The sequence below is a fragment of the Streptomyces sp. NPDC096136 genome (assembly GCF_044763325.1).
In the GTDB taxonomy this organism is placed as follows: domain Bacteria; phylum Actinomycetota; class Actinomycetes; order Streptomycetales; family Streptomycetaceae; genus Streptomyces.
The window spans coordinates 56,885-169,932 of sequence record NZ_JBIWFZ010000002.1; the positions used below are offsets into that span (position 1 = coordinate 56,885).

Below are 113,048 nucleotides of genomic sequence, written 5' to 3' on the forward strand. Positions count from 1 at the left end.
TCACCGTCCGGGGGCCTGGCTGGTCCGGTCGTCGTTCAGGCGGGCCCGCCACTCGCCGACGCAGGCGTCGGACATGGAGGCCAGGCGGGCGATTTCGGCGTCGCTGCGCCCGTCGGACCAGGCCAGGATTCGTGCCACGGTACGGTTCCGTCCGGCGCGGAATTCCTTGAGCATGTTCTCCAGACGTTCGACTTCCGCGCCCTCGAAGGCGAGTTGCTGTTCGACGCCCGTGCGTTCCTCGGCGCGCAGGCGCCGGAGGTAGGTGTCCAGGCCGGTCAGGACGAGGCCGTGTTCGTGCGCGGTGTTCTGGAACCTCTCGGTCAGGTCGGTCAGTACGCAGTCGGGGACGTCGGCGAGGGTGGCTCCGGGCGGCTTGGCCGCCTCCCAGGCGGCTCTGCCCGACTCCGTCGTCTCCAGCCAGGCACCGGCGTCCGTCGGGGTACGGTCGCCGCACGCCCGTGCGCGGTAGGCGTAGAGCGCGGCGCGGTGGCCGTAGAAGGTGAAGCCGTCCTCGATCTGCCGGTCGGCGGCGCGGCAGGCCCTGCCCGGTACTCCCCCGTAGCCGGTGTCGGGGTGGTAGGCGGCGTAGGCGTCGAGTTCGGCGTCGGCGGCCGCGGACCAGGAGGGTTCGCACAGTTCGGGGTTGGCGGCGAGGAACGCGCCGACCTCCACGCGCCAGGCGGGGGCCGGTGTCGTGCGGAGCCCGGGCCAGTGGAGCGCACCGGTGGGGTCGAGGGTGTGGGCGGTGGTGTGTTCGATGTCGTCCCAGGCGGTGGCGGCCTCGGCCGACCACTCCAGTTCGCCGTGCGGCCCGATCCGGTGGACCGAGTCGACGAGGCGCTGCACGGCGGGCAGGACGCGCAGTGCGAGTGCGTGGAGCTCTTCCGCGGTGAAGAAGCGCCAGGTGCAGCCGTCCCGCTGGTCATGGGTGAGGTGGCCGAGGAGTTGCACCATGATGCCGGGAGCGGGGATGGTCCCGTCGCCGAGTGCCCTGCGGGGAAGTCCGGGGAGTTGGCCTGCGAGGCCTTCTCGCGGAGCCCTCCAGTCGATGTCGCCGAACCAGACGGCGCCGTCGTTCGCGTCGACCGCCAGCCACTGCCGGTATCCCGTTCCGGGGCCGTAGCGCTGGTCCTGCTGTTCGGCGTGCTCGTCGTGCCATACGTACTCGGCTGGGGGCGGGTCCAGCTCTGCGGCCAAGAAGCCGTCCTCGGGGCGGTAGCCGGTGAGGACGCGGGCCACTCTCGGCGCGCTGTCGGCTGCGGTCATGAGGGGTTTCCTCTCGCTGGAACGTCAACCGCGGCCACCGTAGTCCGCCGGCCAGATAGTAGTTTAATTTTCAGCCACCGTGTCCGATAGTCGGACACCCTCGGGGCGCTGGTGTCGTGGCGGGGTCTACGCGCGTGCAAGCGGTCGGCAAGTTGGCTGATTTGCTCGGTCTTCATGGTGTGTTCACTCCACGGCCGGGTCCGCAGCTGCCGAGCGACGCGGCCGGCCCGCCGCTCGTGGCCGGCCGGCCGCCGTACGCGTTCAGGAAAGTGCGGCCAACGCCTGGGCGGCGAGCATCTGTTCCAGGTCCAGTACGGCGCGCGGGGTGTGCCGGGTGTCGATGCGCACGGCGTAGATGAAGCGCGTCAACCGCGGTGCGGCCAAGGGGCGGGCGACGACCTCGGGGCTGGCGCGGGGCAGGGCCAGCCGGGGCATGAGCGCCACGCACAGGCCTGCGGCCACGAAGCCGAGCACGGTGTTGAAGTCGTCTCCCTCGTATTGCAGGCGGGCCTGGAAGCCGGGTGTCTCGGCCATCTGCGCGAGCAGTTCCAGGCGCAGTGCGGCCTCCGGGGCGGCGATCCACGTCTCGGAAGCGAGGCTGGCCAGGTCGATGACCTCCCTGTCGGCCAGGCGGTGGTGCGCCGGGACGACGGCCACCACCGGGTCCCGGGCCAGCAGCGTCCGGCGCAGCATCCGGGGCGGGGGCGCGGGGATGAAGTCGTAGTCGTAGCTGAGGGCCAGGTCCATGTCGCCGCGCTTGAGCCGGCTGTAGCCGGCTTCCGGTTCGATCTGGCTGAGGCTGACCTGGACGTGGGGGTAGGCGCCGTGAAGCCGGGCCAGGGCCTGGGGAACGATGCCGGTGGCGGCCGAGGCGAAGGCCCCGAGGCGGATCCGTCCGGCGGTGCCGGCGCGCATGGCGTCGAGTTCGGCCAGCGCCGCCGCAAGGGCGCTGCGGACGCCCTGCTCGGCGTCGAGGAGGACTTCCCCGGCCGGTGTGGCGCGCACGGGGCGGCGTTCGAGCACCCGCAGACCCGCGCGGCGTTCGAGTTCGGCTATCTGCTGGGAGACGGCGGGCGGGCTGTAGCCGAGCTCGCGTGCGGCGGCACTGAAGGAGCCGTGCCGTACGACGGCTTCGAGGGTGGCGAGCAGGCGGGGGTCGAGTCCGTGCACGGAGTTAAGGCTCACTTATCTGTCGCGAAGATGTGTTTTCTTGTGGTTCCAGATGAACGCCAGCAGGATTCTTGCTCGCGGCAGGAAAAACGCAAGCCAGCGCTCCTGGGCCGCGCGAACGCCTCCCCCAGCCGACGCGGCACCCTCCCGCCCGCACCCCGTCCGCTCCCCCGCCGCAGCCCCCGTGGCCGGGCCGGGCCGTCGGACGGGTGCGGATCCAGCCGTCGACGGCCACCCCTCATACCCCGAAAGGAAGTGGTATGCCCCCGCCACCACTCATCGGCCTCACCACCTACCTCGCCCACGCGCAGTGGGGCGAGTGGGACCTCCCCGCCGCAGTGCTTCCCGCGGCGTACACGGACTGCGTCCGGGCGGCGGGCGGCCGCACCGTGCTGCTGCCACCGGACGCGACATCGGCCGCGGCCGATGTCGTCGGGCGTCTGGACGCGATCGTCCTGACGGGGGGCGAGGACCTGGACCCCGCCCTGTACGGGGCGGTGCCCCACCCCCGCACGGGGCCTCCGGTGCGCGAGCGCGACGCATGGGAGCGGGCCGTACTGGCCGCCGGCCTCGCCCGCGGCCTCCCCGTGCTCGGCGTGTGCCGCGGAATGCAGCTGATGAACGTGCACGCGGGCGGCACCCTCGTCCAGCACCTGCCCGACCGTGTGGGCCACCACGGACACAACCCCTACCGGGGCCATTTCTGCGCCCACGCCGTGACCAGTGTGCCGGGAACGCGGATCGGCTCCCTCCTGCCGGGGACCCGGCAGGTCGCCACGCACCACCATCAGGCGGTGGACCGCCTGGGCGCGGGGCTGGTCGTGGCGGCTCGCGCGGCGGACGGCACCGTCGAGGCGCTCGAGAGCACCCGTCACCGCTTCGCCGTGGGGGTCCAGTGGCACCCGGAGATGGGTGCCGACGCCCCGGTCATCGAGGCCCTGGTGGCCGCCGCCACCCTCGCCGCGGCCGCCGAAAGGACCGCGGGGGCCGGACCGAAGGAGCACACGGCGCGAAGCTCGCCGGGCGGGATCTTTCCGACACAGGTGTCTTGACACCCTGCGGTGCACCCCGGAGGATCACAGCGTGAACCTGTCAGACAGCCAGACAGGTGGCCCCCTTCCGCGGCGCGTCAGCGCCATGGAAGCGGTCTTCGGCCACCTGCGCAGCGCCATCGAGCGCGGTGAGTACGTCGTGGGCGACAAGCTCCCCTCCGAAGCCGAGTTGTGCCGCACCCTCGAGGTCAGCCGCCCCGTCCTGCGGGAGGCCCTTCGGGCCCTGCAGGCCATGGGGCTGACCGTCTCGAAGAGCGGCAAGGGCACCTTCGTCGTGGCCAACACGGTCGAGGACCCCACCTTCGGCGACTACGCCGCCAGCGACCTGCTGGAGGTGCGCCGGCACGTCGAGATCCCGGTCGCCGGGTACGCCGCCCTGCGCCGTACCCCGGAGGACCTGGACCATCTGGCCCACCTGCTGAACCGGATGGAGCAGGAGACCGACACCACCGCATGGGTGGCGATGGACACCGTCTTCCACCTGGCGGTGGCCGAGGCCTCCCGCAACCCCGTCTTCCGCCGTGTCATCGAGGAGATCCGCGACGCGCTGGCGCGTCAGTCGACCTTCCTCAACGAACTGGGCGGCCGGCGCGAGCAGTCCAACTGCGAGCACCGGGCGATCCTCGAGGCGCTGGCCGACGGCAGCGAGCACGACGCCGTGGAGGCCATGTCCCACCACCTGCTGCGGGTCGAGACGACCCTCACCGACATCGTGCGCCCCCAGCGCACGGCCCCACCTACGGAAGGCAGACCCGAGGCGTGAGCGAGCAGTTCCTCGAAGACGAGAAGCGCCCCACGACCCGTCACGTCGACGCCGGGGACACCGGCTACAGCAAGTCCTTGAAACCCCGGCACGTCAACATGATCGCCATCGGAGGTGCGATCGGCACCGGGCTCTTCCTCGGCGCGGGCGGACGCCTCGCCGACGCCGGCCCGTCACTGTTCGTCGCCTACGCCGTCTGCGGGATCTTCGCGTTCCTCGTCGTGCGCGCGCTCGGCGAGCTCGTCCTGTACCGGCCGTCCTCCGGCGCCTTCGTCTCCTACGCCCGGGAGTTCCTCGGGGAGAAGGGCGCCTACACCGCGGGCTGGATGTACTTCCTCAACTGGGCGACCACCGGCATCGCCGACATCACCGCCGTGGCCACCTACACCCACTACTGGCACCTGTTCTCCGACGTCCCGCAGTGGGTGATCGCCCTCGTGGCCCTGGCCGTGGTCCTCACCGTGAACCTCATCTCGGTGCGGATCTTCGGCGAACTGGAGTTCTGGTTCGCCATCGTCAAGGTCGGCGCCCTGGTCGTCTTCATGGGGATCGCGATCTTCCTCCTGGTCACCCGGCACCCCGTCGACGGCGCCGTCCCGGGCCCGGCCCTGATCACCGGCAACGGCGGGATCTTCCCCAACGGGCTGCTTCCCATGCTGCTGATCATCCAGGGTGTCGTCTTCGCCTACGCCTCGGTCGAGCTGGTCGGCGTCACGGCCGGCGAGACCGAGAACCCCGAGGAGATCATGCCGAAGGCGATCAACTCCATCATGTGGCGCGTGGGCCTCTTCTACGTCGGCTCGGTCGTCCTGCTGTCGATGCTGATGCCCTGGAGCAGCTACAGCGCGGGCCAGAGCCCGTTCGTGACCGTGCTCTCCCACATCGGCATCCCAGCGGCCGGCGACGTGATGAACCTGGTCGTCCTCACCGCGGCCATGTCCTCCCTCAACTCCGGCCTCTACTCCACCGGCCGCATCCTGCGCTCGATGGCCGTCAACGGCTCCGCCCCGGGCTTCACCGCCCGGCTCAGCCGCACCCAGGTCCCCTACGGGGGCATCCTCCTCACCAGCGGCATGTGCGTCCTGGGCGTCGGGCTCAACTTCGTGGTCCCCGCGGACGCCTTCGAGATCGTCCTCAACCTCGCCGCGATCGGCATCCTCGCCACGTGGGGCATGATCATGATCTGCCACCTGCTCTTCTGGCGGAAGACCCGCAGCGGCGAGCTCACCCGTCCCTCCTACCGCCTGCCCGGATCGCCGTGGACCGAACTGGTGACGCTGGCCTTCCTCGTCTCCGTGCTGGCCCTCATGTACGCCGACGGAGGAGCCGCGCGCACCACGGTGCTGTGCGTGCCGCTGATCGCCGCGGCGCTGGTCGCCGGCTGGTTCGCGGTCCGCGGCCGCGTGGCGCGCGCCGCCGCCCACAGCGACAGCTGAGCCGGGTGCGGTCCGCCCCGGTCGTCCTCGGGGCGGGCCACACCCGGCCGGCCCGTTCAGCAACAACCCACCACCGAACGAGGCAGTGATGCGCAGCCCCCTCCTCGCGGACGCTCCCGCGATCCGCGAGCCCCAGCATGTCCCCGTCGCCCACGTCGTACGGGGCGGTGTGATCGAGGGCGTCCACCACGGTTCCGTCGTCGTCCTCGACGGCGGGGGCGGCGTCCGGTTGGGCCTCGGCGACATCGAGGCCGCCTGCTACCCGCGCTCGGCCCTCAAACCGGTCCAGGCCGTCGCCATGGTCCGGGCCGGCCTGCCGCTCGACGGGGCCCTGCTCTCACTCGCGATGGGGAGCCACTCCGGCGAGGAGCACCACCTGGCGGGCACCCGGATCATCCTGGAACTGGCCGGGCTCACCGAGGACGACCTGCGCAACGTCCCCGACCTTCCGTACGCCCCGGCCGTCCGGGACGCCTGGGTCCGCGAGGGCCGCGGGCCGTCCCGACTCGCCCAGAACTGCTCCGGCAAGCACGCGGCGATGCTGTACCTGTGCAAGCGGTCCGGCTGGCCCCTGGAGAGCTACCTCGACGCGGACCACCCGCTCCAGAAGATGATCGCCGAGGTGGTCGAGGAACTCACCGGCCAGCACATCGCGCACGTCACCGTCGACGGCTGCGGATCGCCGCTGTTCGCCGTGTCCCTGCACGGCCTGGCCCGCGCCGGTGCCCGCATCGCCACGGCCGCGCCGGACACCGCCGAGCACCGGGTCGCCAACGCGCTGCGCCACCATCCGGAGATGGCCTCCGGCACAGGGCGGGACACGGCCGAACTGATGCGGGCGGTGCCCGGGCTGCTGGCCAAGGACGGCTTCGAGGGGGTCCAGGTCGCCGCACTGCCCGACGGCCGGGCCATCGCCGTGAAGATCGCCGACGGGGCCGCCCGGGCACGTATCGCGGTGACGGCCGCCGCCCTCGCCCGTGCGGGAGTCGAGGCCGGGCTGCTCGCCGGATTCGCGGGCGAGCCGGTGACCGGCGGCGGCCGGACCGTCGGCGGCGTCCGCCCGGCGGCGGCCCTGAACCCGCCCGGCTCCCCGACCGACAGCTGACCCCCGCCGTCCCCTTTCCAGACCACTCCGATCCACCCACCCCAGGAAGGACCCGCACAGCCATGACCGCCTCCAGCCGCAGGGAACACGATCTGCTCGGAGACCGCGACGTCCCCGCCGACGCCTACTGGGGCGTCCACACCCTGCGCGCCACCGAGAACTTCCCCATCACGGGCACGCCGATCTGCGCCTACCCCCACCTGATCGACGCCCTCGCCGCCGTCAAGGAGGCCGCGGCCCTCGCCAACTCGGAACTCGGCCTGCTGGAGCCCGCGAAAGCGGCCGCGATCGTCGCCGTCTGCCAGGAGATCCGCGCGGGCGGGCTCCACGACCAGTTCGTCGTCGACGTCATCCAGGGCGGCGCCGGCACCTCGACCAACATGAACGCCAACGAGGTCATAGCCAACCGGGCGCTGGAGCTGCTGGGACGCGCCCGGGGCGACTACCGGTACCTGCACCCCAACGAAGACGTCAACCTCGGCCAGTCCACCAACGACGTCTACCCGACCGCCGTTCGGATCGCGACCGTCTTCGCGGTCCGCGGCCTGCTCGACGCCATGGCCGTCCTGCAGAACGCCTTCGCCCGCAAGGCCACCGAGTTCCACGACGTTCTGAAGATGGGCCGCACCCAGCTCCAGGACGCCGTGCCGATGACGCTGGGACAGGAGTTCTCCGCCTTCGCCGTCATGCTCGACGAGGACCGCAGCCGGCTCGCGGAGGCAGTCGGCCTCATCCACGAGATCAACCTCGGCGCCACCGCCATCGGCACCGGCCTCAACGCCCCGGCCGGATACGCCGAGGCAGCCCGCCGCCACCTGGCCGGCATCACCGGCCTGCCCCTGGTCACCGCTCCCGACCTCGTGGAAGCCACCCAGGACTGCGGCGCCTTCGTCCAGATGTCCGGCGTCCTCAAGCGCATCGCCGTCAAGCTGTCCAAGACCTGCAACGACCTGCGCCTGCTGTCCTCCGGGCCCCGCGCCGGACTCGGCGAGATCAACCTGCCGCCGGTCCAGGCGGGCTCCAGCATCATGCCCGGCAAGGTCAACCCGGTGATCCCCGAGGTCGTCAACCAGGTCGCCTTCGAGGTCATCGGCAACGACGTCACCATCACCATGGCCGCGGAAGCCGGACAGCTCCAGCTCAACGCCTTCGAGCCGGTCATCCTGCACTCGCTGTCGAAGTCCGTCACCCACCTGCGCGCGGCGTGCCTCACCCTCGCGGAACGGTGCGTGGGCGGCATCACCGCCAACACCGAGATGCTGCGCGCCACCGTCGAGAACTCCATCGGGCTGGTGACGGCCCTGAACCCGCACATCGGGTACACCGCCGCCACCGACATCGCCAAGGAGGCCCTCACCACCGGCCGCGGTGTGGCCGAACTCGTCCTGGAACGGGGCCTGCTGCCGGCCGAACGACTCGCCGCCCTGCTGCGGCCCGAGATGATCGCGGGTACCGCCCCGGCCCGTACCTGATACCGAAGGGGCCGCGCGCGGCCGGCGGACCCGGTGGGACGGCAGGACGTCAGTGACGGCTCAGCGGTCGTGCGGAGGGTGGGGCGGGGGTGGCGGGAGGGTGGTGGTGGGGGGTGCGCTCTCCGGCCAGACGAGCAGGACCGGGCAGGGGGCGTGGTCGACGATGAAGCGGCTTGCGGGCCCGAGGCTGCGGGGTCCCAGGTGGGTTCGGTCGCCGTCGCGGGCGAGGATCAGCAGGTCGGCGCCTTCGGCGGCGGCCACGACTTCGCGTTCGACGCGGCCGGCGCGTTCCTGCCGGATGCACGGGCGTCCCAGCCGGGCGGCCGCGCCGGCCAGGAGCTGTTCGCCCGCCGCATGGGCCAGGTGCTCCACCCGTGTACCGGGGTCGCGATCGGGGCGGGCCCGGCCCAGCAGCCCGGCGTACGCGCCGTGCGCCAGGCCGGGTGCCTGGGGAGCACTGACGTGGAGCAGGACCGGTTCGGTGTCCGCTGGGGTGTGGACGCGTGCGGCGTCGACGCAGGCGGGCCAGGTGCCTTCGACGATCCAGACGATGACGCTCACCGTGTTCAGCCTCCGATCGTGTGGAGTGAGACCCACAGTGCCGGCACCGCCAGCAGCAGTGCGGCCGGCGTGGCGAGCAGGCCGAGGCGGGTGAACTCGCCCAGCTCCACGTCGGTGTCGTGTTCGCGCACGATGCGCCGCCAGAGCAGCGTGGCCAGGGAGCCGGCGTAGGTGAGGTTGGGGCCGATGTTCACCCCGAGGAGCACGGCCAGGACGGCGCCCGCCCCGGTGGGCGCGGTCAGCGGGAGCAGTACCAGGACGGCGGGCAGGTTGTTGATCACGTTCGCCAGGACGGCCGCCAGTGCCGCGATCGCCAGCAGGGCCGGCAGGTCGGTTCCGGTCGGAATCACGCGGCCCAGCACGTCCGCCAGGCCGTTGTCGACCACGGCCTGGACGACGATGCCGAGGGCCAGTACGAAGACGCAGAACGGAAGCGCCGCGGCCCGTACGATCGCCGGCGCCGTGGTGCGCCGCCGTGCCAAGGCGCGGGCGGCCAGGACCGCGGCGCCCGCGGCCGCGGCCCAGGCCGGGTCGATACCGGCTACCGAGGCCAGCACGAATCCCGCGAGGGTGCCCGCCACCGTGAGCAGGGCGAACAGCGGCGGCCGCGGTGCGTCGGCGGCGGGCGGGGCGTCGGCGCCCGCGTCCAGGTCGGTGGCGAAGAAGCGGCGGATCACCACGTACTCGACTCCGATGGCGGCCAGCCAGGGCAGCGCCATCAGTGCGGCGAACCGGGTGAAGGCCAGGCCGCTGGCGGCGAAGGCCAGCAGGTTGGTCAGGTTGGAGACGGGCAGCAGCAGCGAGGCGGTGTTCGAGAGGTGGGTGCAGGCGTAGACGTGCGGCTTGGCGCGGGCGCCCAGCCGTGCGGCGGTGGCGAAGACCACCGGAGTCAGCAGCACCACGGTGGCGTCGAGGCTGAGGACCGCTGTGATGAGGGAAGCCATCACGAAGACGAGGACCAGCAGGCGGCGGGGGCGGCCCGCCGCCCGGCGCGCCATCCACGCGCCGCAGGCGTGGAACAGGCCTTCGTCGTCGCACAGCTGGGCCAGGACCAGAACCGCCGCGAGGAAGCCGATCACCGGCCCGAGCCGGGCGGCCTCGGCCGCCGCATCGTCGAGGGAGATCGCGCCGACGGCGACGGCCACTCCCGCGGCAGGGACGGCCACGACCGCCTCCGGCCAGCCCCAGGGCCTGATCACCGCACAGCCCAGGACCACGAGGAGCAGGATGAGCGACAGCACTTCAGCGAACAGGACGTTCAGGGCCGGAGCCTTTCAGGGGGCGGTGCAGAAGGCCGCTTCGGACGCCGCACCGCCACTCCGCTACCGCCTGGTGGGCCCCCGGCTGTAGGTCAGGCCGGGTTGATGTTCTCCGCCTGCAGGCCCTTCTGGCCCTGGGTGACGTCGAACGACACGGCCTGGCCCTCCTGGAGCGCTCGGAAACCCGAGGAGTTGATCGCGGAGTAGTGGGCGAAGACGTCCGGACCGCCGCCGTCCTGCGCGATGAAGCCGAAGCCCTTTTCCGCGTTGAACCACTTCACAGTGCCCGTGGCCATATCCATGCCTTCCAGCCGGGAAAAGCCTTCGCGCACCGTGCGGAAGGCTGAGGTGATCGCCTTGGTTCCTGCGGCACAGCACAGCAGAACGCCGGCGCCTCGGCGTAGGCGGAGGGAGCGTCCGAACCTCGACAGCTGGCCCAGACGGTACACGCCCGCGCCCCCGGTTCCGGGAGGAGGAACGGTGGCGCGTCACGGATGCGGGGGTCTGGCACCGGGCTCCGGCGCCGGGCTCCGGCGGCGGCGGGCCTCCGAGCCCGGTCGGCGGATTCACTCCTTCGGCCGCACGGCTGCCCTGCGAATGAGGATCCGGCCGGCGGCCTGGGTGCGCCTCCGCCGGGGTGAAGCCCGCCGCACGACGCATTGCGCGTCGGCACCGCGGGAAGAGCACTCACGTGATCCACACCTCGCTGGTGTGCCAGGGCTGCTCCGGCACCCTCTACGCCGTCTCGATCCGCGGCGCCGGCGCCGCACTGCCCACCTGGGAGGTCGACCACGACCACTCACCGGCCTCCTGCCCTCTGCGCCCTCTGCTTCCGCTGGAGGGAACGGCCGCCCACATCCGGGAGCTGTCCGACGCGGACCACGTCCTGACGAGACCGGCCTGACGGCCATCCGCCCGCCGTCGGGTCCCAGGGCCGACACCGCGATGCCGTCCCGGCGCCGGCGCATGTCGACGTGCGGCCGAGTGGGTCAGGCGGCGGCGGGCTGGGGCCGGGGCAGTTCGGCCCGGCCGAAGAGGAGGGCGTAGCCGTCGGGGAGTCGGCACAGGATCCTGGTGACGAGGTCGGGTCCGGCAAGGCGGCCGACGACGGCCAGGACGGCGCCGGTGTCCCAGCGGGTGGTGGCGGGCGTGGCGCCGGTGCGGGCGGCCAGGTCCTTGACGAACCCCCAGCCGGTGACCGGTTGCGGGTCGGGGATCTGGGCGGTCAGGGTGAGGGCGGCTTCGACGGGCAGGCAGCGGGCGAGGTCGCTGCGCTCCTGGCCGGTGAGCCGGCGGCCGAGGGCGGCCAGGACGTGGTGGACGGCTTCCGCGGCGCGTTCGCGGGTGGGGTAGGCACCCTCGTAGCGCACGCTTTCCAGCATCTGGTCGAACGTCATGAGGGTGCGGGACGGGTTCGCTTGAGGCTGGTCGTACACGGCTGTGGCTGCCTTTCTGTGCGGAGGGGAACCGGTCTGCGGCCGGTGGGGTCAGGCGGGTTGGGGGTGGCCGAAGAGGATGTCGTAGCCGGGCGGGAGCTGGAGCAGGACCTCGCGGGTGAGGGCGTCTCCCGCGGCGGAGGCCGCGGTGGACAGGACCGCCCCGATGTCCCACAGGGCCGTCTCCTCGGTGGCGCCTTCGATCCAGGCCGCCGTCGCGCGGACGAAGCGCTCCGGGGAGAGCGGCTCGGCCGCCCGCAGGGGGTTCAGGAGGATCAGGGCGTAGGCCTCGGGGAGCCGGGCGGCCAGCTCGGCCCGGACCGTGCCGACCAGGTGGGCGCCCAGCAGGGCCAGGACCACGCGCGCCACACGGTCGGCTTCGCCGGGGGTCTCGTACGCGCCGCGTTCCTGGACTCGGGCCAGGAACGGCTCCCTGCGCATCGACATCGACCTCACCTCCGGAGAACGAAGGGGTGGGGAAGACCAAGGGGGCGGAGGGCGGGTGCCGGAGGGGGGGATCGAGGCGTCCCGCCCTCCGCGGTCCCTGGTGCGGGGTCAGCCGGAGATCTGCTTGCGGCCGGCTTCGCCGCTGATGCTGATCTTGCGGGGCTTGGCGCGCTCGGCGATCGGGATCCGCAGGGTCAGGACGCCCGCCTCGTAGCCGGCCTCGATGCGCTCGGTGTCGAGGGTGTCGGCGAGCATGATCTGCCGGGAGAAGACGCCGAGGGGCCGTTCGGAGAGTTCCATCTGCACGGTGTCGCCCTTGGCGGCCGGGCGCCGCTCGGCCTTCACCGTCAGCATGTTCCGCTCGACGTCGATGTCGATCGCCTCCGTGCTCACACCGGGCAGGTCGAACGCGATCACGTAGGCGTCGCCCTCCCGGTAGGCGTCCATCGGCATGACCGACGGCTTCGACCAGGTCCCGGACGTACCCGACAGCTGCTGGACGATCCGGTCCATCTCGCGGAACGGGTCGGTGCGCATCAACATCGCGAAACACCTCCACTTGGTTCAGGCAGGAACTGCCAATGCGCTTCAACGTGCTTCCGTTGTAACATGTCATCGAAACGATGACAAGCACGGTGTCATCGAAAGGGTGACAAGCCGCCGGAGGGTGCCATGACCGAAGCAGAACCGCCGACCCCAGCGGTCTCCTTCCACGCCGCCGCGGCGGCACTGGAGGCCATCAGCCGGTCCGTGAAGGAGGCGCAGCAGTCCTCACCGGGCACCTCGACGGCTTCGGCCCCGCCCGCCGACGACGCCGGCCCGCACCCGGCCCTGGCCGCCCTGCTGGTGCTCCGCGAGGTCCGCGAGCAGCTCACCGGCTGGGAGAGCGTCCTGATCGAAACCGCCCGTGGCCAGGGCGCCAGCTGGGCCGACCTCGCCGCACCGCTCGGGGTCGCCAGTCGGCAGGCCGCCGAACGCCGCTACCTGCGGCTGCGCCCCGGCGCCGCGGGAAGCACGGGGGAACAGCGGGTCCAGGCCACCCGGGACTCGCGCGCGGCCGACCGGTCGGTCAACGCCTGGGCCCGCGACAACGCGGCCGACCTACGCCGGCTCGCCGGCCAGGTCACCTCCCTCGCCGACCTCCCCGCCAGCGCGGACGGGGCGATCGGCGAGCTGAACCTGGCCCTCGCCGACAGCGACGCCGCCCGCCTGGTGGGCCCCCTGACCGCCTCCCGGGACCACCTGCGGCCCCAGGACGCCGGCCTCACCGACCGCATCGACGCCATGACCCGCCACACCGACCGGCTCCGCCAGGACAGCAACGACCAGCGCAACTCCTGAGCCGCCCGACCCGGCCGCCAGCCGGGTCACTTCGCCGTCGCCTCCGGGCGTGGCGGGGTCGGATGGTGGAGCATCCGGCGGAGGATGCGGGGGCGGGCGAGCTCGAGGGGGGAACCCACGAAGGCGAGCGATCTGAGGAGTGCGGACGCGGTGTCCGGGTCCTGCGCGGCGGCGGCCATGAGACGGCGGAAGGACGAGCCCAGAAGCCGGGCGCTGAATCCGTCCTGCATGAGGCTGTAGTCGCCGATCTTGGACAGCCACCACGCTGCACGGGTGGCGTCGTGCACAGAGGCGAAGAAGCGACGGGCCAATGGCCTGGTGCCGTCCTCGGCAAGGCATTCGCCGAGCAGGACGGCTTCGCGGGCGGCCAGCGAAATCCCGGCGCCGTAGACGGGGTTGACCGAGCAGAGGGCGTCCCCGATGGCCAGCAGTCCGTCGGGGAAGCGCTTCAACCGGTCGTAGCGGCGCCGGACCCCGCACGGGAAGCGGTAGACCGCGATCGGATCCAGCGGTTCGGCGCGCCGTAGCTCGCCCATGACGTCGGGAGGGGCGATCGCGGCGGCGAAGTCCAGGAATTCCCCGTCGCCTTCAGGGGGCCGGACGTTGCCGTAACCGTGCAGGGAGACCACCCAACTGCCGTTCTCCTGCGCTGCGAGGACCATCCCGCGTGGCCGGGAGGGGGTGGCGCCGATCATGAGGGCCCGGTCGGCGCCGAGCGCATCGGGCGGGAGGGCGAAATGCCGGCTGGCGTACGTGACGTTGATCCGGGTGCGCTCCTCCGGGGCTCTTCGATAGCCCATTTCCTCCAGCCAGGCTCCGCTCCGCGCACCGCGGCCCATCGCATCGACGACGAGGTCCGCCTCCAGGACCTCACCCCCGGCTCCTCCCCTGCCCGGATGCAGGCCCACGCCACGTACGGCCGCTTCTCCCCCGGCGCCGTCGGTGACCAGCCCGGTGGCCTCTGCGCCGTCGCGGAGGGACAGGGACGGCAGCCGCAACACGCGCTCGCGGAGCTCGGCTTCCAGGAACGGCCGTGATGCCATGATCGCGTCGATTCCCGCGAACGTCTGCGGCAACGTGTGGCCGTGGTAGGTGATGCGGCTCTGGCTGCCGAGCTCGGCGCTCACGGCACCGTGGGCCAGGCACTGCTCGATCAGCCCGGGGAACAGCCGTTCCATCTGCTGTGCCGCGTGTGCCAGGACGGTGTGGATGTGCGGGCTCTGCGGAACTCCCCGCCGGGCGCCGCCGTCTGCCCGCCGCCCCTTGACCCGGTCGCGTTCCACCAGTGTCACGCGGGCGAAATGACGGGTGAGCACCGCGGCGGTGCACAGCCCCGCGATGCCCGCGCCCAGCACGACGGCGTGGTCACGGGCGGCGGGGGGCTCGGAGCGACGCATCGGGACGACCTCCAACGGGTGGACGGGGCGCGAGCCTTGGCCGCCGTCGCGCCGGACAGGTGTTCGGGGTTCAGGGCCCCCAGGCCCTCACCGGCCTCAAGGGCTGACGTGGCCGAAGCCGACCTGCTCCCGCTGGCCGTCGCCGTTCCGCTGCTCGGCTCCGCCCTCCTGGCACTGGGCGGACGCCGCCTGCCCCGCCTGGGCTGCGACCTCCTCGCCGCCTGCGTCGCGGCCCTGGAGGTGGTGGTGCTGGCCCGGCTCTGGGCCGAGAGCGGCAGCATCGCCACCGCCGACCTCGGCGGCTGGCCGGCCCAGGTGGGCATCGTGCTGGCCGCCGACCCGATCGGCGCCGGCCTGGCCCTGCTGGTCGCCGTCCTCGTCCTCGCGGTGATCCTCTATTCCTGGCGGTACTTCGACGAGCCGACAGGGGGACGGGCCGGGGTGTTCCCGGCGCTGATCCTGCTGTTCGAGGCCGGCATGGTCGGTTTCGCCCTCACCGGCGACCTGTTCAACGCCTTCGTCTTCTTCGAACTCATGGGCGCGGCCGCCTACGCCCTGACCGGCTACCGCATCGAGGATCCCCGCCCCCTGCACGGGGCGCTCACCTTCGGCATCGTCAACTCCTTCGCCGCCTACTGCTCCCTGCTCGGCATCGCCCTCCTCTACGCCCGCACCGGCGAACTCAACCTCGCCCGCCTCGGTCAGCAGCTCGCCGGACACCGCACCGACCTGCTGACCGTCACCGCGTTCGTCCTGGTCTGCACGGCCCTGCTGGTGAAGGCCGCCGCCGTGCCGTTCCACTTCTGGCTGCCCGACGCCCACTCCGTCGCGCCGACACCGGTGTGCATGCTGATGTCCGGCGTCATGGTCGAACTCGGTGTCTACGGCATCGCCCGCGTCTACTGGACCGTGTTCTCCGGTCCCGGCGGCCTCCCCCACGAGGCGTTCCGCACCACCTTCACCGCGCTCGGCGCCGTCACCGCGCTGCTCGGCGCCGTGATGTGCTGGCAGCAGCGGCACCTGAAGCGGCTGCTCGCCTTCTCCACCATCAGCCACGTCGGCCTGTTCCTGGTCGGCATCGCCCTGCTCACCCCCGACGGCGCCGCCGGCACGGCGCTGTACGTCGCCGCCCACGGCCTGGTGAAGGCCGCCCTGTTCGGCCTCACCGGTGTCCTGCTGGACCGGTTCGGGTCCGTCGACGAGTACGGCCTGCACGGCAGGGCCCGCCCGCTGCGCGCGGTCGGCCTGCTGTTCGCCGCCGGGGCACTCGCGCTGGCCGGACTGCCCCCGTTCGGCACCGGCCTGGGCAAGGCGCTGACCGAGGACGCCGCAGGCCGCCTCCAGCCCTGGCTGCCCGTGGTCTTCGTCGCCGCCTCGGCCGTCACCGGGGCGGCCGTCCTGCGCGCGGGACTGCGGGTCTTCTTCGGCGTCGGGCCCGTGCCACGCGCCCGACCTGCCGACGACGTCACCACCGGCGAGGGCGAGGAGCCGGAAATCCGTGAGCCGGAGCGCAATCTCCCGCCCATGATGCTGGCCGTCCCCGCCACCCTTCTGGGCCTCGGCCTGCTGCTGGGCTGCGTGCCCGCCGTCGCCACCGCCCTGGCGGGCGGCGCGGCCGCCTTCACCGATCCGGCCCGCTACACCGCCGCCGTCACCCCCACGGGGGGTCCCGCCGCGGCAGCCGTCGCCGGGGAGGCCGGCTGGACCGGGGCGGGCATCGCCCTCGGCCTGCTCTCCGCCGGACTTGCCTGCGCCCTCGCCACCACGGCCGCCCTGCGGCCCACCCCCGCCCGACCGGCCCTGCCACTCGTACGGGTGCTGCGCCGCCTGCACTCCGGGCACCTCGGCGACTACCTCGCCTGGCTCGCCCTCGGCGTGGCCGTGCTCTGCGCCGCGATCGCCGCCCAGGCCTGAACCGTCGCCCGGACCGGCCGCGGGGGGCGAGGGAGGTGGGGGCGGACGCGTCCGGGCCGTGCGGCAGGGCCGGTCGGCCCGTCGGCATGGTCGGGACGGCGCTGCCGTCGCCGTGACGCCGGCCGGGAGCCCAGGCGTAGCCGCAGGTCAGGGGGGCGAGGGTGCGGTCGGCGAGCGGCCCCGTGCCGATCGTGCACCCGGTCGCCCGGTGCGCGCCGTGTCGGGCGGCGCGTGCCGGGTAGGCGCCGCTCATCGACGGGTGCGGTGGCGGCGGCGCCGCACGGTGGAGAGGAGCTGCTGTGGGGCGCGATCGGGTGAACGGGGCCGGCGAGCGGATCGCCGATCCGTGGGGCCGCCGTACGCCCTACGGCCGGGGTGGCCGGTGGCCCGTACGGATGGACTCCTGCCTGGCCGACGGAGTCGCCGAGGGGGAGGTCGACGCGTGGGTGCGGACGGCCTCGCTCCTGCACTCCGACGGTGACGCGATGGACATCGCCGTCCGGGACGGGCGGATCGTCGGGGTCCGCGGCCGGGCCGGCGACCGCGTCAACCGCGGCCGACTGGAGCCGAAGGACCTGTACACGTGGCAGGCCAACGCCTCCCCGGACCGGCTGACCCGGCCGCTCGTCCGGGAGGGCGGACTCCTCGTGGAGAGCGACTGGCCGACGGCGATGGGCCGCGTCGTCGCCCGGTCGCAGGAGCTCATCGGCTCCCTCGGGCCGGAGGCGGTCGCGTTCTACACCTCCGGGCAGCTGTTCCTGGAGGAGTACTACACGCTGGCCGTCCTGGCCCGTGCCGGGATCGGCACCCCGCACCTGGACGGCAACACCCGGCTGTGCACGGCGACGGCGGGCGAGTCGCTGAAGGAGTCCTTCGGCAGCGACGGGCAGCCCGGCTCGTACGAGGACATCGACCACGCCGATGTGATCGCCCTGTTCGGGCACAACATCGCCGAGACGCAGGCCGTGCAGTGGATGCGGATCCTGGACCGGCTGGACGGAGACGGGCCGCCCCGCCTGCTGTGCGTGGACCCGCGGCTCACGCCGGTGGCCCGCCGGGCGACCGTGCACCTGGCGCCCCGGCTCGGCACCAACGTGGCCCTGCTCAACGCCCTGCTGCACGAGATCATCCGGCAGGGCCGGACCGACCCCGGGTTCATCGCCCGGCACACGGTCGGCTTCGAGGCGCTGCGCGAGCAGGTCGAACCGTGCACGACGCGGTGGGCCGCGGGGATCTGCGACGTGCCGGCGGCCGCGATCGAGGAGGCCGCCGAGCTGCTCGGCACCGCCGACCGGCTGCTGTCGACCGTGCTGCAGGGGTTCTACCAGGCCAACCAGGCGACCGCGGCCGCCGTCCAGGTCAACAACCTGCACCTGATCCGCGGCATGCTCGGCCGCCCCGGTGCGGGGGTGCTCCAGATGAACGGCCAGCCCACCGCCGAGAACACCCGCGAATGCGGGGCTGACGGGGATCTTCCGGGCTTCAGGAACTGGCAGAACGAGGAGCACGTGGGCGACCTCGCGAAGGTGTGGAACGTGGAGCCGTCGGCCATCCCGCACGACGGGCCGCCCACCCATGCCATGGAGATCTTCCGCCTGGCGGAGCGGGGCTCGGTGCGGATGCTGTGGATCAGCGCCACCAACCCGGCCGTGTCCCTGCCCGAACTGGCCCGGGTCCGCTCCGTCCTCTCCCGGGAGAGCCTGTTCACGGTCGTCCAGGACGTGTTCCCCACCGAGACGGCGCAGTTCGCCGACGTGGTGCTGCCCGCGGCCACCTGGGGTGAGAAGACGGGCACCTTCACCAACGCCGACCGCACCGTCCACCTGTCCGAGAAGGCCGTCGATCCGCCCGGCGAGGCCCGGCCGGACCTCGACATCTTCCTCGACTACGCGGCCCGTATGGGCTTCGAGGACAAGGACGGCGGCCCGCTGGTCCACTGGAGCGTCCCGGAAGAGGCCTTCGAGGCGTGGAAGCGGTGCAGCGCCGGACGCCCCTGCGACTACACCGGCCTGAGTTACGCGAAACTCCGCGGCCCCAGCGGCATCCAGTGGCCGTGCACCGAGCACGCCCCCGACGGCACCGACCGCCTCTACGGCGAAGGCGCGGCCTGGGCGCACCCGGACCTGTGCGAGACGTACGGCAAGGACCTGGTGACCGGCGAGCCGCTGGGCGAGGAGCGCTACCGGTCGATGAACCCGGACGGGAAGGCCCTCATCAGACCCGCCCCCTACCTGGCCCCGCAGGAGTGGCCGGACGAGGACCACCCCTTCCAGCTGACCACCGGGCGCACCCTCTACCACTTCCACACCCGCACCAAGACCGGACGGGTGCCCCAACTCGCCCGCGCGGCACCGGACGTATGGGTGGAGATCGCCGGCTCCGACGCGGCACGGCTCGAACTGGCGGCGGGCGACCTCGTCGAGGTCACCACGCGCTGCGGGACGCTGCGCGGACGGCTGCGCCTCGGGTCCGTCCGCCCGGGCGTCCTGTTCGTGCCCTTCCACTACGGGTACTGGGACACCCCGGCCGGCAACGCCCCGGCCCCCGGCGGTGCCGGGCGGGCCGCGAACGAGCTGATCCCCACCCTCTGGGACCCGGTCTCCAAGCAGCCGCAGTTCAAGACCGCCGCGGCCGCCCTCACCCTCGTCGAACGAGCGGCCGGGCCCGACCCTGCCGGCACCGCACCCCACGACGTCAGCCTGCCGGGGCGTCCTCGAAGGTGATCTCGCCGCTCCGGCGCAGTTCGGCCGCCATGTTGCGTTCCATCATCCGCAGGGCCGCGTCCGCGAGGCCGGCGTCGATGTGGGCGACCGCGTCGAGGGCCACGACGACGTCGAGGTGGCGGATGTGGGCGTCCAGGGCCGAGTAGAGCACGCACTGCTCGGTCACCTGCCCGCACAGCACCACCCGCCGGACCCCGAGCTGCCCCAGCAGGTAGGCCAGCGGGGTTTCGAAAAAGGCCGAGTGCCGCGCCTTGACGACGAACAGGGATTCCTCGTCGGGTGCGACCGGCTCGACCAGATCGGCGTAGTGGCCGGCCAGGGCGGCTTCGAGGATCTCGCCGTGGTGGGAGCGCCAACGGCCGAAGTTGTCGTTCACGTAGACGACCGGTGCTCCGGCGCCCCGCGCCCGCCCGAGGACGGCTCCCACGCCCGGAAGGGCTTCGCGCACGGAGCGCACCAGTACCTCGGCGTCCTCGTGCTCGTAGGTGTTCAGCATGTCGATCACGATGAGTGCCGTCCGGCCCATGTCGCCGCCTTCCGTCACGCCGGGCGCCTTCCCCCGTCGGCAGGTGTCAACCCACACCGGATCCTCCGCCGCGGCCCTCCCGGCTCCCTGCGAGGAGTGCGCGCAGACGTCACGGGTAGGCGCTCGGCATGGCCGCCGTCACGACACGCACGCCCGGACGCGTGTCCGCGCCCGGACCGGCCCGGCAGGGGCCGGTCCGGGGACGTCGGCCGCCCGGCTTCTTCGACCGAGGAGTGAGCATGACCCGTACACGGCCGAGTCCACGCACGAGCCAGGCTGGCCGGGGCAGGTGGGGGGCATGAACCGGGCCGCGCTCTTCGACGTGGACGGCACCCTCGCCGACACCAATCACCTCCACGTCACGTGCTGGTGGGAAGCCCTGCGGCAGGGCGGCCACAGCGTGGCGATGCACGACATCCACCGCGCGCTCGGGCTGCCCGGCGAGGACCTGCTCGAACACCTCCTGGGTACCGGCCGCGACAGGGACGAGGACGACACCCTGAGCGGGGCGCACGACACGCTCTACGGCACCTACTTCGACCGGCTGGCACCGCTGGACTCGGCAGCCGAGCTCCTGCGCGAGGTGCGCCGGCGGGGCTGGCAGGTGGTGCTCGTGACCTCCGCCCAGGACCACGAGCTGGAGGCCCTCCGCCGGGCCGTCGACGCCGACGACGCCATCACCGCGACGGCCAGCTCCGACGACGTCAGCGCAGGCAAGCCCGCACCCGACCCGATCCACCACGCCCTCGGCCTCGCGGACGCCCCCGCGTCCGGGGCCGTCTTCGTCGGCGACTCCGTCTGGGACATGGAGGCGGGCGCGCGGGCCGACGTCGCCTGTGTGGGGCTGCTCTGCGGCGGCATCCCGCGCGCCGACCTCGAACAGGCCGGCGCCCGGGCCGTCTACCGGGACCCGGCCGAACTCCTGGCCCACCTCGACCAGAGCCCGTTCGGCCTGCCTTGATGCTCAGAGGCGCCCGAGCGCGGGCAGGAGTTTCGCCTCGGCCCAGTCGAGGAAGGCCGCCTGCCGGTCGCCGCCGATCTGGACGAGGGCGACCTCGGTGAATCCGGCCTGCGCGTACGGGCGTACGGCCTCGACGAACGCGTCCACGTCGTCCCCGCACGGAATGGAGGCGGCCACGTCCTCGGGCCGGGTGTGCTGCGAGGCCTGCTCGAAGCCCGCCGGGCCCGGCAGCTCGCTGTTGACCCCCCAGCCGCCCAGCGCCCAGCGGAACTGGTCGTGGGCACGGGCCACCGCCGCGTCACGGTCGGGGTCGTAGCAGACGGGCAGCTGTCCGACCCTCGGCTTGCCCGCGCCGCCCTGGGCATCGAACCGCCGCAGGAGCTCCGCATCCGCTTCCGTCGCGATCACGAGGTCGGCGTACCGCCCGGCGAGTGCGCAGGAGCGGGGCCCGGAGACGGCGACGCCGATCGGCGGCGGCTCCTCGGGAAGGTCCCAGAGCTTGGCGTTCTCGACGTCGTAGTGGGCGCCGTGGTGGCTCACGTACCCGCCGCCGAACAGGCGCCGGATGATGCCGACGGCTTCCTCCAGCATCTCCAGCCGCACGTGTGCGGCGGGCCATCCGGCGCCGACGACGTGCTCGTTGAGGTTCTCGCCGGAGCCCAGCCCCAGGCGGAAACGGCCCCGGGACAGGATCTGCAGGGTCGCCGCCTTCTGCGCGACGACCGCGGGGTGGTAGCGGAACGTCGGGCAGGTCACGTACGTCATGAGCGGGATCCGGGAGGTGGCCTGTGCGGCCGCCCCGAGGACGCTCCACGCGTACGGGGCGTGCCCCTGGGAGTCCAGCCACGGGAACGAGTGGTCCGAGATGACGGAGAAGTCGAAACCCGCCCGTTCGGCTCCCACGAGGTGGGCGACCAGTTCCAGCGGTCCGGCCTGCTCGGTCATCATCGTGTACCCGATGCGTACCGGCATGACGACGCGTCCTTCCCATCGATCGTGCGAGGGGGCCGTTCGCGGCCCCCTCGCCCTGAACGGCCTGCCCCGGGGCGGTCGCCCGCCCGGGGGAGCCGCGGGGGCCGGCCTCAGCCGTACCGCTGCTCGTCCGGCCGGGCGGCGCCGGGCATCGCGGTCCCGGAGGAGGGCCCGGCCGTGTCGGCCGGCCTGATCCGCCCACGCCAGCCGCCGGTCTCCGCGCCCCGCTCCTCGATGAACCCCTTGAACCGCCTCAGGTCGCCCTTGACCCGGCGGTCCAGGATCCCCAGCACGTCCCCGGCCTTCTCCGCCATGCCATGGGGCTCGAAGGCCATGGCCAGGCTGACGCGGGTGTGGGCGTCGTCCAGACGCTGGAAGGTGACGACGCCGTTCTGCTCGACGTCGCCGGTCACCGACCGCCACGAGATCCGTTCGTCGATCATCTGGTCCACGATCTCCGTGTCGAACTCACGCTCGGCACCGGCCACCCTGGTCTTCCAGTGGCAGTGCCGTTCGTCGATCTGGCGCACCTCCTCCACGCCTTCCATGAAGCGCGGGAACTCCTCGAACTGCGTCCACTGGTTGTAGACGCTGCTCACCGGGACATCGATGTCGATGGATTCCTTCACCATGCTCACGAGGCCTCTCCTCCCTGCAGCCGTGTCGGCGCCCCGCCGACTGAGCCGCGCCTGCCCGGCCCGCCACGCTTCAACCCCGCGAGGCGCGCAGCACCTGGGCGCGGCGTCGTACGGCCAGGACGGATACGGCCCGACCGTCGGGGTACCCGGACCCCATGGACACGCGCCGACCCCGCGTCCTCGGGCCGCACCCGTGCGTGCCCCCGTCACGGGAGTCGTGCCGTGCTCCTTGTGTGACGGAGGAACCGAGGGGCCCCGCGCGAGGTGACGAGCTGCGGACGGCGGAGGTCGCGGCCGGCCCGAGCGCTGAGCCGACCGGCGTGCAGGACGCCGTCGCGATCTCCGCCGTGATCGAACAGGCCGAGGGCGCGCTCATGGCCACCCACCGGGCCGGCGCGCAGCGGGCCGGCGAGGAGCCGGCCAGGCGCGCGGGCCGCCGTTCCCCGGCCGACGAAGCCCGTCTCATCCCCGATCGCCTCGCCCACGCGTCCGGACGATCCGGCGTCACGGCCCGCGGCCGAGGGGACACCGAAGCCCCGTTGCCCTCCATCCGCCTGCCAGCGGGTCAGAGGGCGAAGGGAACCGGTGCCACACGCGGTGGCCGGACAGGGCCGCCGCTGTCGCCTCCACGGCCGCCGCCGCGTCCCCGCCCGCGATGAGGCCCGGCCCGTCGGGTGCGATGCCGGCGGCTTCGAGGAGGTCCGGAACGCCGTTCCAGCCGCCGACGGCCTTGCCGTGCCGGTACGCCTCCGTGAGCAGCAGCAGAACCCGCGGGTCGGGCCCCTGCGCGGTGGTACCGGCCTTCGCGTCGCGGGCGCCGTGGGCGTCGTCGCCCGGTGCCGGCGCCCCGGCGAACAGCAGGGCGTCGCATTCGACGGACCGGGCGGTGGCGAAGGTGCGCTGGACCGCGATGGGATCGCCGCCGGCGTCGAGCGTGCCGCCGGCCGGGGCGATGACGAGGGGCACCATGCCCGCCTCCAGCACGGCTCGCCGGGCGGCCCGTACGCCGTCCAGGTCGGCCTGGTCATCGGCGACGATGCCGACGACCCGGCCGTCCGTCGGCCAGGTGCCGCCCATCTGCGACAGCGCCGGACTGGCGTCCGCCGTCACCAGCGGAACCGTCGGCCGGGGCGCCGGGAGGCCGAGGCCCGCGGCGACCTGTTCGCACAGCTGCGGGTCGATGTTCGCCAGCACCGTGAGGGTGCGTTCCCTGACGGCCCGCTCGTGGCACTTGTTCAGCTCGAAGGTGTAGGCGGCGATGATGTGCTCGCGCTCCGGCTCGCTCATGCTCAGCCAGAAGAGCCGTGGCTGGGTGAAGTGGTCCGAGAAGGAGGCGGCCGCCTCGCGGACCTTGGCCGCGTCCGGGACCGTGACCGGCACCTCGACGAAGGCACCGGTGTCGGCGCCGGCCAGGAACGGGCAGCCGCCGTCCAGGCTGTTGGGCCGGTACGGCGCCACGCCGGTGTGCACGGCGCTCTGGTGCATGCCGTCGCGGAGCATGTCGTTGACGGGAGCGTGCGGCCGGTTGACGGGGAGCTGTCCGAAGTTCGGCCCGCCCAGCCTGCTGATCTGGGTGTCGAGGTAGGAGAACAGTCGGCCGGCGAGCAGCGGGTCGTCCGTGACGTCGATGCCGGGAACCAGGTGCCCGGGGTGGAAGGCGACCTGCTCCGTCTCTGCGAAGTAGTTCCTGGTGTTGGCGTTCAAGGTCATCAGGCCGATGGGCTGAACGGGGCAGAGCTCCTCGGGCACGATCTTGGTGGGATCGAGGAGGTCGACCCCCTCGAAGGCCTGCTCCGGGGTGTCGGGAAAGACCTGGACGCCCAGCTCCCACTGCGGGTGGGCGCCGCCTTCGATGGCGTCGTAGAGGTCGCGCCGGTGGAAGTCGGGGTCCATGCCGCAGAGGAGCTGGGCCTCCTCCCAGACCAGGGAGTGCACGCCCAGCTTCGGCTTCCAGTGGAACTTCACCAGCGCCGTCTCACCGACGGCGTTGACCACGCGGAAGGTGTGGACCCCGAAGCCCTCCATCATCCGGTAGGACCGGGGGATGCCGCGGTCGGACATGTTCCACAGGGTGTGGTGGGTCGCTTCGGTGTGCAGGGAGACGAAGTCCCAGAACGTGTCGTGGGCGCTCTGCGCCTGCGGGACCTCCCGGTCCGGGTGCGGCTTGGCCGCGTGGACGACGTCGGGGAACTTCACGGCGTCCTGGATGAAGAAGACCGGGATGTTGTTCCCGACCAGGTCGTAAGTGCCCTCCTGCGTATAGAACTTGGTCGCGAACCCCCGGGTGTCGCGCACCGTGTCCGCCGAACCGCGGGAGCCGAGCACGGTGGAGAAGCGGACGAAGACCGGTGTCCGCACGTCCTTCGCCAGGAACGCGGCCTTGCACACCTCACTGGCCGTGCCGTAACCCTGGAACACTCCGTGGGCGGCGGCGCCCCGGGCGTGCACCACGCGCTCCGGGATCCGTTCGTGGTCGAAGTGCGTGATCTTCTCGCGCAGGTGGTGGTCCTGGATCAGGACGGGCCCCCGCGGACCCGCCTTCAGCGAGTGGTCGGTGTCGTACGGCCGCGCCCCCTGGGCCGTGGTCAGGTACGCGCCGCCCTGCGCCCTGCGGGCCCGGTCCGTCCCGGTCGCCTGCCCGGTCGGGCTCATCGTCTCGGGTCCGCCCTGGTCGGGCTCGGGCCCGGGCGGCTGCTGCGGCTGCGTGGGCTCGGCCACGGACGGAGATGCCGGCGCGGGCTTCCCCGGCAGGCCGTCGCCCCGTTCCGGGTTCACGTCGGAGTGCTTGGTGGTCATCGTCTCTCCTCCTCGGCCGGAAACGGTGCCCTGGCGGCACTCACTCGCAGGGCACACGGCATCTGCACGCCGCGCCTACCCGCTGTTCGCGGATGAACGCGTCGTCCGGGTGGAGGCGTAGGCACAGGCGTACCCGTGCGCCGCCGTTCGCAGGCGGGGGCGCCGGAGACGTCCGGAGCCGTCAGCCCTGGCTCGTGAGGCCGCGGTCGGGGGCGCTCATGTCGCCGGTGGCCGGTGTTCCGCCGGCGAGGCCGTAGCGGAGGTAGACGGTTCCGTTCGGGCTGGCCACCGGGGGTGTGAGGAGGGTGAGGTTGGTGGGGACCGCGCCGCCGTCGAAGACCTTCTTCCCGACGCCGAGCACGATCGGGTGCACCCACAGGTCGAGGCGGTCGAAGAGCTTCTCGCGCAGCAGGCTCTGGACGAGGTCCAGGCTCCCGACGACCTTCACGTTCTCGTGGCGGTCACGGATCTCGCGGACGGCGGCCGCCAGGTCCGGCCCCAGCTGCCTGGATCCGGACCAGCGAAGGTCCGGCCTCCCGCGGGAGGCGACGTATTTCGGGACACGGTTGAAGAGGTCGGCGATCTCGTTGTCCGGGCCGCCCTCCTGGTGCGGCCAGTAGCCGGCGAAGATGTCGTAGGTCCGCCGGCCGAGCAGCAGGGCGTCCGTGCCCGCGTACGCGGCGGCGATCTGTTCCCCGGTGACCTCCTGGAGCAGAGGTGCCTGCCAGCCTCCGAACGGGAACCCCTGCGGGTCCTCGTCGGGACCGCCGGGCGCCTGCCCGACCAGGTCGAGGGTCGCGAACAGTTCGATCTGGATGAAGCCCATGGCGTACTCCCCGGGAGTCTCGGAGCCGGTTGTTCCCGTCGAAGGGATAGACCCTCGTGGCGCGGCGAACTCATCGCCACGCCGGAGCACGGCTCGCGCCCGTGGCACGGTCCGGCGCGCGGGCCGCCTACGGGCGCTTCGGGTCCGGTGTCCGGCGGGTCATCGGCCGGTGAGGTGGTCGCCGAGGGCGTCGCGCAGGTCCTGGAGCTCGGTGACGAGGGACTGGCCGGTCTGGTTGACGGGGGTGAGGCGGTCGATGACCGCGCGGCTGCGGACGGTGTCCTCCGCGTTGATGCGCTCCATGATCTGGGCCAGTGTCGCCTTGAGGCGGGCCTGGTGTTGCGCGTGGTGGTGCTCGACGGCGTCGATCAGGATCCTGCCCTGGCTGTGGGTGACCCTCTCGAAGGCGTTGCGGGCCTGCTTCACGTGTTCGTCGATCATGTCCTTGCGCTCCTGGCGCGCCCTTTGGACCTGGGACTCCCGGTCTTTGAGGAGGTCCGTGACCTTGGCGATGGCGATGGCCGTCAGGACGGCCGCGCCGGCGGGGACCGCGATGGTGGTCAGGCTGAGGCTGGTCGTGAGCCATACGGCCCCGGCCGCGAGCGGACTGGCGACGCCCAGGGTGTTCGCAGCCGCCTGGACGACCCCGTAGGCCGTCAGCGGCTGGCGGCCGTCCGTCCGCATCGGGAAGTGGCTCGTGTCGAGCGGTTCCGGTGCCACCAGCTCGGAGCCGGTGTCCACCCCGAGTTCCGCACGCAGCAGCTGCCGGGCGCTCGCGTCGAACTCCCTCAGCTCGCGTTCCCACGAGGTGGCCGGGCCTGCGGGCGAGGTCATCCACCGGCTGAACAGCTGGACCTGGAGGACGTCGACCTCGTTGGCGTGCTCGGCGCTCAGGTTGCCGCGGTCGATCAGGGGGTCGAGCTGTCGGTGCAGTACGTCGGCCAGGCCGCCGAAGGGGCCCCTCGCCGCGCGGATCCTGCGCTGCAGCTCGCGTCCGAGTTCGGTCCGGATGCGTTCCAGCGAGCGCTCCGCGCCCGCGATCCGGTTGCGCAGGCTGTCCCGTTGGACCTCCAGGTCCTCCACGGCCAGCTGGTGGGTGTCGAGCATGTCGGCGAGCTGGCGCTGGCGGCGCCGGACGAGCCAGCGCGCCTCGTCGGCGACCTGGCGCAGGTGCGCGTGGCCGGCGCCGGATTCCATCAGGCTGCGCAGGTGGTCGCGCAGGGGTTCCATGCCGCTGAGCCGCCCCAGGGTGTCGCCGTCCTCGCCCTGGACCTTCTTGAACGTGCCCTCGGCCTCCCAGGCGGCGGAGACCGGCAGGAACCCGTCACCGATGAACTGCCCGCCCGGGGAGCCGAAGTGCGTGCGCAGGTAGGCGTTGTTCGTGGCCAGCACGCTCTTCCAGGCGGCCTGCCCCTGTTCCCGCTGGGTCGCCAGGTCGATCCCGCTGAGGACCCACAGCACCTTCTTGTTCGCGTTGCTCTGCATGTGGTGGGCGTAGAGGTCCCGGATGAGGTTGAGCTCGTTGGCGGTGAGGGCCGAGGTCGCGTGGCTGACGTAGACGAAGCAGTCGGCCTTGGCCCACGCCTCCCGCATGATGATCTCGTGTTCCTCGATCGGCGACTCCGAGCCGGGCAGGTCGAAGAGTTTGACCGGCAGTCGCGCGTCGGCGAGCAGCACCTCGACCGATTCGACCCGGAGGCCGATGTGTTCGCGGCGTCGGTTGGTGATGTCTCCGTCCACGGCCCCGTAGGCGGAGACCACGGCCGGGGGCAGGTCCGTCCCGATGTCCTCCACCCTGCCGCCGGCGAACCTCACGCGCAGCAGTGCCCGGCCCGTGGAAGTCCCGGAGAGCTCGTCCCCGACGGGGACGACCGTGCAGGGGCAGGCGGTGGTCGGGCGCGCCGACGACGGGAGGACCCCGAGGAACTCCGCCGTCGGCATCCCGTCCTCGTCGGTGACCGGGACGTACTCCAGGCCGCCCTGGAGGCCGCTGATCAGGAAGCTCTTGCCGGACGACTGTCGTCCGAGCAGGGCGACGTTGAGCATGGAGGACAGGACGCGGGTGCGCAGGGCCTCCATGCGGGCGGCGTCGTCGGCCAGTCCTGCCTCGTCGGCGAGGAGGGCGCGCGGGCCGTCCTCGCCGGACAACCAGCGTTCGCAACGGCTCAGCAGGTGCTTGAGTTCGTCCCGGGCTTCTTCTGCGGGCATCATGCGGTACTTCTACCGCAGAGCGGCGGCGCGCATCAGTGAAACGGCTCCATGACCGGGGCGATGCCGTCCGCCGTGACGGTCGCGGAGGGCGGGCACAGGGGCTTGCGGGGCGCGGCGCCTCAACCTCGCGAGTGACCGCACGGGCCATCCGGGCAGTTGGCATACTTCGTCTCCGTGGACCAGTTGATCGCAGCAGATCCGACGCACATCGGCCCGTACCGTCTGATCGCCCGGCTGGGTGAGGGCGGCATGGGCCTGGTCTATCTCGGACGTTCGGAGGGCGGGCGGACCGTCGCGGTGAAGGTCGTGCAGGCCGAGCACGCCGGGCACCCCGAGTTCCGCAGGCGCTTCGCCCGCGAGGTCGCCGCCGCGCGGCGGGTGGGCGGGGACTGGACGGCGGCGGTACTCGACGCCGACCCGGGGGCCGCGGTGCCGTGGGTGGCGACGCAGTACATTCCGGGGCCGGACCTGCGGACCGTGGTCGCCGAGGACTTCGGGCCGCTGCCCGAGTACTCGGTGCACACCCTCGCCAACCGGCTCGCCTTCGCCCTGCGGGCCGTGCACGGAGCGGGCCTGATCCACCGTGACCTGAAGCCGTCCAACGTGCTCGTCACCGTCGACGGCCCGCGCGTCATCGACTTCGGCATCGCGCGGGCGATGGACAGCCTCACCGGGGACAGCCTGCACACCCGCACCGGCATGCTCATCGGCTCCCCCGGCTTCATGTCTCCGGAGCAGGTCCGCGGTCGCGAACTCACCCCGGCCAGCGATGTCTTCTGTCTCGGCGCCGTCCTCGTGTACGCCTCCACCGGGCGGCTCCTGTTCGGCGCCGCCGACTCCGGGCTGAACGCCCACCTCTTCCGGGTCGCCGAGGAGGAGCCGGACCTCACCGGCGTTCCCGAGCAGCTGGCCGGCCTCGTCCGCGCCTGCCTGGAGAAGGACCCGGCCGCCCGGCCGACCCCGCAGGAAATCGCCGACCGGACGGCGGTGGAACGCGCCGGGGAATGGCTGCCGGGCACGGTCCTGGCACAACTCGGCCGCCGCGCCGCCAGGTTGCTGGACTGGGCCCCCGAGACACCCGCTGTGGAGCCCCCCGCGCCGCCGGACCCCCGCGTCCCCTCCGTACCGCGCCAGCACCAGCCGGTGCCCGCGCCGCCTCCCCCGTACGCGCCCACGGCCCCGGCCGCGGCGCGGTCCGATCCAGCGCGGGGCTTCGGGCCGGTTCCGGACGACCCGGCGGCCCCGCACCCCAGGCGTTGGTGGGGCCTGGGCGTGATCGCGCTGACGCAGCTGCTGGTCCTGCTCGACGTGATGGGGTTCAGCACCGCCCTCCCGACCGTTCAGGCCGATCTCGGCTTCGCCGACGGCGGACTGCACCCGGTGACCGTCTACGTGTTCGCCTTCGCCGGGCTGCTGCTGCTCGGCGGGTACGTGTCCGACCTCCTGGGCGCCAAACGGGCCCTGATCATCGGCCTGGCCGGCTTCACGGTGGCCTCCGTGCTCTGCGGCTCGGCGGGCGGCCCCGGCCTGCTGATCGCGGCGCGCGCCCTGCAGGGCGCGTTCGCCGCCCTGCTGACACCGTCCGCGCTCTCCCTGGTGTCCACCGGCTTCACCGACCGGAGGGAACGCGCCCGGGCCTTCGGGATCTACGGGGCGGTCGCGGCCGGCGGCGGGGTGCTCGGCGTGCTCGCGGGTGGCTGGCTCGCGGAGCTGGCGTCGTGGCGCATGGCGCAGTACGCCTCCGTCCCGCTGGCGGCGCTGGCTCTGACCGGCGCGGCCACCTGGCTGCCGGGCCGCCCGCCGGGCGACGGCGCGCGTTCCGACGGGTTCGGCGTGCTGCTCGGGTGCGGCGGCCTCGCCGCCCTGGTCTACGGCATGGACGAGGCCGGGCGGCTCGGCTGGACCGCTCCCCTGGCCCTGCGCCTCCTCGCGGCGGGCGTCCTCCTGGTCACGGCCTTCCTGTGGCGGCAGACCGCCAAGTCCGGCGCCCCGTCGGCCGGGTCCCCCGGCTGGGACCGCGACCGCCTCGGCTGTGCCCTGGCGATGCTCCTGACCGGCACCGGGTTCCTGGCCCTGCTACCCGCGCTCACCGTTCACCTGCAGTACGGCTACGGCTACACCCCGGGCATGACCGGGGTGATGCTCCTGCCGCTGGCCGCCGCGGCCGTCATCGCCGCCACACAGGTGGCGGCGCGCCTCCAGGAACGCACCGCGCCCCGCGTGCTGATCGTGTCGGGGCTGGTCACCGCCGCGGCCGGGATGCTGCTCCTCGCCGGTGCCGACCCGGGCAGCGCGTACGGGCCCCATCTCCTGCCCGGCATGCTCCTCACCGGATGCGGCGGCGGTCTCGCCTTCGGGCCGCTCTTCGCCACCGCCACCTCCGGCGTCGCCCCGCGGCACTCCGGCGCGGCCTCGGCGGTGGTGGTCGTGGCCCAGCAGGTGGGCGAGTCGATCGGTGCGGCCCTGCTCGTGACCCTCGTGAGCGCCCGTCTGGCCGGTTCGTCTGAGGAGAGCCAGTCCGATCAGCTGGTGCACGGCTACACCGACACCCTCTGGTGGGCGGCCGGCGCGCTGCTGTTGGCGGCACTGGCGGCCGGGCTGCTGGTCAAGGCCCGGGCGCCCATGGCGGCCGACGTGAACGTCCGGTGAGCGCCCCCCGACCGGACGGGGGGCGCGGCGAGTACGACGGTCGGTCATCGAGCGTCCCCGGCGCGCAGGGGGTCGAGGTGCCGGCGCAGTACGACGGCTTTGGGCATCAGGCAGGCAGCGCCCTCACCGGGCGCCGCGGGCACGGTAGCCGGCTCCGTGTCCCTTGCGATCCGTGGGGTTCGCCCCGGCCGAGGTGTGGGATGGTGGAGGAGAGGGACGACCGTTCTGGTTCCGTCGCTCCAAGACGCCGGACACGCATGCGTCCCGCCTGACGGGACGCGTCCCCGAGGCAGCTGCGGCTGCCTCCTGCCGCTTCCAGGGCTGGTACCCCGCCGTGAGGGGGAGCCCGCTGTGCAGTCCTACACGGTACAGGTGCACCTCTACGGATCCGTGGCGGTGGTGACGCCGTGCGTGCGCAGGAGCCTCAGCCCGCAGGCCGTCCTGGCGCCGGCGCCCTGACCTGCGGGGCAGCGCGCCGGCCCGTGTCCGCCGCATCCCGTGCCCCGGCAGCGCGGGACGCGGGGGTCTTCCGCCCACGACTCGTCACGTCTGCTCGCGGTGCGCATCCGGCTCATGCCCTGCCTCACCGGGAAGGAGGTTCGTGACCGGAAGGCGGTGCTCGGCGCGCAGGCGCTCGGCCACGAGCGAACGGTGGCACGCCTGCGGATCGCGCTCGACGCAGAAGAGGGCCGTCACCACGCCGGTCGGAAGGTCGGCGGCGAGTGCGACGAGATCGAAATGGTCCAGGATCTCCCGGGTATAGCGCTCGGCGTATTCGGGCGCCAGGGCGATGCGATTGCGCTTGCCCACGCCTTGACGGTCGTCCTCGCGGTACTGGAGCCGGCGTAGTTCCGTCGTCGGCGCGAGCCCTTTCACATGCCGGTAGCCGATGCCGGCCGCGGCGAGCGCGTGCTGCAGGCGCGTCGCGTTGGCCCAGGCGTAGTCGTGGCCCCGGGCACCGCGGCGCTGGCGGAGGTCGAGCAGCAGCCCGACGCCCCCGCCGACGAGCTTCTCCAGGAAGGTGTCGGCCGTGAACCCGTAGACGCCGATCGTCGCAATGCGTCTCATGGAGCCCGCTCCTGACCGCCGGAGCGCTGCGATCGTGGGCGTCGGCCCACTGAACGACGCCCGGCCGGCTCAGACGTTCAGCATGACGGCGTAGGCCAGGAAGAAGAGGGCGCAGGCCAGAGCCACCAGGCAGATCAGCACGAGGGGGCCCTTGGCCCAGCCGCGTGTGAGAGGCCGGTACGGCCCCGCGCCGGAACCGGTGCTCGACTCACCGGGCGGCGTCTCACCGGGCGGCACCCCTTGGCCGGGCGTGAAGGTGTCGCGCGGCTCCGGGTCCGGAATACGTGCGGACATGACTGCCTCCTCGCTCCCCCCGTGCCGGCAGGTCGGCCGGCTCGTCCGGCGCCTACCCACCGCGGGTCCCCTCACCCCCGACCGCCCCGACCCCCTGCGACACCGCCCTCGTCCACGCCCTCCTCGACGCGGGCCCGCACAACGGACGCGACGTCGTCCTCACCGGCGCCCACCGGGTTTGGTAGCCTGCGTCGGTGGACGAAGCGCTGGACGACGGACCGTTCTTTCACGGCACCAAAGCAGAGCTGCGGGTCGGAGACCACCTCACAGCGGGTTTCCGTTCCAACTACCGGCCCGACATCGTGATGAACCACATCTACTTCACCGCGCTGCGCGACGGCGCGGGACTCGCCGCCGAACTCGCCTCCGGTGAGGGCGCCCCGCGCGTCTATGCCGTCGAGCCCACCGGGGAGTTCGAGAACGACCCCAACGTCACCGACAAGAAGTTCCCCGGCAATCCCACCCGCTCCTATCGCAGCAGGCATCCGCTCCTGATCGTCGGAGAGGTCACGGACTGGACGCGGCAGACGCCCGAAGCCCTCCGGACGTGGCGGGAGCGGCTGGCCGCGATCCGGACGGACGACCGCGCCGAGATCATCAACTAGAGGTTCCTCACCGCCCGGGATCTTCCCCCGGGATCTTCGCGGGAGCACTCCCCCGTACTGGCCGCCGGCATGCAGGGATGCCGGCAGGGCGTGCGCGTGCCGTGATGACGAAGATCAAGGTGACGACGTTCGCGCTGCTCGGCCTCCTGACGGCCGGCGCTGCCCTCGGGGCGGTGGCGCTCTCCGCCTGGTGGTGGGTCCCGGCCGCCCCCCTGACCCTCCTGTTGGCCCTGGCGGTCCGGGACGTGTGCCAGCGCGAGCATTCCGTCCTGCGCAACTACCCGGTCCTCGGCCACTTCCGGTTCGCGCTGGAGGCGCTGCGCCCGGAACTCCAGCAGTACTTCATCGAGAGGAACGTCGACGGCCGCCCCTTCGACCGCGACACCCGCTCTACGAGCGCGCCAAGGGCACCGACGCCGAAGCGCCGTTCGGTACGGAACGCGACCTCTACCTGCCGGGAAGCGAGTACCTCGTCCCGTCCATGGCCCCGCGGCCGGTTCCCGAAGACCCCCCGCGGGTCAGGATCGGCGGCCCCGACTGCACCCGGCCCTACGAGATGGCGCTGTTCAACATCTCGGCCATGAGCTTCGGCTCGCTGTCGGCCCAGGCCGTCACGGCGCTCAACGACGGCGCCCGGCGGGGCGGTTTCGCCCACGACACCGGGGAGGGCGGCCTGTCCGAGTACCACCTGCGGCCGGGCGGCGACCTGGTCTGGGAGATCGGAACCGGCTACTTCGGCTGCCGCACCGCGGACGGCCCCTTCGACGAGCGGCAGTTCGCCGAGAAGGCCGCCCACGACCAGGTGAAGTGCCTTTCGCTGAAGCTGAGTCAGGGCGCCAAGCCCGGCATCGGCGGGGTACTGCCCGGGGCGAAGGTCAACGCCGAGATCGCGACGGTCCGCGGGGTGCCCGAGGGGGTCACCGTCGTATCGCCGCCGTTCCACACCGTGTTCTCCACGCCCCGCGAGCTCGTGCGCTTCCTCGCACGGATGCGCGAACTCTCGGGCGGCAAGCCGGTCGGCTTCAAGCTCTGCGTGGGCTCGCGCCGCGAGTTCCTCGCGGTGTGCAAGGCCATGCTGGACGAGGGCACCGCCCCGGACTTCGTGGTCGTCGACGGCGCCGAGGGCGGGACCGGCGCCGCGCCCCTGGAGTTCGCCGACCACGTCGGACTGCCGCTCACCGACGGCCTGATCACCGTCCACAACGCCCTCGTCGGGACGGGCCTGCGCGACCGCGTGAGGATCGGTGCCAGCGGCAAGGTCGCCACCGGGAGCGACCTGGTCAAACGCCTCGCGCAGGGCGCCGACTACGCCAACGCCGCCCGGCCGATGATGTTCGCGCTGGGATGCATCCAGGCCCAGAAGTGCCACACCAACACCTGCCCGGTCGGATTCGCCACGCAGGACCCGCGCCGGGCCGCCGCCCTCGACGTGGCGGACAAGGCGGACCGCGTCCACCGGTACCAGGAGGCCACCGTCCGGAGCGCCCCGCAGATCATGGCCGCCATGGGCGTCGACCATCCGCGGCAGCTCCACCCCGGGCTCCTGCTGAACCGCGTCGGTCCCCACACCATCCGCTCCGGCGCGCACCTTTACGAATGGCTCTCCCCCGGGCAGCTCCTCGACGGGGCACCCCGCTCCTGGGCCGGGGACCGGGCCGCGGCCGACCCCGACCGGTTCGCCGGCTGACCGCCCGCCGGCGCGCCCGCGCCGGCGCGCCCGCTCCCCACCGCGGCGAACGCTTCCGGCCACGGTTCGCGGACGCGAAAGCGGGCACGCGCATGGGCAGCCCCTCCGCCAGGCAGCGGACGCGTGGGCCCCACGGGGAGGAGTGCGCAATGAACCCGGTCGAACGCGCTCTGCGGGCGCTGGACCGCGCCCAGCAGCGCCACACAGGGCCCGCCGTCGCCGTGGGCGTGGTCAAGAAGTTCGGCGACGACCGCGGGTCGCTGCTGGCGGCGCTGATCACCTACTACGGCTTCATCGCGCTGATCCCCATGCTGCTCCTGCTGTCCACCGTCCTCGGCTTCGTCCTGCACGGCCACCCCGGGGCGCAGAGGGCCGTGGTCGACTCCGCACTCGCCGACTTCCCGATCATCGGCGACCAGCTGCGCCAGAACGTCCACTCCGTCCACGGAAGCGGCCTGGCCCTGGTCATCGGCATACTCGGGCTGCTGTACGGCGCACTCGGCATCGCCCAGGTCCTCCAGCACGCGATGGCCGAGGTCTGGAACGTCCCCGGCGTCCAGCGCCCCGGCTACTGGCCGCGCCTGGCCCGCAGCCTGCTCCTGTTCACGGTGCTGGGCAGCGGTCTCCTGCTGGCCACCGCGGCCGCGAGCCTGGTCGCGACCACGCTGTCCGGCGACCCGGCCCGTGTCGGGGCACTGATTCTGTCCGCGCTCTTGAACACCGGGTTGTGCCTGGCATGCTTCCGGATCCTGACGCCGAAGGAGATCCCGTGGCGCGCCATGCTGCCCGGCTCGGTCGTGGCCGGGCCGCTGTTCACCGTCCTCCAGGCGTTCGGCGCCGTCCTGGTCGCTCATCAGCTGCGCCACGCCACCCAGGTCTACGGCTTCTTCGCCACCGTGATCGGCCTGCTGTCCTGGTTGTTCCTCGCAGCGCAGATCACCGTGTACGCCGCGGAGACGAACGTGGTTCGCGCCCGCCGGCTCTTCCCGCGCAGCCTGCTCCAGCCCCCGCTGACCGAGGGTGACGAGAGGGTGCTCGCGGACATCGCCCGCCAGGAGGAGCGCCGCCCCGAACAGCACGTCGACGTCGACTTCGACGACGGCCGCCGTCACGGCCGCTCCGAAGCGGACGGCGCCGGCCCATGAGCCGAGGCGTCCCGCGGGCCCTGCCTCCGGAGGAACGCCTCGAAGCCCCGCCGGTCCGGCTGCTCGACCGGCATCGGCCGCGGCCGCCCCGTGTCACCGCCCGGTACGGGGGCAAACGCGTGAAATGACTCCCAACCTGACCATGCCTTCGGCTTGGGCCGCACAGTCCGGTCCCGTCTGGATCCACCTGCTGGTGATGGCCTTCGCCGTTCTCGTCCTCGTAACGACCTCGACCCGGCGCAGGTAGTCCTCCCGTGCTGTTCCTGGCGCTGCTCGTACCGCCCCTGCTGCTGTGTGCCGTGCTGGGCCTCGCCCGCTACGAGGAGTACGTGCTGGGTCCGGCCGGAGGCAGCGCCCGCGCTCCTCGGGCCGGACACCCGCATGCCGCGCCGGCCGCCGGTACCCACCGCAGGGCATCCGGGCGCCCGGCTCCGCCGCGTCCCGGCGGCAGGCACAGGCGCTCCGCGGGCAACGGAGCGATCCGGCGGCGCAGACCGGGTAGGCGCCGTGCACCGCAAGAAGGGGGCGACTGGAGGAGGTGGCGGCCGTGGCGCGTCCCGTCTGGGCCGGAAATCTGTCGTTCGGGCTGGTCAGCCTGCCGGTCGGCATATACACGGCGACCGATAGCCACACGATCCGCTTCCATCAGCTCCAACGCGGCACCTCCGACCGGATCCGCAACCGCCGTGTGAACGAGAGAACGGGCGACGAGGTCCGGCCCGACGACATCGTGAAGGGCTACGACACCGGCGACGAGTACGTCCTGGTCGAGCCGAAGGAACTCGACGAGATCGCGCCGGGCCGCTCGCGGTCGCTGGAGATCGCCGGGTTCGTCGACCTGGCGGAGGTGGACCCGATCTTCTTCGACAGGACCTACTACCTCGGGCCCCGAGGAGCCGAGTTCGGGAAGGTCTACAGCCTGCTGGAGCAGGCCCTCGCCAAGGCCGGAAAAGCCGGGATAGCCACGTTCGTGATGCGCCAGCACGAGTACCTGGTCGCCCTCAAGGCCGAAAACGGCCTGCTCACCCTCCACACCCTGCACTGGGCCGACGAGATCCGGGACCCGGAGAACGAGATCGACGCCCTCCCCGGCAAGGCGAAGGCGGCGGAGAAGGAGCTGAAGATGGCCGAGCAGCTCATCGGCGCCATGAGCATGGACTGGGACCCGGAGCAGTTCCACGACACCTTCCAGGAGAAGGTCGCCGCCCTCATCGAGGCGAAGAAGACCGGCGAGACCGTGGAGAAGGCCGAACCCGCCGCCGAGCCGACCGGCGCGATCGACCTCATGGAAGCCCTGCGCGCCAGCATCGAGCGCGCCGGCAGCCCGAAGGCCACCGGCGGCAAGGCCACCGCCTCCCACCGGGCCTCCGCATCGTCCGAGGAGGCCGCCACGAAGCCGTCGGCGAAGAAGCGGATCCGCTCGGCGCCCAAGGAGGACCTGACCGGTCTGACCAAGGCCGACCTCTACAGGAAGGCCGCCGCCGCGAACCTCCCCGGCCGTTCGCACATGTCCCGCGACGACCTGGTCGAGGCCCTCACCTCGGCCGGGACATGAACGGCGAAGGAGGGCCGCCGAGGTGGTCCTGAGCCCTCCGGTGCAGCCGATGCTGGCGAGGGCCGTGGAGGCGATCCCCGGGCCCGGCACGATGGGCGAGCTCGCCTTCGAGCAGAAATTCGACGGCTACCGGGCCCTGCTGTTCACCGGCGGCCGGCCGGTGCTGCAGACCCGGCAGGGCGTGTACGTCCAGCACCGGTTCCCCGACCTCGCCGCCGCAGCCGTGCGGCTGCCCGACGGCCTGGTCCTCGACGGGGAACTCGTCGCCTGGGACGCCGACGCCGGCGGTCTCTCGTTCGAGGGACTGCAACGCCGTACGGCCGCCCGGGGCCGCACCGCCGCCCGGCTCGCCCCGTCGCTGCCCGCGTTCTTCATCGCCTTCGACGTCCTCCAGCAGGACGAAGTGGAGCTGCTCCGCCAGCCCTACTGGCACCGCCGGCAGCGACTGGAGAACCTGTTCGCCTCCCACCGGCTGACCGCGCCGTGGACGCTGTGCCCCATGACCACGGACCTGGTGAAGGCCGAGCAGTGGCTGGAGGAGTGGAGCGGGACGGAGACCGGGCTCGAGGGCATCGTGGTCAAGCCCATGCGCCAGCCCTACCAGCCGGGATGCAGAGGCTGGTACAAACTGCGGCGCCGGGACACCACCGAAGCGCTCATCGGCGCCGTCACCGGCACCCTGGCCCGCCCCCACCTCCTCCTGCTCGGCCGCCACGACTCCCACGGCCACCTGCACCCCGTCGGCCGCACCGGTCCGCTGCGCCCCGAGGCCGCACGCCTCGTCGCCGGCAGCCTGATCCCGGCCGACGAAGGGCATCCCTGGACGGGCATGCGGTTCACCTCGGCCCGGGGCAGCCGGAACCCCCTCGAAGTGGCCCTCGTCCAACAGGACCTCGTCGCGGAGATCAGCGCCGACACCGCCGTCGACCACGGAGGCGTCTACCGCCACCCCGTACGCTTCCGCCGCCTGCGCCTGGACATGCACCCGGACGGGGTACCCGCGTTCGGCCCGGATCCCGGGAGGGCGGCAGGGTGACACGCAGGTGGGCCCGCACCGTACGGTGCGGGCCCACCGGGGCCTCATGGCACACCGGCCGCGGCTACCAGCGGTACCACCGCCCGCCGCCGGTCCTCGGCCGGGCGACGAACCCCAGGAGCCAGAGCACCAGCACGGCGATCGCCACCCACCAGAGGACCTTCAGTGCGAAACCGGCGCCGAACAGGACCAGGGCGAGCAGAAGAACGAGGAGCAGGGGAACCATGGTCATCACCTCCGGGCCCTCGCATGCCCCCGGATGTCCCGTCCATGCGCGGCCGCATGCCCCCTCATTCACTCATCGATGTACACCCAGGGCGAGTTCACCTGCTCTCGGGTCGTCCGCCGCGTACGGTGGGGCCCGCTGTCGTTCCCGGCACGGGCGCGGGCACGGGCAGCGGGACATCGGCAGCGGAGGACAGGAAGCATGACGGAGACCACGGCGAACGAGCTGGACGAGCGGGTGCTGGGGCGTAGGTGGACCGTGCGTCTGGACGCTGCCGGTCGTGGCAGTACCGCCGTACGCGTCTCCTGCAGCCGCCCTTCCTGTGCCGAGGAGCGTCTGCCGACCACGGCCGCCGGCCGTGCGGCCGCGGTCGCGCACCTCAAGTCCCATCTGAAGGCGGCCCATGCCCCGCGGGTCGACGCCTACTGCGCGTGCCGGGCGGACAGCTGCAGCACCCACCTCCGCCCCACCGACCGCGAGCCGCGGGGGCAGGCCTGGCGGTGTGGCGGGGCGGTCGTCCTGGCCGTGGTCGCCGACCGGGAGGGCCGCTGGTGGCGGGCCATGGAGTGCTGCGCGCGCTGCGCGGCCGCCACGCCCGGCGCGAAGGTCGTCGTCGCGCCCCCCGTCGCCTCCGATCCGGCGGCCGGGACCGCGGTCGTCGCCGGCCGCCCGCCTGCGTGCGTGCCGCAGTTCTCCGGCGCTCCCACGCCCACGGCAGGCCAGGGGGAGGTGCCGACGCCGCGCCCCGCGCCTCCGCGACGCCACCAGCCGCAGAAGAAGATCGCGCAGCGGGTCGTCCCGCAGGACCTGAGGCCCGTGGTCCTGCGCGACGAACTCATCGAGCTCGGCGACCTGTTCCGCGCCTACCAGAAGCGCACGGAACCGGATCTGGGGCTGCTCGCCGACCTCCAGGAGCGCAAGGCCCGTGCCTTCTCCACCTGGGCCGACGTCACCTGCGACGGGGCCTTGCGGTGGGAGGCGCGGCGCGCCGAGCAGGCCGCCGCCACCGCACGCTCCCAGCACCTCCAGCGCACCGGCGGCGGCGTGGACGGCGAACCCGGGGTGGCCCGGCTGCTGACCGTGCCGACGCAGTGGGACCTCGTGCGCTCCCTCCTCGCCTACGTCGCCGACCACGCCCCGCTGCCGGGGCCGGAGGCACGCCTGCTGGTGCTGATGTTGACCCTGCGCACCGCGCGCACCGGCACCGGCAACCTCGTCGGGCAGGACATCGGCGCACTGGGCCTGACCGACCCGGAGGACCTGGTCGAGCAGCTGACGGCCTGCGGCTGGCTGGCGCTGCCCGGCGACGTCGGCGACCTGCTCGCCTCCCGGCCGGAGAATCCCACCTCGATCACCGTCCCCTCCCTGGTCCCCCCCGAGGACGGGCCGGGCCCGTTCACGTTCGGCAAGAAGATGCGGCCCAAGCTTTCCGGATGGGCCCAGAGGGTCGTCTCGGACAAGAAGCTCCGCAAGGCCAAGGCCTCCGCCGGCGTCCGGCTGCTCGCCCTGACGCTGGCCACGCAGGCCGGTGCCGCGGGCGAGCTGGGCTCCGGCGGCCAGGGCATCGCCCTGGAGTCCCTCTCGGAACGGGTCGCGGTCGATCCCGGCGAGCTGCGGCACCTGGTCGACGAGCTGACCGCGGCCGAGTGGCTCACCGCCCCGGTCGTCACCGACACCCATCTCACCGGACGGCTGACCGAACGCGTCCTCCCCCTCACCTGCCCCTTGCCGTAGCCCGTAACGGTGGTGAGGCCGCGGACGCGCTCGCGCCGGTGGGATCCCGCACGTCGCACGTGGCTCAGCGGAAGGCCGCGACGTTACGGGCGACCCAGCCGTCGAAGGGGCGCGGGCCGCGGCCGAGGACCCGTTCGACGTCCGGGCTGATGCGCAGTTCGGCGGCGTTCGGGGCGGCGATGATGTCCAGGGTGTCGTCGGCGAGCTCCGGCGGTACGGACCGGATCATGGCGGACTTGGCTTCCGCACGGGTGAGTTCGCGGAACCGCACCGGCGTTCCGAGCGCGGCGGCGATGGCTTCCGCCTGCCGACGCGGCGTGATCACCTCGGGCCCGGTCAGCTCGAAGACCCCGCCCGTATGCCGGTCGTCGAGCAGGCAGGCCGCCGCGACCTCGGCGATGTCCGAGGGGTCCACGACCGGAACCCCGACATCGCCGAAGGGCGCGGCGACCGTCCCCCGCGCGCGGACGGACTCCGCCCAGGCCAGTGCGTTGGAGGCGAAGCCGCCAGGCCGCAGGACGGTCCAGTCCAGGCCGGACCCGCGCAACGCGTCCTCGACCGCCCGCATCGCGATCCGCGAGGGGCCGAGCGGCCTGGTGGCCACGCCCTGCGAGGACAGGAGGACGACGCGGCGGACCCCGCCGGCCACCGCCAGGTCGATCACGTCGGCCGGTCTGGCACCAGGGGCGTGCAGGTCGCCGGAGAGCAGGAGGAACAGGGCCTGCGCCCCCTCCAACACGGCGGCCAGACCGCGCGGCTCGGCCAAGTCGGCCGCCACGTGCCGGACTCCGTCCGGTACGACGCCCGTGTGCCGCGACACCGCCGTCACCTTCTCGCCCGCCTCGGCCAGGGCCTGTGTCAAAGGCCGGCCGACGTTCCCGGTGGCCCCGGTCACCACAATCATGTTCAGCTCCTTGGCAGTTGTGCGCTGTGAAAGCCGACGCTAGGAGACGGACTTACTTTCCGTAAGGACATACCCGGAGGTAAGCTCCGGACATGAAGGAAGGCGCGCAGCTGACACAGGCCGAGGCGGGCAAGCCGTATGAGGTGTTTCACACCGACTGCCCCGCCCGCGACGTGGTCGACCACGTGACCAGCAGGTGGGGCATCTGGGTGCTGATCTCCTTGCGGAACAACAACCTTCGTTTCTTCGAGCTGCGCGACAGCATTCAGGGCATCAGCGAGAAGATGCTCGCCCAGACACTGCGCGCCCTCGTCCAGGACGGCCTGGTCTGGCGGGAGGTCGAAGCGACGACGCCACCCCAGGTCACCTACGGAGTGACCGAGTTCGGCCAGGACGTCGCCGAGCCCCTGACCGATTTGTTCGACCGGATCACCCGGCGGCTGCCGCCCGGTCGACGTCCGCCGCTGGGCGCCTGAGTGGTGTCGTCCATTCGGGCACGACGACCTCCTGGTAGGCCCGGTCCAGCACGGTGCGGCCCTGTTCGGTCGAGGACGTGAGGAGGACTTCGGCGTGGGCGGGTGAGGGTGTCCGGGCGATGAGGTCCTTCTTGTGCCGGCCGGTCAGGAGGCCGTGGCCGCGCGGTACCGCTTCGCCGCACACCGCGACGGGAACGGACACCGGGCCCGCCCCTGTCAGTGTTCCGCTACGTGCACGACGTCCTTGATGATCGTCCCCAGGCCGGACACGAAGTGGCAGACGGCCCCGCCCGTGAGGATCAGGGCGCCGAACAGGATCCAGCCGCCCGGGCCGCTGACCACCTCGAGGTCCGCAGCACCCGGTACGGCGTCCTCGACCGGTGCGCGCAGCATTTCTCTGGCGATGTGCGCCAGGCCGACCGCGGCATGGGCGGCTCCGGCGAGCGCCATGCCGGTGACACCGATGGCGAACCACTCGACTCTCCCGATCTCTGCCACCGTTCTCGCCTCCTCGCCGGTGAGGTGACCCCACCTTCACCTCCGATCCTCGGCGCCCGGAGAACGGGTCGGCAGGGGCCGAACGGGGCAGAGCAGGGGACCGTTGGGCCCCGGCCGGCTCGGCGTCGCCGTGCCCAGAAGTCGGCGTCGAGCATCATGATCGACTCGATGGCGGTCAGGCCACAAGCCCGAAGACGGTGTCGACCATGCGCTGGTACTCGATGATCGCCGGGGCGGCGGCGGACAGGTCGTCGTGCAGGCTCGCGGGCAGGTCGAAGTCCCGGCGGCGCCGGTAGAGGTTGACGAAGTTCACCGCCATGAACCACGACCGCTCGTGCTATTCGCCCTGGTACGTGCAGTAGTAGCCGGCCGCGCGCAGCATCGTGCCCGGCGTGCCCAGACCGGGGTCGAGCGGGCGGGACGACGCGCCACGGACCCGTCGGCGGCGTCAGCCGCGGGCGGGCGGGGGCGGGCGGTGCATCGCCCAGCGGATGGCGCCGGTGACCGCCGCCCCCGCGGGAGCGGCGCACCACCGTTCGGTCCGCGGGAGCAGCGGCAGGCCCAGGGGGTGTCGGGCCCAGGGCGGCAGCAGGGCCACCGCGGCCGCCGCGAGCATCGCGTACGGCGGCCGCGCCGGCCAGGGCAGCGGGGGCCGGAACAGGATGAAGTGGGCCGCGGCGCGGGCCTCGCTCGTCCCGCGCAGCTCCGGCCGGAAGGCTTCGATCCGCTCGGCCAGTTCGTGCGCCGTGCGGGGCGGTCGCACGATGCCCAGGGCCCGGCCGACCCGGGCCGCCGAGGCGACGTACGCGTCGCATTCACCGGCGTCCAGGCGCCGGGCACCGTAGCGCTGGTGGGCGCGCAGGAAGCTGTCGATCTCGGCGATGTGCACCCACTCCAGCAGGTGCGGGTCGTCGGCGCGGTACGGCTCGCCGTCGGGGGTGCGGCCGCGGATGCGGGCGTGCACCGCCCGTACGGCGTCCACCGCGCGCTGCGCGTCCTCGGCGGTCCCGTACGTGGTGAAGGCCAGGAAGGTGCTGGTGCGCTGGAGACGGCCCCAGGGGTCGCCCCGGTACCCGGAGTGGGCCGCCACCGCGGCCATCGCCCGCGGGTGCAGCGACTGCAGGAGCAGCGCGCTCAGCCCGCCGACGAACATCGAGGCATCGCCGTGGACACGGCAGATCGGCTCCTCGGGGGCGAACCACCTGGGGCCGGGAGTGTCGTGGATCCTGGACCGGTTCTCAGCGCCCGACGGACCGGCGACATGCCGGAAGAGGGCGTCGCCGAGGCGCTCGCGCGCGACTCGTGCCCGCGGCGACACGGGGCGCTCCAGCCCTCCCGACCGGTTCACCGTTCCATTGTCGTCCCGACCACCCGGTCAGCGGAAACCGTGCCGGTCACCGTCGCGCGGACGGATCGACGGATCGACGGGAGCGTGTCGGGCAGGCGTGGGCCCGTAGGACAGGCGCGTGAGGAGCGGCCGCCCGCCGTGCCCACCAGGTGCTTCGGGGACTTCTTCACGCCTCCGCCGCTGGTGCCTGCGCCCGGGCGGCGGCGTGGGCGGAGCGCCGGGCCGCCGCGGCATCCGTGACGTCCAGGAAGACCTGCTCCAGCTCCGGCCAGCGCCGTTTCAGCTCGCCGCGGACGCGGACCATCGCCTCCTCGACGGTCTCGCTGTCGTACCCGGGGGTCAGGTCGATGCCGGCGGCGAGGAGTACCGCGTCGGGACCCAGGCGCATGGTCAGCAGGGCCGTCACGGAGTCGATCTCGGGCTGTCCACCCAGGAAGGCGTGCACCTCGTCCCGCAGGCGCGGGTCGGCGGCCTCGCCGATCAGGTGGGCCCGGGCGCCCTTGCCCAGCACGTACGCCACGTACACGAGCAGGACGCCGATGAGGATGGAGGCGCAGGCCTCGTACGCCACCTGCCCGGTCGCCATGTGCAGCGCCATCCCCGCCATCGCCAGGAGCACGCCCACGCAGGCCGTGCCGTCCTCGGCGAGCACGGTCCGCAGGGCCGGATCGCGGCCCTGCCGCACCTCCTCGGCCATGCCGCGGCCGGCGGCCCGTGCGGCCCGCCGTACCTGGAGGACGGCGCGCAGCAGGGAAGCGCCTTCGGCGAGGAGGGCGACGAAGAGGACCGCCAGGCCGATCAGGTACCCCTCATGCGATTCCCCGCCGCCGGAGCGGAAGGCCTCCACTCCCTGGAACACCGAGAAGCAGCCGCCCGTGACGAAGATCCCGACCGCGGCCAGCAGCGACCAGAAGAACCGCTCCTTGCCGTAGCCGAAGGGGTGCCGCTCGTCGGCCGGGCGCCTGCTGCGGCGGACCGACGCGAGGAGGAACACCTCGTTGAGGCTGTCGGCCACCGAATGGGCGGCCTCCGAGAGCAGGGCCGGCGACCCTGCGACGAACCCTCCCACGGCCTTGGCCCCGCAGATCACGAGGTTCGCCGCGAGCGCCACCCACACCGTCGTGCGCGTCTCGCCGTCCCGTCCGCCGGGCGCGGCATGGTCCGTACCGCGGGCCGTGGCCTGCGGCCGCGGCCGCGAGTCACCCGTACGGGCGCCTGCGACGACGTCCCGGTGTACGACCATGATCTGCTCCTTCCCCCCTACCACGGCGGCCGGCCGCCTCCGCCCGTCCCTCTCGCGTGCTCGCTGTGCCGCAGTTCAAACACGACGCCGCGGGTGACCACGGCAATGCCGGGTAGGCGGGTGGTGAGGGGGTACGCCGGACGGGGTGAAGAGGGTGTGATGGCAGCCAAGAGTTCGCTGGCCCGCTACCACCGGCGACGGGACTTCTCCAGGACGGCCGAGCCCGAGGGCCGGCTGGAGGGACCGTCGGACGAGCGGCTCTCGTACGTCGTCCAGATCCATGACGCCAGCAGCATGCACTTCGACTTCCGGCTGGAAGCGGACGGTGTGCTGAAGTCCTTCGCCGTGCCCAAGGGGCCTTCCGACGACCCGCACGACAAGCGCTTCGCGACACCGACGGAAGACCATCCGCTGGAGTACCGCGACTTCGAGGGAACGATTCCGCGAGGTGAGTACGGCGGCGGCACGGTGATCGTCTGGGACCAGGGGACCTACCGCAACGCGACCACCGACCACGACGGCCACGGCATCCCCCTCACCGATGCGCTGGAGCAGGGGCACGCCTCGTTCCGGCTGGACGGCCGCAAGCTGCACGGCGGCTACTCGCTCACCCGCATCCGCGGCCCGGAGGACGGCGGAAAGGAAGCCTGGCTGCTGGTCAAACACGCCGATGGACGGGGACGGGCTTCCTCCACCGGTACTCCCGACCCGCGGCGGGCGAGATCGGTCCGCACCGGCAGGACCCTGAAGCAGGTCGCCGCCGACGCGCGCCCCGGGGCGGGGTGACCACCCTTGATCGCGGCCCCGGACCGGCTTCCGCAGGCACGGCGGCGCCCGCTGCACCCCCGGCGGCCTGCGCCGCCGCCTCGACGGCCTCGACGGCCTCGAAGGGGATCAGCCGCCTGTGCCCGCCGGCGAGGCCCGGGAGCGGGGCCGTGCACTGGTTCGCCCCGGGCCAGCCGTACAGGGCGCGCAGGCCGCGCAGGCCGCATCCACCGAATGGACCACCTCCGGCCTGGGGGTCCGCGAGCAACCGGTCGGGAGGGCCCGATGACCCCCGAGAAGCGGCCCGGGCCACCCCTGCGCCTGCGCACCGGCCGCCGCACCGTCGAGATCAGCCGGCCGGGCAAGGTCCTCTTCCCCGGTGACGGCATCACCAAGGCCGACCTCGCCGGCCACTACCGCACGGTGGCCCCGCGCATGCTGCCCCACCTGCGCGGACGGCCCCTCATGCTGGAACGCCATCCCGACGGGATCGACGGCCCGGCCTTCATGCAGAAGGACGTCCCGCACCACTTCCCGGACTGGATCCACCGTGCCGAGCTGCCCAAGGAGGACGGCGCCGTCACCTATCCGGTCTGCGACGACGCGGCCACCCTCGTCTACCTCGCCGATCAGGCGTGCACCACCCCGCACCGCTTCCTGTCCAGGGCCGACCGGCCCGACCACCCGGACCGGCTGGTGTTCGACCTCGACCCGGCCGGTGAGGACTTCGCCCCGGTGCGGGACGCCGCGCTCGCCCTCCACCGGCTCCTGGAGGAGCTGGAACTGCCGTCCCTGCTCATGACCACGGGCTCCCGCGGCCTGCACGTCGTCGTGGCCCTCGACCGCCGTGCACCCTTCGACGACGTACGGGCCTTCGCGCGCGGTGTCGCCGACGTCCTGGCCGCCCGCCATCGCGACCGGTTCACCACCGAGGCCCGCAAGAAGGCCCGCCGCGGCCGCCTCTACCTCGACATCGGGCGCAACGCCTACGCCCAGACCGCGGTCGCTCCGTACGCCGTCCGGGCCCGCCCCGGCGCCCCCGTCGCGGCCCCGCTGGCCTGGAGCGACCTCGACGATTCCGGCCTCACCGCCCGCCGCTGGACCCTCTCCACCCTCGACGGCCTGCTGGCGGACGACCCCTGGAGGGACCCTCCCCGGCCCCGCTCCCTCCGGAGGCCACGCGAGCTCCTCACCTCACTGGGCCGGGACGAAGGACTCCCGACGCCATGACACGACGACGACACGCGACCGTACTAAGGCTGATGGACCGCTACGGGCAGACCCACGCCGAGGAAGCCGGAATCAAGCTGCGGGACACCCCCGCGCCCCTCTACCAACTGCTGGTCCTCTGCGTGCTCTTCTCCGTGCGCATCAAGGCCGACATCGCCGTGGCCGCCGCCCGCGAGCTGTTCGGAGCCGGAATGCGCACGCCGCGGGCCATGGCGGACGCGTCCTGGCAGGACCGGGTGGACGCACTCGGGCGCGCCCACTACCGCCGCTACGACGAGAGCACCGCCACCGCGCTGGGTACCGGAGCGGAACGCGTCCTCGACCGGTACCGGGGCGACCTGCGCCGTCTCCGCGACGAGGCCGACGGGAACCCGGACCGGATCCGCGAACTGCTACGGGAGTTCCCGCGGATCGGGCCGGTGGGCGCCGACATCTTCTGCCGCGAGGCCCAGGGCGTGTGGCCCGAGCTCTGCCCGTCGTTCGACGACCGCGCACGCGAGGCCGCCTCCGAACTCGGGCTCCCGACCACACCGCACGGCCTCGCGCGCCTGGTGGACGCCGAAAACCTGCCGAGACTGGCGGCCGCCCTCGTGAGGGCCGAGCTGTCCAAGAACGCCGTCCACGACCTCGTGGAGACCGGCTGACAGAACCCGGTGAGCGGCAAGCCGCTGGGGCTGAACGGCCGGCAGTCGAGCGGCGCGCCGTCGTCCGCGGGGAGCGTCACGCAGCGGAGGGCCGGTCACAGGTGAGGAAGAGGAAGCCGCTCGGCAGGGCGGCGTAGGCGGTCAGCTGCCACTGGCGCACGTCGAAGCCGGTGCTACCCGCGAGCAGCGGCATGCCGGCGCCGGTGGTGATCGGGGACAGCTTGACGATGAGCCGGTCTCGGGGACGGCCGTCGACCCGCCGACGGGCCCGGGGGCCGCTGTGTGGCCAGCGGACGCCGGGGGCTTGGCCTGACCGCCTACGCGGGGGGCATGGACGCGGCCACGGCGGTGCCTGCGGCGGGACGACGGAGCGGTGCCGTGCCGGTGGCCCGCAGGCGGCACCCCAGGGGGAAGGGATACCGCCTGCGGTCGCCGACCGTGAGGTCACCGGACCGGCGAGGCGTACCACCGTCATCAGCGCGTGTGTCCCCGTCCGGCACACCCAAACCCCCTTCCAGGTACCGGATTTCAAGGCTTCTTCGGAGAACTGCGGCACGCCGCCGAGAAGACAAGCCGGTGGGACTCCGCGCGGCACGGCCGCGCAGCGCCGGTTCGCCGCCACCGGCGTGCGGACCGGGAATCGGCCGGCCGCCGGCTGGTACGGCGCATGTGACCGCGGTGTACGGAACGTGTCACAGGGCCCGTACCGCCAGGTCCTGCGGCTTCCCCCGGAGCCCCGGGGTGGGATGGCTACGGGCCACAGCGGCCCGCAGCAGGCCGCCGGGAGGGAGGGGTGGGCACCTTGGCACGCCTCCGACACCGCACCGCCGACAGGGGAAGAACCACCGGAGGGGCCCGGGGAATCGGCCGGACCGGAGCAGACGGCACGGCCCGACGCGGTCCCCGGACGGCAACCGCCTGGTCGTCACCAGAGGCGGCGTTGACGACGCGGATCCCGAACACCTGCACCTGGTACGGGCCGACGGCACCGCGCTGACCCAGCTCACCAAGACCGGTTCCCATGACCTGGGGGCCGACTGGCGCCCGTGAACCGCCCCGCGCCACCGTCGGCCTCGTCGCCGCCGAGCGGTTACCCGTTGACGGCTTCGGTCACACGGTTCCAGTCGTCCAGGTCCGCGGTGCGGGCTTCCAGGGCGGTGCGCATGGCGGCGGCACCGGCGGTGCCGAGGGCCAGACGCAGCGGGGGGTTGGGGGTGTCGACCGCGGTGCGGATGCCCTCCGCGATCCGGGCAGCGGAGGAGAACGCGGATGCGGGCAGTTCCCCGATGCCCTTCTGGACCTCGCGGACGGTCTGGTCGTAATCGTCGAGCCCCGCGGCGACGTCGAGGTGGGACAGGAAGGGGGTGGCGGTCATTCCGGGCTGGATGACCGTGACCTTGATGCCGAGCGGTGCGACTTCGGCCACCAGCGCGTCCGACAGGCCCTCGACCGCGTACTTGGTCGCGGCCAGCAGTCCCACGCCGGGGTGGGCGGACTGCCCGTAGACCGACGAGCCCTGGAGGACGTGTCCGGACCGCTGGGAGCGGAGTACCGGCAGTGTCGCGCGGAGCACGTTGAGCACTCCGAAGACGTTGGTGTCGAACACGGCGCGGACTTGCGCGTCGGAGGCTTCCTCGACGGCTCCGAAGAGTCCGTAGCCGGCGTTGTTGGCGACCACGTCGATGCGGCCGAAGCGCGAGAGCGTGCGCTGCACCGCTTCCCGGACGGCCTGCTCGTCGCTCACGTCCGCCCGGACGGTGAGCAGGCGGTCGCCGTGCGCTTCGGTCAGTTCGCCCAGGGAGGCGGTGTCGCGGGCGATCGCCGCGACGGCCTCTCCGTGCTGCAGTGCCTGGAGGGTCAGTTCGCGGCCGATGCCGGAGGTCGCACCGGTGATGAGCCAGGTGCGGGCGGTGGCCTGCTGGTTCGATGTTCCGTTCATGTTGCGACCGTAAGTCGTTAGCTCATAACGAGTCAAGCGTGTGGGTGCCGAGCGTTGCCTGTGAGGCGATTTAGCCTCTCTTCCTGCTGCTGTAGGATGGGGTGATGAGCAGTACTGCATCCGGATCCGCGAAACCCGGCCCGCGTACGGTCACGCCGATGGTGGAAACGCTCCTCGCGTTCGTGAACACCCGCGCCGACGGGGCCGGACGACCGGAGCTGTTCGGCGACGGGGAGGCGTTCGCGGCATGGCTCGCGGAGCACGACGAGTTCGGCGGCGAGATCGTGGCGACCGATGCCGACGCGGCAGCCGCGCGCGAGCTGCGTGACGCCCTGGTGACCCTGCTGCTCGCGCACTCGGGTGACGAGGAGAGCCTCGGCGAGCCGCTGCGGCACGCCGAGCGGCACCTGCGACGCGCCGGTGCGCTCTACCCGCTGGCGACGGTGGTCACGGCCGGCGGCGTCGAGCTGGCGTCACCGCAGGACGGGGTGGCGCACGTGTTCGGGAGCGTACTGGCCGCGGTGACGACCTTCGCCCAGGCCGGCGACTGGGGGCGCGTCAAGGCGTGCCGCAACCCCCCGTGCCATTTCGGATTCTTCGACCGCACCCGCAACGGGGCCGGGCTGTACTGCAGTACCGGCTGCGGCTCCCAGGTGTCCATGCGCAACTACCGCCGGCGGCAGCGCCGGGAGAACGACGCACCGCCCGAGGCGTGAGGGACGCCGCGGCGTACGACCTGCGCCCGTCCCGCGCCGCTGGAAAACCCCCCTCACGCGGAAGAGCCAGGCCTGCCCCGCCAGTCCCGGAGGATCTCCTCGACCGTCAGGTTCATGACGGCGGGCTTCTGCCCCGGGGAGGCGCTCCTGATGCGGGCGCTGACCCGCTGGGCTTCCTCGGTGGTCGGCAGGTATCCGACCAGGATCAGCGGGAGCAGGAGGCGCCGCACGAGGAGTTCGTTGTCGGAGGTGATGTGCGGGCGGCGCACGACCGAGACGTTGACCCGGACGGCATGTTCATTGCCCGGCGGGACGCCCGGCCGGTCCGTCTCGATCGCGGCGTAGCGGAAGCCGTGGGCCAGGTCGCAGGAAGAGCAGCCGGCAGGGCCGCGGCCGAGCCGGTCTCCGCATCCGGAGCACACCAGCCTGTCCAGAGCCGCATCGACCACCCGCCAGTCATGGCGGTCCGGTTCGGCCGCCACCATCTCGGCCAACCCGGCCTCCTGGCCGGCGTCGGCACTGGCGTCCCAGTCGTGCAGGAAGACGGCCCACTGCTCTTCCACGATGCCGTCCACCAGATCCCGGCAGGACGTGCAGGCCGGTGCGCCACCATACTCGTATCCGCCGCACCCTGCGCAGCGTCGCAGGGCCGCTCCGGCCTCGGGTCTCGTCATGCCCCTCCTCCCCCGGCGCCGGTGGGGACCAGGCGCCACCCAGCGGCCCCTCACCCCGTCACGGCCCTGTCTTCCTTCGCCATGGTGGCAGGAACCGGCAGCGTGCCGGCCCCCGGCCATCGTCCCTCCGCGGCGGGAACGACGTGCCGCACGGCCCGTGGGAAAACCGGATGCCAGGCAGGGTGCGCTGTGGCCACACTGGCCGCACCACACACCGCCCCACCCCGAAGGACGTCCTCGCCCGTGCAGGCTGCCGTCACCGTCACTCCCGCCCAGATCCCCGAACTGCTGCTCGGCCTCGCCACCGTGCGGCCCGTTTTCCTCTGGGGGGCGCCCGGCATCGGGAAGTCCTCGCTCGTCAGGAAGTTCGCCGAATCCCTGGGCCTGGAATGCGTCAGCCTCCTCGGCACGCAGCTCGCCCCGGAGGACCTGATCGGCGTACCCCAGATCCGCGACGGCCGCTCGGTCTTCTGCCCGCCCGAGGCCATCGCCCGCGACGAGCCGTACTGCCTCTTCCTCGACGAACTCAACGCCGCCGGCCCGGACGTCCAGAAGGCGTTCTACTCGCTGATCCTCGACCGCCGGATCGGCTCCTACGAACTGCCCGCCGGATCCGTCGTCATCGGCGCCGGCAACCGCGCCACGGACAACGCGCTGGCCCGGCCCATCGCCTCCGCCCTGGTCAACCGCCTCACCCACGTCCACCTCCAGGCGTCCGCACAGGACTGGCTGGTGTGGGCCGGCGAGCACGGCATCCACCCGTGGGTCACCGACTACCTCACCGACCGCCCCGACCACCTCTGGTCGCAGCCGCCCAAGACCGAGGAGCCCTTCTCCACCCCGCGCTCCTGGCACATGCTCTCCGACGCCCTGCACTCCTTCGGCGCGGAGTTGGACGAGCAGACCCTCAAGGTGGTCGCCCACGGCACCCTCACGCCCGCGCACGCCGTCTCCTTCTGCGGCTATGCCAAGATCGTCCGCCACACCTTCGGCATCGAGGCCATCCTGAAGGGCGACGCCTCCTGGCCCGCCCGGCTCCAGGACCGCGACCTGCTCTACTACCTCGCGGAAGCCTTCCGGGGCCGCCTGCTCAAGGAACTCCCGGCGCAGAAGGAACACGTCTCGCCCGCCCTGCGCCAGCACACCCACCGCTTCAAGTCGCTCCTCGTCCAGCTCGCCGAGATCTCCGTCGAGGTCGCCCAGACCGTCATCGCCGACGACGCGGACGGCCTGCCCGTGCTGCCCGGGTGGTTCCTGATCGAGGCCGCCCGCGACATGCCCCGCCTGGTCGAGGCCCGCCGGTGAGCCGGAGCGGAAAGGCCCGGGCGAAGGCCGCCGCCAAGCCCGACCCAGCCACCCAGGCCTTCGCCGAGGGCCTGGCCCTGGTCAAGCGGAACCCGGCACTCGGCGCCCTCAGCGGCAAGATCTGCCGCGAGGCCGGCTGTGCGCAGTCCCCCGACGGGGGCCTGGCCGCCGTCACCTCCAACGGCGTCGTCCACGTCCACCCCACCCTGCGGGCCGAACCCCGCGAGTGGGCGTGGACGATCGCCCACGCCCTGCTCCACCTCGGTTTCGGCCACGTCCCGGCCTCCAAGGACGAGGACCGCGCCCAGCCGGACGCCTTCGACCTCGCCGCCCGCTGTGCGGTCGTCAACCGCTTCCTGCTGACCTTCCCCGTCGGCCGTGCCCCCGACCACCTGCCCGCCGAGTATCCCGGCGGCGACGAGGACGAGCTCGCCGCCCGCTGGCGCCGCGACGGCATCCCGCCCGCCTACGAACACTGCGGCACCGCCGGGCGCGGCCCCGACCAGGTCCTGACCACCTGGGCGGCCTGGGGCACCGCCGTCCCCGACTGGCAGACCGGCTTCGCCGCCGCCCTGACCCGCAGCGTCTCCGCCGCCATGGACGTGGCCGGCGGCCGCCGCGACCGGACCACCGGAGAACGCGTCGCCCAGCGCCCCTGGGACCGGGCCCTGAACTGGTTCGTGTCCTCGTACCCGCTGCTCGGCGGGCTCGCCGCCGGCCTGACCGTCGTCGCCGACGCCGAACTGGCCCGCGCCCAGGACATCGCCGTCGCCGCCGTCAGCGCCACCGCCGGCGAGATCTACGTCAACCCGCTGCGCACCTTCGAGGACGACGAGTGGCGGTTCATCCTGGCCCACGAGATGCTGCACGCCGCCCTGCGCCACGGTGAGCGCCGCGGCGGCCGCGACCCGTACCTGCACAACGTCGCGGCGGACTACGTCGTCAACGACTGGCTGGTGGAGATGCGGATCGGCAGCATGCCCGAGGGGCTGCTGCACAACCCGGCGCTGCGCGGGCTCTCCGTCGAGGAGGTCTACGACCGGATCGCCACCGATCTGCGCCGGATGCGGCGCCTGGCCACCCTGCGCGGCAGGGGCGCCGGGGACATCCTGGGCGAGCCCCTCGCGCACGGCGCGGGGCGTCCCTACGCGGATCTCGACGAGTTCTACCGGCGCGGCCTCGTCCAGGGCTTCGACCTGCACGTCCGCGATGGGCGCGGCCTGCTGCCCGCCGGGCTCGTCCAGGAGATCCGGGCCCTGGCCCACCCGCCGGTGCCCTGGGACGCCCGGCTCGCCCGCTGGTTCGACGATTACGTGCCGAGGCCGCAGGCCGTACGGTCCTACGCCCGCCCGGCGCGCCGCCAGGCCTCGACCCCCGACATCCCCCGCGCGGGCCGGTACTTCCCACCCGAGGAGACCGCCCGCTGCACCTTCGGCGTGGTGCTCGACACCTCCGGGTCGATGAACGCCGCCCTGCTCGGCAAGGCGCTGGGCGCGATCGCCTCGTACGCCGAGGCACGCGACGTACCGGCGGCGCGGGTCGTCTTCTGCGACGCGGCACCGTACGACGCGGGCTACGTCCCGCCAGCCGAGATCGCGGGCCGGGTCCGGGTCCGCGGCCGGGGCGGCACGGTGCTCCAGCCCGGCATCGACCTGCTCCAGCGCGCCGAGGACTTCCCTCCCGCGGCGCCGCTGCTGGTGATCACCGACGGCTGGTGCGACACCCTGCGCATCCGCCGCGAACACGCCTACCTGATCCCCCAGGGCGCCGGTCTCCCCTTCACCCCGAAAGGCCCGGTCTTCCGCCTGACCTGACCGCCGCCCAGGCACCCGGCCCGCGGCCGGGCAGGCGGCCGCCGCAGGTGGCGGCGAGGACGATGTGCACGGCCACCTGCCCGCAACCACCACATCATTCCCGCTTGGAAGGCTCCCGGACGTCCGGAGAAGTTGTCTGTACAACATGGAGCCGCGTTCATGTCCACCCTGACGGCCGCACCACCGCTCTGGCTGCGCGACAACTGTCCCTGCACCACAGGCCGGGACCCGCGCAACGGCCAGAAGCTGTTCCAGATCACCGACCTGCCCACCGGGCTCACCGTGGACGCGGTCCTCGACACCCTCACGGCGGACGGGGCGCCCGCGCGGGAGGTGGTCTGGGCTCCCGACGGCCACCGTTCCGTCTATCCCGAGGCCTGGCTCGGCGCCCACCTCCCCGGCGCCCGGACCGCCGCCGGCGACGGGCGCACCGAGGACGACAAGGAGCTGTGGGACGCGGCAGGGGTCGTGGGCCGGTTCCCCGAGGCCGGCTGGTCGGTGAAGCTCCGCAGCTCGCCGAAGCCGTGGAGGCGGGGCGCGCCCAGCACCACGCGGCGGGTGCCGCGCCGGGAGGTGACCAGCCCGTCGGCGTGCAGCGACGCGAGTGCCTGGCGCACGGTCCCCCTGGACACGCCGTAGCGGCGGCCGAGTTCGTCCTCCGCCGGCAGCTTCGCCCCGGAGCCGTACTCCCCCGCCGTGATGGCGGCGCGCAGGTCCGCGGCGACCTTCAGATACGGGAGTGTCCTCGACCGTCGCTCGCTCACGCGCCCACCTTGTCATGGCCGCCCGCCCTGATCGGACGGTGCACGGCGCGGGGCGAAACGCTGGGCCACCTGCCTGACGCCGTGGCCCTGTCGGCCGGCCCGAAGGCACGGGTCCCTGCACACTCGGTGCTCCCGGGCCGGGCGGCCGCTCCCGGCTCCGAACCCGGCGAGGAGCACCGCGTGGACCTGCATCTCACGGACAGGGTGGCCCTGGTCACGGGAGCGAGCAAGGGCATCGGGCTGGCCGTCACCCGGGCGCTCGCCGACGAGGGCGCGCGGGTGGTCGCGGCCGCCCGTACGGTGGACGGGCCGCTGGCCGAGCTGGCGGCGAGTGGGCGGGTGCGGCCGGTCGCGGTCGATCTGACCACCGAGGACGGACCGGCGCACGCGGTCCGCGACGCGGTCGAAGCGTTCGGCGGGCTCGACATCCTCGTCAACAACGTCGGCGCCGTCAGCCCGCGACTGGGCGGCTTCCTGTCGGTCACCGACGAGGAGTGGACCCGGGCCCTGACCATCAACTTCCTCACGGCCGTCCGGACCACCCGGGCCGCCCTCCCCCACCTCATCGAGCGCGGCACGGCGTCCGTCGTCAACGTCAGCTCCGTCAACGCCTTCCTCCCCGACCCCGGAGTGATCGACTACTGCGCGGCCAAGGCGGCCCTCACCAACTTCTCGAAAGCACTCTCCAAGGAATTCGGCCCGCACGGCGTACGCGTCAACACCGTCAGCCCCGGCCCGGTCGAGACCGGGCTCTGGCTCGGCGAGCGCGGTGTGGCCGCGACGCTCGCCGCCGGAACGGCACACACCCCGGACGACATCGTCACCAAAGTCTCCGCCCAGCTCGTCACCGGACGCTTCACCCGCCCCGAGGAAGTCGCCGACCTCGTCGTACTCCTCGCCTCCGACCGGGCCGGCAACACCACGGGATCCGACCACACCATCGACGGCGGCCTGATCACGACCCTCTGAACCGGCTCCCGCAGGGGCATGTCATCGGGCCCGGCGGTAGCTGCGGCGCTCGGCCGGGTGCGCGACGCCCGTCGGGTGCAGGCGGTCGGTGAGGAAGGTGAGGATCGCGTCGCGTGCCCGGACCGTGGGGTGGCCCGCCTCGTCGACGAGGTGGGCGGTGACGACGCTGTGCGGCGTGCCGACCAGGTCGGCGAAGAAGGGCGGCGGCGCGGGGTTGGCTGCCGTGTCCGGGAGGACGCGGCCGTCGAAGGCGTCTCCGAGCAGGGCCCGGTAGGCGGCGAAGCGCTGCCCCGTGCACCAGCGGTCGCCTTCGAAGCGGTAGGCGAGGACGGTGAGTCCGTCGCGGTCGAGGCGGTCGCGCACCGCGCGGGCGTCCGCCGGGTCGAGTTCGATTCCGCCGGGGTCGTCGAGCGGCAGCGAGGGGTGGTTGACCACCGGGGCGATCACGGCGGGCTCCAGGGCCATGGTCAGGGCGAAGTTTCCGGTGAAGCACAGGCCGATCGCTCCCACTCCCGGCCCGCCGCACTCCTCGTGGGCCTGGCGCGCCAGGCCGCGCAGCCAGAGCGTCACCGGGCTGGTGCCGCCTCCGGCGAAGGCGCGGAACTCCTCGCTGACGCATGCGCGGCGGACTACTTCCCGGCCGCCCTCGACCGTGGGAAGGGCGCCGTCCGTCCCGAAGAGGGAGGGGACGTGGACGGTGAAGCCCGCGTCCCGCACCCACCGTGCGAGCCGCAGGACGTCGGGGCTGATGCCCGGCATCTCGGGCAGCACCACGACCGCGGGACCGGCCCCGGCCACGTACACGGTCTTCTCCACCCCCTCCACGGCCACGGTCCGGCGGGTGAAGTCGGTGATCGGATCGTCTTCGGTCATGGGGCCAGCCTGACGCGCGACCGGCCGCCGGGGGAGGGGCGGGATCGCCAGGACCGGGGGTGATCCCGCCATACCCTGGGAGGGAGCGGGACGGAGCGAGGGGCAGCAGGGGGTACGGATGGGGGCGGGAGACGGGCAGCCGGCGGCGGGCGGCGACGGGCCGGGGGAGCTGCGGGTCGGGGTCCTGGCGTACCCGGGCTGCTTCGCGTCCGAAGTGTTCGGCGTGCCGGACCTGTTGACGATGGCCGGGCACGTCGCCGGGCCGGACGCGCCGGGCTGCCGGGTGTCGGTCGTCTCGCCCCGCCGCCGGGTCACGGCCTCGGGTGGCGCGAGCCTGGACGTACGGCCCCTGCGCGAGGTGGACGTCCTCGTGGTGCCCGGCTTCGAGCTGCGGGCGGGAGCGGATCTCGACGCCCTGCTCGGCCGGCTCAGCCCGGAGACCGCGGCGATCCGGGCGCAGGCCGCCGACGGCACCTCCGTCGTCTCCCTGTGCGTCGGCGCGTTCCTGCTCGCCGAGGCGGGCCTCCTCCAAGGGCGCCGGGCCACCACCTCCTGGCTGTACGCCGGGGAACTGGCCCGGCGCTGTCCCGATACGGAAGTGCAGCCCCAGCACCTGGTCGTCACCGACACGGGGGTGACGACCACGGCCGCCTTCAGCGCGATGTACGACTTCGCGCTGGACCTGGTCCGCCGGCACCACGGCGCCCGCGTGGCCCGGGCCACCGCCCGTGTCGCGCTCCTCGACGAGGCACGGGCGTCCCAGACCCCGTACGTCGACACCCGGCTCCTGCCGCAGCCCGGCCGGGAGTTCTCCCAGCGGGTCATGCGCCGGCTCGACCAGAACCTCGCCGAGCGCTACGACCTCGCCGCCCTCGCGGACGCCTTCCAGGTCAGCACCCGCACGCTGCTGCGCCGCTTCGCCGAGGAGACCGGACACAGCCCTCTGGTCCACCTCCAGGCCGCCCGGGTCCGCCGGGCCCGCCATCTGCTGGAGTCCACCGACCGCACCGTCGCCGCGATCGCGGAGGCCGTCGGATACCAGGACCCCGGCACCTTCGCCGCGCTCTTCGCCCGCCACACCGGCCACCGCCCGAGCGCCTACCGGACCGCGTTCCGCCGGCGTCGCACCGGCCCGGTGTGCGCCCCGTAGACGGGTACGTCCGCGTCGTGTCGTGTGGTGCGGCGGGGCTGCGTCCCGGGGCGCCGCTCCGGTATCGGGGCGGTGTTAGCCTGCGGGCATGCGCGCTCCGCTCGGGATCTTCGACAGGTTCGACCACGCCGTACCGGCCCCCGCCTGCCTCGGCCGGCTCACCCCGCCCGTGGCCGAGGCGATCGGCGGCTGGTCCGGGGACGTCCCCGCGGACCGGATCCTGTACGTGGACACCGACCCGGCCATCGCCGACACCGCCGCCTTCGTCGCGCACTACGGGCAGGAACTGCTCGGCCGGTCGGCGAACTGCGTGGTGGTCGCCGCCAAGCGGGGCGGCGAGACCACCCTCGCCGCGTGCCTGGTGCCCTCGTACGGGCGGCTCGACGTGAACGGGGCGGTGCGCCGCCACCTGGGCGCCCGCAAGGTGTCCTTCGCGCCGATGGAGAAGGCCGTCGAGGCGACGGGCATGGAGTACGGGGGCATCACGCCGGTGGGCCTGCCGGCCGCCTGGCCGCTACTGGTGGACGCGGCCGTCGCCGAGATGCCCTACGTGCTCGTCGGCAGCGGACGCCGACGCGGCAAACTCATCATGCCCGGCGCGGCGTTCACCCAGCTCCCCTCCGCCGAAGTCCTCGAAGGCCTCGCCCTCACCCCCTGACCCCGGCGGCCCCGTCTCACCCTTCCGACACGGCCGCTGCCGCAGGTCCTCGGTCGTCATTTTGCCCGTCCGCTGCCGGGGGCATCGCACAGTGCGCGGTCGACGAGGTCACCGGCGGCCTTGTTCTGCCGGAGCGTCCGGTCGAGGTCGTTGAAGCTGGTGGACATGGAGACGGTGACGGCCCGACTGCCGTCTTCGGTCGCGCCGTTCACCGTGATGTAGCCGGCTTCGCCTCCTTCGTGGCTCCAGTAGCGGCCGCCGCAGCTCAGGGGACGGCTGACCAGGCCGAGGCCGTAGCGCCCGCCGGGCCAGAACGCCTCGGTCCGCTCGTCCACCGGGACGGTGTCCCGCATCTCGGCCATGCGCGCCCCGGTCAGCAGCTTGCCGCCCAGCAGTGCTCGGAAGAAACGGTTGACGTCCGCCGTCGTGGAGACGTAGCCGCCGAGGTCGGGGACGATCTGCTCGGTGACGTCGGTCCGTTCGCCGGGGGCGAAGACCTGGTAGCCGTCGGCGTGCGGACTGCGAAGGGTGGGCGTGGTGCCCGCCAGGTAGGTGTGGTTCATGCCGAGCGGTTTCAGGATCCGGCGCGTGACCTCTTCCCGCCATGGGCGGCCGACGGCCCTTTCGACGATCATGCCGAGGACGACGTAGCCGGTGTTGGAGTAGCCCCAGCCGGTGCCCGGTGGGAAGTCCGGCTGGTGCTTCATCGCCCGGGCGACGATCTGTTCGGGGGTGTAGGTGTCGTAGCGGTGTTGGAGGTACTCCTGCGGGGTGTCGAATCCGGGAAGGTCGTCGTGGAGGCCGCTGGTGTTCTGCAGGAGCCGGCGTACGGTGATCTTCCGTCCGTCGTTGCCGTTGCCGTCGATCACACCGGGCAGCCGGCGGTCCACCGTGTCGTCCAGGGACAGCTGGCCCTCGTCGACCAGTTGCAGGATCACCGTGGCCATGAGCGCCTTGCCGGTGCTGGCGATCCGGAAGTGGCCATCGCTGGGCACCGGGCGGTTCGTGCCCGCCACGGCGACCCCGGCGGTGGCGACCAGCTCCCGGCCGGAGGTGGTGGTCACCCGTGCCTGGACGCCGGTGACCCCCAGCGCCTCGATGGCCCGGGTGTCACGGCGCAGGTCGTCCCGCTGGTAGCCGGGGGCGGACGTCAGCGCCGCGCCGGCCGAGGACTGGACGGCCACGGCCACTCCCGCTGTGACGAGTGCGGCCGCCGCGAGGGCCCAGGCTCGGCCGATACGACGCCTGCGCTGCCGGGACGGGCTGTGCTGCGGCGCGGAGGCCGGAGTGGTGGATGTCATGGGCCGCACGCTAGGGATGCGTCGAGTGCGGCGTCGCTACCCCGGGCGGCCGAAGGGAACCTACAGGTGGCTGTAGTGCCGTAGCGGCGCCCGGCACGTACAGTGGCGCGTCCGAAAGCCGCTCCCCGGTCCCGTACGACAGACGAAGGCGAAGCTGTGCACGGCATGATCAGCGAGGCCCCCGCACGGTTGGTCCAGACCGGGCGCAGCGGACGCTACCTGCTCGGCGCCCTGCTGACCGCGGCGGTGACGCTCCTGGCGGCGCCGCTGCTGTGCGTACCGTCGCTGGCGGCTCCGTGGGCGGAGCGCCACCGCCGAAGCGCCGCGGCCTTGCTGGGCGAGGCGGTGGAACCCCGCCGTCGCACCCTCCGCCGTGATCTCGCGTGGCTCGTCACGCAGGTGGCCACCGGCCTGCCCGCGGGCACGCTCGCCCTGCTGTGCCTGGGCAACCTGCTCCTGACCCTCGTCGTCACCGTGGGGTGGTGGGCCTTCCCCGCGTCGGATCCGCCACGCCTGCTGCTGCTCTCCGTCCGCATCGACGGCTGGGGATCGGCGCTGACGGTCAACCTGGCGCAGTTCCTGCTCCTCGCGGCGCTGGCCGCCACCGTCCTGCCACCGCTCGCCCGGCTCCACGCACGGTGCTGCCTGGCGGTTCTGGCATCGTCTCCCACGGAGCAGCTGACCGCGCGCGTCACCGAGTTGACCCGGACGCGCGCGGACGTCCTTCACGCGCACGGCGCGGAACTCCGCCGGATCGAACGCGACCTCCACGACGGCACCCAGGCCCGGCTCGTGGCCATCGCCATCCGGCTCGCCGTGGCCGGGGAGACCCTTCCCCGGGACCCGGACTCGGCCGCCGCGCTCGTACGGCAGGCCCGAGCCGAGACCGAGGAGGCCATGACCGAGCTGCGCTCCGTCATCCGCGCCATCTACCCCCCGGTCCTCACCGACCAGGGCCTCGTCGGCGCGCTCGGCACCCTGGGCACCAGGGCCGGCGTGCCGACCCGCATCGACATCGGCGACCTCGGTGAGGTGCCCGCCGCGGTCGAGGCGGTCGCCTACTTCGCCGTCACCGAGGCGCTGGCGAACATCGCCCGGCACAGCCGGGCCACCAAAGCCGCCGTCCACGTCACCCGCAGCGGCGGAACGCTGTCCGCGGAGATCACCGACGACGGGACCGGCGGGGCGGAGGTGTCCCGGGGCAGCGGCCTGGACGGAATCCGCCGCCGCGCGGCCGCCCTGGACGGCACCATGAAGATCAGCAGCCCGCCCGGCGGGCCGACCACCCTCACCGTGGAGCTGCCGTGCGCGTAGTCATCGCCGAGGACAACGTCCTGCTGTCCTCGGGACTCGAACTCCTGCTGAGCTCCCAGGGCTTCGAGGTCGCCGCGATCACGCAGGACGCCCCCGGCTTCCTCGCGGCCGTCGAGACCCACCGCCCGGACGTCACCATCGTCGACGTGCGGCTGCCCCCGGCCTTCCGCGACGAAGGAATCCGCGCCGCCCTCCGGGCCCGCCGCGACCACCCCGGACTTCCCGTCCTGGTCCTGTCCCAGTACGTCGAGCAGGAGTACGCCGGCCGTCTCCTCTCCGACACCCGCGGTGGCATCGGCTACCTGCTCAAAGACCGGGTGAGCCGCATCGCGGAGTTCACCGACGCCCTGCGCCTCGTGGCCGGCGGCGGTACCGTCATGGACCCCGAGGTCATCGCCCAGCTCCTCGCCGTCCGCGGCGACCCCGTCGACGCCCTCACCCCCCGCGAACGCGAGGTCCTGGCCCTGATGGCCGAAGGGCACGACAACGCCACCATCGCCCAGCGGCTCTTCATCACCGACAACGCCGTCCACAAACACATCGGTGGCGTCTTCCTCAAACTCGGCCTGTCGGCCGGCGACAGCGGCCACCGACGCGTCCGTGCCGTCCTGGCCCACCTCCGCCGCCAGGGCGGCATCGAACCCGGCCCCTGCTGAGGCGCCGACCGGCTCTGGCAGGCGGCGATGGCGGTCGCCGTCAGCGGATGTCGTGGTCGGGGTGGGCCCGGTCGTACACCTGCCGCGCTTCGGCGATCACGGCGCGGTGGGCGAGGGACCAGTCGGCGAGCGCCTTGACGAGGTGGGTCAGGCCGGCCCCGGTCTCGGTCAAGCGGTAGTCGACCTGGGCCGGGACGGTCGGGTACACGGTGCGCAGCACGAGGCCGTCGCGTTCGAGCCTGCGCACGGTGAGGGTGAGCATGCGCTGGGAGATGCCGTCGATGGCGCGTTGCAGTGCGCGGAACCGGCGTGGTCCGCCGGCGAGTTCGACGATCACGAGCACCGACCACTTGTCCCCGATGCGGTCCAGGACGTCGCGGATGCCGCAGTCGGGGTGGTCCTCGCGTCCGCAGGGGTCGAGGTCGGCGGGGGTGGTGGTTACCCCGGTGTGCGTGAGTGACATCGAACTGCCTTCTTGTCGCCGGTGAGCGTGCGGTCGAAGATCAAGCGTAGTTACTGATGAGAACCACGACGGAAGACGGCGAACTGACCATGATCTTGGTGACGGGAGCGAACGGCAACCTCGGCTCGGCCACTCTCACGGCGCTGCGTGCCCGCGGCACTGCCGTGGCGGGCGGCAGCCGTACGCCGGGCGTCGGAATGCGGCGCCTCGACTTCGACGACCGCGCGGGTCTCGACCTCGCCGGGGTGTCGACGCTGGTGCTGGTCTCCGCCGGCTACGCCGAGGACGATCACGTCCTCGGGCGGCACGCGGCGGTGTTGGACGCCGCGGTCAGGGACGGCGTCCGCCACGTCGTCTACACCAGCCTGACGGGTGCCGGCGACCACCTCGGTTTCGCGGTCGCGCACCGCGCGACCGAACGCCTGGTGCGGGCGAGCGGATTGTCATGGACGATCCTGCGCAACGGCCTCTACGCCGAGCTCTTCGGCGCTCTCCTGATGTGGTCCGGCGACGGTGTGGAGTCCGCGTTCGGCGGCGGCGCCCTCGCTGCGGTCGTACGGGAGGACCTCGCCGATGCCGCGGCGGTCGTCGCGGCGGATCCGGCACCGCACAGCGGGCGCGTCTACGACCTCGTCGGCACCCCGATCACGGCGGGGCAGGTGGCCGACCGGCTCGGGGTCCCGCACCGCACCATCAGCCTGGGCGAATACCGGCGCAGGCTCCTGCACGAGACGCCGGGGCTGCTGCCGTTCCAGCCCCCGATGATCGCCTCGATCGCCACCGGCGTCCGGCACGGCTTCCTGGACGGTGCCTCGCCCGACCTCGTCGACCTGCTCGGCCGCCCGGCCCGCGATCCCCTGGCCACGGCCGTCGCGGTCGCCTCCGCCACGAGACCGCAAGCAAGTGTTCAGAGCCCGGCGGCAGGCTCGCGAGGAGCGAGGTGAGTCCACCCGTCGATGGCGGGACCCGTGCGCGGCAAGGGGCCGATCAGCCCGTGGGAGGCCGGGGCACGTGCGGGCGGAGGCCGGCAGCGGGCCCGCACGCCCGGCCCCTCCCCGCTGTAGGCCACCTGGCGGAACACCCATCGTCGGGTGTCGAACCGCCCCTGCTGCGGCGCGTCTTCGGCCACTTCAGGTGCTAGCTTCCAGCTGCCGCCCCGGTCGGGGCGGCGCTCTCGGCCACCATGCGAAGGAGCAGGCCATGACTCAGATCAGCGCGGCTGACGCGGAGCTCAAGAAGTCGTCGGCGATGGCAGGCGTCGCGGGGACGAAGACCTGGCAGGTCAGCGTCCAGCCGAACGCGGAGCTCGCGGCGCACTTCCTCAACATCAACCCGCCCCAGGGCCCGGGCGAGGCGACCATCGCCCCCAGGCCCGACGGAAGGTTCGACGTCTTCTACCTGAGTTAGGCACGGTCCGGGGGAACGGTTCACGTCCGCTGCGTGAGGCGCGTAAGCGCCGCGTCGTAGCGTGCCTGGAGGGCCTCGTCCGGCGATACCCGCAGCAGTGCGCCGAGGGCGCGTACCGCGCCGTCCTCGTTGCCGGACGACTCCGCCTCCCGGGCCGCCAGGTCGAGTTGCGCGATTCCCTCCGCCTCGTTCCCGAGCCCCAGCAGGGCCTCTCCCCGCACCATGAGGAGCAGGATCCGGGGTACGTCGGCCGTGTCCGACCGGTCCTCGAAGGCCAGGGCGTCGGTCGCCGTGTCGAGGGCCCGGCGCCACTTCCCCGCGTCGGCCCAATGCCGGGCGAGGTGCTGCATGGCCAGTCTCTCCATGGTCCGGTCGCCGGCCCCGCGCGCCAGCCCGACCGCCCGCTCGCAGCCCTCCGCGGCCTCGTCCAGGCCGCCGAGCGCCGCCTGTGCCAGGGCCAGGACGATCAGGGCGTTCGCCTCGGCCATCGCGTCACCGGACCGGGAGGCGAGTGCGGAGGCGGCCCGCAGGTGGGTGAGCGCTTCGGGGATGCGTCCTTCCTCGGTCAGGACCCAGCCGAGGACGTTCAGGACCCGCGACTCGCCGTACTCGTCGGCGTCGGCGCGTGCCGCCTCGAGCCCGGTCTCCAGCAGGGGGACCCAGCCGTCCCGTACCCGCCACACCATCAGCGGCCACAGCGTCATGACGATCCGCCAGGTCCGGTCGTGCAGGCCGGCGGCGTGCGCCGCGGCCGCCGCCTGCGTGAGGTCGTCCCTCTCGGCCGCGTACCAGGCCACGGCGGCGGACCGGTCGGCGAACTCCCGCACCGCGGCGGGCGGCAGGTAGTCCGCCGGCAGCGGGAAGCAGTCCTCGTTGCCTGGCTCGGCCGCCGCCACCGCCGCGAGGGCCGTGGCGATGTAGTGGTCGAGCACGCGCTTGAGGGCATCGGGCCCGGCGGCCAGGCTGCGTGCGTAGAGGCGGACGAGGTCGTGCATCGTCCACCGGCCGGGCGCCGACTCGGTGACCAGGTGCGCGACGGCCAGCCGCTCCAGGGAGGTCTCGGCGGCTGCCGGGTCCGTGCCCGCCAGGGCGGCCGCCGCGTACCGGTCGACGTGCGTGCCGGGGTGGCAGCCGAGGTGGGCGAACAGACCGGAGACCTCCCCCGGGAGCCGTTGCAGCGTCAGCCGCAGCGCCGCCCGTACGCCGGTGTCCTCCACGTCCAGCAGGCTCAGCCGGCGCGTCTCGTCGGACAGCTCGGCGGCCATCGCGCCCAGCGACCAGGAGGGCCGCTGCGCCAGGCGGGCGGCCGCCACCCGCAGGGCCAGGGGCAACCCGCCGCACAGCTCGGCGAGCCGTCGTGCGGCCGCCGGCTCCGCGCGTACGCGTTCCGTGCCGAGCACCCCGGCGAGGAGCACCGTGCCGTCCTCCGGCCCGAGCACGTCGACGGCGACGGGCGTGGCGGAGTCGGTGACGATCAGCCCCGGCAGCCGGTGCCGGCTGGTGACGACGGTGACGCAGTGGCGACCGCCCGGCAGGAGCGGCCTGACCTGCTCGGAGTCCCGCGCGTTGTCGAGTACCACGAGGAGCCGGAGCTCGGCGGCGACCGACCGGAACAACGCGGCCGCCCCGTTCACCGAATCCGGTATCCGGCCGTGCGGCACACCGAGCGCCGGCAGGAACTCGCGCAGCACCTCCATGAGGGCGGGCTCGCCCGTGTCGCCGAAGCCCCGCAGGTCGGCGTAGAGCCGCCCGTCGGGGAACGCGGCGCTGCCGTGGTGGGACCAGTGCAGCACGAGGGTCGTCTTGCCGACTCCGGCGGGCCCGATGACCAGGCAGACCGGCGCCTCGCCCGTGGCGGCCCGGGAGAGAGCGGCGAGCTCGGCCTCCCGTCCGTGGAAGCCGCGCGGCGCGCGCGGCAGCAGATCGGGCGCGCCGGTCCGTGCGGCGGCATCCGGTCCGGCGGCAGGTGGTGGAACGTCCGTCGTGCGGGTCCGGCGGGGGCGTCCCAGGCTCGCGGTGTGCTCCAGCTCCCGGGCTCCGGCCGCGTCCAGACCCAGGGCTGCTGCCAGCGCCCGCACGGTGCGGCGCTGCGGGCCCCGGGAGCGTCCGCGCTCCATGTACGACAGCGCCCGTACGCTCACTCCCGCCGCGTGCGCCAGCTCCTCCTGGCTCAGCCCCGCCCCCGTCCGCAGACCGTGCAGGAGCGCGCCGAAGGTGCCGGTGGCCGGTGTGCCGGTGCCCATGTCTGGATTTCCCCTGGTCAGTGCGGCCCAGCCGGAACGCCGTACCTGCCCGCAAAAGTATGCACGACTCTACTTTTGCAGGTGAAACGCCCTCGGCACCCGCCCCCGGGTACCGGGGGCCGCAACGCGAAGACCCGGTCCGGCACCGCTGTGTGCGGTGCCGGACCGGGTCCGTTGAGCGTATGTGCGCCGGTCGTCCCCCGGCGGGGCGTCAGTGCGAGGGGCAGGAGGCCTGGGTGACCTTGCCGGCCTTCGCGGTCGAGGTCGAGGGGTCCAGCGTCAGGCACTTGCCGGTCCACTGGTTGATGAAGTAGTAGCCGCGCTCCTGTCCACCGGCCCCCAGGTTCACCGGGATGACGTTCCACAGCTGGCTGCCGGAGAACGACTTGGTCTCGCAGGGCCACCAGAAGAGCTGCGTGCCGTCACCGGGCGGGGTGCCGTTGTTGTACGGAATGGTGAGGCAGGTGCCGTTGCCGGCCTTGATCCAGTAGTGGCCCTTGCCGTCGTAGTCCGGCTTGGTGGCCGTCCACTGGTGGCTGCTGGGCACCGGGTCGGCGCAGGCGCGCTGCGTCACCAGGCCGCCGCTGCCGTCCGTGAACTCGTCACCGCGCACCATGCACCGGCCCGAGCCGTAGGTGCTGCGGTACTGCTTGCCGTTGACCAGCCATACCGCCGGGTCCGGCGGGTAGACGTAGGCGTCCTTGTTGAGCCCTTCGACCACCGATACGGGATTGACGCCCGCGGTGTCGCTCTTCTGGTAGAAGTTGACCGCCACGAAATTCGGGGCCCGGCCGGTGACGCCCCGGCACGTCTCGATGCGTTCCTTGAGGGCCTGGCCGTTGTGGCCCGCCGCGAGGTCCTGCGGATTGATCGCGTCCGAGTTGAACTGGTTCATCGTGAACAGCGGGGTCAGGTTCTTCGTGCCCGGCATGATCCTGGTGTTCAGCGGCTGGCTGTGGTCCCGGACCGCGCAGCCCGACGGGGCGTTGCCCGTGCCGTAGCCGTACTTGTTCTCCACCGTGTGCGACCAGGTGTTCATCAGGGTTCCGGACCCGGCGGCCACGTCGTCCCAGCTGTCCTGGAAGATCACCAGGCGCTGGTCGTCGGCGACCATGTCGCGCAGGCGCGGCCAGTTGTTGCCGAAGATGCCGTACTTGTTCTGGTTGAACAGCAGCTTGCCGGCACCCTTGGCATCCAGCATGGAGGTGAGGTCCCTGGTGAGCGTCTCCCGGCTGGCGTAGTTCTCCAGGAAGACCGTCACCACTTCCTGCGGGTTCTTCTGCAGGAAGTTGACGATGGTCAGCACCGCGGACTTGAAGTCCTCGTAGCAGGTGACCCGGCTGGTGTGGCAGAGCCCGACGGGACCGGAGCCGTTGGGGTCGTAGGTGTCGAGCATCAGCCCGCGCACCCCGCCCTCGAGCTGCTCCTTGATGCTCTGCGACTGGTTCGGCGGGAGGGGGAGCTGCGACCAGTCGTCGGCGAACGCGTTGTGCGAGGTCACCCAGGACCACTGGTCGTAGCGCGCGTAGCCGTACTTGCCGGTGTCCGCCGCGGCGGCGCCCGTCGGCGCCGTCAGCATCGACGCCAGGACGAGGAGCGGGAGCGTCGGCAGCGCGAACAGGCGCAGCAGGCGGGCACGGCGGCCGGGGCCCGGGCGGGGCACGGCACGACTGGTTCTCATGGTGGATTTCCCTGGTGGAAGGCGGCCGCCGGCATCCGCGGGCGCGGGTGCGCCGGCGGCCTGGAGTCTGGAGGTTCCCCGGTCCGTCGCACAGCCGCGCACCAGGGGGTGTGGCGGTGAGCGACGGACCGGCCCTGCGGGGGCTGGTGGGCCCCCTCCGGGTCGCCATCAGCCAACCGCGCCTGGACGGGGCGGACCAGGCAATTCCACCGGCAGAAGTACGGCCCGGCGTACTTCTGCCGGTGTCGGTCGGGCAGCTGCCCGGGGCCGACCGCGGCGGGGCTCGGGATTGCGGCCCCGGGGCGGGGCCAGCATGCGGGTTCTGACCCCGGCCCGGGGTCAGGCCGTGGCGCGGGCCCGGACCCGGGGTCAGGCCCCGGCCCAGGGCCAGCCCGTGGCGCGGGGTCAGCCCGACGGCCGGGGTCAGGCCGTGGCCCGGGGCAGGCCCGGCCCGGGGTCAGGCCGTGGCGCGGAAGACGTACGCCCCCATCGACGCGGTGACCGGCCCGGGGCCGAGGCGGGCCGTCATCTCCGCGAGGACCGTCTCCCGGACGGTGGGCCCGCCGCCGCGCTCCTCCACGGCCGCGCGCACCGGCGTACCGGTGAGGTACCCGGTGACGAGGTCGGCGATCGACTCGGCCCGGCCCTCGAGCGTGAGTGCCTGCTCCTCCTCGACGACGAACCCCGCGGCCGTCAGGTCCGCGACCGCGGCGGCCGGGTCGGCGTAGCCGTGCGGAACCGTCGGGAAGAACCGCGGCGGGTCGTCCGGGAAGGCCCGCTCCAGACCTGCCTGCAGGGCGACTTCGAAAGCGTGCTCCTCGATCGGACCCCAGGTGTTGAACAGGAACCGGCCGCCCGGGGCCAGGACCCGCCGGACCTCACCGAAGGCCGCGACCCGGTCGGGAAAGAACATGACGCCGAACTGACAGACCACCAGGTCGAAGGCCTCGTCCGGGAAGGGCAGCCGCTGCGCGTCGGCCTGCCGCCAGACCGCGCCCGGGGCACGCGCCGCCCCGAGGGCGACCATCGCGCCGTTCAGGTCGGTGGCCGTCACCTCGGCCGGCGGCGGCGCCATCGCGAGGAGCTCGGACGTCAGCACCCCCGTCCCGGCGGCGAGTTCGAGGACGCGGCGGGGGCGGAAGGCCGCTGCCCGCGCGGTCAGGTCCTCGGCGAAGGGCCGGAAGACCACCGGCACGAGGTACCGCTCGTACGCCGCCGGCATCGACTCCGACCACGTGTGGTCAGCCTGGGTTCCCGTCACTCTCCGCACGGTAGTGCCGGCCGGGTGTCACCGCGGCCCCGCCGCGCCGCCACCGGCGGCCTGGAGCCGGGGGCTTCGAACGCCGGACCGGCGGCCGCGGCGCGGTCGAGCTCGGCCGCCGGAAACGGCGTCCGCTTGCTCTCCCTGAGCAGGCGGCGGTGGAAGCCGTCCAGGATCACGGTGGTCCGGGCGTGCCGCTCGATGATCGCCGCGAGCTCCGGCGGCACCCCCTCGGGCCTTCGGCCCGCGATCCACTCCTCCAGGAAGACGTCCGGCTCCGCAGCCCCCCGGAGGCGGTCGACCAGGTGGTGGCGGAGCAGGTGGCCCGCGGTGTAGTGGCGGTCGTACGCGAGGTGGTCGGAGAGGAACCGCCCCTCGGCCGCCGACAGCTCGAAGTCCGCGCTGAGGGCGAGTCCGAAGTCGGCGAAGTAGACCAGCCGGCCGTCGGTCAGGACGTTGCGGAAGTGGGCGTCGAAGTGCACCAGCCCGCGGGCGCTCATGAACGCCGCTCCGCGCGCCAGCGCGTCCTCCGCCCAGGGGTAGGCGGATCCGGGGCCGGTCGGCGCAGGGTCGTTCCGCTGCTCGTGCAGCCACGCGCCGAGCGTGTGCGGCACGTGCTCGAGGAAGAGCACCAGGCTGTGGGAGGACCGGCCGACGGCCTCCAACCGCTCGCGTACGGCCCGGGAGCCTTCCCAGTGGGCGACCGCTCCTTCCACTCCCCCGAACTCGTCCATGAAGTCCTCGGGCGGGGAATCGGGCAGGACACGCCAGTGGTAGGTGAGGGGGAAGCCCTCGTACTCCCCCGCCAGCACCCAGTTGCCGGTCATGGTGTGGACCGCCAGCTCCCGCCAGGCACCGAACCCGGCCGAGCCCACTCCGTACTGGTAGAACGCCGGCAGACCGAAGAGGTTCGCCGTGGACCGCACGTTCTCCGGCTGGATTTCGAGGTCCGTCAGCGGCACCCTCTTGACGAAGACACGGATCCCGTCGACCTCCAGCTCCGCCGCCCTGCCTCCGATGCCGGATCCGGCGGGATCGGCGGACGCCACCAGGTCCCCGAGCCGCCGGTCGCTCAGCAGCGACAGACGGGTGGCCACCGTCCCGTAGGCGGCCAGACGCGCGGCGTGCCGGGAATCGCAGTGGCGCACCATCGGCTCCTCGGTGCCCCCACGCGGGGCGTCTGTGATCATCTGTCCTCTCCCCCTCGGCCGTTGAGCGGCCCAAGCCCAGGTCCCGCATTGTCACCGCGGAACAGCGCGGACACCAACGACTTCTCTCCGGTCATGGGCCGGTGTGCGTCGTAGGTTGGCCCCATGACGACGACCACAGCGGCACAAGAAGCATTCCTGCAGGCCTTCCACGCCGAGCGTCCGGCGGTGACCGCGGAGGCGTTCGGCCACGGTCGCACTGCGGACGGCCGGTCCAGCTACGAGTTGCTGTGCGACCGGGTGGCCGGACGCGAACGCGTCCTGGACCTCGGCTGCGGTGACGGCCTGCTGCTCGAGCTCCTGGCCAGGGGCGGCGAGGAGCGACGCCTCGCGGGTCTGGACCTCTCTCCGGAAGCGCTGGCACTGGCACGCCGTCGACCGGCGCTCGCCGGGGCCAGGCTGGAGGAGGGGCGGGCCCAGGCACTCCCCTTCGACGACGGCAGTTTCGACGCCTGCGTCTCCCACATGGCGCTGATGCTGATGGGCGAGATCGATCACGTCGCAGCGGAGATCGCCCGGGTCCTGGCTCCGGGCGGGGTCCTGGCGTGCGTACTGGGCGGCGGGGCCGCCGGCGGCGAGGCCTACGAGCGGTTCCTCGGGCTGCTGCGGGACACGATCGCGCAGGCGCCCGCCGCACAGCGGATCCCGACGCTGGGCGACCGGCGGACGCGCAGCCGTGAGGGGCTCGACGAGGTGCTCGCCCCGGCGGGCTTCACGGCGGTGGAGTGGGAGACGGTCGCCATCGATCTGAGCGGGCCGGTGGAAGAGGTGTGGGCCTCGGTCTCCGGCGTCTACGATCTCGGCCCGCTCGATGCGGCAGCTGTGGAACGCCTGCGGGACGCCTTCTTCGCCGATGTGCGCGATCTGACGACACCGGAGGGCACCGTCCCCTACGGCTTCAAGATCCACATCGCCACGGCCCGGCTGCGTTACTGAGATTCACCTCGCGATGTCACCGCCGTACTCCTCGTAGCTGCGGCGATTCCAACTCATGGGCGTCTCGGCCCAAAGATCGCCAGTAGACCCCCACAACGAGTACACCAGCACCGTCATCGGTAGCTCGGGTCCAGCGCCGGTCGGTCACCACTGGCCGTATGACTGTCCCAGCAGTCGTTGGGAAGACCTGCTGCCACCTATAGCCCTCGGAGGCTCGATGAAACGTCTGGCTGTCTACATCGACGGCACATGGAACATCCCCGACAGCAACACGAACATTTGGCGGATGAACCTCCTCACTGCACTGCACGCAACAGAGACGACGCAACTAGCCTTCTACCATCAGGGGATCGGACGGGACGTCAGTGACCGCCTGCGTGGCGCCTTCGGCAAGGGAATCAATGGTAGTGTACGCAACTGCTATTCATGGATCATGGAAAACTACTGCCCAGGTGACCAGTTATTCATATTCGGCTTCAGTAGAGGCGCCTACATTGCGCGCTCGCTGACGGGTTTCATTGAACGCTGCGGCCTGTTGCGCCCTGGAGCTCCGTTGACCGTACGAGAGGTTTTCGACCGCTACCGCACGATTCCCCCATCCGCCTCCATCTCGGCCCCGGAGGAGAAGGAAGAGCGGTGGCCGATCCGTCGTGATGCAGACTTGAGGCGTCATTCCCAGGTGATTCAGATCGATTTCCTGGGCGTGTGGGACACGGTGCGCTATCACGACCTTCCCCTGGGTTCGGTCCGGGGGCTCAGCCGCAGCCAGAACCTTTTCCATGCCGTGCATCCCGGTTCGGCAACTCGGAGGGTCTATCAGGCACTCGCTGTGGATGAGCACCGGTTCGCCTACCGACATGAACTCTTGCTCCCTCACGTCGCGCTCGACGCCGTGGCCGTGCCCGTAGTCGAGCAGCGATGGTTCCCGGGAGACCACTCCAACGTCGGGGGCGGCCACAAAAACGACACTCTGGCGCTACTCTCCCTCGCGTGGATGCAAAAGAGTGCTGCTGCTTGCGGACTGGAGTTCAAAGAGCGGGTTACGCTGCACGGTGATGAGCATCTAGGGCCTGTGCACGACAGTTTCAGCTCATTCCTTGGTGGCGCCTACCGTGCTGTGTCGCGAAACAAGCGCCACTGGCGGGAGATCGGGAATGCCGACGACACCGGGTCGACAGCCCCTGCGCAACTGATGAGTGAAGTCGTAGATGCCAGCGTGTTTGATCGCTGGCGAGACGACCCGGAATATCGACCAAGGAACGTCGCCGCGTGGGGTAGTCGCCAACGTTTGAAGATCGACGAACTGCAGGGCACTCAGAGCGCCAGCCTGTTCGGGCCCGAAGCGGGCGATTGAGGGACGTGCGGTCTCCCGCACTCCTCCGGCCCTCCGCACGCTGGCGCCTCGCATCGTCTTCGTCGACGAGGGCCGGCGGCGGTGGGAGCACATCGGCAACGGCCCGCCCTCAGGCCTCTCCGCCGAGCCGGAGGTGGGCCCGGGCGGCCTCCCTCAGGCGGTCGTCGCGACGGCTTCCGGTGGAGCAGGAGAGGATCCGGCGTTCGGAGTCGGCCCAGGTGCGCAGGTGGGGGCGGATCTCGTGCGGGGTGACGCCGAGTTCGGCGAGTGCCGCCAGGGCGGTCGGGGACGGGGCCCCGCAGTCGTCGCCGGTGAGCCGTTCCCGTACGAGGTCGAGGAGGGCGGGTACGCACCGCGCGTACGCGTCCCCGGTGATGCGGTGGTGGGCCCGTGCCGCGGACAGGCGGGGCGCCGGCCACGGGCTCTCCAGGGCGGCTTCGACGCGCGGGAGGAGCGGGCGGGCGGCCGGACCGAGGAGGCCGACCAGGTCGAGGTGGGAGGGGGGGTCCGGGCTCGTCGACAGGAGGGTGAGGGCACGGTCGGCCGTCCCCCCGACGCGGGCCAGGGCGACGGCGGCCGCGACGGCGTTCCCCGTGCGCGCCTCCCCGCTGTGGCGGCGTGCCAGCACGTCCCACGTGTGGTGCTCGTCGGCGGGCGGCTCGTACCCGTCCTCCTCGTGGGCTGTCGCCGTCAGTGCCGCGATCGTCTCGGCGTCGGCCGTCCCCGCGTCCCCGATGGCCCGCGCCACGTCCGTGACGTGCCGGCGGCGCAGCAGCAGGTGTGTGAGTTCGGGGAGGAGTTCCGAGGTGACGGCCGGTGAAAGGCGGGTGAGCGCGCGGTTGTCCTCGGTGAGGTACGGGGAGCGCAGGACGGCCCGCCAGAGGTCGAGGCGGCCGGTCGAGGCGGCCAGGGCGCCGAGGGCGTCGGCGTCGTCCTCGATGTCGGGTTCGGTGACGAACCGCGTCAGGCGTTCGTCACCGAGCAGTCCGAGGAGGAGGCGTGGGTCTCGGGTGGAGCCCTTCCGCTCGTCGGCGGCGAGGGGGAGGAGGACGGCGGCGAGGCCGCGGTGGGCGGGGCGGCGGGTGAACGGCAGGAGCTCTTCGAGATGCCGGAAGGTGGAAGCCTGCCGGTAGGGGACGGCCTCGCGCAGCAGGTCGACGGCTTCGTCCTCGCGGTCGCGCCATCGGGCCGTGAGCCGCGCCGCCAGGGCGGATCCCCGTCGGTCCCGGTCAGCGGCGGCGATCCACTGCCGGGCCACGGTCGCCGCGGCCCTCGGGTCGGCGTCGAGGACCCGCCCCAGTCGCGGGCCGGGGTCGGGGAGGCCGACGAGGAAGCTCCGGTCCCAGCCGGACCGGCGGGCATGGGTGCCGGCCTCGGCCAGGAGCGCGACCAGCCGGTCCGGGTACGGGGCCCCGGCCTCCTCCATGAGCAGCACGGCGGCCGCTTCGCGCACCGGCGGCTCCGGGTCCGTCCGGGCCTCGGCCGCCCACCGCCGTACGGCCGCCGCACGGTCGCCGCCGTCCGCGCCCTGCTCGGCGAGGCCGGCGAGAGTGGTGAGGGCGTCGGCGCGGAGTTGCCCGTCGGGGTCCTGCTCGTACCTTCGGACGAGGTCCGCCCAGGGGTCCTCGCCCGTGGTACGGGTGAGGGTCAGCAGGGTCAGGACCTCGCGTCGTACGGCGGGGTCCTCGTCGTCCTGGAACGGGAGCAGGGCCGGCACCTCGGCCATCACCAGGGCACGGCAGGCCGTACGGTCCTCTTCGGCGCCGCCGAGGTCGGCCATCGAGACGAGCGCGCGTATCAGCCGTGCCCGGTGGCGGGGGACGTGCACGGCCGCGTGCGCGAGGAACGGGATCGCGGCCACCGTGGCGGGGTACGCCTCGGCCCACCGCGTCAACACCCAGAGCCCGCGCACGGCTTGGTCCGCCCGCTCTCCGTCGTCGCTGTAGAGGGCGAGGATCCGCCGGGGGACGTCGGTGGCTTCCGCCCGCAGGCCGTGGTGCAGCGATGCCCAGTCGACGGCGTGCAGTTCGTCAGGTGTCTTCATGCCCGGCAACGGTAGCCATGCCGGTGGCGGGCCTCGGTCGGGCTCCGCATGCAGATGTCGGCGCCTTCATGCGCCAGGCCGTGGATGCCCGGCTGCTGGTCGTGCCGGGTGAGGATCGAGGGGCTGGAGGTCGTAGAGGCGGGAGCGGTCCTCCTTGAAGCCGCGCCTCGTGAGCGGGGCCGGCGTCCGTGACGATTCCAGGACATCGTCGGCGACGCCGCCTGAACCGCGGGCGGCCTCGGCGCCGACGGCGGCTCCGGCTCGGAGACGAAGCGGGTGCGCGACGGTGGTCCTGCCCGCAGCGGACCGGCGTGGGGCGTGTATGCATCGGATCCGGCCACGAGCCCGTGCGGACTCGCCGCTCATGATTGGACAAATGGTCGAATCGACCACCACGATGACGCATCCACATCACGACTGCCCGGGGGGGCGAACCGGGCGCGTGGTGCAGTCCTTCCGCTCTTCCGCTCGGTCCGCGACGTCCCCGTTCCCGACCTCGGAGAGACTTCACCATGAGCTTCGGTGACCCGAACAACCCTTACGCCCAGCAGCCCCCGGAGGGCCGGTCCGGATACGCGCAGCAGGCACCGCAGGGCGTGCCCCCGCAGTACGGCTACCCCCAGCAGCCCTCCCCGGGCTCCCCGTACGGCTCCTACCCCGCTCACGGGATGCCGGGCGGCGCACCCCAGTTGGCCCACTGGGGTCTGCGCGTGGGCGCGGACCTCCTCGACACGCTGATCGTCCTCGGGCCGATGTACGCCCTGGGCTTCGTCGACCTGGCCACCGCCGCCGACCCGGAGACGGCCGAACCCGGCGTCTTCTTCACCGTCGGTGTCCTGTACGCGATCGCCATGGGCTTCTTCCAGCTCTTCCAGGAGGGCTCGACCGGCCAGAGCACCGGCAAGAAGGTGGTGGGCATCAGCCTGCGCCGCGAGGCGGACGGCAGCACCCTCGGCTTCGGCAGGTCCCTCGTCCGCAAGCTGGCCCACGTCCTCGACACCCTGCCCTGCCACATCGGCTGGCTGTGGCCTCTGTGGGACGAGAAGAAGCAGACGTTCGCCGACAAGGTGTGCGGCACCGTCGTCATCCGCGCCCCGAAGGGCTGAGACCACGCCCGCTTCCCCGGGGCCCTCGACCGTTTCGCCCGCCGGCCGTAGGGGTGCAGGACGGGCCCGCGGGCCCTCCGTCCGCAAGGGCCCCGTTCGGGCTATCGGTCGCGGGTGACGCTCCAGGCCGGCATGTGCTCGAAGAACGCCACGGCGTCCGGCCGCCAGCGCTCCCGCCACGTCGCGGCCCGGGCCGCGGCCTCGTGCGCGTGGCGGTCGGCTTCGGCCCGAAGGAGTCGGTCGACGCCGTGCGCCCGCGCGATGTCGCGGATGCGGTCGAGGGTGTCGTCGTCGCAGCCCGGGGCTCCCAGGGCTGCGTTCAACAGCGCGCGTTCGCCCGCGTCGCAGACGTCCAGAAGGGCGCGGACGGCGTAACTGCGGCGGCCGGAGCGAACGTCGGAGCCGACCGGCTTGCCGAGGGATTCCGGGTCCCCGAACAGGTCGAGCCAGTCGTCGTGGATCTGGTTGGCGATGCCCACGGCGGTGGCGTAGCGGCGTAGTTCGCCGTCGTGCGGGGCGAGGTCGGCGCCGGCGGCGAGCAGGCCCAGACGCAGCGGGGCGAGGACGGAGTAGCGGGTGGACTTGTACTCGGTGACCTCGTGCAGGAGCTCGGTGTCGGGCGCGGGGTGGAAGTCGCGTTCCAGGTCCAGGAGTTGCCCCGCCACCGTGGCGGCCGCCGCGTCGGCGTGGACGGCGGCCATGGCCAGGGCGCGGTCGGGGGGCAGTGCTCCGGTGAGCAGGACGCGGCCGGCGAGGAAGGCGGCGAGGTCACCGGCGAGTACGGCGAGGGCGAGCGCGGTGTCGGGCCGGTCCGGGAACTCCTCGCGGTACGCGTAGTAGGTGGAGGGGCCGCCGCGGCGCGTGGGCGCGTCGTCGATGATGTCGTCGTGGATCAGGCCGTGGGTCTGCAGCAGCTCGATGCTGATGGCGGCCTCGTCCAGTCCGGGCACGTCCTCGTCGGTGACCAGGGCCGCGGCTTCGTGGAGCAGGGTCACGCGCAGCCGCTTGCCGCCGCGCAGCGACAGCTCGCGCACCAGTTGCAGGGCGCGGGCGGGGAAGGCGCCCTGCCGCGGTATGTCCAGGCTGCCGCCCGCGGGGTCGGTCAGGGAGTCGAAGTAGCCGGCGAAGCGGGCGTCGAACCGGCGCTGATGGCCGGCCGCGCGCCGCCAGGCGGCGGTGAGGGCGTCGTTCACCGGCCCAGCCTGCCACGTTCCGCGCACCGCGCGCTTCGCTCGCCCGCCGGTCCGGGCGGGCGCCGGTACACCGGATCGCGGGCTGCCGGGGAGGCCGAACGCGAGGGGCGGCGCTGTCGGACCCCAATGATGTAATGATCCCTATGAACATAAGGTCGTTACACGTAGGGGGAAGTGTGTCCGAGGAGCGCATCACCGGCTGGGTGAAGCAGTGGGTCGACGGCTGGATCGTCTCGCGCGGCGCGGCCGATCCCTTCGACGAACCGTGGGGGTGGACCGTCGCGGTGGGGGCCTCGAAGGAGGTCGCGCGGCATGTGCTGCCCGTTCCGGCCGAGGCCGACGTCCGCGAGCTGGCCGCCACCGCCCCTCCGGCGACCTGGCTCAAGCTCTTCGCCCCGGACGAGGTGGTGCGGCCCTGGGCCGGGGACGAGTGGGACCTGGACATCGCCGGCTTCCTGATGACCCTGCCTCTCGCCCCGGCGTCGCCCGGCCCGCCGCCGGCCGGGTACACCGTGACGACGTGGAGCCGGGGCGGGGTCGTCAAGGTCCTGGTCCGTGCCGGGGACGGGAGGCTCGCCGCCCGGGGCCAGGCGGGGCTGGCAGGTCCCGTGGCGGTGCCGGACCAGATCGAGACCGCCCCGGACCAGCGGCGCCGGGGCCTGGGCGCCCTGGTCATGCGCACGCTGCAGAACGCCGCGTGGGAGGCGGGGGCGCGGGACGGGGTCCTGGTGGGCACGCCCGACGGCAAGGCCCTGTACGAAGCGCTGGGCTGGACCGTCCGCTCCCCCATGGCGAGCCTGAGTCGCCGCGCGGACTGACGGGGGACTCGGGGCGGGTGGCGGCGTCCGGAGCCGGGGGCCGTCGGCGCGCGGCCCGTCCCTACCGCAGTACCGCCGCCAGCAGATCGGTGCCCAGCGCCGTCAGGTCCGAGAGGTTGAGGCTGTAGCGGACGTACCGTCCCTCGCGCCGGCCCACGAGCAGGCCCGCACGCCGCAGGAGGGCGAGGTGGCGGGAGACCTCGGGCGGGGTCATGTCCCAGGCGTGGGCCAGTTCCCCGTTCGTGTGCGCGCCGCGGGCCAGCGTGCGGAGCAGGCGCAGGCGTGCCGGGTGGGAGAGGGCCTCCAGGCGCAGGGCGACCGTGTCCAGGGAGACGGGCTGCGACGGCCCCGGCTCGGTCACCGGGTACTGGACCACCGGCTGCCAGCCGGGGGCGTGGACCACTGCGAGGTGGGGCCGGCCGAAGACGCTCGGGATGAAGGTGACGCCGGTGCCGTGGGCGTGCGTCACCTTGTCCAGCAGCTTGTCCACGAGGATGCCGTCGCCGTCCGGAGCCAGGGTGACCGCTCCGGAGACCGAGGCGAGGGCGGCCCCGGGCCCCTGCCGCTTCAGCAGGTCGTTCTTCAGCCGCAGGTCGCCGGCGAGCCGCACGGCGGCGTCGGCCCAGGCCGAGTCGAAGAAGGCCTCGGCGCAGGCCTCCAGGGTCTCGCGCACGCGCGCCCGTACCGCCGCCGGGTCCGCGAGCAGCCGCTCGGCGAAGGCTTCCTGACGCGGCCCCCGGGCCTGGGCGAGGTCCAGGGCCAGATCGCGGGCGGCGGTGTCGCCGAGGGGCGAGGGGCAGGTGAAGTGGACGCGGTTGCCGCAGGTGGTGACCAGCGCGGCGGAGGCGTACCGCTCGTCGTCGATCCGGTCCACGTCGTCCAGTTCCTCCCCGAGGGTCGGCCGGGGCCGGGCCGGGAGCATGAAGTCGGCCTGGGACGTACGCCAGAGGAACTCCGCCTCCCGCAGCCGGTCGGCCAGCCCCGGCCGCAGCCCGGCCCACACGTCGGCGGCCCATGCGCCGAACTCCGGATGGTGCTCCGGTTCCGCGAGCACGTGCAGCATCGCGGTCAGTTCGGCCAGCGGGGACGCGGCGAACCGCAACCCCTCGGACGGCATACCGCCGATGTCGATCCTCAACGTCATCCGGACATCATCCCCGCCGCGCCGGATCGCGCCGACGACTGTTGACGATCTCCGTCAACCGAGGTGCCCGACCAGGCCGCCGAACCCACTGTTCACCCCATGACGATCACGAGCACCGCCGCCCCGGCGCCCCCTTCCCCCGCCCCCGGGGTCAGGCCGCGCGCCCTCCTGCGCGCCTCCGGCGGCCCCCGCTATGCCGTCGCCCTGGCCGTCGACGCCCTCGGCACCGGCCTGTTGAGGCCGTTCCTCCTCCTGTACGGAGTGACGGTGCTCGGGCTGTCGGCGTCGGCGACCGGTGCCGCCATGACGGCCGGCATCGTCACGGGCCTGCTGTGCGTGCCCGCGGTCGGGTGGTGGCTGGACCGGGGCGCGCGCAGCACCGTCGTCGCCGCGGCGATGCTGGTCCGCGTGCTGGGCGTGGCCGTGCTGGTGGCGACCCCGCCGGGACACGTCTGGCCGTTCGCCGCCGCGGCCCTCCTCCTCGGCATCGGCAACCAGGCCTGGCCGGCCGCCCATGCGGCCCTCGTCGCCACCCTCGCCCACGGTCGGGAGCGCGACACCGCCCTCGCCGCGGGACGCGCCCTGCGCAACGCCGGCCTGGGGGCGGGGGCGCTCCTCGCCATGCTCTGCCTGACGGGCGGGACCTCGGCCCTGCAGGCGCTCGCGGGGGTCACGGGAGCGGCGTACCTGGTGGCCGCCGTCCTGGCGTGGTCGGTGCGTGTGCGCGCCCAGCGGCCGGATCCGGTGGTGGACCGGTCCCCCGCAGCGGCGGGGCGGGAGGGAACGCCGCCGCGCATGCGCGCCCTCCTGGCCGCCAACGTCGTGTACGTCTTCTGCCTCAACGTCCCCGAGATCGCCCTCCCCCTGGTCCTGCTGACGCAGCTGCACGCCTCGCCGGCATGGTCCGCGGCGGTCTTCGTCGCCAACACGGTGCTGGTGGTCGCGCTCCAGGTCCCGGTCACCGCCTTGATGGCCCGCTACGCCCGGCGCACCGCGCTGGTCGTCGCCGGCGTCGTCCTCACCGTCTCGTACGTCGGCTTCCTGCTGGTGACGCTGCTCGGTGAGGGGGGCGGGCACGGGAAGGGCCGGGCCGCCGCGGGCATCGCGGCCGTCTCCGTCGTCTGCACCCTCGGCGAGATCGTCTACGCCGGCAGCGCCACCGCCCTGGTGACGGCCCTCGCCCCGTCCCGGGCCCTGGGTCGCACGCTGGCCCGCTTCGAGCTCTCCTCGGGCTTCGGGCTCGCGGTCTCGCCTGCCGTGATCACCTCGCTGGCACCCCACGGCCCGACCGCCCTCTGGGGCACCCTGGCCGCAGCCACCCTCCTGTCCGCCTCGGCCGTCGCCACCGAAGCGGACCCCGCGACCCCGAAGGAGTGACGGCGCCACGGTCCGGACCCGGGACCGGCTCCGACGTGGCCGGCCCTGTGAGGAAGCCCGCCGGCTACGTGGGGTCCTGTTCGATCAGCCTGCCGTCGGGGCCGAACGCGTAGACGCGCGGCGCAGGCATCGCGTCCACGGCCGCCCTGAGCTCCGCGCCCTTCACCGCCCGTCCCACAGGTCCGAGCCGGCGGTCAATTCGATCGCCCGGCCGGGGTACAGGCGGCGCATCAGGGCGGCCGTCCGCTCCGGGGCCGCCGCACCGACCTGCCTCAGCAGGCCCGGCACCTCCCCGTCCGCGTACGCGAGCAGCCCGGTCTTGCCTCCCAACGATCCTCCCCTACGGCGAAACCCGGCGGTGCGGGAGCACGCTACTGGGCAGCACTGACAGAGAGGGCTTGCAGGGGCGGGCGATGGGCCGGGCCCTGCCCGGCTCAGGACGCAGCAGGAGGGAGGAGCTGCTGCCGGCCCGGGCGGAGATGACCCGGAAGGGCAAGCGTGCCGGGGTCGGCGGCGGCCTCTTCGGCGGCGCCGTCCTCGTCGCCGTGCAGGGACGCCCAAGCCGTGGTCGTCGCCGCTGTCGCGGCCTTTCGCTGGTCCTTCCGCTGTGCGCGGGCGGCGGGAGCGGCCCGGGCGGGGTGCCGGGCGGCCTCCGGAGCTCCGGACCGGGTTCGGGAGAAGGCGGCCTCGGCGGCCACGGGGGCGCGGGCCAACCGCGCCCCGCTCGTGGTTGCCGCCGCGGTCGTCGGCGTCCTGTTCCTGCGCCACCACCGGAGGCGCCGGTGAAGACGTCGAAGATCGCCTACAAGCCCGTCGGGCTGATGCTCGGCGCCATCGGCTGCGCCGGCCGGGGGTACGAGCACCGGGCGGCGGGTCGGTAGGCCGACAGGTGCCCGGCAGCGTGTGCCGGGCACCTGTCGCGGGCCTGTCCGTACGTCCGGGACCGGTTCAGGGTTCCTGGTGGCGGCCGCGCAGGGAGTCCTTGATCCCGCGGGCCTGTTCCTCGGCCTTGCCCGCGGTTTCGCGGGCCTTGCCCTTGAGCTGGTCCGTCTTGCCCTCGGCCTGCATCCGCTCGTTGCCGGTCGCCTTGCCCGCGACTTCCTTGGCCTTGCCCTTGGCCTGCTCCATCTTTCCCTTGGCCTTCTCCGCCATGAGGAAACACTTCCTTTCCGAAAAACGGTCGGTCGGTGAACAAATTAGGTGTGATCGGAAGAAATCGCTCGTCGAAGCGGGAGCGGACGGCCCGGAGGTGGGGACGTTCAGGAGCGCTCCGGCGCGCCCACCGGCGGCTCGGGGTGCTCGGAGCGGATCTCCGGCTCCAGCCCCTGCGCGGGCGTGGTGGGGCGCCGTCCGGCATCCGCCCGCCAGGCTTCGAACGCCAGGGTCGTCGCCGTCACCACGACCAGGCCGAGGAGCCAGCCGCCCACCACGTCGCTCACCCAGTGCACGCCGAGCGCCACCCGTGTGTATCCGACGCCCACCACCGAGACCAGGGCCGTCGTCCACGCCAGCGGACGCCACCGGGGGGACACCAGGGGCAGCAGTGCCAGCAGCAGCACCGCGCAGGACGTCGTGGCCGTCATGGCGTGCCCGGAGGGGAAGGAGAATCCGGGCGCCTGGGAGACCGGGTCGGGCAGGTGCGGCCGGGCGCGGGCGACGACGTCCTTCACGAGCAGGCCGAGCAGCCCGCCGGCCGTGGCGGTGACGGCCGCCCACAGCGCCAGCCGTACGGCGCGCCGGACGAGGAGCCAGACGACCAGGGCCGCCACGAGCAGCCGCATCGTCACCGGGTCCCACACCACGTGGGTCAGGAAGTCGAGCAGCCGCACCCACGCGGGATGCTCCAGCGCCGCCGCGTGCAGGCGCTCGGCGGTGCCCCGGTCCAGCCGGAGCAGCGGCTCCCACTGCGACTCGACCAGGACGAGGGCCAGCGCGAACGGCACGGACACCAGGGCGGTGACGGCCACGGTCGTGATCAGCCGTGCGCCGAACCGGGCGTCGGGCCCGGAGCCGTCGGGAACGCGCCCGGTGAGCGCGCGCCACGGCGCAGGGGGTCGGGTCATGGTCGGGGTCCTTTCGGGGTCGCCCGCCGGGGTCTCAGACGCCGGGGTCCGGGGTGACCGGTTCGGCCACCCCGGCCCGTACGGCCTCCAGCTGCGCGGCGAAGGCCAGGCCCAGGAACAGGGCCATCGAGGTCAGGTAGGACCACAACAGCAGGGACACGAACGCGCTGAGGGGCCCGTACACGGTGGTGAAGGAACCGCCTGTACCCACGTACAGGCTCAGCCCCCACGTCGCCAGCAGCCACAGCGTCAGGTACACCGTCGCGCCGAAGGCGAGCCAGGTGTATCCGGGCTGGGTACGGCGCGGTGAGAGGCGGAAGATCGCGCTGGTGGCGAGGAGGGCCAGCAGCACACCGACGGGCCAGCGCAGCAGGTCCCAGGCACGGGCGGTGCCCGACCCGAGGTGGTACACCTCGGCCACGGCACGGCTCAGGTGGGCGCCGAGGACGGTGACGCAGAAGCTGAGCCCGAGGGGCAGGCCGGCCAGTACGGACATGACGAGCCCGCGGGTGTACTTGGGCAGGAACGGCCGGTCGCGTTCCGTTCCGTAGATGCGGTTGGCGCCCCGCTCCACCTGGCACAGGGCGGTGGTCACGTTGACGACGGAGAACAGCAGGCCGAGCCAGAGCGCGGCCTGGCTGCCGTCGCCGGGCCGGTGCCGGCTCTGCGCCAGGGCGTCGTCGACCACGTCCCGGCTGGGCCCGCTCGCCAGCTGCCGGATCGTCAGTTCCGCGATCCGGCCGACGGCCTCCGTGTGGAGCGCGCCGGAGAGCCCGATGAAGGCGATGGCCAGCGGGACGATGGCCAGCACCGTCTGAAGGGCCAGCGCCCTGGAGTGGCTGAAGCCGTCGGCGTACCGGAAGCGGATGAAGGAGTCCCGTACGAGGCTCCATCCGCCGTGGCGCCGCAGGGCGGCCACCGCCTCCTCCGCGGACAGCTCCTCGCCCTGCACCGCGAGCCCGGTCTGCCGTGCCTCCACGTCCCGGCGCTGAGGTACGCGTGTCGCGGTTCCCATGCCCGTCACCCCCTGTCGAAGTCGTGTACCCGGCGGCCCGGTTCAGCCGCCGGCGGTGTGCGCGGCCCGTCCGGCCCTCCCCGTTCCGCCGGCCGCGGCCGTACGCCCCCGCTCCGCCTGGGCCTGCGGAGTGCGCGGGGGGAGCCGGATCAGCAGCGCGCCGGGTTCCACCTCCACGCTCAGCCGGGTGCCGGTGCCGATGACGTCGCCGTCGACCTCGCACGGCTGGGGCCGGGCGAAGCGGATGTCGATGCGTTCGGCGCTGAAGTACTCCAGCGCGCCGCCCGCCACCGTGCCGCATCCGCCGTCACCGCCGGGCACGGGCCGCCCGGGCAGCATGCGCGCCCCGAGGTGCCCGGCCGCCGCGAGCCAGCCGCGGACGCCGCGCGGGTCGAGCAGGACGACCTGCAACCGGCCGTCGTCGGGCCGGGCGTCGGGCAGCAGCGGGAGTCCGCCCTGAAGGCTGCCCACGTTGCCGATCACGACCATGCGGGCGCGGCGCTCCTGTTGCGGGCCCAGGTCGAGCCGGATGGACAGCCGCATGCGGGGGTCCCCGAGGTGGCGGAGGGCGGACAGCGCGTAGGCGCCCCAGCCCAGGCGCCGCTTCACCCGCTCGGACGCGTCGGCGACCATGGCGGCGTCGAACCCGGCGCCCGCCATGACCGTGAACCGGACGGGTCGCGGCCCGTCGCCGCGGACCCGGCCCACGTCGATGCGGGCGGTCTCGCCGGAGAGGGCCGCCTCCAGCGCCGCGCAAGGGTCCGCGGGCAGCCGCAGGTTGTGCGCGAGCAGGTTTCCGGTGCCGCAGGGAACCACCGCGAGCGGGATCCCGGTGTGGGCCAGCACGTCGGCGCAGGCGCGGACGGTGCCGTCCCCGCCGCACGCGACGACCAGGGCGGTGTCGTCCTCGCCGATCCGCCCGGCGAGCGCGCCGGCCGGGTGCTCGGCAGACGTCTCCGTCCACGCCTGGTCGGCGTACCCGTGCCGGTGCAGCACCTCCCGGACGCGCTCGGCCGACTCGGTCGCGCAGCCGTGCGGGTGGCGCACCACCACGGCGCGCCGGCCGGCCCCGGCGCCGCCGGGGGCGGGGGCGGGCCCGGCCTGCGGGCCGACGGGCACCCGGTCCGCGGCGTCGGCGCCGAGGGCGGTCCGCGCGGGGGGACGGTGACGCGCGGGCGGCAGCAGCGCCCGCGCCAGGACGAGCAGGGTGCAGGCGCCGTTGAGCAGGCCGACCACGACGTCCGACGGGTGGTGCATGCCCCGGTAGACCCGGGAGCACGCCACGAGCACCGGGACCGCGAGCAGGACGGAGACCAGGGCGGCCCGCGTCCACTGCCGGCCGGGGCGCAGGCGGAGTGCCACGAGTACGGCGAGGCCTCCGAACAGGGCCGTCGCCGCGCCGACGTGTCCGGAAGGGAAGCTGGACGTCGGCGGGGCGGCGTCCAGGTGGGGCACGTACGGACGCGGCCGCTCCACGATGAGGGTGACGAGGAGGAAGACCGCCGACTGGGCGGCCACGGCCCCGGCCAGGAACAGCGCCTCCCGCAGCCGGCGCCCGCGCGAGGCGGCCAGCACCACCACCACGGCGAGGACGGTCAGGGCCGTGATGCTCGGCGTGCCGGCCAGCCGGGACAGCCACTCCGACAGCGGGAGCGCGGGGCCGGCCCGGTGCGCGGCCAGGCTGCGGTTGACGCCGTCCTCCGCCGCCACGGGCCGGCGGTCCGCCAGGGGACCGGTGACCAACAGCCCCAAGCCGACCATGAGGGCGGCCTGTACGGGCAGCAGCCAGAGGACGGTCGGGCGGCACGGGGCGGGAGGAGCGCTGTGTCCGGGTCTCATGGACGGCGTGTAACCCGCGGCGGGCCGTCCATGCGTGTCCTGTGGCGGGTCCCCGGGCGGCCGGAGCCGGTCGAGGCCCGACGGCCCGGCTCAGGCCCGCCGGGGCGGCACGCTCACGACGGTGCCCTCGGCCACCGTGGGCGCGGTGGCGAAGGCGAGTTCGGCACCGGTGATCTCCAGGAGCCGGGCCAGTCTGCGCGGCACGGTGCCCGCCAGGACCACGGGGTGGTCCAGCGCGGCTTGCAGCATGATGCTGAGCGCGGTCGAGTCGACGAAGGTCACCTCGGCGACGTCCAGGACGAACCGGGCGACACCGGGGGACGCGGGGTCCATCGCCGCCCGCAGCCCCGCCACGTTGTCCATGTCGAACTCCCCCGCCATCACGACGATGCGCGCGTCGCCGTCACAGCGGGTCTCGACGCGGCTGCGTGCCTCGGCGTTGTGCGTGTCCATGCTGCTCACGTCCGGTCTCCCCATGTTTCCGTTCGCATTCCCGAAACCTTCCGCCCCGTCACCGGCCAGGCCACCGGCCTCACCTCGTGCGCGGGAGCTTGACCACGGTGACGAAGAAGTCGTCGATCTGCTGGATCGCCCGGATGAACTGGTCGAGGTCCACCGGCTTCGTCACGTAGGCGTTGGCGTGCAGCTTGTAGCTGCGCAGGATGTCCTCCTCGGCGGCCGACGTGGTGAGCACGACCACGGGGATGTGCTTCAGTTCCGGATCCGTCTTGATCCGTTCGAGTACCTGCCGTCCGTCGTACTTGGGCAGGTTGAGGTCGAGCAGGATCAGGTCGGGGCGCGGGGCGCCGGCGTGCTCGCCCCGGCGGTAGAGGAAGTCCAGGGCCTCCAGACCGTCCCGCACGACGTGCAGCACGTTTCCGATCTTGTTGTCCTCGAAGGCCTCCCGGGTCATGAGCTCGTCGCCCGCGTCGTCCTCGACCAGCAGGATCTCGGCGGGGGCGGCCTGGGGCCGGTCGGTGGGGGTGCTCATCGGGAGGTTCCTTCGGTGGGTGCGGGGTCGGGCGTAGCGGTGTCGGCTGCGGGCGCGGGGGTCCCGGTCGGGCCGGGGGTGGCGGCCGCGGCGACGGGGAGGGTGAAGACGATCCGGGTGCCTTCCCGGTGGCCGGTGTCGATCCGGATGCGTCCGCCCGCGTGCTCGACGATCTTCTTGCAGAGCGCGAGCCCGATGCCGGTGCCGCCGTAGGCCTCCCGGCCGTGCAGGCGCTGGAAGATGACGAAGACCTTCTCGGCGAACTCGGCGGGCACCCCGATGCCGTTGTCGGTGACGGTGAAGGTGTGGAAGCCCGGCTCGGCGGCGGGGTCGTCGGCCACGGCCACCTCCACGCGCGGAGCCCGGTCGGACGAGCGGAACTTGACGGCGTTGCCCACCAGGTTCTGCCACAGCATCGTCAGCAGCGTCGGGTCGCCCACCACGTCGGGGAGCCGCTCGGGCCGGACGATCTCCGCGCCGCTCTCCTCCACGGCGGTGGCCAGGTTGCGCAGTGCCCGGTCCAGGGGGGCGTCCATCGCGACGGTCTCCCGCGTGTCCTGGACACGGCCCACGCGGGAGAAGGTCAGCAGGTCGTTGATGAGGACCTGCATCCGCTTGGCGCCGTCGACGGCGAAGGCGATGTACTGGGTGCCGCGCTCGTCGAGCTGGTCCCCGTAGCGCTTCTCCAGGAGCTGGCAGAAGGAGGCCACCTTGCGCAGCGGCTCCTGGAGGTCGTGCGAGGCCACGTAGGCGAACTGCTCCAGCTCAGCGTTGGAGCGGCGCAGCTCCACCGCCTGCGCGTCGAGCTGGGCGGCCGTGCGGTCGAGGCGTTCGGCGTTGCGCAGCGAGGTGTTCAGCTCGGCCACGGTCCGGTGCCGCATGGCCTCCACCGCCCGGGCCAGGTCCTTCAGGTCGGAGGGGCCGCACAGGGGGATCTCCTCGTCGAACGCGCCGTCCGCGACGCGCTGGGAGGTGGTCCGGACCCGGGCGAGCGGCCGCAGTACGCCGACGTGGAGCAGTACGGCGAGGGCCGCGCCGGCGAGCAGGAAGGCCGCGACGATCGCCAGCAGGACGCGGTCGCGCTGTGTACGCGCTTCGCCGAAGGTGGTGCGGGCGTCGTCCTGGAGGCGGTCCAGGCGGGCCTGCTGCGCGGCTATCCGGCGGCGGACCTCGTCGAAGCGGTCCTTGCCGGCCTGGGCGGAGGGCGGGGTGGTGCCGTTCTCCACCGAGGTGATGGCGGGGGCCGCGAACTCGTCCCGCCAGGTCCGGGCCGCCGCTTGCACGGCGGCCAGGTCCTGGCGTACGCCGTCGTCGCCGTCGAGGACCGTCGCCAGGCGGTGGGCGGCCTCGGTCTCGTTGGCCAGACCGCGTTCGTACGGCTCCAGGAGCGCGGGTTCGTCGGCCAGCAGGTAGCCGCGGACCCCGGTCTCCTGGTCCAGCAGGGCCGTCTCCAGCCGCAGGGCGTCCCGCTGGGCGGGCAGGATCTCGTCGACGAGCCGGTTCCCTGCCGTGGTGGTGCGGGACAGGAGGGCGGCGCCGAGCGCCCCCGTGCCGACGACCATCAGGGCGAGCACGACCAGAACGGTGGTCAGCCAGGCCTGGAGACTCGGCCCCTGACGGTCCGGGGCTCGTCCAGGGGGTGTCGCGGCGGGCTGTGCGGGGGAGGTCACGAGGACGGGTTCCATTCGAGGTGGAGGACGGCGACGTCGTCGGCCAGGCCGCCCCAGTCGGCGGCGAGGCCCTGCGCCGTCTGGATGAGGGTGTCGACGAACGGTTCCGCGGGCAGGTCGGCGTGCTTGCGGGCGATCTCCAGGAGTCCCGCTTCGTCGAGGCGGTCGGAGCCGGGACCGACGCGTCCCTCGATCAGGCCGTCCGTGAAGAGCATCACGGCGCCCCCCTCCTCCACCGCGACCTCGCTGACGGGCCAGCCGACGCCCCAGCCGGGCAGGATGCCCAGCGCGGGCCCTCCCGGTACGGTGCGCAGCTCCACGCCGCCCGCGGAGCGGACCAGGAGGCCGGGGTGCCCGGCGCGCTGGACGGACACGGCGCGGGTGCCGGCCGGACGGGTGAGGGAGACGAGGGTGGCGAAGATCTCCGGGCCCGATCGCTCGGCCACCAGGATCCGCTCCAGCAGTGCGAGCAGTTCTGCGCCGCGGGCTCCGGCCATGACGAAGGACCGCCAGGCAACGCGCAGGCAGACGCCGAGTGCCGCCTCGCTGGGGCCGTGGCCCGACACGTCGCCGACCACGGCGTGCGTGGCTCCGTCGGGGGTCTGGACGACGTCGTAGAAGTCCCCGCCGAGCAGTGTCTGGGCGCGGCCGGGGTGGTAGCGGGCGCAGACGGCTACGGTGTCGGCCGCGTCGTCGAGCAACAGCGGTGTGGGGAGCAGGCCGCGTTCGAGGCGGGCGTTCTCCTCGGCGCGCAGTCGGCCCGCCTGGAGGGCGACGGCAGCCAGCTCGGTGCGCTTGCGCTGGATCGCGTAGCGGATGGCCCGCATGAAGACGTCGGCTTCGAGCCGCCCCTTGACCAGGTAGTCCTGGGCGCCGGCCGCGACGGCCGTCAGTCCCGCCCGCTCCTCCGACAGGCCCGTCAGGACGACGACCGCCGTCTCGGCGGACACGGCGAGGACCTTCTTCAGGCCGTCCAGGCCCTGGGCGTCGGGGAGGTGCAGGTCCAGCAGGACGCACTCGGGGGCCTCGGTCTCCAGCAGGTGGAGGGCGTCCGCGAGGGAGCGGGCCCGGGCGAGCCGGACCTCGGTTCCGCTGTCCTCCACGAGTTCCTCGACGAGCACGGCGTCGCCCTCGTCGTCCTCGATGAGGAGGACCTGCGGCGGTACGCCGTTCCACAGTGCCAGTGAGTCGTCGGGCTGCGCCGAGGGCGTCTGCCGCGGCCGGATCACCGGGTGTGGGTGGGTGGGGGCGGCCGGGCGCGGGGCCCCCAGCCCGGACGTGCTCACCATGGCGTCGGGTCTGTCCCTTCTCATTGCGGACGGCGGACGCCCGACGGACGCGTGGTTGCGTCGGACAAGCCTAGGGTGATCATTTGCCGTTAGGCAATATTTTACGGACTCAATGATTCTGTCCTGCCCCGGCCTGACCGAAAACCGCCTCCCGGCTCGGGAGCGGCAGCCGCCTCCCGGAACGCCGTCAGCCCCGCCACCAGCGCGTCCACCGCCTCGGGCGCCATCCGCCCGAGCACCGCCGACAGCTCCCGCAGCCGGATGGCCCGCCGCTCGTCCAGGAGCGCCCGTCCCCGGGGAGTGAGCCGCACCTCCACCTCGCGCCGCCTGAGCGGGTGGGGCGAGCGGGTGAGCAGCCCCATGGCCTCCAACCGGTCGCAGAGCCGGGTGACCGACGGCGGACGCGATCCGAGCACCTCGCCCAGGGCCCGGAGGTTGACGCCCTCGGCTCCCTCGACGGCGAGCAGCGCCCGCAGCTGCGACGGTGAGACCGCCGGTGCCACACCGTCCTGCCCCCGGGCGTGCAGCACCGCGAGGAGGTCCGCCGCGGCGGCCAGTGCCGCGGCCGGGTCCTCGTGCGCGCCGGAGCGGCCGGGGCGGGGCATGCCCCCACTGTGCCACTGTCCGGCGCGGTCGGCCCCCGCGCTACCGCCCGCCGCTTCCGGACCCGGCGCCGGGCCTGCCGTGCCAGTCGAGGCAGACGACCATCGCGTCATCGGCGGCGTCCACGCCGCCCCGGTAGCCCGGCAGCTCTTCGAGGAGCGCCCGCGGCACCTGCGAGGGCGGCAGCAGCCGGGTGTTCAGGACGGCCCGGGTCAGGGCGTGCAGGCCGTACGGTTCTCCGGCCGGGGAGAGCACGTCGTAGACGCCGTCGCTCAGGAGGACCAGCCGGTCCCCCGGCAGGACCCTGAAGCGCTGACAGGTGTAGACGGTGTCCTCGAACATGCCGAGCGGCAGCTGCGCCTCCAGCCCGATCGGCTCCACGGCGCCCCCGCGCAGCCTCCAGAGCCGGGGCGACCCGGCGTCGATGACCTCGACCTCACCGGTGTCCAGGTCGAAGCAGAGCAGCAGCATCGACAGGTGCTGGCGCCCCTGGTAGTGGCCGTACAGGGCCTGGTCCGCCAGGGCCGCCTGATCGGCGAGGCCGAGGCCGGCCCGCCGGGCGTTGCGCAGGGCGCTGACGGCGAGACTGGTCAGCAGCGCCGCCTCGACGCCTTCGCCCATGCCGTTGTTGACGGTCAGGGTCAGGTGGTCGGCGGAGGCCGACCAGTCGAAGCTGTCGCCGAAGATCGCGTACGCGGGCTCCAGCTGCGCCCCGAGGTCGTACTCCGGCCGGGAACAGGAGCGGCCCGGCAGCAGCTGCCACTGCATCTCGGCCGCCAGGGTGAGTCTCCTGGCCCGGCGCGCCTGGAGGAAGAAGTCGGTGTCGCGGTCGGCGACGAGGATCTCGTGGGCCAGCGCGTCGGCCACGTCCTGCAGCGGGCCGAGGAGTCCGCCGACCGGGACTCCGGCCGCGAAGCGGACGCTCAGGACGCCGAGCCGGTCGCCGCGCACGGTCACCGGCAGGTGCACGGTGGTCCCGCTCGCCCCGGGCACCACGTGCGGCTCCTGGGCGCCGAAGGCACGGCCCTCGGCACCGTTGAACGCCGACACGGAATCGACGGTGAAGGGCCGGGCGGTGACGGGCTGGAGCCGTGCCGAGGCGTAGTCGGCCATCAGCAGCTCGGCACCGGCCGCCCCGTATTCCCGGGCCAGGACGCCCCGGACCTCCTCGAACACCTCGTGCGGGGCGGCGCCGCGCAGCACGCGCTCGACGCCACCGCCGCCCCCGACGCCCTCTCCGCGTACGACTCCGGTCACCGGCCCCGTTCCTGTCTCGCTCGCAACTGCCAAAATGGGGGACGACGAAGCCGCCGGTCCACCGAGGAAGGGCGGGCGCGTACGTCCGGTAGGGAGTGTCACATGAGTCAGCGGTCGATCGGCTCCTCCGGGCCCGCCTCCCCGGACGTGGCGGAGATGAGCGAGCTGATCGAGCTGCTGGAGGTGGTCTGGGAGCGGGGCCGGGACACCGCCAGCGCCCCGCCGGTCTCCTCCGCGCAGGCCCGGGTGCTGTTCCTCGTCGAGACGAACGGCCGGCTGAACCTGCGCGAGCTCGGCAGGCTGCTGGAGGCGGCCCCGCCGTCCGTCACCCGGCTCTGCGACCGTCTGGAGGCCGTGGGCTTCCTCGAACGGCACCCCGGGGCCGACGACCGCCGCGAGGTGCTGCTCCGGCTCACCCCGTCGGGCCTGACGTACCTCGAACGACTGCGCACCCGCAGGCAGGAGGTGCTGGCCGAGGCGATGGCCGGGATGCCGGAGGCCTCCCGGGCCGCCCTGGCGACGGGACTCGCGGCCTTCTGCGCCGCGGTGGCGCACCCGCTGCGGCTGCCGTCCCAGGAGTCCTTCGGCACCAGGACGGCCTGAACCGGACGGCGCCCGGACCGGCGGCGGGCCCGGAGCCGGGGCCGCACGGGTCCCTCCGACGCCGGGTCAGTTCAGACGCAGCGCCGTCGTGATGGTCTTGCCGTCGGGACGGGCGCTGCAGTGGACGCGCTCCGCCAGACGCTGGACGAGGGGCCAGCCGTAACCGCCGGGGTGCTCGACCGTCCCCGTACGCGCCCTGGGCAGGCGCGGGTCGGCGTCGGCGACCGACAGGAGCAGGACGCCGTCCTCTATGTCGGCCCGGAAGGCGGTGACACCGTCGCCGTGCCGGATCGCGTTGGTGACCAGCTCCGAGGTGACGAGCAGCGCGTCCGCGGCGGGAACGCTGTCGAGGCTGACACCCGCGAGGAGCAGCAGGTCCCGGACGCGCTCACGGGCCGCGGCCGCGGACCGGGGCGGTGCGGCGTGCCCGTCGCCGACCGCCTCCTCGCGGTGCCGCTGCCGGCCCTGGGGGGCCTGGGGCGGCGGAGGTGGGTGGTTCATGCTGATCGCCTGCCCACGGCCGTACGGCTCATACCGTGACGTCCCGTTCGCGGACGCCGGAGGGTGGTCAGCATGTCAGCGCGGTCGCCAGGCTGTCGGCCATGCGGAACGCCGGCGCGGCTCCCGTGACGTCCAACAGCCGCCGGACGGCGGTGTGCAGCGGGCCGGCGAGGACGAGCACGGAGCCCGCGGCCGCGTGGGCCCGCTGCGCGGCGAGCAGCGCGTGCAGCACGGAGGAGTCGACGAAGGGGGTGCCCGACAGGTCCACGACGGTGCGCGGCGGGCCGCCCTCCGACGCCTGCGCGAGGGCACGGGCAAGGAACGGCGCGTCGCCCTCGTCGACTTCGCCGTGCAGGCTGATGACGGTCGCATCGCGTCCTGCGGACGTGGTGACGACCGATTCCCCTCCGGTCACCGGACCATTCTGCTCCATCGCGCACGGTCCGGGATACCGGGTACCCGGGGCAAGTAGCCCTTCGCTTCCGTTACTCGGGGGAATGAGCCCTCGGTACACCGTCCGCCGGGGGCCCGGTTGCACGGTGTACGGCCCATGGAGGATGGTTGCCGCAGGACAACTGTTATTCCGAGGTCTTTCCGCCGTGATGAACGCGATGAAGAGGTGAGGGGTCCGCGCAGCGGGCCTTCAACGTTTGGTTCCTTCCACCGAGACGACGTCGAACGCGCCCGCTGCGGCCCGGCCGTGGGGCCAGGCCCCCTACCCGGTGCTGGTGGCCGACGCGGATGCGGTCGTGGTCCACGCCAACGAGGCGGCGGGGCTGGTGTTCCCGGACGCCCGCCCGGGCTCGTCGATGGCGGCCGCGGTCCCCGGCTGGCTGGTGTCGGCGCACGCGCGCTGCACCACCCCGCTCCCCGCGCAGCGCCCGCCGGCCGATGCCGGGACCGTCCGGGGCCGAGTCGGCGACCGGTCCTACGAGGCGCACCCGACACCGCGTGACGACGGCACGGTGGTGTGGTGGCTGGTCGACGACACCGACCACCGCCTGGCCCGCGAAGCCCTGTGGACGGAACGCAAGCGCACCGAGTTCCTGGTCCGCTCCTCCAACCTCCTGCTGTCGTCCCTGAACCTCGACCGCTGCATGGACGTCACGGCGCAGATGGCGGCCGACCACCTCGCCGACGCGGCCCTGGTGATCGCCCCCGTACAGGGCCGGGAGCTCCACGTCGTCTCGTGCGTCCGGGGCGGCAGCCCGTCCGTGTCCCGCGCCGCCGTCGACCCCGGGGACGTGCCCGGGCTGGCCGAGGCGCTCCAGGGGTTCCCGCCCGTGCCCTCCCGGTGGCTCGACCCGTCGGCCGCGCCGGCCTGGCTGGTCCCGGACGGTCTCGACACCCTGGGGTCGATCGTCATCACGCCCCTGCCCGGGCACGGTGTGCCCGCGGGCGCCCTGGTGCTGCTGCGCAACGACGGCGCCGAGGCGTTCACGGAGGGCGAGGAGGTGTTCGCGCGCCTGTTCGCCGCCCGCGCCGGCGCCGCGATGTCGGCCGCCCGGCTCTACGCGGAGCAGGCGTCGATCACCGACACCCTGATGCGCGAACTCCTGCCCCCCTCTCTGCACCAGGTCTCCGGGGTGGAGTACGCCGGCGGCTACCGGCCGTCGAAGGACCACGAGCGGGTCGGCGGCGACTTCTACGACGTCCACCCCGCCACCGACGAGGGCGCGCCCTCCCTCGTCGTCCTCGGAGACGTGTGCGGCAAGGGGCTGGAGGCCGCGGTGATGACCGGCAAGATCCGCAACACGCTGCACGCCCTCCTGCCGATGGCCGACGACCACCACCGGATGCTCAGCCTGCTCAACACCTCGCTGCTGAACTCCGAGAACGCCCGCTTCGCCACCATGGTGCTCGCCTCCGCGGCCCGGGACGGCAACGCCGTGCGGCTGCGCCTGACGAGCGCCGGGCACCCGGCGCCTCTGATCCTGCGCTCCGACGGCCGGGTGGAGGAGGCCCCCACCAAAGGCACCCTGGTGGGCGCGCTGCCCGCGATCACCACGCGGACGGCCCGCGTGACGCTCGCCCCCGGGGACACCTGCGTGCTGTACACCGATGGAATCAGCGAGGCGCGGGGAGGGCCCATGGGCGGTGTGATGTTCGGGGAGGAGCGGCTGCGCCGCGCCCTGTCGGAGTGCGCGGCGATGCCCGCCGAGGCGGTGGTGGAGCACGTGCAGATGCTCGCCTCCCAGTGGGTGGGGGCGGGCCGCCACGACGACATGGCCGTCGTCGTCATCTCGGCGCCGCGCACCAACCACCTCAGCGCCGTGGACGGCCACACCCGCGGGCGGTTCACCGCGTGAGCCCGTACGACACCACGGCACCGGCACCGGCCCCTGCCGCCACCTCGGCTTCCGCATCGGCTTCGGGCGGACTCCGCGCGCGGGTGTGGGAGTCGGTGATGGCGTTCGACGAGGCCGGCGCCATCGGCACGGTCGTCCGCGCGCTGGACGAGGGCATGGGCGCCGAGGACCTCCTGCTCGACGTCATCGCCTCCGTCCAGGTGCGGTTGGGCCGGGAGTGGGCCGCCAACCGCATCACGGTCGCCCAGGAGCACGCCGCCACCGCCATCAACGACCGGGCCGTCACGGCCGTCGCCCTGCATCCCTCGGTACGCACGGCGCCGACGCGCGGCCGAGTGGTGGTGGCCTGCGTGGACGGCGAGTGGCACGCCCTGCCCGCCCGGCTCCTGGCCGAAGTGCTGCGCATCAGGGGCTGGCACGTCGACTACCTCGGCGCGCAGATCACCGCCCCCCACCTCGTCGCACACCTGCACCGGACCGGGCCGGACGCCGTCGCCCTCTCCGGCTCCCTGGCGACGCGGCTGCCCGCCGCACACGCCACCATCACCGCCTGCCAGGCCGTCGGGACCCCCGTGATCGTGGGCGGGGCCGCCTTCGGCCCCGGTGGCCGCTACGCCCGGCTGCTGGGCGCGGACGGCTGGGCTCCCGACGCCCGGGCCGCCGCCGACGAGCTGGCCCGCGGCCCGCTGCCGCGCGTGCGGCCCGGCCACCAGGCCATCGACGACCTGCCCCACCTCAAGGACCAGGAGTACACGCTGGTGGCCCGCAGCCGTCGGCGGCTGGTCGGCGCCGTGTTCGGGCAACTGGCGGACGCCTACCCGGCGATGCGCGCCTACACGGAGGTCCAGCTCGAGCGCACGGCCGAGGACCTCTCCCACATCGTCGACTTCCTCGCCGCCGCCCTCTACACCGGTGACGAGGACCTCTTCCGCGGCTTCCTGGTGTGGACCGCCTCGGTGCTGGACGCCCGCGGGGTTCCCGCCGCCTCGCTGCTGCCCGCCCTGGAGCTCCTGGAGCGGGAACTGCAGGACTTCCCGCGCGCCGCCGCAACCCTGCGGGCCGGAGCCGCCCGCCTGACCCGTACCCCTCTCACCACTGCCGGGACCGCCGAATGACGAGCCTGCCCTCCGCCCCGCTCGGCCTGACGTACTCCGCCTCGCACGACACGGTGCGCGTCGAGCTGAGCGGCGACCTCGACCACCTCCACGCCGACCTCCTCGTCGAAGCCGTGGACCGGCTGCTCACGGAGCATCCCGGGCTTCGGGACCTGCGGCTGGACTGCGCCGGGCTGTCGGCCGTGGACTCCAGCGGCCTGGCGGCGCTGCTCATGGTCCGGCGACGCACCGGCGCGGCGGGCGCGGGGCTCCACCTCGACGCGCGGACCGTACAGTTGGACCGCCTCTTGGAGCTCACCGGCACACTGGAGTACCTCACGGCACCAGGAGCGGGCGCGCAGGCACTGCGCGGCCCCGGGTGCGGCGTACCACGCGGCGGTCCGGCGGACGAGAACCGGACCACCCCTCCCTCCGGCGTCGCGGAGCCGCGCGCCTGAGCGGAAGCGACCGGCTCACCCCAGGGAGGCATTCCGTGCAGCGCCGCCTCCCGTCCGGGTCCCACGTCCAGCGCACGGGCCCGGGCGTCACTGCGGGAGGGGGCTGCGGTCCGCCGCTGGGGCCCCGGACGGGAACTGGACGACCATGCCGCTCCGGGGCCGGGTGGGGATGCGGCGCACGGGGATCCGCACGTCCTGTTCCGGCAGGTCGAGCCCGAGTTCCGCCAGGGTCGCGGTCAGGGTGGCCAGGAGGTGGACGGTGATGTCCTCGCCGGGGCAGCGGTGGCCCGTCCGGGCATTCCCGCCGCCCTGGGCGATGAGCTCGCCGGCGCCCGGTTCCCTGCCGAGGAACCTGCGCGGGTCGAAGCGGTGCGGCTCCGGCCAGAGGTCGGGGTCGCGGTGGTGGCCGGGTACGTCGAGGAGCACCAGCGTCCCCTCGGGCACCTCTTGCGCTTCGAACGTCAGATCGCGGGCCGCGAGACCGCCGACGAACGGCACGAACGGGTAGCAGCGCCGCACTTCATGGGCGAAAGCCCTGGCATGGGTTCCGTCGTCGTCCGCCCGCAGTTCCTCCCGGACGGCGGGGAAGCGGTGCAGTGCGTGGGCCGCGAAGGCGGTGAACCACGTGATCGCCACGGTGGGACGGAGGATGTTGAGCAGTTCCACGGCGGCGGTACGGGGGTCGAGCAGGGTGCCGTCCGCGTCCCGGTGCCGGGCCACCGCTTCCAGGACGGTGGGATGGTGGCCGGGCGACGAGAGCGCCGTGTTCCCGCGTACGTCAGCGATGATCCGGGCCAGCGCGGCTTCCTGGCGGCTTCGGGCGCGGCGGGCCTTCCAGTGGCGGGGGCCGGGGGTGGCGAACCCGTCGACCATGGCCACGCAGTCCTCGGCCAGGCGGCGCACGGCGGCGCCGTCGGCGGAGGGGAGCCCGCTCCATGCGCAGGCCGCGGCGGCGAGCCCCACCGCCATCTCCTCGAAGAGGACGGCTCCGTGATCCCGCGGGCCGAGGTCGAGCGCACGGAGGCAGTGCTCGCGGGCCAGTCGGCCGAGGGCTTCCACGCCGTCGGGCGTCATGAGCCGGCTGGTGAAGAGCTGCTTGCGGACCCGGTGCGGCTCGCCGTCCAGCGTGTGGACGGCTCCTCGGCCGAAGAGGGTGTCCAGGACCGGTCCGGGCAGGGCGCCGTGCCGCAGGACGTGGCGTTCGTCGTAGAAGAAGTCGACGGCGGCCGGGCCGTGCAGCAGGAGGGCGGGCCGGCCCATCAGCCGGGTCGGGACGGCCGGGCCGCCGCCGTGCCGTCGGCGCAGTTCGGGCGCCCAGGCGTAGCCGCGGGTCAGGAGGGCGAGCGTGTCGTCGGTGAGCGGATGCATGGCGGTCGCCTACCCGGTCGCCCGGGACGCACGCGCCGCCGAACGGCGGGCTTCGTGCCGGCGGGCGGCCCTCGGTGCCAGATGCCGTCGCACCATCCGTGCACCGTCCGCCCGCATGGGCGCGGGGAGGGCGGGCAGGTGCCGGTACCGACGGGCCGCGGCGCGGGTGAGGCGTTCGCGCCGGCGGGCGGGTTCGCGCGGCGAGTGCCCCCGCGGTGGGGACGAGAGGAGAGGCCATGGTCCTGGTGCCGGCGGAGTGCGCGGGCGCGCCGTGCTGGATCAGTCTGGCGGCGCGGGATCTGGCCGCCTCGGAGGCGTTCTACCGGGCGGTGTTCGGGTGGGCCTTCCGGCGCGGGTCCTTCGGGCGGGCCTTCTCGGTCGCACAGGCCGACGGGGTGGCCGTGGCGGGCCTCGCCGAGGTGGCCGGGGAGCTGGCCGTGCCCGTGGCGTGGACCCCGTACTTCGCCGTGGACGACGCGGACGGGGCGGTGGCCCGGATCCGGGAGCGGGGCGGCACGGTCGGCGTCGGCCCGGTCGCCTACCCGCCGCGGGGGCGGGCGGCCCTGGCGACGGACCACGAGGGGGCGGCCTTCGGGATCTGGGAAGGGCGGGTCCTGTCCGAGTGGCGCGTCGGCCCCGGCACGGCGCCGGCCTGGCTGGAGCTCCACAGTCGGGACGCCTTCGCCGCCGCCCTCTTCTACGGCGAGGCCCTGCAGTGGAGCACCGCCAGCGGCCGCGGCTGCTGCGACATCTCCTACGAGCAGGACCAGGTCGTCCTGCGTTACGCGGACGAAGCGGTGGCGCGCCTGAACAGCGGGCCCGTGGAGGAGGCGGCCGCCAAGCCCCACCTGCGCCCGCGCTGGCTGGTCCACTTCCGTGTCCGCGACCTGGGCGCCGCCGCAGCCGCCGCAGTCGCACACGGCGGCCGCGTCGTCGCCGACGGCCCCTGGCCCGCCGGACCGGGGCAGGTGACGGTCCGGGATCCGGACGGAGCCCTCTTCACCCTCGACCACTCCCCCGCCGCGCCCTGGCCCGTCCCGTCATGACGTCTCCTGGAACCGGCCCTCAGGAGTCATCCCCTGCGGAGCCTTTGGGGTCCTCCCGCACGTCCACGCCGGTGCAGGCGTCGTCCTTGCCTCCGCCGGGGCGCTGCGAACGGCCGCGCGCAAATGCGCAGGAGGCGGAGCACGCCAGGCAGCGTTCGTGGAGCACGCGGTGGGCTGCCGCCAGGGCCGCGCGTTCGCCTTTCCGGGCCTGCGGGTCGGCGCGTGGCGCCGGGCGGTGGGCGTGCGCCTGGCGTACGGCTGCGTCCGGGGAGCGTGCGTCCAGGCCCTCGGGACCGTGGCGGAGAGGTGACAGGGGCGCCGGCCGGCGTAGAAGCCGCAGTCCGGGACGGCCACGGCGGTGCCGAGGTCGTAGCAGGCCTCCAGCCAGCCTGAAGGGGGTGCTGGAGGTGTACGGGAGCACCGAGAGGTCCAGAGAACCCAGGTACGCCCACAGTGCGTCGTCGTCGAGGTCGTCGTGGACCCGGAGGTCCACGCGGCCTGCGGCGGCCAGCCCGGCCACGACCTCGGGCGCGTACGCGCGGGCGCCGGGGTCGTGCGTGTCGGTGTGGGTGTCGACGCGCAGCCGCGCGTGCGGGAGCTGCTCCGTGACGTCCGCCAGCGCCCGGATGACCGGCAGGGGCGCCCTGTCGGGCCGCAGGCTCTCGGGCGCGTACCCCGGGTGCCGGCGGTCATGCCACCGGACTCGGCTCCACCGCTCACAGCCAGCCGTTGCGCTGGGCCTGGAGCGCCAGCTGGAAGCGGTTCTCGGCGCCCAGGCGGGCCATCAGGATCTGGAGGCGGCGGAAGAAGGTGCGGCGGCTGATGCCCAGTTCACGGGCGATGGCCTCGTCGCCCGCGCCGCCGGCGAGCAGGCGGAGCAGTCGGCGGTCGGCCGGCGGCAGGCCGGCCGGGCGGGTGGCGCGGCCGTGGAAGGGCAGGGCCTGCTGCCAGGTCTGCTCGAACAGGGCGACCAGGGCCGAGAGGAGGCCGCACGGCTGCACCACCAGCGCCGTGTTGTGCACGTCGGCCTCCCTGATCGACAGGGACACCAGCGCGTACGCCTCGTCGATGATCAGCAGCTTGACCGGCACCGTCGGCGCCACCCTGGCCTGCTCCCCCGCCTCGATGCACGGCTCGATGGCGCCCTCCAGCCGCCCGGGCGTCTCCAGTGACGCCTTCGAGTAGACGACCCGCTGCGTCACTCCGCGGGCGAGGGTCGCCAGTGCGTCGTCGAGGGCCTCGGTCTGCGGGAAGTAGGGCGGCGATTCGAGCTGGCGGATCTGCTCGCGGGCGCTGGCCCAGGCCTGGCGGAGCCTCGGGCCGACGGCGTCACCGGTGACGACCTCGACGAGGTTGTCGTCACGGGCCGTGAGCCGCCGGCGGCGAAACGATTCGAACGCGCCGCCCACGGCGACGCGGGACGCCTCCAGCTCGGCCGCGCGGCGCCGGGCGAGGACCTCCAGGCCGGCGGCGGGAGGGACCGGCGCCACCACGTCCGACTCCTCGGCGGCGCCCGCCAGCCCGGCGTCGACCAGCTCTCCGTACGCCGCGGCGAACTCGGCGCCCTCCAGCCCGGCCGCCCGTCGCAACTCGGCGAGCGGTGCGGGGGCCCGTTCCAGCAGGGACAGGTACACGCGACCCGCTGCGGGGCCGATCCCCAGCATCCGCAGGGCCTCGTCCAGTTTCGCGTTCGCCATGCACCGCATTATCGACGACCAGGGGGCGGGGATGGCCGATCGGTGCCACTGGCACGACAGGGCCTCCGCAGGGCGCGCCGCCGCAGTACCGTCCGGGCATCGTCGGGGCCTCCCGGCAGCCGACACCGTCCGGAAGAAGGTGCACGAGGTGGCGAACGCTCGCAAGAACGGCCTCTACTCGGAGATCTCCGAGGAGCTGTCCGCCCTGATGAAGACGGGCTGGGCGGACACCGAACGGCACGACCTCGCGGTCGACGAGCAGGCCCCGTACGCGGCCCTCCGCCGCGCCGCCCTCTCCGCCCGCTTCCCCGGCGAACGGCTGGTGGTCCCGTCCGGCAACCTCAAGGCCCGCTCGAACGACGACACCTACCCGTTCCGCCCCTACTCCGGCTACGTCCACATGACCGGGGACCAGGCCCGCGACGGCGCGCTCGTCCTCGAACCCCGCCCGGACGGCGGCCACGACGCGTACTGCTATCTGCTGCCGCGCGACAGCCGGGACACGGACGAGTTCTGGGTGGGCTACACCGCCGAGCTGTGGATGGGCCGTCGCCGCTCCCTCGCCGAGTCGGAGCGCGTGCTCGGGCTGGCCTGCCGCGACGTCCGTACGGTGGTGGCCGACCTGGCCGCCGCGACCGACGTGCCCACGCGCATCGTCCGCGGCGTCGACCCGGCGCTGGAGGCCTCCGTCACCACCGACGCCGGACGCGACGCCGAGCTGGAGGAGGCCCTGAGCGGGCTCCGGCTCGTCAAGGACGTCTGGGAGATCGGCGAGATGCGCAAGGCGGTCGACTCCACCGTGCGCGGTTTCACCGACTGCGTCGGCGAGCTCTCGCGGGCGATCGCCTCCTCCGAGCGGTGGATCGAGGGGACCTTCTTCCGCCGGGCACGGCTGGAGGGCAACTCCGTCGGATACGGCTCGATCTGCGCCTCGGGCGACCACGCCACGATCATGCACTGGACCGACAACGACGGCCCGGTACGACCGGGCGACCTCCTCCTGCTGGACGCCGGCGTGGAGACCCGCACCCTCTACACCGCCGACGTGACCCGGACCCTGCCCGTCAGCGGCACGTTCACGCCCGTGCAGCGCACGGTGTACGACGCCGTGTACGAGGCCCAGGAGGCGGGCATCGCCGCAGTGAAGCCGGGGGCCGCCTACCGCGACTTCCACGTGGCGGCGCAGCGGTACCTGGCGGAGAAGCTCGTCGAGTGGGGCTTCATCGAGGGCCCGGCGGACCGCGCGTACGAGCTCGGCCTGCAGCGCCGCTTCACCATGGCCGGCACCGGCCACATGCTCGGCCTGGACGTCCACGACTGCGCCCAGGCCCGCACCGGGGAGTACGTCGAGGGGGCGCTGGAGCCGGGCATGGTGCTCACGGTGGAGCCGGGCCTGTACTTCCAGCCGGACGACCTCACGGTCCCCGAGGAGTGGCGCGGCATCGGTGTCCGGATCGAGGACGACCTGCTGGTGACCGCCGACGGCCACGAGAACCTGTCGGCGGGCCTGCCGCGTTCGGCGGACGAGGTCGAGGCGTGGATGGCCCGCGTGGCGGGCTGACCGGCCGGGGCGGCCGCGGCCGCTGCTCCAGGACGCCGGTCCGTGGCTGAATCGTGCGGCGGTACCCGGGACGGGTGACGGTGCGCTGCGCTGCGCCGCCGCAGGGGGAAGACCCTCCAGCGGGACCACCGTCGATGCCCAGGCCCTGCCCGAACTCCTGGCCGTGACCGCCACGGCCATCCTCTCCGTCCACCTCCGCCCACGCGGCTCGCCCGAGTCCTAACCCGTCGGCGCTCCCCACGCACACGACCACCGGTGTCGGAGGCCGGCCGCGGGCCGGCCCGCGGCCGGGTGGGTCAGGGGGTGAACAAGACCTTGACGGCGCCGTCCCGCTTCTTCTGGAACATCTCGTATGCCTCGGGTGCCTGCCCGAGGGGGAGGCGGTGGGTGGCGAAGTCCTCGACGCCCAGGGGGTCGCCGTCGCGGACGAGGGGCAGGAGGTCCTCGATCCAGCGCCACACGTTGGCCTGCCCCATGCGCAGTTGGACCTGCTTGTCGAACAGGGTGAGCATCGGGATGGGGTCGGCCATGCCTCCGTAGACCCCGGACAGGGAGATGGTCCCGCCGCGGCGGACCAGTTCGATGGCCAGGTACAGGGCGGAGAGGCGGTCGACTCCGGCGCGCTTCATCAGTCGGGCGGCCAAGGGGTCGGGCAGGAGTCCGGTCAGGGCCTGGGCGCCCGCCGCCACGGTCGCGCCGTGCGCCTCCAGGCCCACCGCGTCGATCACGGCGTCCGGGCCGCGGCCGTCGGTGAGGTCCCGGACGGCGGACACGACGTCGTCGTCCTGGCCGAGGTCCAAGACCTGGACGCCGTGCCCGCGTGCCCGGTCCAGGCGTTCGGCCACGAGATCGAGGCCGATCACCGTGTCCACGCCGAGGTGGGCGGCCACCCGGGTGCACATGTCGCCGATGGGGCCGAGGCCCAGGACGGCGAGGCTGCCGCCCGCGGGGACGTCGGCGTACTGGACGGCCTGCCAGGCGGTCGGCAGCACGTCGGAGAGGTAGACGAAGCGGTCGTCCGGGGGGCCGTCGGGGACTTTGACGGGCAGGGTGTTGCCGAAGGGCACCCGCAGGTACTCGGCCTGGCCCCCGGGCACCTGCCCGTAGAGCTTGGTGTAGCCGAAGAGGGAGGCGCCTTTGCCGTGTTCACGGACCTGCGTGGTCTCGCACTGCGAGTGGAGACCGCGGGCGCACATGAAGCAGGTGCCGCAGGAGACGTTGAAGGGCACGACCACCCGGTCGCCGGGGCGGACGGCGCTGACGTCGGGGCCCGTCTCCTCGACGATGCCCATCGGTTCGTGGCCCAGGATGTCGCCCGGTTCGAGGAACGGTCCGAACACCTGGTAGAGGTGCAGGTCGGAACCGCACAGGCCGGTGGTGGTGACCTTGACGATCACGTCGGTCGGGTCCTGCACCACCGGGTCGGCGACGGTGTCCACGCGTACGTCGGCCTTTCCGTGCCAGGTCAGGGCCTTCATCGCCGTTCCTCCCCGCCGGCCGTGCCAGGGGCGCGGGAGGTGTCGCTGCCGGGTTCGGCCATCCTGCGGTGGCCTTCGGCCTTGAGCGCGTCGGGCAGCACCTTGTTGAGGAGTTCCTGCGCCTTGGTCTTCAGGGAGCCCGCGACGACCTTGTCGTCCCCGGACTCCATGGCGTCCAGACCCTGGCGGGCCACGTCGGCGGGGTCGTCCTTGTCCTGCCGGCCGACCTTGGTGTCGCCCATGTCCGCGCGCCGGAAGAAGTCCGTCTCCGTCGGCCCGGGCATCAGCGCCGTGACGGTGACACCCGAGTCCTTGAGTTCGTTCTGCACGGCCTGCGAGAACGACTGCAGGAAGGACTTCGACGCGTTGTAGACGGCCTGGAAGGAGCCCGGCATCGTCGAGGCGATCGAGGAGGTGATCAGTACGCTCCCCTCGTCGCGCTCGACCATGTGTCCGAGGGCCCGCTTGGCGAGGTGGACGGTCGAGCGCACGTTCAGGTCGACGATTTCGAGCTCGTCGGCCAGGTCGGTCTCGACGAACGCCCCTCCCTGGCCGACGCCGGCGTTGAGGGCGACGACCGTGACCGGGCGCCCTCGTGCGGTGACGGCCTGCCACAACCGTTCGGCTTCCTCGTACCTGCGCAGGTCTGCGCGCACGACCTCCACCAGCGTGCCCGCCTGCCGGATCCGCTGCGCCGCCGTCTGGAGCCGGGCGTCGTCCTCGGCGTTGATGACGAGGTCGTAGCCCCGGTCGGCCAGCTGGAGCGCCAGCTCGTATCCGATTCCGCTCGAAGCGCCGGTTACCACCGTAAAGGGGTTCATTGTGTCCATGCCCTGCCGTGTGCCCGATTCGGCCACGGATACACAGAGGAGCCGCCCGGAACGTCGGCGGGCCGGTGCGCCGCGCGGCGGCGCGTGCCAGGTGCGGGTGGACACGGCTCCCGGCCCGCACGGGTCCTGGGAACGGACCGGCTGATCACGACCTGCCGCTCGAACGGCTCATGGCGAGCCGGAGCAGCCGGCGACGAACGGCCCACCCGCGGTCCCGCACGAGCCGCACGGCCGGGTCAGTCGCCCGGTGACCAGAGGGCCGTCAGGGTGCCGCTGCCGGGAGACAGCCGCCGGCAGCCGCCGGGCACGTCCACCACCACGACGCCCGAGGTAGGGAATCCCTCCTCCAGCAGCTCCAACAGCTCCGGCGGACCGCTCCGGCAGAGGCCGACGGCCAGTTCGTGGATGCCCGGATTGTGGCCGACCAGTACCAGGGAGCCGATGGCCGGTGCCCGCTCGGTCAATGCGCTGACGAGTACGCTCGGCGCCGCGTTGTAGAGCCGCTCGTCGTACAGGGCCGGTGGCGGGTCCCTCAGGGCGGGCACCGCGAGCTGCCACGTCTGCCGCGTCCTGCGGGCCGGCGAGCACAGCACCAGCTCGGGCTCGAAGCCGGCGTCCGCGAGCCAGCGGCCCGTCAGAGGTGCCTGGGCCTTTCCGCGCTTGCTCAAAGGACGATCGATGTCCTCGTACGGCTGGTGCTTCGGCACCGCTTTGGCATGCCTCACCAACAGCAACCGGCACACGGCCGCCCCATCGGGGGCCGAGGACGTCGGCCGGGGTCCGGAATCCGCGGACATGGCCGTCTCCTTCCGAGTGCGTAGGGCCCTCGCCCGGCTGCTGAGGCCGGGCAGGGCGGGTTCAGGGCCGCTCGCGCAGGACCCTGACGCTGTTCACGTCCGTGTCGACGGCATCGGGCACGACCATGCCGGCCTCGACGCCGGTGCGCAGGTAGCGCAGGACGTCGGCGGTCAGCCGTTCACCGGGCAGCGCGGCGGGGATGCCGGGCGGGTAGGGAGTGAGCATTTCGGCGGCGATGCGCCCGTCGGCTCGTTCCCATGGGACTTGTTCGGTGCGGCCGAAGAACGCGTCGCGGGGCAGCGCCACCTGTTCCAGTCGGAGTTCGAGGGGCGAGGGGAGGTGCACGGGCTGTCCGGTGCGCAGTTCGGGCGCGTGGGCCGCGAAGTCGGTCAGGGCCGTGAGCAGGACGCCGGCGGTGTGGTCGTCGTCGGCGTGGGTGAGCTGGGCGCTGATGCGGCGGTGGTCGCAGACGTGGAGGTTGACGCGGTGGTTCGCACGCAGCCAGTCGGCGGCACGGTATCCGGTGACCTGCAAGGCGCTGATGTCGATGATGATCTGGAGGGGGTCCAGGTCGGATGCCTTGCCGGGGCCGCAGAAGTCGGTGCGGTCGTGGACGTGCATGCCGCCGATCCGGGAGATCCGGTCGCGGGCCCGGCCGGCGAGGGCGAGCGCGTCGTCGTAGAGGGTCTTGCCGTGCTCGACCATCTGACGGCGCCAGCCGTCGAGGGCCGCGTACACGAGGACGGAGGGGCTGGTGGTGCCGAGGAGGTCTTCCCGGCCTTTGAGTACCTCGGGGGCGACCAGATCGCCCTGGAGGTGGAAGACCGAGCTCTGTTCGAGTGCGGATCCCATCTTGTGCACCGAGGTGACACAGACGTCCGCGTCGGCGTCCATGGCCCAGGTCGGCAGGTCGGGGTGGAAGGGCAGGTGGGCGCCCCACGCCTCGTCGACGATGAGGGGGACGCCGCGGCGATGGCAGACCTCGGCGATGGCCGCCAGGTCCGAGCAGGTGCCGTAGGGGGTGGGGGTGGTGACGAGCGCGCCGCGGGCGTCGGGGTGCGCGGCCAGTGCCTCTTCGAACGCCCCGGGGGGGCGGGGGGTGGGCGAGGTGGCGTCGGGCGTCCCATTGCGGGTCGACCCACACGGGGCGGATGCCGGACAGGACCAGCCCTGAGACCACCGCCTTGTGCGCGTCCCGTCCGACGACCAGCTCCTCGTGCGGTCCGGCGACGGAGAGCATCGCGGACTTCACCGACAGCGAGCTGCCGCAGGTGGAGAAGAAGGCGTGGTCGGCGCCGACGGCCTCGGCCATGAGCGCCTGCGCCTCCTCGACGATCCCCCGGGAGGAAGTGCGGTCGTCCAGGCCGCTGGTGGCCAGGACGTCCGAACGGAACACGGTGTCACCGAGCACGGCGCGCACGCGGGGATCCGCTCCCCTTCCCTGTTTGTGTCCCGGCGGGGTGAACGGCGTCTGGCCGGATGCGTGGTAAGCGGCCAACGCGTCCAGTACGGGTGTCCGCGACTGATCCATGCCTGCGCGCCTGCCCACCGCACGGGTGCGAAAACGCGCGGCCCGTGGGGCCCGGTGCGGATGGTCCGGGTGCGGTCCGCGCCGGACCCGGCGGTGGGCGGGCCGTCGCAGGAACGGGTCAGCGGCGCCCAGGATGTCCCGCCTGACCCGGGCCTCCGCACTCCGCCTCGGCCACAGCTGGTGAATGGATTCTCCTGTTGTTCCCAACTATGCGCCAAACAAGTTGAATTCACCCCTTGGTATGGACTGTCCGGCTATTTCTTGAGAGTCGAGCAGGCCGCATCCCAGAATTTCGTTCGAGCCTTCACCTTGGCTGGCTCCTGAACGAAGACCCGGAAGGGGGTGTGCCGCATGCTCTCCGATGCCGAGTACGTCGCGGTCAAGGACCGGGCCCTCGGGCAGCTGTTCGCCATTCCCGGGGTCGTCATCGTCGGCATCGGCGGCCGCGAGCGCGGCGGCCGGGCCACCGGGGAGCGGAGCATCAGGGTCTTCGTCAACCGCAAGCTGGCGCGGGACGAGGTCCCCTCCGGAGAACTGGTGCCGCCCGAATTCGAGGGCGTGGGTACCGACGTCGTCGACATGGCGGCGCCCGACCCGGCCCCGCCCGCCTGCGAGCCACAGGGGCCGACGGGCAGTCCCCCGGGATCACCCGACCGGATCGACGGCCACAAGTACCGGTGGCTCGTCGGCGGCGCCCTGGTGTGTTCGGGAGTGGACACCAGCAGGCCCGGCACGATCGGAGGCTTCCTGGAGCACACGAGCGACCCGGGCAAGGTCTACCTGCTCAGCGCCCAGCACGTACTGGGCGAGGGCCCGCCCCTCGACCACCCGACCAAGGCCGACCAGGACACCAGGATCTACCACCCCCTGTACCAGACCTGGCCGTTGGACCGGCTCTTCGACAACCGGACCGTCGGGAGGTTCCGCGTCGGCGACCGGGACGGGGTGGTCGACGCGGCCGTGGCCCAGCTCGACAGCGGCACCAAATGGTCCGCGGACATCCTGGGCATCGGCTCGGTCACCGGGACGTACACCATCAAGCAGGAGGACGCGGACACCCACTGCTTCGAGGTCCGCAAGCGCGGCATCGCCACCGGACGCACGGGCGGGACGGTGCAGGCCGTCAACGCCTCCCACAACATCGACGGCACCTATTACCACAACCTGATCGTCGTCAAGCCGAACCCGAATCGCGGACAGCCGGCGCACGTGCGCAACTGCTTCGCGGACCACGGGGATTCAGGCGCGCTGGTGGTCGACGACCAGCGCCGTGCCGTCGGCATGCTCATCGCCGGGTTCGGGCCGCCGCTGGAGGACCCTGCCAAGTTCGGCTGGACCAAGGTGACGCCGATCGACGTGGTGCTGGACTACTTCGTCAACAAGAAGCAGCTGCCCGTGCGGCTGGCCACCGCCCAGCAGGAGGGCGTGGTCAAGGTCGTGGGGAAGCCCCTCGGCGGGGCTCCGGCGGCGGTTCCGGCCGCCGCCCTGTCCGGACTCGGCTCCGACCTCTCCGCCACCATCGCCGGCCGGCGTCTGATCCGGCTGTGGCGGGACCACGGCCGGGAACTGGCAGACCTGGCCCGGGGGGACGGCCGCGCCGGGCCGGAGCTCCTGAACACGGTGATCGGCATGGTGGCCGACCCGGAGCTCACCGTCCCGGCCGCCATCGGCGGCGTCCCGTTCCCCGAGTTCCTCGACCGGCTCCACGCCCGGCTCGCGGAGGGGGCCGGCGCGGAACTGCGCTCGGCACTGGCCCGTTCGCGCAGCGCCCTGCCGGACGACCTCGTCGGGCTGACCTTCCGGCAGCTGCTCGACGCGCTCCGCACACCCGAGGAGGCCTCCCGTGCCCACGATTGACGAACTCGTCGCGATCAAAGACCGGGAGAAGGCCGGTCTCCTCGCGATCCCCGGCGTGGTCATGGTCGGCATCGGATGCAAGGAGGTCGGCGACGAGCTCACCTCCCAGCCCGCGATCAAACTGCTCGTCGACCGCAAACGGCCGGAGTCCGAACTCGCACCGCACGAGCTGATCCCGGCACGCATCGACGGCGCGGTCACCGACGTCGTCGCGATCGGCACGACGGTCCCGCTGGGCCGGGAACTGCCCACCCGGGCCGCGAGCGCCGCGGGCCCGGAACTCCCCGGCGCGGCCATCGATCCCGACGCGATGCCGTTCTTCATGAACACCGGCCACCACCTGATGGGCGGCTACGGGATCGGCATGTTCCGCCCCGCCGGACGATCGGAATCCGAAAGCGTCCCGGACGGAACGCTGGCCTGCGTGGTGAAGGACAAGGTCAATCCGTGGAAGCACTACGCGCTGACCTGCCAGCACGTGGCGCTGGTCCAGGGTTCGGCAGTGCCGGAGAAGGGGGTGACCAAATGCGGACAACCGATCGGCACCAAGGGGGACCTGGGGTCCTGCCCCGACGACTTCGGGAAGTGGGAGACCGGAGCGTTCAAGGTGACCGTGAAGGACCACCGGCAACTCCAGCTGCGGGACGAGGCCCTGATCCTCATCGATCCCGGCCGGACCTGGTCCCCCTCCATCGCCGGTCTGGGCGAGATCACGGGCGTGCGCGCCCTGAGCGTGGCCGAAGCGGCCACCGGGGACTATCCCGTACGCAAGTTCGGCGCCCGCACCCGCAAGACCGGCGGACTCGTCACCGGAGTGTTCGACGATCCGGAGGGCAGCAACGAGGAGGTCCTCACCATCAGGGTGGATCCGGCCCGGGTGACCCCGGAGCAGTATCCCCACGCCTTCTTCGCCTGGAAGTCCGATTCGGGCGCCCTCGTGGTATCGGACACGGGCGCGGTCGAGTCCGACAACCGGCCGGTCATGGAGGTGATCGGAGTCGTCTTCCAGGCGGGCGCGGCCGCCACCGCGAAGGCCGGTCCGGGCGTGCACAACATCACCTACGCCTGGCCCATCCACAAACTCCTCAAGCGCTTCAAGGACGACGGGTACGACCTCGAAGTCGCCACCATCCACAACTCGGCCATCGTCAACACGGTTCCGGAGCCGCCCACCCCGGCGGGCCGGCCGCGGACCGCGGGCGCCGACTCGCCGCTCACCGCCCGGCTCCGCGCGGACCTGGAGGAACTGCCGGCCGGCCGGCTGCTGATGGCCCTGTGGGACGAGCACCGCGGCGAGCTGACCGACCTCGTCCACCACCAACGGCGGGCCACCGTTCTGTGGCACCGCGGCCAGGGCCCCGTCCTCATGCAATGGCTCGCCAGGGTCCCGGACGAGCCGGGGCTCGCCCTGCCCCGGGAGCTTGCCGGCCTGCCGCTCGACGAGCGGATCGACCTGCTGCACCGGGGGCTGCGCGAGCACGCCGGGCCCGCGCTCCGGGCCGCCCTGGACCGTGCCCACACGGCCCTGCCGGCGCTCGCCGGCCTCACCTACCCGCAGCTGCTCGACGCCGTCCGGCGAGCCTGAGGAGGTCCTGACATGGCGGAACCCGCCGGCACCCTGGAGAGTCTCGCACTCGCCGTGGCCGACCTGGTCGCGTCGACCGGCTCCCTGGTCCGCGACGAGCTGGTGCTCACCACCTTCGAGTCCCTGGGCGTGTCCTTCCCGGCCGAGTTCCTGACCGACCCGCACATCACCCCCGCCCGGCGGGTGGTCGAGAACGCCACGTACGCCCTCGCGGCACCGAGGGCCCGGCTCGTGGCGGCGGTCAGGGGCGGGGCCGTGACCGACATGGCGGCCGCCGCCTCCGAGCTGGCCGCCCAGTGCGGACGGGTCAACGCCTCGCTGGTGGGCCTGAAGGAAGCCGTGCGGAGCGCCGGTCCCACGCTGCCCGGAATCAGCCAGGCCCAGATCGACGAGCTCACCGCCGGACTGGAGGGCAGGATCGTCGGGTTGTCCCTGGCCCGGGCCATGGACACCTCCCCCGTGATGTCCGCCCTCTACCACCTGTTCGGCGTGGTGGAGCGGACCCGTCAACCGGGCGATCCCACCGATCCCACCCGCCCGCCGCACGACAGGGTGGCGGTGCACCTGGACCGGATCCTGCCCGCGGTCACCGACCCGGCCGGGCAGTTCCGGGAGCTGTACGGCTGGGGAACACCCTCCTTCGACGCGGCCAAACTGCTCGCCGTACTGGAACTCGTGCTCCTCAGGCTGGGCATCCCCGCAGTGTTCGTGGCCGCCACGGCGACGACACCGCCGCTGCTGGAGGCGGTCACCGTGGACGTCCGGCCGACCGCCGACGGCGCCGGACTGGGCCTGGAACTCGTGCTGCGCAACGAGTCCGGGGGTACCGGCCCCCTCGAAGGGCTTCCCCCGTCGATGACCGGCACCGCCGAAGCCGCGATCGTCCTGCCCACCGGCGCCGTCGGCGAGATCAGGCCCCCTTTCACCCTCGGCATCGCCCCGCCCGGACCCGCACGTCCCGTCCAGGCCTTCCTGGCGGTCGAGGTCACCTCACAGCCCGAACAGCCCGTCGTCCTGATCGGGCAGGCGGGCGGCAGCCGGCTCGAGATCGGCGGCTGGTCGCTCGGTGCCGGGTTCAGGCCGGCCGTGGACCCGGGGACCGGGCACGCCGCCGGTGCGCCGCTCGCCGAGGGGGCCGTCACCGGCGGCAAGCTGGTCATCGACGCCTCCTCCGGGGACGGGTTCCTCACCACCGTGCTCGGCGGCTCGCACCTGGAGGCGGGGTTCGAGCTCGCCTTCGCCTTCGCCCCGGAGACCGGGCTGCGGTTCCGGGGAAGCGGCGGCCTGGACGTCGCCCTCCCGGTCCACGTCAAGGCCGGGCCGCTGGAGATCCAGAACATCCACCTCGCCGCCCGCTTCGGCGGCGGCACGGTCCCGGTCGAACTGTCCGCGGACTTCTCCGTGGCACTCGGCCCGGTCACCGCGAGCGTCCGGCGCATGGGGCTCACGGCCGAGCTGTCGTTCCCGCCCGACGGCGGCAACGTCGGCCCCGTCCAGCTCGACTTCGGCTTCAAGGCGCCCAACGGCATCGGCCTGGTGGTCGACGCCGGTGTGGTCACCGGCGGCGGCTTCCTCTACGCCGATCCGGAGCGCGGCGAGTACGCGGGGGCCCTGGAGCTGGACTTCGCCGGTCTCGTCGCCCTGAAGGCGATCGGGGTCATCGGTACCCGGATGCCCGACCGGCCGGGCGGCTTCTCCCTGCTCATCCTGATCACCACCGAGTTCGGCGGCGGGGGCATCCAGCTCGGGTACGGCTTCACGCTGCTCGCCGTCGGCGGCCTCCTCGGCCTCAACCGCGGCACGAACCTGCGCGCCCTGGTGGAGGGGACGGTCACCGGCCGGGTCGAGTCGGTGATGTTCCCGCGGGACGTCGTGGCCAACGCGCCGCGCATCATCAGCGACCTGGGCGCCTTCTTCCCGCCCGAGCAGGGCACCTTCCTGATCGGACCGATGGCGAAGATCGGCTGGGGAACGCCCACGCTGATCAGCGTCTCCCTCGGGGTGGTCATCGAGATCCCCGGCAACCTGGCCGTCATCGGCGTACTGCGCTGCGTGCTGCCGACCGAGCAACTGCCGCTGCTCGTCATCCAGGTGGGGTTCATCGGCGCGATCGAGTTCGACAAGTCCCGGCTGTGGTTCACCGCCGCCCTCTTCGACTCCCGCATCCTCACGATGCCGCTCTCCGGCGGCATGGGGCTGGTCGTCGCCTGGGGCGACGACCCTCAGCTCGTGCTGTCCGTCGGCGGGTTCCACCCCTCCTACCGGCCGCCGCCGCTGCCCTTCCCGGTGCCCGAGCGGCTGTCCATCGACATCCTCAACCAGCCGGGCCGGCTGATCCGGGTGTCGGGCTACTTCGCCGTCACCAGCAACACCGTCCAGTTCGGTGCCCGTGCCGAGCTGCGCCTCGGTTTCGAGGACTTCGGCATCGAGGGCCACCTCGGCTTCGACGCCCTGTTCCAGTTCTCCCCGTTCGCGTTCGCCATCGACATCTGCGCCGGGGTCTCGCTCAAGGCCTTCGGGGTCGGGCTGTTCGGGATCGACCTGCGCTTCAGCCTCTCGGGGGTGTCGCCCTGGCGGGCCAACGGCCGCGGTTCGATCTCCCTGCTCTTCTTCGAGATCTCCGCCGATTTCGACATCACCTGGGGCGAGGAGCAGGTCACCACCCTGCCCCCGGTGGAGGTGCTGCCGCTGCTGGAGGCCGAGTTCGGCAAGACGGAGGGGTGGGAGACCCGGCCGCCCCCGGCGGGCGGAGGCGACCCGCTCGTGACCCTGCGCAAGCTCCCGGACGACCACCGGCTGGTCCTCCACCCGCTCGGGACCCTCTTCGTACGGCAGCGGGCGATCCCGCTCGGCATCCGCATCGACCGCGTCGGCGCGCAGCGGCCCAGTGACGGCACCCGTTTCCAGGTCACCGCCGATCCCGCCTGCGGGCTCGTCCGGCTCGCGCTCACCGGCGACAAGTTCGCGATGGCCCAGTTCCAGGACATGAACGACGCGGACAAGCTCTCCGCCTCGGGGTACGAGGACCAGGCCGCCGGCGTCGAACTCGGCACGGAGCGCGAAGCCCTCGACGCGGTCCGGGTGGTGCGGCGCAGCGCCCGCTACGAGGCCCACGTCTTCGACAGCACCGGCACCGGGGCCGCGGGCGTGGGCGCAGGCGCACCGGCCGGCACCCGTCTGCGGTTCCACGAGGTCAGCAGCGCGGTGTTCGACCACCTGCTCACCGGCAGCAGCACGAGCCGCTCTCCCCTCTCCCGACGCGAATCGCTGCTGCGGCAGCCGTTCACGGCCGAGGACTCCGCGCGGGTGACGGGTCAGCGCTTCGTCATCGCCCATCTGCGCAACAACGCGCAGGCCTTCGCGCCCACCCCCGCCCTCGCGCGGGAGCAGCCGGACCCCTCGGGCTTCCGCAGCAGGACGGCGGCGGACGACGCGCTCGACGCGTGGGTCGCCGCCGACCCCCGGCTGACCGGCCGGCTGCACGTCGTCCCGGAGGCCGAGGCTGCGCCCCTGGCCGCGCCCGGGACGTGGTCCCCCGCCGGTGACACCCCGGCCGCGGTCCGCTCGACCGGGGCCGACGCGGTCCGCCTCGCCTCCGGGAGCATCGTCGTCGCGGGCGGTGCGGACGCCGCCGGAGTCGCCGCGGCCGCAGCCGCGCTGTTCGATCCGGTCGCCCTGGTGTGGGAGAGCCTCCCGCCGCTGCGAACGGCCCGGACCGGCCACACCGTCGTACCGCTCGCCGGGAACCGGGTGCTGGTGGCCGGCGGCCGGGACGGTGCGGGGGTCCCGCTGGCCTCCACCGAGATCTACGATCCCGTGGCCCGGGCATGGTCCGCCGCCGGCAGTCTGCACACCGCG

99 protein-coding genes and 2 pseudogenes (1 of these 101 cut by a window edge) are annotated in these 113,048 nt (G+C 73.2%); 45 read left to right on the plus strand and 56 right to left on the minus strand.

All coding sequences use genetic code 11. The features are described from left to right. Positions 1-1,266 (minus strand): hypothetical protein, encoded by a 1,266-nt coding sequence (locus ACIRBY_RS03380; RefSeq protein ID WP_403895427.1) that lies wholly within the window; start codon positions 1,264-1,266, stop codon positions 1-3. 261 nt (positions 1,267-1,527) lie between these two features. Then, complete coding sequence (locus ACIRBY_RS03385) at positions 1,528-2,436, minus strand: LysR family transcriptional regulator (protein WP_403895430.1); 909 nt, start codon at positions 2,434-2,436, stop codon at positions 1,528-1,530. Positions 2,437-2,696: 260 nt separating this feature from the next. Between ACIRBY_RS03385 and ACIRBY_RS03390 the strand changes: the two genes are divergently transcribed. The 5 genes from ACIRBY_RS03390 (at position 2,697) to aspA (ending at position 8,264) form a co-directional block, all read left to right on the plus strand. Further along, positions 2,697-3,488: a gamma-glutamyl-gamma-aminobutyrate hydrolase family protein gene (locus ACIRBY_RS03390; RefSeq protein ID WP_403895432.1), complete on the plus strand. Its 792-nt coding sequence runs from the start codon at positions 2,697-2,699 to the stop codon at positions 3,486-3,488. A gap of 85 nt (positions 3,489-3,573) precedes the next feature. Beyond that, positions 3,574-4,251 carry a FadR/GntR family transcriptional regulator gene (locus ACIRBY_RS03395; RefSeq protein WP_403896853.1) on the plus strand — a complete coding sequence of 226 codons (678 nt, stop codon included), beginning with the start codon at positions 3,574-3,576 and terminating at the stop codon, positions 4,249-4,251. Continuing rightward, complete coding sequence (locus ACIRBY_RS03400; RefSeq protein WP_403895435.1) at positions 4,248-5,687, plus strand: amino acid permease; 1,440 nt, start codon at positions 4,248-4,250, stop codon at positions 5,685-5,687. The genes ACIRBY_RS03395 and ACIRBY_RS03400 overlap by 4 nt, the downstream gene beginning before the upstream one ends. Before the next feature lie 88 nt (positions 5,688-5,775). Further along, positions 5,776-6,792, plus strand: coding sequence for an asparaginase (locus tag ACIRBY_RS03405; RefSeq protein ID WP_403895438.1), 1,017 nt, complete (start codon positions 5,776-5,778; stop codon positions 6,790-6,792). Positions 6,793-6,854: 62 nt separating this feature from the next. Beyond that, on the plus strand, positions 6,855-8,264 hold the full coding sequence (gene aspA, locus ACIRBY_RS03410) for an aspartate ammonia-lyase (protein ID WP_403895441.1): 1,410 nt from the start codon (positions 6,855-6,857) through the stop codon (positions 8,262-8,264). 60 nt (positions 8,265-8,324) lie between these two features. Here aspA and ACIRBY_RS03415 read toward each other — a convergent pair whose 3' ends face one another. The 3 genes from ACIRBY_RS03415 to ACIRBY_RS03425 form a co-directional block, all read right to left on the minus strand. After that, positions 8,325-8,825 carry a universal stress protein gene (locus tag ACIRBY_RS03415; protein WP_403895444.1) on the minus strand — a complete coding sequence of 167 codons (501 nt, stop codon included), beginning with the start codon at positions 8,823-8,825 and terminating at the stop codon, positions 8,325-8,327. A 5-nt stretch (positions 8,826-8,830) separates the two neighbouring features. After that, on the minus strand, positions 8,831-10,066 hold the full coding sequence (locus ACIRBY_RS03420; RefSeq protein ID WP_403895447.1) for an SLC13 family permease: 1,236 nt from the start codon (positions 10,064-10,066) through the stop codon (positions 8,831-8,833). A 110-nt stretch (positions 10,067-10,176) separates the two neighbouring features. Further along, positions 10,177-10,380, minus strand: a complete 204-nt coding sequence (locus ACIRBY_RS03425) for a cold-shock protein (RefSeq protein WP_403895450.1) — start codon at positions 10,378-10,380, stop codon at positions 10,177-10,179. Positions 10,381-10,775: 395 nt separating this feature from the next. Here ACIRBY_RS03425 and ACIRBY_RS03430 point away from each other — a divergent pair, with 395 nt between their 5' ends. Then, entirely contained in the window at positions 10,776-10,988 is a 213-nt protein-coding gene (locus ACIRBY_RS03430) for a hypothetical protein (RefSeq protein ID WP_403895453.1), read from the plus strand. Positions 10,989-11,073: 85 nt separating this feature from the next. Here ACIRBY_RS03430 and ACIRBY_RS03435 read toward each other — a convergent pair whose 3' ends face one another. From ACIRBY_RS03435 to ACIRBY_RS03445, 3 genes are all read right to left on the minus strand, one after another. Further along, positions 11,074-11,481, minus strand: a complete 408-nt coding sequence (locus ACIRBY_RS03435) for a DUF2267 domain-containing protein (RefSeq protein WP_403895456.1) — start codon at positions 11,479-11,481, stop codon at positions 11,074-11,076. Between the two features lie 90 nt (positions 11,482-11,571). Next, a complete protein-coding gene (locus ACIRBY_RS03440) occupies positions 11,572-11,967 on the minus strand; it encodes a DUF2267 domain-containing protein (RefSeq protein ID WP_403895459.1) in 396 nt (131 codons plus the stop codon). A 108-nt stretch (positions 11,968-12,075) separates the two neighbouring features. Beyond that, positions 12,076-12,510 (minus strand): Hsp20/alpha crystallin family protein, encoded by a 435-nt coding sequence (locus ACIRBY_RS03445; RefSeq protein WP_403895462.1) that lies wholly within the window; start codon positions 12,508-12,510, stop codon positions 12,076-12,078. A 129-nt stretch (positions 12,511-12,639) separates the two neighbouring features. On the opposite strand from ACIRBY_RS03445, the gene ACIRBY_RS03450 reads away from it, so the two are divergent. Then, the gene (locus tag ACIRBY_RS03450; protein ID WP_403895465.1) at positions 12,640-13,308 is read left to right on the plus strand and encodes an HSP18 transcriptional regulator; all 669 of its coding nucleotides are present in this window, start codon (positions 12,640-12,642) and stop codon (positions 13,306-13,308) included. A gap of 26 nt (positions 13,309-13,334) precedes the next feature. Here the strand turns inward: ACIRBY_RS03450 and ACIRBY_RS03455 are convergent, their stop codons facing one another. Continuing rightward, the gene (locus ACIRBY_RS03455; protein WP_403895468.1) at positions 13,335-14,705 is read right to left on the minus strand and encodes an NAD(P)/FAD-dependent oxidoreductase; all 1,371 of its coding nucleotides are present in this window, start codon (positions 14,703-14,705) and stop codon (positions 13,335-13,337) included. A 108-nt stretch (positions 14,706-14,813) separates the two neighbouring features. On the opposite strand from ACIRBY_RS03455, the gene ACIRBY_RS03460 reads away from it, so the two are divergent. Together ACIRBY_RS03460 and ACIRBY_RS03465 are read left to right on the plus strand one after the other, a co-directional pair. Next, on the plus strand, positions 14,814-16,619 hold the full coding sequence (locus ACIRBY_RS03460; protein ID WP_403895470.1) for a complex I subunit 5 family protein: 1,806 nt from the start codon (positions 14,814-14,816) through the stop codon (positions 16,617-16,619). A 314-nt stretch (positions 16,620-16,933) separates the two neighbouring features. Next, positions 16,934-19,342 carry a molybdopterin oxidoreductase family protein gene (locus ACIRBY_RS03465; protein ID WP_403896856.1) on the plus strand — a complete coding sequence of 803 codons (2,409 nt, stop codon included), beginning with the start codon at positions 16,934-16,936 and terminating at the stop codon, positions 19,340-19,342. On the opposite strand, the gene ACIRBY_RS03470 is transcribed toward ACIRBY_RS03465, so the two are convergent. Next, a complete protein-coding gene (locus ACIRBY_RS03470; protein ID WP_403896859.1) occupies positions 19,314-19,868 on the minus strand; it encodes a cysteine hydrolase family protein in 555 nt (184 codons plus the stop codon). The two genes, ACIRBY_RS03465 and ACIRBY_RS03470, sit on opposite strands and share 29 nt — an antisense overlap. 298 nt (positions 19,869-20,166) lie before the next feature. Here ACIRBY_RS03470 and ACIRBY_RS03475 point away from each other — a divergent pair, with 298 nt between their 5' ends. Further along, positions 20,167-20,829, plus strand: a complete 663-nt coding sequence (locus tag ACIRBY_RS03475; RefSeq protein WP_403895473.1) for an HAD family hydrolase — start codon at positions 20,167-20,169, stop codon at positions 20,827-20,829. A 3-nt stretch (positions 20,830-20,832) separates the two neighbouring features. Here ACIRBY_RS03475 and ACIRBY_RS03480 read toward each other — a convergent pair whose 3' ends face one another. The 5 genes from ACIRBY_RS03480 to ACIRBY_RS03500 all read right to left on the minus strand — a co-directional run bounded on the left by ACIRBY_RS03480 (position 20,833) and on the right by ACIRBY_RS03500 (position 28,272). Continuing rightward, positions 20,833-21,801 carry an LLM class F420-dependent oxidoreductase gene (locus ACIRBY_RS03480; protein ID WP_403895476.1) on the minus strand — a complete coding sequence of 323 codons (969 nt, stop codon included), beginning with the start codon at positions 21,799-21,801 and terminating at the stop codon, positions 20,833-20,835. Between the two features lie 110 nt (positions 21,802-21,911). Next, on the minus strand, positions 21,912-22,439 hold the full coding sequence (locus tag ACIRBY_RS03485) for an SRPBCC family protein (protein WP_403895479.1): 528 nt from the start codon (positions 22,437-22,439) through the stop codon (positions 21,912-21,914). A gap of 504 nt (positions 22,440-22,943) precedes the next feature. After that, complete coding sequence (locus ACIRBY_RS03490) at positions 22,944-25,235, minus strand: catalase (protein WP_403895482.1); 2,292 nt, start codon at positions 25,233-25,235, stop codon at positions 22,944-22,946. A 181-nt stretch (positions 25,236-25,416) separates the two neighbouring features. Next, entirely contained in the window at positions 25,417-26,061 is a 645-nt protein-coding gene (locus ACIRBY_RS03495) for a dihydrofolate reductase family protein (RefSeq protein ID WP_403895485.1), read from the minus strand. A 159-nt stretch (positions 26,062-26,220) separates the two neighbouring features. After that, positions 26,221-28,272 (minus strand): hypothetical protein, encoded by a 2,052-nt coding sequence (locus ACIRBY_RS03500; protein ID WP_403895488.1) that lies wholly within the window; start codon positions 28,270-28,272, stop codon positions 26,221-26,223. 174 nt (positions 28,273-28,446) lie between these two features. Here ACIRBY_RS03500 and ACIRBY_RS03505 point away from each other — a divergent pair, with 174 nt between their 5' ends. Next, complete coding sequence (locus tag ACIRBY_RS03505; RefSeq protein ID WP_403895492.1) at positions 28,447-30,921, plus strand: MDR family MFS transporter; 2,475 nt, start codon at positions 28,447-28,449, stop codon at positions 30,919-30,921. 543 nt (positions 30,922-31,464) lie between these two features. Here ACIRBY_RS03505 and ACIRBY_RS03510 read toward each other — a convergent pair. Together ACIRBY_RS03510 and ACIRBY_RS03515 are read right to left on the minus strand one after the other, a co-directional pair. After that, a complete protein-coding gene (locus ACIRBY_RS03510) occupies positions 31,465-31,989 on the minus strand; it encodes a DUF488 domain-containing protein (protein ID WP_403895494.1) in 525 nt (174 codons plus the stop codon). A gap of 69 nt (positions 31,990-32,058) precedes the next feature. After that, complete coding sequence (locus tag ACIRBY_RS03515; RefSeq protein ID WP_403895496.1) at positions 32,059-32,283, minus strand: DUF6480 family protein; 225 nt, start codon at positions 32,281-32,283, stop codon at positions 32,059-32,061. Positions 32,284-32,477: 194 nt separating this feature from the next. Here ACIRBY_RS03515 and arr point away from each other — a divergent pair, with 194 nt between their 5' ends. The 5 genes and pseudogenes from arr (at position 32,478) to ACIRBY_RS03540 (ending at position 38,311) form a co-directional block, all read left to right on the plus strand. Beyond that, the gene (gene arr / locus ACIRBY_RS03520) at positions 32,478-32,888 is read left to right on the plus strand and encodes an NAD(+)--rifampin ADP-ribosyltransferase (RefSeq protein WP_403895499.1); all 411 of its coding nucleotides are present in this window, start codon (positions 32,478-32,480) and stop codon (positions 32,886-32,888) included. A gap of 104 nt (positions 32,889-32,992) precedes the next feature. Beyond that, positions 32,993-34,575, plus strand: a pseudogene (locus ACIRBY_RS03525) (FMN-binding glutamate synthase family protein). A gap of 149 nt (positions 34,576-34,724) precedes the next feature. Next, positions 34,725-35,720, plus strand: a complete 996-nt coding sequence (locus ACIRBY_RS03530) for a YihY/virulence factor BrkB family protein (protein ID WP_403895501.1) — start codon at positions 34,725-34,727, stop codon at positions 35,718-35,720. Positions 35,721-36,267: 547 nt separating this feature from the next. Continuing rightward, on the plus strand, positions 36,268-37,275 hold the full coding sequence (locus ACIRBY_RS03535; RefSeq protein ID WP_403895504.1) for a Ku protein: 1,008 nt from the start codon (positions 36,268-36,270) through the stop codon (positions 37,273-37,275). A gap of 22 nt (positions 37,276-37,297) precedes the next feature. Then, positions 37,298-38,311, plus strand: coding sequence for an ATP-dependent DNA ligase (locus ACIRBY_RS03540; RefSeq protein ID WP_403895507.1), 1,014 nt, complete (start codon positions 37,298-37,300; stop codon positions 38,309-38,311). A gap of 64 nt (positions 38,312-38,375) precedes the next feature. On the opposite strand, the gene ACIRBY_RS03545 is transcribed toward ACIRBY_RS03540, so the two are convergent. Next, positions 38,376-38,537: a hydrophobic protein gene (locus ACIRBY_RS03545; protein WP_403895510.1), complete on the minus strand. Its 162-nt coding sequence runs from the start codon at positions 38,535-38,537 to the stop codon at positions 38,376-38,378. A 201-nt stretch (positions 38,538-38,738) separates the two neighbouring features. On the opposite strand from ACIRBY_RS03545, the gene ACIRBY_RS03550 reads away from it, so the two are divergent. Beyond that, entirely contained in the window at positions 38,739-40,271 is a 1,533-nt protein-coding gene (locus tag ACIRBY_RS03550) for a hypothetical protein (RefSeq protein ID WP_403895513.1), read from the plus strand. 64 nt (positions 40,272-40,335) lie between these two features. Here the strand turns inward: ACIRBY_RS03550 and ACIRBY_RS03555 are convergent, their stop codons facing one another. Continuing rightward, on the minus strand, positions 40,336-41,175 hold the full coding sequence (locus ACIRBY_RS03555; RefSeq protein WP_403895516.1) for an SDR family oxidoreductase: 840 nt from the start codon (positions 41,173-41,175) through the stop codon (positions 40,336-40,338). A 92-nt stretch (positions 41,176-41,267) separates the two neighbouring features. On the opposite strand from ACIRBY_RS03555, the gene ACIRBY_RS03560 reads away from it, so the two are divergent. Further along, entirely contained in the window at positions 41,268-41,651 is a 384-nt protein-coding gene (locus ACIRBY_RS03560) for a winged helix-turn-helix transcriptional regulator (protein ID WP_403895518.1), read from the plus strand. Here the strand turns inward: ACIRBY_RS03560 and ACIRBY_RS03565 are convergent. From ACIRBY_RS03565 to ACIRBY_RS03585, 5 genes are all read right to left on the minus strand, one after another. Further along, on the minus strand, positions 41,605-41,853 hold the full coding sequence (locus ACIRBY_RS03565) for a hypothetical protein (RefSeq protein WP_403895521.1): 249 nt from the start codon (positions 41,851-41,853) through the stop codon (positions 41,605-41,607). The genes ACIRBY_RS03560 and ACIRBY_RS03565 overlap by 47 nt on opposite strands. A 14-nt stretch (positions 41,854-41,867) precedes the next feature. After that, a complete protein-coding gene (locus ACIRBY_RS03570) occupies positions 41,868-42,149 on the minus strand; it encodes a hypothetical protein (RefSeq protein WP_403895523.1) in 282 nt (93 codons plus the stop codon). A 175-nt stretch (positions 42,150-42,324) separates the two neighbouring features. Further along, a complete protein-coding gene (locus ACIRBY_RS03575) occupies positions 42,325-42,468 on the minus strand; it encodes a hypothetical protein (RefSeq protein WP_403895526.1) in 144 nt (47 codons plus the stop codon). Between the two features lie 129 nt (positions 42,469-42,597). After that, complete coding sequence (locus tag ACIRBY_RS03580) at positions 42,598-43,497, minus strand: oxygenase MpaB family protein (protein WP_403895529.1); 900 nt, start codon at positions 43,495-43,497, stop codon at positions 42,598-42,600. 166 nt (positions 43,498-43,663) lie between these two features. After that, entirely contained in the window at positions 43,664-44,740 is a 1,077-nt protein-coding gene (locus ACIRBY_RS03585) for a cation diffusion facilitator family transporter (RefSeq protein WP_403895533.1), read from the minus strand. 159 nt (positions 44,741-44,899) lie between these two features. Here ACIRBY_RS03585 and ACIRBY_RS03590 point away from each other — a divergent pair, with 159 nt between their 5' ends. The 3 genes from ACIRBY_RS03590 (at position 44,900) to ACIRBY_RS03600 (ending at position 47,379) form a co-directional block, all read left to right on the plus strand. Then, a complete protein-coding gene (locus ACIRBY_RS03590; RefSeq protein WP_403895536.1) occupies positions 44,900-45,526 on the plus strand; it encodes a DNA polymerase ligase N-terminal domain-containing protein in 627 nt (208 codons plus the stop codon). Between the two features lie 264 nt (positions 45,527-45,790). Continuing rightward, positions 45,791-46,735, plus strand: coding sequence for a non-homologous end-joining DNA ligase (ligD, locus tag ACIRBY_RS03595; RefSeq protein ID WP_403895539.1), 945 nt, complete (start codon positions 45,791-45,793; stop codon positions 46,733-46,735). Then, positions 46,732-47,379: an endonuclease gene (locus ACIRBY_RS03600; RefSeq protein ID WP_403895541.1), complete on the plus strand. Its 648-nt coding sequence runs from the start codon at positions 46,732-46,734 to the stop codon at positions 47,377-47,379. The genes ligD and ACIRBY_RS03600 overlap by 4 nt, the downstream gene beginning before the upstream one ends. Positions 47,380-48,469: 1,090 nt before the next feature. Here ACIRBY_RS03600 and ACIRBY_RS03605 read toward each other — a convergent pair. Continuing rightward, positions 48,470-49,318 carry an SDR family NAD(P)-dependent oxidoreductase gene (locus ACIRBY_RS03605; RefSeq protein WP_403895544.1) on the minus strand — a complete coding sequence of 283 codons (849 nt, stop codon included), beginning with the start codon at positions 49,316-49,318 and terminating at the stop codon, positions 48,470-48,472. A 158-nt stretch (positions 49,319-49,476) separates the two neighbouring features. On the opposite strand from ACIRBY_RS03605, the gene ACIRBY_RS03610 reads away from it, so the two are divergent. Further along, positions 49,477-50,034 carry a CGNR zinc finger domain-containing protein gene (locus tag ACIRBY_RS03610; protein WP_403895547.1) on the plus strand — a complete coding sequence of 186 codons (558 nt, stop codon included), beginning with the start codon at positions 49,477-49,479 and terminating at the stop codon, positions 50,032-50,034. Positions 50,035-50,087: 53 nt separating this feature from the next. Here ACIRBY_RS03610 and ACIRBY_RS03615 read toward each other — a convergent pair whose 3' ends face one another. Further along, positions 50,088-50,708, minus strand: a complete 621-nt coding sequence (locus ACIRBY_RS03615) for a hypothetical protein (RefSeq protein ID WP_403895549.1) — start codon at positions 50,706-50,708, stop codon at positions 50,088-50,090. A gap of 243 nt (positions 50,709-50,951) precedes the next feature. Between ACIRBY_RS03615 and ACIRBY_RS03620 the strand changes: the two genes are divergently transcribed. Then, the gene (locus ACIRBY_RS03620; protein WP_403895551.1) at positions 50,952-52,013 is read left to right on the plus strand and encodes an ATP-binding protein; all 1,062 of its coding nucleotides are present in this window, start codon (positions 50,952-50,954) and stop codon (positions 52,011-52,013) included. Then, positions 52,010-53,827: a hypothetical protein gene (locus ACIRBY_RS03625; RefSeq protein WP_403895554.1), complete on the plus strand. Its 1,818-nt coding sequence runs from the start codon at positions 52,010-52,012 to the stop codon at positions 53,825-53,827. The genes ACIRBY_RS03620 and ACIRBY_RS03625 overlap by 4 nt, the downstream gene beginning before the upstream one ends. A gap of 365 nt (positions 53,828-54,192) precedes the next feature. On the opposite strand, the gene ACIRBY_RS03630 is transcribed toward ACIRBY_RS03625, so the two are convergent. Then, positions 54,193-54,591, minus strand: coding sequence for a GntR family transcriptional regulator (locus ACIRBY_RS03630; RefSeq protein WP_403895557.1), 399 nt, complete (start codon positions 54,589-54,591; stop codon positions 54,193-54,195). A gap of 180 nt (positions 54,592-54,771) precedes the next feature. Here ACIRBY_RS03630 and ACIRBY_RS03635 point away from each other — a divergent pair, with 180 nt between their 5' ends. Then, positions 54,772-55,560, plus strand: coding sequence for an SDR family NAD(P)-dependent oxidoreductase (locus ACIRBY_RS03635; protein WP_403895560.1), 789 nt, complete (start codon positions 54,772-54,774; stop codon positions 55,558-55,560). Between the two features lie 21 nt (positions 55,561-55,581). Here ACIRBY_RS03635 and ACIRBY_RS03640 read toward each other — a convergent pair whose 3' ends face one another. Continuing rightward, positions 55,582-56,433, minus strand: coding sequence for a dienelactone hydrolase family protein (locus ACIRBY_RS03640; RefSeq protein WP_403895563.1), 852 nt, complete (start codon positions 56,431-56,433; stop codon positions 55,582-55,584). Between the two features lie 118 nt (positions 56,434-56,551). Here ACIRBY_RS03640 and ACIRBY_RS03645 point away from each other — a divergent pair, with 118 nt between their 5' ends. Both ACIRBY_RS03645 and ACIRBY_RS03650 read left to right on the plus strand, forming a co-directional pair. Continuing rightward, positions 56,552-57,583, plus strand: a complete 1,032-nt coding sequence (locus tag ACIRBY_RS03645) for a GlxA family transcriptional regulator (RefSeq protein ID WP_403895566.1) — start codon at positions 56,552-56,554, stop codon at positions 57,581-57,583. A gap of 88 nt (positions 57,584-57,671) precedes the next feature. Further along, positions 57,672-58,241 carry a YbaK/EbsC family protein gene (locus ACIRBY_RS03650; protein WP_403895569.1) on the plus strand — a complete coding sequence of 190 codons (570 nt, stop codon included), beginning with the start codon at positions 57,672-57,674 and terminating at the stop codon, positions 58,239-58,241. Between the two features lie 56 nt (positions 58,242-58,297). On the opposite strand, the gene ACIRBY_RS03655 is transcribed toward ACIRBY_RS03650, so the two are convergent. After that, positions 58,298-59,542, minus strand: a complete 1,245-nt coding sequence (locus tag ACIRBY_RS03655; RefSeq protein WP_403895572.1) for a serine hydrolase domain-containing protein — start codon at positions 59,540-59,542, stop codon at positions 58,298-58,300. Between the two features lie 165 nt (positions 59,543-59,707). Here ACIRBY_RS03655 and ACIRBY_RS03660 point away from each other — a divergent pair, with 165 nt between their 5' ends. Further along, entirely contained in the window at positions 59,708-60,856 is a 1,149-nt protein-coding gene (locus ACIRBY_RS03660) for a sensor histidine kinase (protein WP_403896861.1), read from the plus strand. After that, positions 60,847-61,512, plus strand: a complete 666-nt coding sequence (locus tag ACIRBY_RS03665) for a response regulator (RefSeq protein WP_403895575.1) — start codon at positions 60,847-60,849, stop codon at positions 61,510-61,512. The genes ACIRBY_RS03660 and ACIRBY_RS03665 overlap by 10 nt, the downstream gene beginning before the upstream one ends. Before the next feature lie 40 nt (positions 61,513-61,552). Here the strand turns inward: ACIRBY_RS03665 and ACIRBY_RS03670 are convergent, their stop codons facing one another. Next, positions 61,553-61,975 (minus strand): winged helix-turn-helix transcriptional regulator, encoded by a 423-nt coding sequence (locus tag ACIRBY_RS03670; protein WP_403895578.1) that lies wholly within the window; start codon positions 61,973-61,975, stop codon positions 61,553-61,555. An 89-nt stretch (positions 61,976-62,064) separates the two neighbouring features. Between ACIRBY_RS03670 and ACIRBY_RS03675 the strand changes: the two genes are divergently transcribed. Both ACIRBY_RS03675 and ACIRBY_RS03680 read left to right on the plus strand, forming a co-directional pair. After that, a complete protein-coding gene (locus ACIRBY_RS03675) occupies positions 62,065-62,919 on the plus strand; it encodes an NAD(P)H-binding protein (RefSeq protein WP_403896864.1) in 855 nt (284 codons plus the stop codon). A 256-nt stretch (positions 62,920-63,175) separates the two neighbouring features. Beyond that, entirely contained in the window at positions 63,176-63,382 is a 207-nt protein-coding gene (locus ACIRBY_RS03680) for a hypothetical protein (protein WP_403895580.1), read from the plus strand. 20 nt (positions 63,383-63,402) lie between these two features. On the opposite strand, the gene ACIRBY_RS03685 is transcribed toward ACIRBY_RS03680, so the two are convergent. From ACIRBY_RS03685 to ACIRBY_RS03700, 4 genes are all read right to left on the minus strand, one after another. After that, positions 63,403-65,625, minus strand: a complete 2,223-nt coding sequence (locus ACIRBY_RS03685; RefSeq protein WP_403895583.1) for a helix-turn-helix domain-containing protein — start codon at positions 65,623-65,625, stop codon at positions 63,403-63,405. Between the two features lie 211 nt (positions 65,626-65,836). Then, positions 65,837-67,306 (minus strand): hypothetical protein, encoded by a 1,470-nt coding sequence (locus tag ACIRBY_RS03690; RefSeq protein WP_403895586.1) that lies wholly within the window; start codon positions 67,304-67,306, stop codon positions 65,837-65,839. 457 nt (positions 67,307-67,763) lie between these two features. Continuing rightward, positions 67,764-68,528 (minus strand): class I SAM-dependent methyltransferase, encoded by a 765-nt coding sequence (locus ACIRBY_RS03695; RefSeq protein WP_403896866.1) that lies wholly within the window; start codon positions 68,526-68,528, stop codon positions 67,764-67,766. A gap of 35 nt (positions 68,529-68,563) precedes the next feature. Next, positions 68,564-69,718, minus strand: coding sequence for a protein kinase family protein (locus ACIRBY_RS03700; RefSeq protein ID WP_403896869.1), 1,155 nt, complete (start codon positions 69,716-69,718; stop codon positions 68,564-68,566). Between the two features lie 162 nt (positions 69,719-69,880). Between ACIRBY_RS03700 and ACIRBY_RS03705 the strand changes: the two genes are divergently transcribed. Both ACIRBY_RS03705 and ACIRBY_RS03710 read left to right on the plus strand, forming a co-directional pair. Further along, the gene (locus ACIRBY_RS03705) at positions 69,881-70,711 is read left to right on the plus strand and encodes a class I SAM-dependent methyltransferase (protein ID WP_403895588.1); all 831 of its coding nucleotides are present in this window, start codon (positions 69,881-69,883) and stop codon (positions 70,709-70,711) included. A 217-nt stretch (positions 70,712-70,928) separates the two neighbouring features. Next, entirely contained in the window at positions 70,929-72,065 is a 1,137-nt protein-coding gene (locus ACIRBY_RS03710; protein WP_403895591.1) for a DUF2235 domain-containing protein, read from the plus strand. Positions 72,066-72,174: 109 nt separating this feature from the next. On the opposite strand, the gene ACIRBY_RS03715 is transcribed toward ACIRBY_RS03710, so the two are convergent. Then, a complete protein-coding gene (locus ACIRBY_RS03715; protein ID WP_403895594.1) occupies positions 72,175-74,109 on the minus strand; it encodes a hypothetical protein in 1,935 nt (644 codons plus the stop codon). A gap of 512 nt (positions 74,110-74,621) precedes the next feature. Here ACIRBY_RS03715 and ACIRBY_RS03720 point away from each other — a divergent pair. Then, on the plus strand, positions 74,622-75,215 hold the full coding sequence (locus ACIRBY_RS03720; protein WP_403895597.1) for an RDD family protein: 594 nt from the start codon (positions 74,622-74,624) through the stop codon (positions 75,213-75,215). A 101-nt stretch (positions 75,216-75,316) separates the two neighbouring features. On the opposite strand, the gene ACIRBY_RS03725 is transcribed toward ACIRBY_RS03720, so the two are convergent. Beyond that, on the minus strand, positions 75,317-76,408 hold the full coding sequence (locus ACIRBY_RS03725; protein WP_403895598.1) for a polyprenyl synthetase family protein: 1,092 nt from the start codon (positions 76,406-76,408) through the stop codon (positions 75,317-75,319). A 176-nt stretch (positions 76,409-76,584) separates the two neighbouring features. Between ACIRBY_RS03725 and ACIRBY_RS03730 the strand changes: the two genes are divergently transcribed. Then, a complete protein-coding gene (locus ACIRBY_RS03730) occupies positions 76,585-77,226 on the plus strand; it encodes a GNAT family N-acetyltransferase (RefSeq protein ID WP_403895601.1) in 642 nt (213 codons plus the stop codon). Between the two features lie 61 nt (positions 77,227-77,287). On the opposite strand, the gene ACIRBY_RS03735 is transcribed toward ACIRBY_RS03730, so the two are convergent. Beyond that, positions 77,288-78,370, minus strand: a complete 1,083-nt coding sequence (locus ACIRBY_RS03735) for a DUF5937 family protein (RefSeq protein ID WP_403895604.1) — start codon at positions 78,368-78,370, stop codon at positions 77,288-77,290. Positions 78,371-78,469: 99 nt separating this feature from the next. Between ACIRBY_RS03735 and ACIRBY_RS03740 the strand changes: the two genes are divergently transcribed. Continuing rightward, the gene (locus ACIRBY_RS03740; protein ID WP_403895607.1) at positions 78,470-79,747 is read left to right on the plus strand and encodes an MFS transporter; all 1,278 of its coding nucleotides are present in this window, start codon (positions 78,470-78,472) and stop codon (positions 79,745-79,747) included. A 162-nt stretch (positions 79,748-79,909) separates the two neighbouring features. On the opposite strand, the gene ACIRBY_RS03745 is transcribed toward ACIRBY_RS03740, so the two are convergent. From ACIRBY_RS03745 to ACIRBY_RS03795, 11 genes are all read right to left on the minus strand, one after another. Next, on the minus strand, positions 79,910-80,077 hold the full coding sequence (locus ACIRBY_RS03745; protein ID WP_403895610.1) for a DUF6928 family protein: 168 nt from the start codon (positions 80,075-80,077) through the stop codon (positions 79,910-79,912). 618 nt (positions 80,078-80,695) lie between these two features. Then, on the minus strand, positions 80,696-80,899 hold the full coding sequence (locus ACIRBY_RS03750) for a CsbD family protein (protein WP_403895613.1): 204 nt from the start codon (positions 80,897-80,899) through the stop codon (positions 80,696-80,698). Positions 80,900-81,006: 107 nt separating this feature from the next. Further along, entirely contained in the window at positions 81,007-81,810 is an 804-nt protein-coding gene (locus tag ACIRBY_RS03755) for a phosphatase PAP2 family protein (protein ID WP_403895616.1), read from the minus strand. Between the two features lie 34 nt (positions 81,811-81,844). Beyond that, positions 81,845-82,825, minus strand: a complete 981-nt coding sequence (locus tag ACIRBY_RS03760) for a YihY/virulence factor BrkB family protein (protein ID WP_403895619.1) — start codon at positions 82,823-82,825, stop codon at positions 81,845-81,847. A 42-nt stretch (positions 82,826-82,867) separates the two neighbouring features. Beyond that, the gene (locus ACIRBY_RS03765) at positions 82,868-84,664 is read right to left on the minus strand and encodes a diacylglycerol kinase family protein (protein WP_403895621.1); all 1,797 of its coding nucleotides are present in this window, start codon (positions 84,662-84,664) and stop codon (positions 82,868-82,870) included. Positions 84,665-84,754: 90 nt separating this feature from the next. Then, entirely contained in the window at positions 84,755-85,117 is a 363-nt protein-coding gene (locus ACIRBY_RS03770) for an STAS domain-containing protein (protein WP_403896872.1), read from the minus strand. Positions 85,118-85,196: 79 nt separating this feature from the next. Continuing rightward, positions 85,197-85,655, minus strand: coding sequence for a response regulator (locus ACIRBY_RS03775; RefSeq protein ID WP_403895624.1), 459 nt, complete (start codon positions 85,653-85,655; stop codon positions 85,197-85,199). Beyond that, positions 85,652-87,217, minus strand: coding sequence for an ATP-binding protein (locus ACIRBY_RS03780; protein WP_403896874.1), 1,566 nt, complete (start codon positions 87,215-87,217; stop codon positions 85,652-85,654). Before ACIRBY_RS03780 ends, ACIRBY_RS03775 begins: the two co-directional genes overlap by 4 nt. A 104-nt stretch (positions 87,218-87,321) precedes the next feature. Beyond that, positions 87,322-88,614, minus strand: a complete 1,293-nt coding sequence (locus ACIRBY_RS03785) for a PP2C family protein-serine/threonine phosphatase (protein ID WP_403895626.1) — start codon at positions 88,612-88,614, stop codon at positions 87,322-87,324. Between the two features lie 101 nt (positions 88,615-88,715). After that, positions 88,716-89,219 (minus strand): MarR family winged helix-turn-helix transcriptional regulator, encoded by a 504-nt coding sequence (locus ACIRBY_RS03790; RefSeq protein ID WP_403895628.1) that lies wholly within the window; start codon positions 89,217-89,219, stop codon positions 88,716-88,718. Between the two features lie 40 nt (positions 89,220-89,259). Continuing rightward, positions 89,260-90,474 carry a PP2C family protein-serine/threonine phosphatase gene (locus ACIRBY_RS03795; RefSeq protein ID WP_403895630.1) on the minus strand — a complete coding sequence of 405 codons (1,215 nt, stop codon included), beginning with the start codon at positions 90,472-90,474 and terminating at the stop codon, positions 89,260-89,262. A gap of 102 nt (positions 90,475-90,576) precedes the next feature. On the opposite strand from ACIRBY_RS03795, the gene ACIRBY_RS03800 reads away from it, so the two are divergent. Beyond that, positions 90,577-91,077, plus strand: coding sequence for a MarR family winged helix-turn-helix transcriptional regulator (locus ACIRBY_RS03800; protein WP_403895634.1), 501 nt, complete (start codon positions 90,577-90,579; stop codon positions 91,075-91,077). Between the two features lie 66 nt (positions 91,078-91,143). On the opposite strand, the gene ACIRBY_RS03805 is transcribed toward ACIRBY_RS03800, so the two are convergent. After that, positions 91,144-91,578 carry an ATP-binding protein gene (locus tag ACIRBY_RS03805; RefSeq protein WP_403895637.1) on the minus strand — a complete coding sequence of 145 codons (435 nt, stop codon included), beginning with the start codon at positions 91,576-91,578 and terminating at the stop codon, positions 91,144-91,146. 67 nt (positions 91,579-91,645) lie between these two features. After that, the gene (locus ACIRBY_RS03810; RefSeq protein ID WP_403895640.1) at positions 91,646-91,993 is read right to left on the minus strand and encodes an STAS domain-containing protein; all 348 of its coding nucleotides are present in this window, start codon (positions 91,991-91,993) and stop codon (positions 91,646-91,648) included. 394 nt (positions 91,994-92,387) lie between these two features. On the opposite strand from ACIRBY_RS03810, the gene ACIRBY_RS03815 reads away from it, so the two are divergent. From ACIRBY_RS03815 to ACIRBY_RS03825, 3 genes are all read left to right on the plus strand, one after another. Further along, positions 92,388-93,887 carry a PP2C family protein-serine/threonine phosphatase gene (locus ACIRBY_RS03815; protein ID WP_403896876.1) on the plus strand — a complete coding sequence of 500 codons (1,500 nt, stop codon included), beginning with the start codon at positions 92,388-92,390 and terminating at the stop codon, positions 93,885-93,887. 98 nt (positions 93,888-93,985) lie between these two features. Next, positions 93,986-95,002, plus strand: a complete 1,017-nt coding sequence (locus ACIRBY_RS03820; RefSeq protein WP_403895642.1) for a B12-binding domain-containing protein — start codon at positions 93,986-93,988, stop codon at positions 95,000-95,002. Beyond that, positions 94,999-95,439: an STAS domain-containing protein gene (locus ACIRBY_RS03825; RefSeq protein ID WP_403895644.1), complete on the plus strand. Its 441-nt coding sequence runs from the start codon at positions 94,999-95,001 to the stop codon at positions 95,437-95,439. The genes ACIRBY_RS03820 and ACIRBY_RS03825 overlap by 4 nt, the downstream gene beginning before the upstream one ends. Before the next feature lie 87 nt (positions 95,440-95,526). Here ACIRBY_RS03825 and ACIRBY_RS03830 read toward each other — a convergent pair whose 3' ends face one another. Next, a complete protein-coding gene (locus ACIRBY_RS03830) occupies positions 95,527-96,807 on the minus strand; it encodes a cytochrome P450 (protein ID WP_403895647.1) in 1,281 nt (426 codons plus the stop codon). 236 nt (positions 96,808-97,043) lie between these two features. On the opposite strand from ACIRBY_RS03830, the gene ACIRBY_RS03835 reads away from it, so the two are divergent. Next, positions 97,044-97,853: a VOC family protein gene (locus ACIRBY_RS03835; protein ID WP_403895650.1), complete on the plus strand. Its 810-nt coding sequence runs from the start codon at positions 97,044-97,046 to the stop codon at positions 97,851-97,853. A 716-nt stretch (positions 97,854-98,569) separates the two neighbouring features. Here the strand turns inward: ACIRBY_RS03835 and ACIRBY_RS03840 are convergent. Then, positions 98,570-99,550 (minus strand): LuxR family transcriptional regulator, encoded by a 981-nt coding sequence (locus tag ACIRBY_RS03840; protein WP_403895653.1) that lies wholly within the window; start codon positions 99,548-99,550, stop codon positions 98,570-98,572. Positions 99,551-99,698: 148 nt separating this feature from the next. On the opposite strand from ACIRBY_RS03840, the gene ACIRBY_RS03845 reads away from it, so the two are divergent. Continuing rightward, positions 99,699-101,111 carry an aminopeptidase P family protein gene (locus tag ACIRBY_RS03845; protein ID WP_403895655.1) on the plus strand — a complete coding sequence of 471 codons (1,413 nt, stop codon included), beginning with the start codon at positions 99,699-99,701 and terminating at the stop codon, positions 101,109-101,111. A gap of 296 nt (positions 101,112-101,407) precedes the next feature. Here ACIRBY_RS03845 and ACIRBY_RS03850 read toward each other — a convergent pair whose 3' ends face one another. From ACIRBY_RS03850 to ACIRBY_RS03865, 4 genes and pseudogenes are all read right to left on the minus strand, one after another. Beyond that, complete coding sequence (locus ACIRBY_RS03850) at positions 101,408-102,589, minus strand: zinc-dependent alcohol dehydrogenase (protein WP_403895657.1); 1,182 nt, start codon at positions 102,587-102,589, stop codon at positions 101,408-101,410. After that, entirely contained in the window at positions 102,586-103,419 is an 834-nt protein-coding gene (locus ACIRBY_RS03855; RefSeq protein ID WP_403895660.1) for an SDR family NAD(P)-dependent oxidoreductase, read from the minus strand. The genes ACIRBY_RS03850 and ACIRBY_RS03855 overlap by 4 nt, the downstream gene beginning before the upstream one ends. 236 nt (positions 103,420-103,655) lie before the next feature. Next, a complete protein-coding gene (locus ACIRBY_RS03860) occupies positions 103,656-104,216 on the minus strand; it encodes a SixA phosphatase family protein (protein ID WP_403895662.1) in 561 nt (186 codons plus the stop codon). A gap of 61 nt (positions 104,217-104,277) precedes the next feature. After that, positions 104,278-105,748, minus strand: a pseudogene (locus ACIRBY_RS03865) (aminotransferase class I/II-fold pyridoxal phosphate-dependent enzyme). Between the two features lie 351 nt (positions 105,749-106,099). Between ACIRBY_RS03865 and ACIRBY_RS03870 the strand changes: the two are divergent. The 3 genes in view from ACIRBY_RS03870 to ACIRBY_RS03880 are tightly spaced (at most 12 nt apart) and all read left to right on the plus strand, a layout consistent with a single transcriptional unit that may run on beyond the window. After that, positions 106,100-107,605 (plus strand): hypothetical protein, encoded by a 1,506-nt coding sequence (locus ACIRBY_RS03870; RefSeq protein WP_403895665.1) that lies wholly within the window; start codon positions 106,100-106,102, stop codon positions 107,603-107,605. After that, the gene (locus ACIRBY_RS03875) at positions 107,592-109,190 is read left to right on the plus strand and encodes a hypothetical protein (RefSeq protein WP_403895667.1); all 1,599 of its coding nucleotides are present in this window, start codon (positions 107,592-107,594) and stop codon (positions 109,188-109,190) included. The genes ACIRBY_RS03870 and ACIRBY_RS03875 overlap by 14 nt, the downstream gene beginning before the upstream one ends. A gap of 12 nt (positions 109,191-109,202) precedes the next feature. After that, positions 109,203-113,048 carry the 5' portion of a DUF6603 domain-containing protein gene (locus ACIRBY_RS03880; protein ID WP_403895670.1) on the plus strand. It continues 780 nt past the right edge of the window, so the window shows 3,846 of its 4,626 coding nt (coding positions 1-3,846); its start codon is at positions 109,203-109,205; its stop codon lies off the right edge, out of view.

Coding starts and splice junctions, on each gene's coding strand:
- ACIRBY_RS03380 (WP_403895427.1), bottom strand. CDS start 1,266: ATGACCGCAGCCGACAGCGCGCCGAGAGTGGCCCGCGTCCTCACCGGC.
- ACIRBY_RS03390 (WP_403895432.1), top strand. CDS start 2,697: ATGCCCCCGCCACCACTCATCGGCCTCACCACCTACCTCGCCCACGCG.
- ACIRBY_RS03395 (WP_403896853.1), top strand. CDS start 3,574: ATGGAAGCGGTCTTCGGCCACCTGCGCAGCGCCATCGAGCGCGGTGAG.
- ACIRBY_RS03405 (WP_403895438.1), top strand. CDS start 5,776: ATGCGCAGCCCCCTCCTCGCGGACGCTCCCGCGATCCGCGAGCCCCAG.
- aspA (WP_403895441.1), top strand. CDS start 6,855: ATGACCGCCTCCAGCCGCAGGGAACACGATCTGCTCGGAGACCGCGAC.
- ACIRBY_RS03425 (WP_403895450.1), bottom strand. CDS start 10,380: ATGGCCACGGGCACTGTGAAGTGGTTCAACGCGGAAAAGGGCTTCGGC.
- ACIRBY_RS03435 (WP_403895456.1), bottom strand. CDS start 11,481: ATGACGTTCGACCAGATGCTGGAAAGCGTGCGCTACGAGGGTGCCTAC.
- ACIRBY_RS03440 (WP_403895459.1), bottom strand. CDS start 11,967: ATGTCGATGCGCAGGGAGCCGTTCCTGGCCCGAGTCCAGGAACGCGGC.
- ACIRBY_RS03445 (WP_403895462.1), bottom strand. CDS start 12,510: ATGTTGATGCGCACCGACCCGTTCCGCGAGATGGACCGGATCGTCCAG.
- ACIRBY_RS03450 (WP_403895465.1), top strand. CDS start 12,640: ATGACCGAAGCAGAACCGCCGACCCCAGCGGTCTCCTTCCACGCCGCC.
- ACIRBY_RS03455 (WP_403895468.1), bottom strand. CDS start 14,705: ATGCGTCGCTCCGAGCCCCCCGCCGCCCGTGACCACGCCGTCGTGCTG.
- ACIRBY_RS03470 (WP_403896859.1), bottom strand. CDS start 19,868: ATGGGCCGGACGGCACTCATCGTGATCGACATGCTGAACACCTACGAG.
- ACIRBY_RS03475 (WP_403895473.1), top strand. CDS start 20,167: ATGAACCGGGCCGCGCTCTTCGACGTGGACGGCACCCTCGCCGACACC.
- ACIRBY_RS03480 (WP_403895476.1), bottom strand. CDS start 21,801: ATGCCGGTACGCATCGGGTACACGATGATGACCGAGCAGGCCGGACCG.
- ACIRBY_RS03490 (WP_403895482.1), bottom strand. CDS start 25,235: ATGACCACCAAGCACTCCGACGTGAACCCGGAACGGGGCGACGGCCTG.
- ACIRBY_RS03495 (WP_403895485.1), bottom strand. CDS start 26,061: ATGGGCTTCATCCAGATCGAACTGTTCGCGACCCTCGACCTGGTCGGG.
- ACIRBY_RS03500 (WP_403895488.1), bottom strand. CDS start 28,272: ATGATGCCCGCAGAAGAAGCCCGGGACGAACTCAAGCACCTGCTGAGC.
- ACIRBY_RS03510 (WP_403895494.1), bottom strand. CDS start 31,989: ATGAGACGCATTGCGACGATCGGCGTCTACGGGTTCACGGCCGACACC.
- ACIRBY_RS03515 (WP_403895496.1), bottom strand. CDS start 32,283: ATGTCCGCACGTATTCCGGACCCGGAGCCGCGCGACACCTTCACGCCC.
- ACIRBY_RS03530 (WP_403895501.1), top strand. CDS start 34,725: ATGAACCCGGTCGAACGCGCTCTGCGGGCGCTGGACCGCGCCCAGCAG.
- ACIRBY_RS03545 (WP_403895510.1), bottom strand. CDS start 38,537: ATGGTTCCCCTGCTCCTCGTTCTTCTGCTCGCCCTGGTCCTGTTCGGC.
- ACIRBY_RS03550 (WP_403895513.1), top strand. CDS start 38,739: ATGACGGAGACCACGGCGAACGAGCTGGACGAGCGGGTGCTGGGGCGT.
- ACIRBY_RS03555 (WP_403895516.1), bottom strand. CDS start 41,175: ATGATTGTGGTGACCGGGGCCACCGGGAACGTCGGCCGGCCTTTGACA.
- ACIRBY_RS03560 (WP_403895518.1), top strand. CDS start 41,268: ATGAAGGAAGGCGCGCAGCTGACACAGGCCGAGGCGGGCAAGCCGTAT.
- ACIRBY_RS03575 (WP_403895526.1), bottom strand. CDS start 42,468: ATGGCGGTGAACTTCGTCAACCTCTACCGGCGCCGCCGGGACTTCGAC.
- ACIRBY_RS03585 (WP_403895533.1), bottom strand. CDS start 44,740: ATGGTCGTACACCGGGACGTCGTCGCAGGCGCCCGTACGGGTGACTCG.
- ACIRBY_RS03590 (WP_403895536.1), top strand. CDS start 44,900: ATGGCAGCCAAGAGTTCGCTGGCCCGCTACCACCGGCGACGGGACTTC.
- ligD (WP_403895539.1), top strand. CDS start 45,791: ATGACCCCCGAGAAGCGGCCCGGGCCACCCCTGCGCCTGCGCACCGGC.
- ACIRBY_RS03600 (WP_403895541.1), top strand. CDS start 46,732: ATGACACGACGACGACACGCGACCGTACTAAGGCTGATGGACCGCTAC.
- ACIRBY_RS03605 (WP_403895544.1), bottom strand. CDS start 49,318: ATGAACGGAACATCGAACCAGCAGGCCACCGCCCGCACCTGGCTCATC.
- ACIRBY_RS03610 (WP_403895547.1), top strand. CDS start 49,477: ATGGTGGAAACGCTCCTCGCGTTCGTGAACACCCGCGCCGACGGGGCC.
- ACIRBY_RS03615 (WP_403895549.1), bottom strand. CDS start 50,708: ATGACGAGACCCGAGGCCGGAGCGGCCCTGCGACGCTGCGCAGGGTGC.
- ACIRBY_RS03640 (WP_403895563.1), bottom strand. CDS start 56,433: ATGACCGAAGACGATCCGATCACCGACTTCACCCGCCGGACCGTGGCC.
- ACIRBY_RS03645 (WP_403895566.1), top strand. CDS start 56,552: ATGGGGGCGGGAGACGGGCAGCCGGCGGCGGGCGGCGACGGGCCGGGG.
- ACIRBY_RS03650 (WP_403895569.1), top strand. CDS start 57,672: ATGCGCGCTCCGCTCGGGATCTTCGACAGGTTCGACCACGCCGTACCG.
- ACIRBY_RS03655 (WP_403895572.1), bottom strand. CDS start 59,542: ATGACATCCACCACTCCGGCCTCCGCGCCGCAGCACAGCCCGTCCCGG.
- ACIRBY_RS03660 (WP_403896861.1), top strand. CDS start 59,708: ATGATCAGCGAGGCCCCCGCACGGTTGGTCCAGACCGGGCGCAGCGGA.
- ACIRBY_RS03670 (WP_403895578.1), bottom strand. CDS start 61,975: ATGTCACTCACGCACACCGGGGTAACCACCACCCCCGCCGACCTCGAC.
- ACIRBY_RS03675 (WP_403896864.1), top strand. CDS start 62,065: ATGATCTTGGTGACGGGAGCGAACGGCAACCTCGGCTCGGCCACTCTC.
- ACIRBY_RS03680 (WP_403895580.1), top strand. CDS start 63,176: ATGACTCAGATCAGCGCGGCTGACGCGGAGCTCAAGAAGTCGTCGGCG.
- ACIRBY_RS03685 (WP_403895583.1), bottom strand. CDS start 65,625: ATGGGCACCGGCACACCGGCCACCGGCACCTTCGGCGCGCTCCTGCAC.
- ACIRBY_RS03690 (WP_403895586.1), bottom strand. CDS start 67,306: ATGAGAACCAGTCGTGCCGTGCCCCGCCCGGGCCCCGGCCGCCGTGCC.
- ACIRBY_RS03695 (WP_403896866.1), bottom strand. CDS start 68,528: ATGCCGGCGGCGTACGAGCGGTACCTCGTGCCGGTGGTCTTCCGGCCC.
- ACIRBY_RS03700 (WP_403896869.1), bottom strand. CDS start 69,718: ATGGTGCGCCACTGCGATTCCCGGCACGCCGCGCGTCTGGCCGCCTAC.
- ACIRBY_RS03705 (WP_403895588.1), top strand. CDS start 69,881: ATGACGACGACCACAGCGGCACAAGAAGCATTCCTGCAGGCCTTCCAC.
- ACIRBY_RS03710 (WP_403895591.1), top strand. CDS start 70,929: ATGAAACGTCTGGCTGTCTACATCGACGGCACATGGAACATCCCCGAC.
- ACIRBY_RS03715 (WP_403895594.1), bottom strand. CDS start 74,109: ATGAAGACACCTGACGAACTGCACGCCGTCGACTGGGCATCGCTGCAC.
- ACIRBY_RS03720 (WP_403895597.1), top strand. CDS start 74,622: ATGAGCTTCGGTGACCCGAACAACCCTTACGCCCAGCAGCCCCCGGAG.
- ACIRBY_RS03735 (WP_403895604.1), bottom strand. CDS start 78,370: ATGACGTTGAGGATCGACATCGGCGGTATGCCGTCCGAGGGGTTGCGG.
- ACIRBY_RS03740 (WP_403895607.1), top strand. CDS start 78,470: ATGACGATCACGAGCACCGCCGCCCCGGCGCCCCCTTCCCCCGCCCCC.
- ACIRBY_RS03750 (WP_403895613.1), bottom strand. CDS start 80,899: ATGGCGGAGAAGGCCAAGGGAAAGATGGAGCAGGCCAAGGGCAAGGCC.
- ACIRBY_RS03755 (WP_403895616.1), bottom strand. CDS start 81,810: ATGACCCGACCCCCTGCGCCGTGGCGCGCGCTCACCGGGCGCGTTCCC.
- ACIRBY_RS03760 (WP_403895619.1), bottom strand. CDS start 82,825: ATGGGAACCGCGACACGCGTACCTCAGCGCCGGGACGTGGAGGCACGG.
- ACIRBY_RS03765 (WP_403895621.1), bottom strand. CDS start 84,664: ATGAGACCCGGACACAGCGCTCCTCCCGCCCCGTGCCGCCCGACCGTC.
- ACIRBY_RS03770 (WP_403896872.1), bottom strand. CDS start 85,117: ATGGACACGCACAACGCCGAGGCACGCAGCCGCGTCGAGACCCGCTGT.
- ACIRBY_RS03775 (WP_403895624.1), bottom strand. CDS start 85,655: ATGAGCACCCCCACCGACCGGCCCCAGGCCGCCCCCGCCGAGATCCTG.
- ACIRBY_RS03780 (WP_403896874.1), bottom strand. CDS start 87,217: ATGGTCGTCGGCACGGGGGCGCTCGGCGCCGCCCTCCTGTCCCGCACC.
- ACIRBY_RS03785 (WP_403895626.1), bottom strand. CDS start 88,614: ATGGTGAGCACGTCCGGGCTGGGGGCCCCGCGCCCGGCCGCCCCCACC.
- ACIRBY_RS03790 (WP_403895628.1), bottom strand. CDS start 89,219: ATGCCCCGCCCCGGCCGCTCCGGCGCGCACGAGGACCCGGCCGCGGCA.
- ACIRBY_RS03800 (WP_403895634.1), top strand. CDS start 90,577: ATGAGTCAGCGGTCGATCGGCTCCTCCGGGCCCGCCTCCCCGGACGTG.
- ACIRBY_RS03805 (WP_403895637.1), bottom strand. CDS start 91,578: ATGAACCACCCACCTCCGCCGCCCCAGGCCCCCCAGGGCCGGCAGCGG.
- ACIRBY_RS03815 (WP_403896876.1), top strand. CDS start 92,388: ATGGCGGCCGCGGTCCCCGGCTGGCTGGTGTCGGCGCACGCGCGCTGC.
- ACIRBY_RS03820 (WP_403895642.1), top strand. CDS start 93,986: ATGGCGTTCGACGAGGCCGGCGCCATCGGCACGGTCGTCCGCGCGCTG.
- ACIRBY_RS03825 (WP_403895644.1), top strand. CDS start 94,999: ATGACGAGCCTGCCCTCCGCCCCGCTCGGCCTGACGTACTCCGCCTCG.
- ACIRBY_RS03830 (WP_403895647.1), bottom strand. CDS start 96,807: ATGCATCCGCTCACCGACGACACGCTCGCCCTCCTGACCCGCGGCTAC.
- ACIRBY_RS03835 (WP_403895650.1), top strand. CDS start 97,044: ATGGTCCTGGTGCCGGCGGAGTGCGCGGGCGCGCCGTGCTGGATCAGT.
- ACIRBY_RS03840 (WP_403895653.1), bottom strand. CDS start 99,550: ATGGCGAACGCGAAACTGGACGAGGCCCTGCGGATGCTGGGGATCGGC.
- ACIRBY_RS03850 (WP_403895657.1), bottom strand. CDS start 102,589: ATGAAGGCCCTGACCTGGCACGGAAAGGCCGACGTACGCGTGGACACC.
- ACIRBY_RS03855 (WP_403895660.1), bottom strand. CDS start 103,419: ATGGACACAATGAACCCCTTTACGGTGGTAACCGGCGCTTCGAGCGGA.
- ACIRBY_RS03860 (WP_403895662.1), bottom strand. CDS start 104,216: ATGTCCGCGGATTCCGGACCCCGGCCGACGTCCTCGGCCCCCGATGGG.
- ACIRBY_RS03870 (WP_403895665.1), top strand. CDS start 106,100: ATGCTCTCCGATGCCGAGTACGTCGCGGTCAAGGACCGGGCCCTCGGG.